Source organism: Rhizobium laguerreae, assembly GCF_019778565.1.
Classification (GTDB): domain Bacteria; phylum Pseudomonadota; class Alphaproteobacteria; order Rhizobiales; family Rhizobiaceae; genus Rhizobium; species Rhizobium laguerreae.
The window spans coordinates 592,972-701,596 of sequence record NZ_JAAXQT010000002.1; the positions used below are offsets into that span (position 1 = coordinate 592,972).

General features: G+C 60.9%; 114 protein-coding genes, 1 tRNA gene and 1 pseudogene (2 of these 116 running past the window's edge). 49 read left to right on the forward strand and 67 right to left on the reverse strand.

Annotated elements, in window-relative coordinates:
- Both HFO71_RS09705 and HFO71_RS09710 read left to right on the forward strand, forming a co-directional pair.
- Positions 1 to 101, forward strand: partial view of a sugar phosphate isomerase/epimerase family protein gene (locus HFO71_RS09705; protein WP_131642456.1) — the final stretch only. Its footprint begins 1,030 nt before the window's first position; the window shows 101 of its 1,131 coding nt (coding positions 1,031-1,131); its start codon lies off the left edge, out of view; the stop codon is at positions 99 to 101.
- Between the two features lie 163 nt (positions 102 to 264).
- Positions 265 to 1,011, forward strand: coding sequence for a GntR family transcriptional regulator (locus tag HFO71_RS09710; protein ID WP_131642457.1), 747 nt, complete (start codon positions 265 to 267; stop codon positions 1,009 to 1,011).
- 80 nt (positions 1,012 to 1,091) lie between these two features.
- Here the strand turns inward: HFO71_RS09710 and HFO71_RS09715 are convergent, their stop codons facing one another.
- A complete protein-coding gene (locus tag HFO71_RS09715; protein ID WP_077976558.1) occupies positions 1,092 to 1,742 on the reverse strand; it encodes a GntR family transcriptional regulator in 651 nt (216 codons plus the stop codon).
- Positions 1,743 to 1,905: 163 nt separating this feature from the next.
- Between HFO71_RS09715 and HFO71_RS09720 the strand changes: the two genes are divergently transcribed.
- The 4 genes from HFO71_RS09720 (at position 1,906) to HFO71_RS09735 (ending at position 8,101) form a co-directional block, all read left to right on the forward strand.
- Positions 1,906 to 3,330 (forward strand): malonyl-CoA decarboxylase, encoded by a 1,425-nt coding sequence (locus HFO71_RS09720; RefSeq protein ID WP_221969672.1) that lies wholly within the window; start codon positions 1,906 to 1,908, stop codon positions 3,328 to 3,330.
- On the forward strand, positions 3,327 to 4,841 hold the full coding sequence (locus HFO71_RS09725) for a malonate--CoA ligase (RefSeq protein WP_221987922.1): 1,515 nt from the start codon (positions 3,327 to 3,329) through the stop codon (positions 4,839 to 4,841). Before HFO71_RS09720 ends, HFO71_RS09725 begins: the two co-directional genes overlap by 4 nt.
- A 95-nt stretch (positions 4,842 to 4,936) precedes the next feature.
- The gene (locus HFO71_RS09730) at positions 4,937 to 6,283 is read left to right on the forward strand and encodes an SLC13 family permease (protein WP_077976555.1); all 1,347 of its coding nucleotides are present in this window, start codon (positions 4,937 to 4,939) and stop codon (positions 6,281 to 6,283) included.
- A 273-nt stretch (positions 6,284 to 6,556) separates the two neighbouring features.
- Positions 6,557 to 8,101, forward strand: coding sequence for a methionine--tRNA ligase (locus HFO71_RS09735; RefSeq protein WP_077976554.1), 1,545 nt, complete (start codon positions 6,557 to 6,559; stop codon positions 8,099 to 8,101).
- 150 nt (positions 8,102 to 8,251) lie between these two features.
- On the opposite strand, the gene HFO71_RS09740 is transcribed toward HFO71_RS09735, so the two are convergent.
- The 8 genes and pseudogenes from HFO71_RS09740 to HFO71_RS09775 form a co-directional block, all read right to left on the reverse strand.
- Positions 8,252 to 8,626, reverse strand: a complete 375-nt coding sequence (locus tag HFO71_RS09740) for a DUF3307 domain-containing protein (protein WP_077976553.1) — start codon at positions 8,624 to 8,626, stop codon at positions 8,252 to 8,254.
- Positions 8,627 to 8,639: 13 nt separating this feature from the next.
- A pseudogene (locus HFO71_RS09745) lies at positions 8,640 to 9,115 on the reverse strand (adenylate/guanylate cyclase domain-containing protein); the annotation flags it as partial.
- A 507-nt stretch (positions 9,116 to 9,622) separates the two neighbouring features.
- Positions 9,623 to 10,762: a PAS domain-containing sensor histidine kinase gene (locus HFO71_RS09750; protein ID WP_077976551.1), complete on the reverse strand. Its 1,140-nt coding sequence runs from the start codon at positions 10,760 to 10,762 to the stop codon at positions 9,623 to 9,625.
- Positions 10,759 to 11,550, reverse strand: coding sequence for an alpha/beta fold hydrolase (locus tag HFO71_RS09755; protein ID WP_077976550.1), 792 nt, complete (start codon positions 11,548 to 11,550; stop codon positions 10,759 to 10,761). Before HFO71_RS09755 ends, HFO71_RS09750 begins: the two co-directional genes overlap by 4 nt.
- Positions 11,551 to 11,679: 129 nt before the next feature.
- A complete protein-coding gene (locus tag HFO71_RS09760; protein ID WP_077976549.1) occupies positions 11,680 to 12,216 on the reverse strand; it encodes a GXWXG domain-containing protein in 537 nt (178 codons plus the stop codon).
- Positions 12,217 to 12,359: 143 nt separating this feature from the next.
- Positions 12,360 to 12,923: a biotin transporter BioY gene (locus HFO71_RS09765; protein ID WP_062943922.1), complete on the reverse strand. Its 564-nt coding sequence runs from the start codon at positions 12,921 to 12,923 to the stop codon at positions 12,360 to 12,362.
- A 27-nt stretch (positions 12,924 to 12,950) separates the two neighbouring features.
- The gene (locus tag HFO71_RS09770; RefSeq protein ID WP_077976548.1) at positions 12,951 to 13,559 is read right to left on the reverse strand and encodes an energy-coupling factor transporter transmembrane component T family protein; all 609 of its coding nucleotides are present in this window, start codon (positions 13,557 to 13,559) and stop codon (positions 12,951 to 12,953) included.
- Positions 13,559 to 14,233: an energy-coupling factor ABC transporter ATP-binding protein gene (locus HFO71_RS09775; protein ID WP_077976547.1), complete on the reverse strand. Its 675-nt coding sequence runs from the start codon at positions 14,231 to 14,233 to the stop codon at positions 13,559 to 13,561. The genes HFO71_RS09770 and HFO71_RS09775 overlap by 1 nt, the downstream gene beginning before the upstream one ends.
- A gap of 391 nt (positions 14,234 to 14,624) precedes the next feature.
- On the opposite strand from HFO71_RS09775, the gene HFO71_RS09780 reads away from it, so the two are divergent.
- Positions 14,625 to 15,815 carry a winged helix-turn-helix domain-containing protein gene (locus tag HFO71_RS09780; protein WP_077976546.1) on the forward strand — a complete coding sequence of 397 codons (1,191 nt, stop codon included), beginning with the start codon at positions 14,625 to 14,627 and terminating at the stop codon, positions 15,813 to 15,815.
- A gap of 229 nt (positions 15,816 to 16,044) precedes the next feature.
- On the opposite strand, the gene ribB is transcribed toward HFO71_RS09780, so the two are convergent.
- The 3 genes from ribB to HFO71_RS09795 form a co-directional block, all read right to left on the reverse strand.
- Entirely contained in the window at positions 16,045 to 17,148 is a 1,104-nt protein-coding gene (gene ribB / locus HFO71_RS09785) for a 3,4-dihydroxy-2-butanone-4-phosphate synthase (RefSeq protein ID WP_020048761.1), read from the reverse strand.
- Positions 17,149 to 17,161: 13 nt separating this feature from the next.
- Positions 17,162 to 18,259: a chorismate synthase gene (aroC, locus tag HFO71_RS09790; RefSeq protein ID WP_029872693.1), complete on the reverse strand. Its 1,098-nt coding sequence runs from the start codon at positions 18,257 to 18,259 to the stop codon at positions 17,162 to 17,164.
- Between the two features lie 210 nt (positions 18,260 to 18,469).
- Positions 18,470 to 21,649: a bifunctional diguanylate cyclase/phosphodiesterase gene (locus tag HFO71_RS09795; RefSeq protein ID WP_221987923.1), complete on the reverse strand. Its 3,180-nt coding sequence runs from the start codon at positions 21,647 to 21,649 to the stop codon at positions 18,470 to 18,472.
- Positions 21,650 to 21,892: 243 nt separating this feature from the next.
- Between HFO71_RS09795 and HFO71_RS09800 the strand changes: the two genes are divergently transcribed.
- Positions 21,893 to 22,153, forward strand: a complete 261-nt coding sequence (locus HFO71_RS09800; protein WP_026238684.1) for a DUF1344 domain-containing protein — start codon at positions 21,893 to 21,895, stop codon at positions 22,151 to 22,153.
- Positions 22,154 to 22,183: 30 nt separating this feature from the next.
- Here the strand turns inward: HFO71_RS09800 and HFO71_RS09805 are convergent, their stop codons facing one another.
- The 4 genes from HFO71_RS09805 to HFO71_RS09820 all read right to left on the reverse strand — a co-directional run bounded on the left by HFO71_RS09805 (position 22,184) and on the right by HFO71_RS09820 (position 25,677).
- Positions 22,184 to 22,774 (reverse strand): histidine phosphatase family protein, encoded by a 591-nt coding sequence (locus HFO71_RS09805; protein WP_168259737.1) that lies wholly within the window; start codon positions 22,772 to 22,774, stop codon positions 22,184 to 22,186.
- Between the two features lie 23 nt (positions 22,775 to 22,797).
- Positions 22,798 to 23,616, reverse strand: a complete 819-nt coding sequence (gene fabI, locus HFO71_RS09810) for an enoyl-ACP reductase FabI (protein WP_077976541.1) — start codon at positions 23,614 to 23,616, stop codon at positions 22,798 to 22,800.
- 121 nt (positions 23,617 to 23,737) lie between these two features.
- Positions 23,738 to 24,940 carry a DnaJ C-terminal domain-containing protein gene (locus tag HFO71_RS09815; RefSeq protein WP_170268284.1) on the reverse strand — a complete coding sequence of 401 codons (1,203 nt, stop codon included), beginning with the start codon at positions 24,938 to 24,940 and terminating at the stop codon, positions 23,738 to 23,740.
- A 278-nt stretch (positions 24,941 to 25,218) separates the two neighbouring features.
- A complete protein-coding gene (locus HFO71_RS09820; protein ID WP_017959254.1) occupies positions 25,219 to 25,677 on the reverse strand; it encodes an RT0821/Lpp0805 family surface protein in 459 nt (152 codons plus the stop codon).
- A 65-nt stretch (positions 25,678 to 25,742) separates the two neighbouring features.
- On the opposite strand from HFO71_RS09820, the gene pdxH reads away from it, so the two are divergent.
- A complete protein-coding gene (gene pdxH, locus HFO71_RS09825) occupies positions 25,743 to 26,363 on the forward strand; it encodes a pyridoxamine 5'-phosphate oxidase (RefSeq protein ID WP_017959255.1) in 621 nt (206 codons plus the stop codon).
- Positions 26,364 to 26,369: 6 nt separating this feature from the next.
- On the opposite strand, the gene HFO71_RS09830 is transcribed toward pdxH, so the two are convergent.
- Positions 26,370 to 27,407, reverse strand: a complete 1,038-nt coding sequence (locus HFO71_RS09830) for a polysaccharide deacetylase family protein (RefSeq protein WP_168257639.1) — start codon at positions 27,405 to 27,407, stop codon at positions 26,370 to 26,372.
- 261 nt (positions 27,408 to 27,668) lie between these two features.
- On the opposite strand from HFO71_RS09830, the gene HFO71_RS09835 reads away from it, so the two are divergent.
- Positions 27,669 to 28,952, forward strand: a complete 1,284-nt coding sequence (locus HFO71_RS09835) for a D-alanyl-D-alanine carboxypeptidase family protein (protein WP_168257638.1) — start codon at positions 27,669 to 27,671, stop codon at positions 28,950 to 28,952.
- A gap of 83 nt (positions 28,953 to 29,035) precedes the next feature.
- Positions 29,036 to 29,353, forward strand: coding sequence for a nucleoside triphosphate pyrophosphohydrolase family protein (locus HFO71_RS09840; RefSeq protein ID WP_017959258.1), 318 nt, complete (start codon positions 29,036 to 29,038; stop codon positions 29,351 to 29,353).
- Between the two features lie 112 nt (positions 29,354 to 29,465).
- Here the strand turns inward: HFO71_RS09840 and HFO71_RS09845 are convergent, their stop codons facing one another.
- The 3 genes from HFO71_RS09845 to HFO71_RS09855 all read right to left on the reverse strand — a co-directional run bounded on the left by HFO71_RS09845 (position 29,466) and on the right by HFO71_RS09855 (position 32,492).
- Positions 29,466 to 29,957 (reverse strand): GNAT family N-acetyltransferase, encoded by a 492-nt coding sequence (locus HFO71_RS09845; protein WP_077976538.1) that lies wholly within the window; start codon positions 29,955 to 29,957, stop codon positions 29,466 to 29,468.
- A gap of 16 nt (positions 29,958 to 29,973) precedes the next feature.
- Entirely contained in the window at positions 29,974 to 31,389 is a 1,416-nt protein-coding gene (gene tldD, locus HFO71_RS09850) for a metalloprotease TldD (protein WP_077976537.1), read from the reverse strand.
- A gap of 437 nt (positions 31,390 to 31,826) precedes the next feature.
- A complete protein-coding gene (locus HFO71_RS09855; RefSeq protein WP_170268287.1) occupies positions 31,827 to 32,492 on the reverse strand; it encodes an invasion associated locus B family protein in 666 nt (221 codons plus the stop codon).
- Between the two features lie 316 nt (positions 32,493 to 32,808).
- On the opposite strand from HFO71_RS09855, the gene coxB reads away from it, so the two are divergent.
- The 6 genes from coxB to HFO71_RS09885 all read left to right on the forward strand — a co-directional run bounded on the left by coxB (position 32,809) and on the right by HFO71_RS09885 (position 38,129).
- On the forward strand, positions 32,809 to 33,693 hold the full coding sequence (gene coxB, locus HFO71_RS09860) for a cytochrome c oxidase subunit II (protein ID WP_221987924.1): 885 nt from the start codon (positions 32,809 to 32,811) through the stop codon (positions 33,691 to 33,693).
- Between the two features lie 17 nt (positions 33,694 to 33,710).
- Positions 33,711 to 35,426, forward strand: a complete 1,716-nt coding sequence (gene ctaD, locus HFO71_RS09865; RefSeq protein ID WP_168339969.1) for a cytochrome c oxidase subunit I — start codon at positions 33,711 to 33,713, stop codon at positions 35,424 to 35,426.
- A 67-nt stretch (positions 35,427 to 35,493) separates the two neighbouring features.
- On the forward strand, positions 35,494 to 36,444 hold the full coding sequence (locus tag HFO71_RS09870) for a heme o synthase (RefSeq protein WP_221964222.1): 951 nt from the start codon (positions 35,494 to 35,496) through the stop codon (positions 36,442 to 36,444).
- Positions 36,444 to 36,584, forward strand: a complete 141-nt coding sequence (locus tag HFO71_RS09875) for a hypothetical protein (protein WP_011650759.1) — start codon at positions 36,444 to 36,446, stop codon at positions 36,582 to 36,584. The genes HFO71_RS09870 and HFO71_RS09875 overlap by 1 nt, the downstream gene beginning before the upstream one ends.
- Positions 36,581 to 37,189, forward strand: coding sequence for a cytochrome c oxidase assembly protein (locus HFO71_RS09880; RefSeq protein WP_168284320.1), 609 nt, complete (start codon positions 36,581 to 36,583; stop codon positions 37,187 to 37,189). Before HFO71_RS09875 ends, HFO71_RS09880 begins: the two co-directional genes overlap by 4 nt.
- A gap of 61 nt (positions 37,190 to 37,250) precedes the next feature.
- Complete coding sequence (locus HFO71_RS09885; RefSeq protein ID WP_025393467.1) at positions 37,251 to 38,129, forward strand: cytochrome c oxidase subunit 3; 879 nt, start codon at positions 37,251 to 37,253, stop codon at positions 38,127 to 38,129.
- Positions 38,130 to 38,340: 211 nt separating this feature from the next.
- Here the strand turns inward: HFO71_RS09885 and HFO71_RS09890 are convergent, their stop codons facing one another.
- Positions 38,341 to 38,982 (reverse strand): chloramphenicol phosphotransferase CPT family protein, encoded by a 642-nt coding sequence (locus HFO71_RS09890; protein WP_168259745.1) that lies wholly within the window; start codon positions 38,980 to 38,982, stop codon positions 38,341 to 38,343.
- A gap of 236 nt (positions 38,983 to 39,218) precedes the next feature.
- Between HFO71_RS09890 and HFO71_RS09895 the strand changes: the two genes are divergently transcribed.
- The 5 genes from HFO71_RS09895 (at position 39,219) to rnhA (ending at position 42,899) form a co-directional block, all read left to right on the forward strand.
- Complete coding sequence (locus tag HFO71_RS09895; RefSeq protein ID WP_168259746.1) at positions 39,219 to 39,599, forward strand: DUF983 domain-containing protein; 381 nt, start codon at positions 39,219 to 39,221, stop codon at positions 39,597 to 39,599.
- Positions 39,592 to 40,347, forward strand: a complete 756-nt coding sequence (locus HFO71_RS09900; protein WP_168259747.1) for an SURF1 family cytochrome oxidase biogenesis protein — start codon at positions 39,592 to 39,594, stop codon at positions 40,345 to 40,347. Before HFO71_RS09895 ends, HFO71_RS09900 begins: the two co-directional genes overlap by 8 nt.
- Before the next feature lie 63 nt (positions 40,348 to 40,410).
- Positions 40,411 to 41,412 (forward strand): 4-hydroxy-3-methylbut-2-enyl diphosphate reductase, encoded by a 1,002-nt coding sequence (gene ispH / locus HFO71_RS09905; RefSeq protein WP_077976530.1) that lies wholly within the window; start codon positions 40,411 to 40,413, stop codon positions 41,410 to 41,412.
- Between the two features lie 69 nt (positions 41,413 to 41,481).
- Positions 41,482 to 42,447 (forward strand): homoserine kinase, encoded by a 966-nt coding sequence (locus tag HFO71_RS09910; RefSeq protein WP_221987925.1) that lies wholly within the window; start codon positions 41,482 to 41,484, stop codon positions 42,445 to 42,447.
- The gene (gene rnhA / locus HFO71_RS09915) at positions 42,444 to 42,899 is read left to right on the forward strand and encodes a ribonuclease HI (protein WP_017959271.1); all 456 of its coding nucleotides are present in this window, start codon (positions 42,444 to 42,446) and stop codon (positions 42,897 to 42,899) included. Before HFO71_RS09910 ends, rnhA begins: the two co-directional genes overlap by 4 nt.
- Before the next feature lie 110 nt (positions 42,900 to 43,009).
- Here rnhA and HFO71_RS09920 read toward each other — a convergent pair whose 3' ends face one another.
- From HFO71_RS09920 to HFO71_RS09930, 3 genes are all read right to left on the reverse strand, one after another.
- Complete coding sequence (locus tag HFO71_RS09920) at positions 43,010 to 44,095, reverse strand: zinc-binding metallopeptidase family protein (RefSeq protein ID WP_221987926.1); 1,086 nt, start codon at positions 44,093 to 44,095, stop codon at positions 43,010 to 43,012.
- Between the two features lie 152 nt (positions 44,096 to 44,247).
- Positions 44,248 to 44,439, reverse strand: a complete 192-nt coding sequence (locus HFO71_RS09925; protein WP_025393474.1) for a CsbD family protein — start codon at positions 44,437 to 44,439, stop codon at positions 44,248 to 44,250.
- Positions 44,440 to 44,553: 114 nt separating this feature from the next.
- Entirely contained in the window at positions 44,554 to 45,159 is a 606-nt protein-coding gene (locus HFO71_RS09930) for a YqgE/AlgH family protein (protein WP_077976526.1), read from the reverse strand.
- A gap of 141 nt (positions 45,160 to 45,300) precedes the next feature.
- On the opposite strand from HFO71_RS09930, the gene HFO71_RS09935 reads away from it, so the two are divergent.
- From HFO71_RS09935 to HFO71_RS09955, 6 genes are all read left to right on the forward strand, one after another.
- Positions 45,301 to 46,140 (forward strand): protein-disulfide reductase DsbD domain-containing protein, encoded by an 840-nt coding sequence (locus tag HFO71_RS09935; protein WP_221987927.1) that lies wholly within the window; start codon positions 45,301 to 45,303, stop codon positions 46,138 to 46,140.
- Between the two features lie 130 nt (positions 46,141 to 46,270).
- Entirely contained in the window at positions 46,271 to 46,756 is a 486-nt protein-coding gene (locus HFO71_RS09940; RefSeq protein ID WP_003546004.1) for a peroxiredoxin, read from the forward strand.
- A gap of 361 nt (positions 46,757 to 47,117) precedes the next feature.
- Positions 47,118 to 47,246 carry a hypothetical protein gene (locus tag HFO71_RS36180; protein ID WP_017959275.1) on the forward strand — a complete coding sequence of 43 codons (129 nt, stop codon included), beginning with the start codon at positions 47,118 to 47,120 and terminating at the stop codon, positions 47,244 to 47,246.
- The gene (locus tag HFO71_RS09945) at positions 47,243 to 47,992 is read left to right on the forward strand and encodes a metal ABC transporter ATP-binding protein (protein ID WP_221987928.1); all 750 of its coding nucleotides are present in this window, start codon (positions 47,243 to 47,245) and stop codon (positions 47,990 to 47,992) included. Before HFO71_RS36180 ends, HFO71_RS09945 begins: the two co-directional genes overlap by 4 nt.
- Positions 47,989 to 48,861, forward strand: a complete 873-nt coding sequence (locus HFO71_RS09950) for a metal ABC transporter permease (RefSeq protein WP_221987929.1) — start codon at positions 47,989 to 47,991, stop codon at positions 48,859 to 48,861. The genes HFO71_RS09945 and HFO71_RS09950 overlap by 4 nt, the downstream gene beginning before the upstream one ends.
- A gap of 16 nt (positions 48,862 to 48,877) precedes the next feature.
- Positions 48,878 to 49,777, forward strand: coding sequence for a metal ABC transporter solute-binding protein, Zn/Mn family (locus HFO71_RS09955; protein WP_221987931.1), 900 nt, complete (start codon positions 48,878 to 48,880; stop codon positions 49,775 to 49,777).
- A 33-nt stretch (positions 49,778 to 49,810) separates the two neighbouring features.
- On the opposite strand, the gene HFO71_RS09960 is transcribed toward HFO71_RS09955, so the two are convergent.
- From HFO71_RS09960 to HFO71_RS09970, 3 genes are all read right to left on the reverse strand, one after another.
- Complete coding sequence (locus tag HFO71_RS09960) at positions 49,811 to 50,119, reverse strand: Dabb family protein (RefSeq protein WP_168268883.1); 309 nt, start codon at positions 50,117 to 50,119, stop codon at positions 49,811 to 49,813.
- Between the two features lie 108 nt (positions 50,120 to 50,227).
- A complete protein-coding gene (locus HFO71_RS09965; protein ID WP_168345806.1) occupies positions 50,228 to 50,653 on the reverse strand; it encodes a hypothetical protein in 426 nt (141 codons plus the stop codon).
- A 143-nt stretch (positions 50,654 to 50,796) separates the two neighbouring features.
- Positions 50,797 to 51,285 carry a RidA family protein gene (locus HFO71_RS09970; protein ID WP_221987932.1) on the reverse strand — a complete coding sequence of 163 codons (489 nt, stop codon included), beginning with the start codon at positions 51,283 to 51,285 and terminating at the stop codon, positions 50,797 to 50,799.
- Between the two features lie 190 nt (positions 51,286 to 51,475).
- On the opposite strand from HFO71_RS09970, the gene HFO71_RS09975 reads away from it, so the two are divergent.
- Positions 51,476 to 52,174, forward strand: coding sequence for a TetR/AcrR family transcriptional regulator (locus HFO71_RS09975; protein WP_221987934.1), 699 nt, complete (start codon positions 51,476 to 51,478; stop codon positions 52,172 to 52,174).
- Between the two features lie 86 nt (positions 52,175 to 52,260).
- Here the strand turns inward: HFO71_RS09975 and HFO71_RS09980 are convergent, their stop codons facing one another.
- From HFO71_RS09980 to HFO71_RS09990, 3 genes are all read right to left on the reverse strand, one after another.
- Positions 52,261 to 52,611, reverse strand: a complete 351-nt coding sequence (locus HFO71_RS09980; RefSeq protein WP_221987936.1) for a DUF2200 domain-containing protein — start codon at positions 52,609 to 52,611, stop codon at positions 52,261 to 52,263.
- A gap of 383 nt (positions 52,612 to 52,994) precedes the next feature.
- Positions 52,995 to 54,173, reverse strand: a complete 1,179-nt coding sequence (locus HFO71_RS09985; RefSeq protein ID WP_051449386.1) for a Shedu immune nuclease family protein — start codon at positions 54,171 to 54,173, stop codon at positions 52,995 to 52,997.
- 393 nt (positions 54,174 to 54,566) lie between these two features.
- Positions 54,567 to 55,079, reverse strand: a complete 513-nt coding sequence (locus HFO71_RS09990; RefSeq protein WP_221987938.1) for a hypothetical protein — start codon at positions 55,077 to 55,079, stop codon at positions 54,567 to 54,569.
- Between the two features lie 400 nt (positions 55,080 to 55,479).
- Here HFO71_RS09990 and HFO71_RS09995 point away from each other — a divergent pair, with 400 nt between their 5' ends.
- Positions 55,480 to 56,106, forward strand: a complete 627-nt coding sequence (locus HFO71_RS09995) for a class I SAM-dependent methyltransferase (RefSeq protein WP_221987940.1) — start codon at positions 55,480 to 55,482, stop codon at positions 56,104 to 56,106.
- 376 nt (positions 56,107 to 56,482) lie between these two features.
- Here HFO71_RS09995 and HFO71_RS10000 read toward each other — a convergent pair whose 3' ends face one another.
- From HFO71_RS10000 to HFO71_RS10010, 3 genes are all read right to left on the reverse strand, one after another.
- The gene (locus tag HFO71_RS10000) at positions 56,483 to 57,691 is read right to left on the reverse strand and encodes an MFS transporter (protein ID WP_221987942.1); all 1,209 of its coding nucleotides are present in this window, start codon (positions 57,689 to 57,691) and stop codon (positions 56,483 to 56,485) included.
- A 60-nt stretch (positions 57,692 to 57,751) separates the two neighbouring features.
- Positions 57,752 to 58,732 carry an AraC family transcriptional regulator gene (locus HFO71_RS10005; protein ID WP_132613233.1) on the reverse strand — a complete coding sequence of 327 codons (981 nt, stop codon included), beginning with the start codon at positions 58,730 to 58,732 and terminating at the stop codon, positions 57,752 to 57,754.
- A 418-nt stretch (positions 58,733 to 59,150) separates the two neighbouring features.
- Positions 59,151 to 59,543 (reverse strand): winged helix-turn-helix transcriptional regulator, encoded by a 393-nt coding sequence (locus HFO71_RS10010; RefSeq protein ID WP_221987943.1) that lies wholly within the window; start codon positions 59,541 to 59,543, stop codon positions 59,151 to 59,153.
- Positions 59,544 to 59,624: 81 nt separating this feature from the next.
- Here HFO71_RS10010 and HFO71_RS10015 point away from each other — a divergent pair, with 81 nt between their 5' ends.
- Positions 59,625 to 60,356, forward strand: a complete 732-nt coding sequence (locus HFO71_RS10015; protein ID WP_132613231.1) for an SDR family NAD(P)-dependent oxidoreductase — start codon at positions 59,625 to 59,627, stop codon at positions 60,354 to 60,356.
- Positions 60,357 to 60,527: 171 nt separating this feature from the next.
- Here the strand turns inward: HFO71_RS10015 and HFO71_RS10020 are convergent, their stop codons facing one another.
- From HFO71_RS10020 to HFO71_RS10040, 5 genes are read right to left on the reverse strand one after another with little or no spacing between them, the layout of a single operon-like run.
- The gene (locus HFO71_RS10020) at positions 60,528 to 63,440 is read right to left on the reverse strand and encodes a sensor domain-containing phosphodiesterase (protein ID WP_132613229.1); all 2,913 of its coding nucleotides are present in this window, start codon (positions 63,438 to 63,440) and stop codon (positions 60,528 to 60,530) included.
- Entirely contained in the window at positions 63,440 to 64,051 is a 612-nt protein-coding gene (locus tag HFO71_RS10025) for a GNAT family N-acetyltransferase (protein ID WP_168257627.1), read from the reverse strand. The genes HFO71_RS10020 and HFO71_RS10025 overlap by 1 nt, the downstream gene beginning before the upstream one ends.
- Before the next feature lie 29 nt (positions 64,052 to 64,080).
- A complete protein-coding gene (locus HFO71_RS10030; protein WP_131661484.1) occupies positions 64,081 to 65,379 on the reverse strand; it encodes a M16 family metallopeptidase in 1,299 nt (432 codons plus the stop codon).
- A gap of 3 nt (positions 65,380 to 65,382) precedes the next feature.
- The gene (thrC, locus tag HFO71_RS10035; protein WP_221987945.1) at positions 65,383 to 66,807 is read right to left on the reverse strand and encodes a threonine synthase; all 1,425 of its coding nucleotides are present in this window, start codon (positions 66,805 to 66,807) and stop codon (positions 65,383 to 65,385) included.
- Positions 66,804 to 67,034: a hypothetical protein gene (locus HFO71_RS10040; RefSeq protein ID WP_168257625.1), complete on the reverse strand. Its 231-nt coding sequence runs from the start codon at positions 67,032 to 67,034 to the stop codon at positions 66,804 to 66,806. Before HFO71_RS10040 ends, thrC begins: the two co-directional genes overlap by 4 nt.
- Before the next feature lie 36 nt (positions 67,035 to 67,070).
- Between HFO71_RS10040 and HFO71_RS10045 the strand changes: the two genes are divergently transcribed.
- Entirely contained in the window at positions 67,071 to 67,718 is a 648-nt protein-coding gene (locus tag HFO71_RS10045; RefSeq protein ID WP_020048818.1) for a hypothetical protein, read from the forward strand.
- 31 nt (positions 67,719 to 67,749) lie between these two features.
- Here the strand turns inward: HFO71_RS10045 and HFO71_RS10050 are convergent, their stop codons facing one another.
- From HFO71_RS10050 to HFO71_RS35775, 7 genes are all read right to left on the reverse strand, one after another.
- Positions 67,750 to 68,991: a type II toxin-antitoxin system HipA family toxin gene (locus HFO71_RS10050; RefSeq protein ID WP_221987948.1), complete on the reverse strand. Its 1,242-nt coding sequence runs from the start codon at positions 68,989 to 68,991 to the stop codon at positions 67,750 to 67,752.
- A complete protein-coding gene (locus HFO71_RS10055) occupies positions 68,988 to 69,287 on the reverse strand; it encodes a helix-turn-helix domain-containing protein (protein ID WP_231285139.1) in 300 nt (99 codons plus the stop codon). Before HFO71_RS10055 ends, HFO71_RS10050 begins: the two co-directional genes overlap by 4 nt.
- Before the next feature lie 216 nt (positions 69,288 to 69,503).
- A complete protein-coding gene (locus tag HFO71_RS10060) occupies positions 69,504 to 70,193 on the reverse strand; it encodes an HAD family hydrolase (protein ID WP_025393498.1) in 690 nt (229 codons plus the stop codon).
- A 187-nt stretch (positions 70,194 to 70,380) separates the two neighbouring features.
- The gene (locus tag HFO71_RS10065; protein WP_168257623.1) at positions 70,381 to 72,210 is read right to left on the reverse strand and encodes a methyl-accepting chemotaxis protein; all 1,830 of its coding nucleotides are present in this window, start codon (positions 72,208 to 72,210) and stop codon (positions 70,381 to 70,383) included.
- 236 nt (positions 72,211 to 72,446) lie between these two features.
- Positions 72,447 to 72,890, reverse strand: a complete 444-nt coding sequence (locus HFO71_RS10070; RefSeq protein WP_168257622.1) for a hypothetical protein — start codon at positions 72,888 to 72,890, stop codon at positions 72,447 to 72,449.
- Between the two features lie 9 nt (positions 72,891 to 72,899).
- Positions 72,900 to 73,250: a hypothetical protein gene (locus tag HFO71_RS35770; RefSeq protein WP_131642487.1), complete on the reverse strand. Its 351-nt coding sequence runs from the start codon at positions 73,248 to 73,250 to the stop codon at positions 72,900 to 72,902.
- Positions 73,251 to 73,301: 51 nt separating this feature from the next.
- Positions 73,302 to 73,871, reverse strand: coding sequence for a hypothetical protein (locus HFO71_RS35775; protein ID WP_077976504.1), 570 nt, complete (start codon positions 73,869 to 73,871; stop codon positions 73,302 to 73,304).
- Positions 73,872 to 74,167: 296 nt separating this feature from the next.
- Between HFO71_RS35775 and HFO71_RS10080 the strand changes: the two genes are divergently transcribed.
- The 3 genes from HFO71_RS10080 to HFO71_RS10090 all read left to right on the forward strand — a co-directional run bounded on the left by HFO71_RS10080 (position 74,168) and on the right by HFO71_RS10090 (position 75,525).
- Positions 74,168 to 74,383, forward strand: a complete 216-nt coding sequence (locus tag HFO71_RS10080; protein ID WP_025393503.1) for a hypothetical protein — start codon at positions 74,168 to 74,170, stop codon at positions 74,381 to 74,383.
- Between the two features lie 249 nt (positions 74,384 to 74,632).
- A complete protein-coding gene (locus HFO71_RS10085) occupies positions 74,633 to 75,064 on the forward strand; it encodes a hypothetical protein (RefSeq protein ID WP_231285142.1) in 432 nt (143 codons plus the stop codon).
- Positions 75,065 to 75,183: 119 nt separating this feature from the next.
- Positions 75,184 to 75,525, forward strand: coding sequence for an oxidoreductase (locus HFO71_RS10090; protein ID WP_077976502.1), 342 nt, complete (start codon positions 75,184 to 75,186; stop codon positions 75,523 to 75,525).
- A gap of 395 nt (positions 75,526 to 75,920) precedes the next feature.
- Here HFO71_RS10090 and HFO71_RS10095 read toward each other — a convergent pair whose 3' ends face one another.
- Positions 75,921 to 76,607 carry an ArsR/SmtB family transcription factor gene (locus HFO71_RS10095; RefSeq protein ID WP_221947904.1) on the reverse strand — a complete coding sequence of 229 codons (687 nt, stop codon included), beginning with the start codon at positions 76,605 to 76,607 and terminating at the stop codon, positions 75,921 to 75,923.
- A gap of 71 nt (positions 76,608 to 76,678) precedes the next feature.
- On the opposite strand from HFO71_RS10095, the gene HFO71_RS10100 reads away from it, so the two are divergent.
- The 3 genes from HFO71_RS10100 (at position 76,679) to HFO71_RS10110 (ending at position 78,652) form a co-directional block, all read left to right on the forward strand.
- Entirely contained in the window at positions 76,679 to 77,008 is a 330-nt protein-coding gene (locus tag HFO71_RS10100; RefSeq protein WP_221987950.1) for an NIPSNAP family protein, read from the forward strand.
- On the forward strand, positions 77,005 to 77,355 hold the full coding sequence (locus HFO71_RS10105) for an antibiotic biosynthesis monooxygenase family protein (protein WP_131666618.1): 351 nt from the start codon (positions 77,005 to 77,007) through the stop codon (positions 77,353 to 77,355). The genes HFO71_RS10100 and HFO71_RS10105 overlap by 4 nt, the downstream gene beginning before the upstream one ends.
- 142 nt (positions 77,356 to 77,497) lie before the next feature.
- Entirely contained in the window at positions 77,498 to 78,652 is a 1,155-nt protein-coding gene (locus tag HFO71_RS10110; RefSeq protein WP_221987952.1) for a site-specific DNA-methyltransferase, read from the forward strand.
- A gap of 110 nt (positions 78,653 to 78,762) precedes the next feature.
- On the opposite strand, the gene HFO71_RS10115 is transcribed toward HFO71_RS10110, so the two are convergent.
- From HFO71_RS10115 to mutY, 3 genes are read right to left on the reverse strand one after another with little or no spacing between them, the layout of a single operon-like run.
- A complete protein-coding gene (locus tag HFO71_RS10115) occupies positions 78,763 to 79,128 on the reverse strand; it encodes a nuclear transport factor 2 family protein (RefSeq protein ID WP_131666616.1) in 366 nt (121 codons plus the stop codon).
- A gap of 5 nt (positions 79,129 to 79,133) precedes the next feature.
- Positions 79,134 to 79,748 carry an HAD family hydrolase gene (locus HFO71_RS10120; protein ID WP_131666615.1) on the reverse strand — a complete coding sequence of 205 codons (615 nt, stop codon included), beginning with the start codon at positions 79,746 to 79,748 and terminating at the stop codon, positions 79,134 to 79,136.
- 2 nt (positions 79,749 to 79,750) lie between these two features.
- Positions 79,751 to 80,854, reverse strand: coding sequence for an A/G-specific adenine glycosylase (mutY, locus tag HFO71_RS10125; protein WP_077976496.1), 1,104 nt, complete (start codon positions 80,852 to 80,854; stop codon positions 79,751 to 79,753).
- A 108-nt stretch (positions 80,855 to 80,962) separates the two neighbouring features.
- Here mutY and HFO71_RS10130 point away from each other — a divergent pair, with 108 nt between their 5' ends.
- Positions 80,963 to 81,460, forward strand: coding sequence for a DUF721 domain-containing protein (locus HFO71_RS10130; protein ID WP_011650811.1), 498 nt, complete (start codon positions 80,963 to 80,965; stop codon positions 81,458 to 81,460).
- 27 nt (positions 81,461 to 81,487) lie between these two features.
- Here HFO71_RS10130 and HFO71_RS10135 read toward each other — a convergent pair whose 3' ends face one another.
- Entirely contained in the window at positions 81,488 to 81,853 is a 366-nt protein-coding gene (locus HFO71_RS10135; RefSeq protein ID WP_168257617.1) for a hypothetical protein, read from the reverse strand.
- A gap of 58 nt (positions 81,854 to 81,911) precedes the next feature.
- Between HFO71_RS10135 and relB the strand changes: the two genes are divergently transcribed.
- The 4 genes from relB to ppdK all read left to right on the forward strand — a co-directional run bounded on the left by relB (position 81,912) and on the right by ppdK (position 90,439).
- Positions 81,912 to 82,136 (forward strand): type II toxin-antitoxin system RelB family antitoxin, encoded by a 225-nt coding sequence (gene relB / locus HFO71_RS10140; protein WP_065279069.1) that lies wholly within the window; start codon positions 81,912 to 81,914, stop codon positions 82,134 to 82,136.
- Positions 82,137 to 82,323: 187 nt separating this feature from the next.
- Positions 82,324 to 83,094 carry a DsbA family protein gene (locus HFO71_RS10145; protein WP_373423267.1) on the forward strand — a complete coding sequence of 257 codons (771 nt, stop codon included), beginning with the start codon at positions 82,324 to 82,326 and terminating at the stop codon, positions 83,092 to 83,094.
- Between the two features lie 303 nt (positions 83,095 to 83,397).
- Positions 83,398 to 86,859 carry a chromosome segregation SMC family protein gene (locus tag HFO71_RS10150; protein WP_221987954.1) on the forward strand — a complete coding sequence of 1,154 codons (3,462 nt, stop codon included), beginning with the start codon at positions 83,398 to 83,400 and terminating at the stop codon, positions 86,857 to 86,859.
- An 871-nt stretch (positions 86,860 to 87,730) separates the two neighbouring features.
- Positions 87,731 to 90,439, forward strand: a complete 2,709-nt coding sequence (ppdK, locus tag HFO71_RS10155; RefSeq protein ID WP_221987956.1) for a pyruvate, phosphate dikinase — start codon at positions 87,731 to 87,733, stop codon at positions 90,437 to 90,439.
- Between the two features lie 37 nt (positions 90,440 to 90,476).
- Here the strand turns inward: ppdK and HFO71_RS10160 are convergent, their stop codons facing one another.
- Positions 90,477 to 90,755 carry a hypothetical protein gene (locus HFO71_RS10160; RefSeq protein WP_077976489.1) on the reverse strand — a complete coding sequence of 93 codons (279 nt, stop codon included), beginning with the start codon at positions 90,753 to 90,755 and terminating at the stop codon, positions 90,477 to 90,479.
- Between the two features lie 253 nt (positions 90,756 to 91,008).
- Positions 91,009 to 91,206 carry a hypothetical protein gene (locus tag HFO71_RS10165; RefSeq protein ID WP_065282354.1) on the reverse strand — a complete coding sequence of 66 codons (198 nt, stop codon included), beginning with the start codon at positions 91,204 to 91,206 and terminating at the stop codon, positions 91,009 to 91,011.
- A 144-nt stretch (positions 91,207 to 91,350) separates the two neighbouring features.
- On the opposite strand from HFO71_RS10165, the gene HFO71_RS10170 reads away from it, so the two are divergent.
- Together HFO71_RS10170 and HFO71_RS10175 are read left to right on the forward strand one after the other, a co-directional pair.
- Complete coding sequence (locus tag HFO71_RS10170) at positions 91,351 to 91,596, forward strand: hypothetical protein (protein WP_003546063.1); 246 nt, start codon at positions 91,351 to 91,353, stop codon at positions 91,594 to 91,596.
- A 15-nt stretch (positions 91,597 to 91,611) separates the two neighbouring features.
- Positions 91,612 to 92,166 (forward strand): ankyrin repeat domain-containing protein, encoded by a 555-nt coding sequence (locus HFO71_RS10175; protein ID WP_077976488.1) that lies wholly within the window; start codon positions 91,612 to 91,614, stop codon positions 92,164 to 92,166.
- 36 nt (positions 92,167 to 92,202) lie between these two features.
- Here HFO71_RS10175 and HFO71_RS10180 read toward each other — a convergent pair whose 3' ends face one another.
- On the reverse strand, positions 92,203 to 92,595 hold the full coding sequence (locus HFO71_RS10180) for a hypothetical protein (RefSeq protein ID WP_077976487.1): 393 nt from the start codon (positions 92,593 to 92,595) through the stop codon (positions 92,203 to 92,205).
- 339 nt (positions 92,596 to 92,934) lie between these two features.
- On the opposite strand from HFO71_RS10180, the gene HFO71_RS10185 reads away from it, so the two are divergent.
- Entirely contained in the window at positions 92,935 to 93,846 is a 912-nt protein-coding gene (locus HFO71_RS10185) for a DUF1499 domain-containing protein (RefSeq protein ID WP_168336163.1), read from the forward strand.
- 478 nt (positions 93,847 to 94,324) lie between these two features.
- Here the strand turns inward: HFO71_RS10185 and HFO71_RS10190 are convergent, their stop codons facing one another.
- From HFO71_RS10190 to HFO71_RS10210, 5 genes are all read right to left on the reverse strand, one after another.
- Entirely contained in the window at positions 94,325 to 94,672 is a 348-nt protein-coding gene (locus HFO71_RS10190; RefSeq protein WP_221987958.1) for a YciI family protein, read from the reverse strand.
- Between the two features lie 84 nt (positions 94,673 to 94,756).
- Positions 94,757 to 94,984 (reverse strand): DUF1127 domain-containing protein, encoded by a 228-nt coding sequence (locus HFO71_RS36415; protein WP_221987960.1) that lies wholly within the window; start codon positions 94,982 to 94,984, stop codon positions 94,757 to 94,759.
- 930 nt (positions 94,985 to 95,914) lie between these two features.
- A complete protein-coding gene (locus HFO71_RS10200) occupies positions 95,915 to 97,636 on the reverse strand; it encodes a saccharopine dehydrogenase family protein (RefSeq protein ID WP_221987961.1) in 1,722 nt (573 codons plus the stop codon).
- Positions 97,633 to 98,091: a thiol-disulfide oxidoreductase DCC family protein gene (locus HFO71_RS10205; RefSeq protein ID WP_221987962.1), complete on the reverse strand. Its 459-nt coding sequence runs from the start codon at positions 98,089 to 98,091 to the stop codon at positions 97,633 to 97,635. Before HFO71_RS10205 ends, HFO71_RS10200 begins: the two co-directional genes overlap by 4 nt.
- A 16-nt stretch (positions 98,092 to 98,107) precedes the next feature.
- Positions 98,108 to 99,016 carry an MBL fold metallo-hydrolase gene (locus HFO71_RS10210; RefSeq protein WP_221987963.1) on the reverse strand — a complete coding sequence of 303 codons (909 nt, stop codon included), beginning with the start codon at positions 99,014 to 99,016 and terminating at the stop codon, positions 98,108 to 98,110.
- 162 nt (positions 99,017 to 99,178) lie between these two features.
- On the opposite strand from HFO71_RS10210, the gene HFO71_RS10215 reads away from it, so the two are divergent.
- Positions 99,179 to 99,252, forward strand: a tRNA-Gln gene (locus tag HFO71_RS10215).
- A 414-nt stretch (positions 99,253 to 99,666) separates the two neighbouring features.
- On the opposite strand, the gene HFO71_RS10220 is transcribed toward HFO71_RS10215, so the two are convergent.
- The 3 genes from HFO71_RS10220 to HFO71_RS10230 all read right to left on the reverse strand — a co-directional run bounded on the left by HFO71_RS10220 (position 99,667) and on the right by HFO71_RS10230 (position 101,264).
- A complete protein-coding gene (locus HFO71_RS10220) occupies positions 99,667 to 100,263 on the reverse strand; it encodes a hypothetical protein (protein ID WP_221987964.1) in 597 nt (198 codons plus the stop codon).
- Positions 100,264 to 100,476: 213 nt separating this feature from the next.
- Entirely contained in the window at positions 100,477 to 100,968 is a 492-nt protein-coding gene (locus HFO71_RS10225; RefSeq protein ID WP_221987965.1) for a hypothetical protein, read from the reverse strand.
- On the reverse strand, positions 100,965 to 101,264 hold the full coding sequence (locus HFO71_RS10230; RefSeq protein ID WP_221987966.1) for a PadR family transcriptional regulator: 300 nt from the start codon (positions 101,262 to 101,264) through the stop codon (positions 100,965 to 100,967). The genes HFO71_RS10225 and HFO71_RS10230 overlap by 4 nt, the downstream gene beginning before the upstream one ends.
- A gap of 171 nt (positions 101,265 to 101,435) precedes the next feature.
- Between HFO71_RS10230 and HFO71_RS10235 the strand changes: the two genes are divergently transcribed.
- Positions 101,436 to 103,007, forward strand: coding sequence for a DUF262 domain-containing protein (locus HFO71_RS10235; protein WP_221987967.1), 1,572 nt, complete (start codon positions 101,436 to 101,438; stop codon positions 103,005 to 103,007).
- Between the two features lie 5 nt (positions 103,008 to 103,012).
- Here HFO71_RS10235 and HFO71_RS36300 read toward each other — a convergent pair whose 3' ends face one another.
- Genes HFO71_RS36300 through HFO71_RS10255 form a run of 4 tightly spaced genes read right to left on the reverse strand, consistent with a single transcriptional unit; the run spans position 103,013 to position 104,020 of the window.
- Positions 103,013 to 103,297: a DUF2293 domain-containing protein gene (locus HFO71_RS36300; RefSeq protein ID WP_221987968.1), complete on the reverse strand. Its 285-nt coding sequence runs from the start codon at positions 103,295 to 103,297 to the stop codon at positions 103,013 to 103,015.
- The gene (locus HFO71_RS10245; protein WP_221987969.1) at positions 103,294 to 103,500 is read right to left on the reverse strand and encodes a hypothetical protein; all 207 of its coding nucleotides are present in this window, start codon (positions 103,498 to 103,500) and stop codon (positions 103,294 to 103,296) included. The genes HFO71_RS36300 and HFO71_RS10245 overlap by 4 nt, the downstream gene beginning before the upstream one ends.
- 50 nt (positions 103,501 to 103,550) lie before the next feature.
- Complete coding sequence (locus tag HFO71_RS10250) at positions 103,551 to 103,739, reverse strand: hypothetical protein (protein WP_221987971.1); 189 nt, start codon at positions 103,737 to 103,739, stop codon at positions 103,551 to 103,553.
- Positions 103,739 to 104,020 (reverse strand): hypothetical protein, encoded by a 282-nt coding sequence (locus HFO71_RS10255; RefSeq protein ID WP_221987973.1) that lies wholly within the window; start codon positions 104,018 to 104,020, stop codon positions 103,739 to 103,741. The genes HFO71_RS10250 and HFO71_RS10255 overlap by 1 nt, the downstream gene beginning before the upstream one ends.
- Positions 104,021 to 104,187: 167 nt before the next feature.
- On the opposite strand from HFO71_RS10255, the gene HFO71_RS10260 reads away from it, so the two are divergent.
- Positions 104,188 to 104,406: a hypothetical protein gene (locus HFO71_RS10260; protein ID WP_221987975.1), complete on the forward strand. Its 219-nt coding sequence runs from the start codon at positions 104,188 to 104,190 to the stop codon at positions 104,404 to 104,406.
- 1,374 nt (positions 104,407 to 105,780) lie between these two features.
- Here the strand turns inward: HFO71_RS10260 and HFO71_RS10265 are convergent.
- Together HFO71_RS10265 and HFO71_RS10270 are read right to left on the reverse strand one after the other, a co-directional pair.
- Positions 105,781 to 108,033: a tape measure protein gene (locus HFO71_RS10265; RefSeq protein WP_221987977.1), complete on the reverse strand. Its 2,253-nt coding sequence runs from the start codon at positions 108,031 to 108,033 to the stop codon at positions 105,781 to 105,783.
- A 10-nt stretch (positions 108,034 to 108,043) separates the two neighbouring features.
- Positions 108,044 to 108,625, reverse strand: the 3' end of a protein-coding gene (locus HFO71_RS10270) for a terminase large subunit (RefSeq protein ID WP_221987978.1). Its footprint extends 891 nt past the window's final position; the window shows 582 of its 1,473 coding nt (coding positions 892-1,473); the start codon falls outside the window, past its right edge; it ends in the stop codon at positions 108,044 to 108,046.

Consider the following 108,625-nt stretch of genomic DNA (forward strand, 5'->3'; position numbering starts at 1 on the left):
CAATCGCTTTCATCCAGCAATCGGCTCGTCACGTCGAGACGGTTTGCGCCGAAAAGGGCATTGCCCTGTCGGTGCCGGAAAAGAAGCAGAAAGCGGCTTGAGTCCCGAGACGGTGCCGGAATTTTTCCGTCGCCACCGCCTATCGAAACGCTGGCGCCGGAACTATTTACGCAAAAACATTCTTATGGAAAAAATTATGGCGCTTGGATATTTGATGTTCGATCGAATCCACGCCGGGCCGCCAGAGGCAATTTGGAGACTGCAATGAGAAAGATGCGCCGCCAGAGTCCCAAAGCGATGGCAGCAGCCAATGGGCCGGTGGAAAGCACCGACACCAATGACGATGTCTCGGAACGCATTCGCGCCACGCTTGCCGCCGCCATCGGCGAAGGGGCGCTCAAGCCCGGCACCAAGATCCTGGAGGAAGCGATCGCCGAGCATTTCGGTGTCAGCCGAACGGTCGTGCGCGGCGCGCTCGGCGTGCTTGAAAGCGACCACCTGCTGGAGCGGAAGAGAAACCGCGGCACTTTCGTTGCCGAGCCGAGCGTCGAGCAGGCCAGGAGCCTTTTCGAGGCGCGCCGGAAGATCGAGGGCCTGCTGCTAGAACTGGTGATCGCCCGGGTCACGCCCGAGCAGCTGGATGCGCTGCAAAAGCTGACCGACGAAGAAGAGCACATCCACCACCATGGCGACGAAAAGTCGAAGACGGTTCTGTCCGGCAAGTTCCACATCGTGCTTGCCGAAATCGCCGGCAACCCGGTGCTGACCGAAGTGCTCGCCAAGATCGTTGCCCGGCTTTCGCTGGTCATGTCTTTGTACGAAGAGGACCGCAAGGACGACTGCGGCGCGGACCACCATCGCATGATCGTTGCCGCCCTGAAGGAGAAAAACCTCGCCAAGGCGCAACAGCTGATGGACCACCACCTCGCCGACATCGAGGGTCGCGTGCGCCTGACCGAAGGGCAGGGCGACCGGCACACATTCCTGGCGGTGCTGGAGAATTTTTCCTGATGGAGACCCGCGCATATCGGATGACGGCTTCCATCGCGCGGGTGTGGGGCTTTCCTGCCGCCTGAGGTTACGCTGTCATGTCATCTGGCCGCCATGCTTGCGACCAGATCGCTGAACCTCTCTCCCTGAATGCCGACATGTGTCCGCAGCAGGCGGCGGGCCTCATCTCCATTTCCGGCAAAGATCGCATCGACGATGGCGCAATGTTCTGAGAAGGACGTCGACAGGCGGTTGCGCACGCGCAGCTGGAGGCGGCGATAAGGCCGCAGGCGGCGGTGCAATTGCACGCATTGCTCCTCGAGGAATTCGCTTCGGCCGGCTGCGTAGATGGCCTTATGGAATTCCTCATTGTCATAATAATAGGCATCGCTGTCACCGGCCGCGGCTGATTGCTCGCAGCGGCTGTGGGTGGCCGTGATCGCTTCCCGGGAGGCCTTGTCCAGCCGTCGTGCGGCGAGCGACCCGGCCAGGCCCTCCAATTCGGCCATCACCTCGAACATCTCGTAGACGCGGTGCGGCCCCGGATCGATGACGATTGCGCCTCTGCGCGGTCGAATTTCGATGAGGCCGATCGCATCGAGCTGCATCAGCGCCTCGCGCACCGGCGTGCGGGAAACCCCGAAACGCGTCGCAAGAACCATTTCGTCGAGGCGCTCACCGGGGGAGAACTCGTTGGAAAGAATGGAATTTTCAATCTCATCGCGAAGCCATCGGCCGACATTCTCGGACATTCGTTTCAATTCCCTCATACATAAAAGCACTTATTGTATACACGATCATTGACCTCGTGTACGAAGAGTGGCATTCTACATACTACCGGTGAAACCCGACGATGGGAAGCAGCCGTCAAAAACGGTCCGCACCCAGCCGGCCGGTAGAAGAGAGGAGAATGGCATGTCTGAGGCTTCCTTCTTCACCGACATGCTGCAGAGCATCACGGATCGCGGACGCCAGCTTCTGTTTTCCGGCTCGCGCGCCACGCAGGTCGCAGCCAAGACCGATCTCCAGACACTCTGTGAAATGCTGCTGTCGAGCCGGGGCGAAGCCTCGGGCATGGCGCTTGCGGCCGAGATACTCGATCGCTGGGGCGCGCTTGAGAGCGAGGGCGCGCAGGCATTCCTTGATATGCTGCACGAGAAGTTCGGCCCCGACACGGCCAAGCTCGACCAGGCGATTGAAAATTACCGCACCGACAAAAGCTCTGCCGCGATTATCGCTCTCCACCAGGCAGCCGAGCCGCGGCGACAGGAGCTTCTGCGCCGATTGAATCACGCGCCGAACGGCACCGCCAAGCTTGTCCGGATGCGTGAGCAGCTGCTTGCTTCCAAAGACCAATCCGCAGGATATCACGCGCTTGACGCCGACTTCACCCATCTGTTCGGCTCCTGGTTCAATCGCGGCTTTCTCACGCTACGCCCTATCGACTGGTCGACGCCGGCCTACATCCTTGAAAAGATCATCAAATACGAGGCCGTGCACGAGATCGCCGGCTGGGAGGAGTTGCGCAGTCGTTTGGCACCGGCCGACCGTCGATGCTTTGCCTTCTTCCACCCCCGATTGGCCGACGAGCCGCTCGTGTTCGTCGAGGTGGCGCTCACACGATCCGTGCCCAGCGCGATCGGAGATGTGCTGGTCGAGGGCAGGGAGCAGATCAATGCCGACGAGGCGACGACGGCTGTCTTCTATTCGATCTCCAACTGCCAGGATGGCTTGCGTGGAATCTCGTTCGGCAACTTCCTGATCAAGCAGGTCGTGGAAGACCTGCGCAGAGACCTGCCCGGCCTGAAGAATTTCGTCACGCTGTCGCCCGTTCCAGGCTTTGCCCGTTGGCTTGCCAAAGCACGTGCCTCGGACGCCGACCGGTTGCTGCCGGAAGCGGTCCTCGAAAAACTGACGCTGCTGGATGATCCGAGCTGGCCTGACAACGAGAATACGGCGAGCGAAGTGGAGCGCGTGTTGCTGCCTCTTGCCGCGCGCTATTTCCTGACTGAACGGACGCCGGAGGGCCGCCCCATCGATCCTGTCGCCCGCTTCCATCTCGGCAACGGCGCTCGACTGGAAAGACTGAATGTTCTCGGCGACCGCTCGCCCAAGGCGATGCAGCAGGCCCATGGCCTGATGGTCAACTACCTCTACAAGCTCGACGATATCGTGGCCAACCACGAGGCCCTGGCGCAGCGCGGCGAAGTGATTGCCTCGCCGGCCGTCAAGAGCTTGCTCAACCAGAACGACGAAGGCCGCCGCGGCGGCAATGGCCAGCAAGGCTCCCGGCCATTCGCACAGATAATGAACTCAACGCTTGGAGGAGGGCGAAAGTGAGCAACCATCTTTTCGACGCCATGCGGGCCGCTGCGCCCGGTGACGCACCGTTCATCCGGATCGATAGCAAGCGCACATGGACCTATGATGACGCTTTCGCTCTTTCCGGCCGCATTGCCGGCGCGATGGACACGCTCGGCATTCGCCCCGGCGACCGGGTGGCGGTGCAAGTCGAGAAAAGTGCCGAGGCACTGATCCTCTATCTCGCCTGTCTTCGAACCGGCGCCGTCTATCTGCCGCTCAACACCGCCTATACGCTGGCTGAGCTCGATTACTTTATCGGCGATGCGGAGCCGCGTTTGGTGGTTGTTGCGTCGGCTGCGAGAGAGGGCGTGGAGAAAATTGCCAAGCCTCACGGCGCGATCGTTGAAACGCTCGATGCCGACGGCAGCGGCTCGTTGCTGGATCTCGCACGCGATGAGCCGGCCGACTTTGTCGATGCTTCGCGTTCCGCGGATGAGCTGGCCGCGATCCTCTACACGTCGGGAACGACCGGACGCTCCAAGGGGGCGATGCTCACGCATGGGAACCTGCTCTCGAACGCCCTGACCTTACGAGATTATTGGCGCGTCACCGCCGACGATCGGCTGATCCATGCCTTGCCGATCTTCCACACCCATGGGCTGTTCGTCGCCACCAACGTCACATTGCTCGCCGGCGCCTCGATGTTCCTGCTGTCGAAGTTCGATCCGGAGGAGATCCTGTCGCTGATGCCGCAGGCAACGATGATGATGGGCGTGCCGACCTTCTATGTGCGCCTCCTGCAAAGCCCGCGCCTCGACAGAGAGGCGGTCGCCAACATCCGCCTCTTCATTTCCGGTTCGGCTCCCCTGCTTGCCGAAACCCATACCGAATTCCAGGCCCGCACCGGTCACGCCATTCTCGAGCGCTACGGCATGACGGAAACCAATATGAATACGTCGAACCCCTATGAGGGCAAACGGATTGCCGGAACGGTCGGTTTCCCGCTGCCTGATGTGACAGTGCGCGTCACCGATCCCGCCACCGGGCTCGTGCTGGCGCCTGAAGAGACCGGCATGATCGAGATCAAGGGTCCGAACGTCTTCAAGGGCTATTGGCGCATGCCGGAAAAGACCGCCGCCGAATTCACCGCCGACGGCTTCTTCATCAGCGGCGATCTCGGCAAAATCGACCGGGAAGGTTATGTCCACATCGTCGGTCGCGGCAAGGATCTGGTGATTTCGGGTGGATACAACATCTATCCGAAAGAGGTCGAAGGCGAGATCGACCAGATCGAGGGTGTGGTCGAGAGCGCAGTTATTGGTGTGCCGCATCCCGATTTCGGAGAAGGCGTAACGGCCGTCGTCGTGTGCAAGCCCGGCGCCGTCCTCGATGAAAAGACCATCGTCAGCGCCCTCCAGGACCGTCTCGCCCGCTACAAACAACCCAAGCGCATCATCTTCGCCGACGACCTGCCGCGCAACACCATGGGTAAGGTTCAGAAAAACATCCTGCGGCAGCAATACTCCGATCTTTACACCAGGAGGTAAGGCGACGCGCCCTCTGGGAGGAGTGTGCGTCGACATCCAGCATCAATCTTGAACACAACAACTACGGCGCTGGAGGCGTCGGAGGGAGGGGAATCATGGGTATTGAACTATTGGCCATAGGCCTGCTGGTCGCCATGTTCATCATTGCGACGATCCAGCCGATCAACATGGGTGCGCTCGCCTTTGCCGGCGCCTTCGTGCTCGGCTCGATGATCATTGGGATGAAAACCAGCGATATTTTTGCCGGCTTTCCGAGTGATCTATTCCTGACACTCGTCGCCGTCACCTACCTCTTCGCCATAGCGCAGATCAACGGCACGATCGACTGGCTCGTCGAATGTGCCGTCCGCATGGTGCGCGGGCGGATCGGCTTGATTCCCTGGGTGATGTTCCTCGTCGCCGCCATCATTACCGGTTTCGGTGCACTTGGGCCTGCCGCGGTCGCCATTCTCGCACCCGTCGCGTTGAGTTTTGCCGTGCAGTACCGCATCCACCCGGTCATGATGGGCCTGATGGTGATCCACGGCGCGCAGGCCGGCGGCTTTTCGCCGATCAGCGTCTATGGCGGAATCACCAACCAGATCGTTGCGAAAGCCGGCCTGCCTTTCGCGCCGACCTCGCTGTTTCTCTCCAGCTTCTTCTTCAACCTGGCGATCGCAGTGCTGGTCTTCTTCGTTTTCGGCGGCGCAAAAGTGATGAAGCAAGATCCCGCGTCACTTGGTCCCTTGCCCGAACTCCATCCAGAGGGCGTATCGGAGTCGATCAGAGGTCACGGCGGCACGCCGGCAAAACCGATCAGGGAGCATGCCTATGGTACGGCGGCCGATACCGCGACGACCTTGCGCCTGAACAATGAGAGAATTACCACCTTGATCGGCCTGACGGCGCTCGGCATCGGCGCCCTGGTTTTCAAGTTCAACGTCGGCCTCGTCGCCATGACCGTCGCCGTCGCGCTGGCGCTCTTGTCACCGAAGACCCAGAAGGCGGCAATCGACAAGGTCAGCTGGTCGACCGTGCTGCTGATATCAGGCATCATCACCTATGTCGGCGTCATGGAGAAGGCCGGGACTGTCGACTACGTGGCGAACGGCATATCCAGTCTCGGCATGCCGCTGCTGGTGGCGCTCCTGCTTTGCTTTACCGGCGCCATCGTCTCGGCCTTTGCATCCTCGACCGCGCTGCTTGGCGCGATCATCCCGCTCGCCGTTCCATTCCTCCTGCAAGGACATGTCAGCGCCATTGGCGTGGTCGCGGCGATCGCGATCTCGACGACGATCGTCGATACCAGCCCGTTTTCCACCAATGGCGCGCTTGTCGTCGCCAACGCGCCGGACGACTGGCGAGAGCAGGTGCTGCGACAGTTGCTGATCTACAGCGCGCTGATCGCGATCATCGGCCCGGTCGTCGCCTGGTTGGTGTTCGTCGTGCCCGGGCTGGTGTGACGGCGGGCTGCCCTGGAATCATCGCTTTCCGCCGCAGGCCATGCCCGCGGCGGCCAGTGCATCCAGATCGAAGAGCACGCTTGTTCGAAACGGCCCGCGATGCTAGAAAATCGCATGGACAACACCCTGATCAGCACTTTCGTGATGATGATGCCGCGCTCATAGCGTGGCGGGTTTCGTGCGTCCAGAATGCACCAGCGACCGCCCTCGAGGCGGTCTTTTCATGGGTCGATCCGTCTCGCGGGCAATAACAGCCTTCGAAAGGAAACACCGATGAACAAGATCTACATCACCACCTCGATCCCCTATGTGAATGCCGCGCCGCATGTGGGCTTTGCCCTCGAACTGGTCCAGGCCGATGCCTATGCCCGCCATTTTCGCCTTCTCGGCCACGACGTCAGGTTCCAGTGCGGAACCGACGACAACAGCCTGAAGAATGTCCGGTCGGCGGAGGCCGCGGGAGTGCAGGTCACGGACTTCGTCAATGCGAATGCAGATAGGTTCGAGCGCCTTGGCGGCCTGCTCGATATCTCCAACGAGGAATTCGTCCGTACCTCCCGCGATCCAAGGCATATCGCCTGCGTCTATGCCTTGTGGAAGGCATGCGCTGAAAAGGGCGACCTTTATCGCAAGGCATATGAGGGTCTCTATTGCGTCGGCTGCGAGCAATTCTACGAGCCGTCGGAACTCGATGACGGGCGCTGCCCGGAACACGGCATTGCCCTTGATACCATCCGTGAGGAGAACTGGTTCTTCCGTCTCTCCAGATATGGCAACCGGCTGCTTGAGCTCGTCGAGACCGGCGAGCTTCGCATCGTTCCAGCCCATCGGCGCAACGAAATCCTTGCCCTGCTGCGGCGTGGCCTGACCGACATCAGCGTGTCGCGCAGTGCGGAGCGGGCGCGCGGCTGGGGCGTTCCCGTCCCGGATGGAGATGAGGTCGTCTATGTCTGGTTCGATGCCTTGGCGAACTATCTCACAGGTCTCGGCCACGGTTCCGATGAAACCCTGCTGCAGCACTATTGGAACGGCGGCGAACGCATCCACGTTGTCGGCAAGGGCATTTCCAAGTTCCACGCCATCTACTGGCCGGCCATCCTTTTGTCCGCAGGCCTGCCGCCGCCATCCTCGATCCTCGTGCACGGCTACGTCACTGTGGACGGCAGGAAGATCGGCAAGTCGGCCGGCAACGGCATCGATCCGGAAGGCATCATCCAATCCTATGGAACGCCGGATGCACTGCGCTATTACCTGCTCCGGCATATACGCTCGGCAGACGATGGCGACTTCTCGGCCGAGCGTCTCGAAGCCGCTTGGTCGGGAGAGCTCGCCGGGCAGCTCGGAAATCTCGCCAACCGGGTGCTTGCGCTTCTGTCCACGTCATTCGACGGAATCGTTCCGCCCGTGCCGGACAGCGCGTTCGTGGACGAGGCTGCCCGCCTTCCGGGGAAGGTGGCCCAGGCTTTCGATGCCTACGAGCTCCATGTCGGCCTCACTGAGATTTTTGCCTTTATCGGCGAGGCGAACAGGCGGTTTACAAAAGACGCGCCGTGGGCGGATGCGAAAGCCCTGCTTGCCGACCTCACACCGGAAGATCGGAAGGCGACCGCCGCTCGTCTCGGCGCTTGCCTGGCCGAGCAGGTCTACGGCCTTGCGGTCGTTGCCCGCTGCCTCCTCCCGTTCCTGCCAAGCGCGGCCGCAACGCTGCATTCCAGACTGGGAATACCATCTCCTCGCCTCTATCGGGTCCCCTTGATGGTGGACGGGGCGAAAGCCGCTCCGCAAGCCGTGCTCTTTCCGCAAAGAGCGGCAGCTTGAAGCAGCCCGAGATCCTCTGCGCTGCAACTGAAGCAGCGCAGAGTTCAAGCCTGTCTGGAGGCGGTAGGGAAGGGTATTCATCCTCGTCCGGATCGCACTGACAGCAAACATTCGCATGATCTGTAGGACCGCCTAAAACTCTGCTTTCGATCACATCGCAGCAGCCAAAATCCCAGTGTAGGTCAAGTGATGCAACAACTGATCGGCTCCGTGCGCGGCCCAGTAAGGACGGGTCGTCACGGCAGCCGGATGGCGGCGCGAGTGAACGGCCTTTAAGTGATCAATGGTGAAGTGAATTAGAAATTCGCCCAGCGCCAAGACCGCGATCGTCACGCCATCCAGCCCGAACAAAAACAATCCTGGAAGGGTGCCTGCGACGTGGATCGCTGCATGGATATAGCCGCCCGGATGGCGGATGTCGCCCTTGCCCTGCAGAATCCAGGTCGACTGCAAGAGATAGTCGGCGGCGAAATGCTTGACCTGCAGCCAGGCGAGTAGGCCAATAAGGGAAGATGCACTTTCCATGGTCCTTCCTCCCTCAAATTGGGGACGATTTCCGGTCCAGGGTAAAGATCGGCACCGGTTGCGATTTGCCGCGCACCACCGTCTCCCCCAGCGAGCGCGCATCGAGCCGCCTGTCGGCCCGTTCCCACGTCTCGCCACTCAACACGATTTCAACGCCTTTGTCTTTGGCGACGCCGACCAGGCGGCTTGCGAGGTTTACGGCATCGCCAATCGCCGTGTAGCTCAGGCGTTCGGCCGAGCCGATATTGCCGACGAGTGCCGTCCCGCTGTTGATGCCGATCCTGACTCGCACTGCGTCATGCTGGGGCGCGAGCGGCGGGATGGCATGCATCGCGTCACGGATCGCGGCCGCGGCACGGCAGGCACGCGACGCGTGATCGGGCTCGTCGTTCGGGGCATTCCAGATCGCCATCACAGCGTCGCGATAAATTTGTCGACCGTGCCGCCCTCGGCGTGGATCGCGGCGATGGAAAGCGCGAGGAAGCGCGAAACGCACATCGAGCGGCCTTCTCCATGTTCTCATCGATCAGTCGAAGGACGATTCGGTGAATGCGGTCCTTGCCCGCTGATGCAACAGCCCACGCTTGACGTGCCCCAGGATGTCATGAAATTTTCATATTCAGGCTATTTTCGAGAGCGAGAAAATAATCTACTATTTTAGTCAGGAAACAAGATTTCCTGAAACAAACGAAGGAGACTGATTGAGTATATTTCTTATGACTACCATGCTCATCGCAGGCTTTGTCCTGTTTGCCCTGATCACCGGGGCAGCACGAGGGCGCGCTGCCCAGACCACCGCAAACACCAAGCGCAGGTCGGGCAGTTCAGGAGGCTCGGGCGATGGAGGTGGAGGCTGGTTTGATGCCTCAAGCGACTGTGACGGCGGCGGCGGAGATGGTGGAGGAGGAGACTAAATCAAACTGAAATCGATAGAATGCCCGACCGCCTCAAGGCGGTTTTTTGTTGCCCGGATTCCGGCGCGGCGGTGCGCCCCGCTCAATCCAAGGGCATCACAAAGGTGAAGCGCGTCTCCTTGTCATCGGAACTGACCGTGATTGTCCCGCCATGGGCGCGGGCGATTTCCGACGCGATGTGCAGACCCAGCCCCAATCCTCTTTGACTTGTGCCGGCTTCACCTTTGAAGAAAGGTTGAAAAAGCCCTGTCATCGCCTCGGTGGAAATCGGAGCGCCGCCATTGGCGATCCAAAGCTCGAGCTTTCCGTCGACAGTTGCCGCCGATAGCCGCACCGGTTCGTCCGGCGCCCCATGTGTCAGGGCATTTCCCAGAAGATTGGACACCAGCTGGCCGATCCGGCCGCTGTCGCAGTTTATCGGCCCGTCGAATTCGATCGTCACCTCAATCGCCCGGTCGAGATGACTGAAGCGGAGTTCTTCGATGACCTGCCGCAGGAGCGGCTCGAGATGCTCGGCCCGCCTCTCGAGTGTGATGCCGCCACCCAATCGTCCGCGCGCGAAGTCGAGGACGTTGTCGATCAGGGCGGACATGCGAACGACGCTGCCCTGCATCAAGTCGAGAACTTTAATCGCGCGATCGGTCTGCTTCTCTTTTCGCAGAATGCGCGCAGCGGCTGAAATCGAGGCAAGCGGGTTGCGCAGGTCGTGGCCGAGAACAGCAATGAACTCTTCCCGCAACTCGGCGGTTTGCTGTTCGAAGGCAAGTTTGGCTTTGATCGTGGCGCCGGCAGCATCGGCCGCGGCGCGCGCCTCGACCAACTCCCGTTCATAACGGCGACGCTCGGCAGCCTGGAACATCGTCACCCGGGTGAAAAGCAGGGCGCCGTCTTCTGCACGTCTTTCCATGGCATTGGCGAGCACAGGCAGCTTTTTGCTGTCTACTGTGACGAGATCGAGGGCAACCTCGTTGAAAAACCCTTGCATGCGCAGCAAAGGCGCAAAATGGGTTTCGTAGAATATACGGCCCGAGGTATTGAGTAGGTCGTGAAGTCGTTTGCCGAGGAGCTGCTCGGCAGGGATGCCGATCCAGGTCGAAAGCGTTCTGTTGACCTTGACGATGCGCCCATCCGGCTGCAGCGAAAGATAGCCGCACGGCGCGTTTTCGTACAAGTCCTCAAGGTCTTCCGCCGGCATGGCGATCTGCGTGTCGGCACCGGTCATCGGACGAACCACCGGATTGCAGATATGACCTCGTCGGGAGCGCTGAGGTTAGGGCAGTGGCCACTCGCATTCAGCACCACCAATTGGCTGTTTGGGACCTGCTGATGGACGAATTCGCCGACCTCTTCGGAAGCGATGATGTCATCCCGGCACTGAAGGATCAGCGTTCTGGCGGTGACGCGCGGAAGATCGCTGCGATTGTCCGACGTGAATGTCACCCGTGCGAACGCCTTGGCGATCTCAGGATCGGTGCGGCAGAAGCTATTCGTCAGCTCTTCACCGAGTTCCGGTCGATCGGGATTGCCCATGATGGCGGGGGCCATGGCGGCAGACCATCCCATGTGGTTGTCGTCCAGCGACGTCAGCAGTTCGTCTATATCTGCCGCGCTGAAACCGCCGATATAGTCATCGTCGTTGATATAGCGCGGCGACGGCCCGACAAGGACCAGGCTTTCAAACAGTTCCGGTGCCTCCAGCGACGCGATGACGCCGATCATCGCGCTGACCGAGTGCCCGACGAAGACCGTTTGCGTCAACCCAAGTTCGCGGCAAATTTCCAAGAGGTCATCCGCATAACCGGACAATGAAGAATATTTTCGGGCATCGTAAGCCGCGAGATCGGATCGTCCTGCGCCGACATGATCGAACAGCACTGTCTTGAAGTCGCTTTCGAAGGTCGGCGCCACGAAGCGCCACATATTTTGGTCGCACCCGAATCCATGCGAAAAGATCATCGCACGCTGGCCATTGCCCCGGATTTGAACATGATTTCGATCGATGACGGTCATCTCGCCCTCTTTCCTCTCATAGCATATTCCGCCTGCCTTGGATTGAGGAAAGATCGGGGAGGCGACGGGTTCGATGGTCGTGTGACATGATATTCCAGAAGGCGACCGCCCTGCCGTTTGCGACATGCCTCAGTTCATCACTTTCTGCAGCTTGAAGAAGAATCGCCGCGGGTCGTGGTGCACGCACATCATCCCGGCAATCCCGTCATCGTCAATCCTGTGGAAGTAGTCCACGATCGGCTGTTTGTCGTAGACCATCGCAGCCGTTTCGACGCCGTCGAGAGCCTGAAGCTTCAATGAAGCTGTCGTGCCTCTGGCTCGAAGCATCTTCTGCAGATACGAGAACCAATGGCGGGCGACGAACGTCCGGCCAAAGGGCGCCATCTTGATCGCCAGCCGAACAGGGAAGAAACTTGGGTCGATCGGAACAAGCCGGCCCGGTCTCCACTTGAAGAGCAGGGCGTCCGCCCGCATGTCGGAGTGGAAGCGCTTGCCAAACCAGCTGAGATTTTCGAGCACGCCGTCCAGTGGATGACCCGACGGAATACCAACGCCGCTCCATAGGCCGACCATGTCCTTTGGCTGGATGGGCTCCAGCGACCGGAACCAGGTAGCCATCTCCTCCTGCTGGTCGCCTCGCATGGTTTCTCCTTCACGGATGTTCATTGCGACAAATGAAAAGAAGGGTTCGGAAGTTCCCGCATACAAGCCGGCCGGAAGCGACTTCTGGTGAAGGGCTTAAGTCTTCGAGCGCAACAGCCCCCGCCGGGGCTGTTGAGGCATTTCGCCAGAGAAGACCGGCCTATGCGTCAGGCGCGTGACGGCAACAGGGGATAGCCGACCATGACGGCGCGGCCAAGCAGCGCTGCGACGAAAGCCTTGATCACATCGCCGGGAATGAAGGCCATCGAGCCGACGAAGGCTTTCGTGAAGCCGAGGCCGGCGACGGTCGCCAGATAGGTGATGCCGAAGGCGTAGAGCACGACGATGCCGCCGACCATGGCGGTGAGGAAGAAGCTCACCGTCTGCACCAGGCCGGATTGCTGATGGTTGACCAACCGTTCGCTGAGATAGCCGGTGACGAAGGCGGCAAAGATCCAGCCGATCAGGAAGCCGGCCGTTGGCGACGCGAAGATCGCAAGCCCGCCGCGGCCGCCGGAAAGCACCGGCAGCCCGATGGCGACCAGCACCAGTACAATCAGCACGGCAATCGCGCCGCGCCGGGCGCCGAGCACGACGCCGGCCATCATGACGCCGAGGGATTGCGCAGTGATCGGCACCGGAATGAAGCCGAGCGAGATCGGCGGCAGCAGGCCGAGCGCCACGATGATTGCGGCAAAGAGGGCGGTAAGAACGAGGTCGCGAGTGCTCATCATCATGAATTCCGTGTTTATCAATCGTTAACTCACATGCCGCCGAATGCCGCGCGCGTCAATCGCCGCGGCGATATTATCCGCATCCCTGAGCGTCAGGATGATCAGCGGCGCAAGCAGCGTCGTCGGCCGGACCTTCAGCCCGCGTGCCCTATGCGCCTCGCGGATCGCCTGATAACGGCCGACGATCTCCGGCACGAAACGCAGCACCAGCCCAAGCGCCAGGCCGATATCGTCGGCCTGCACCCAGCCGGTGCGATCGAGCGGGCGGGCAAGCGCCGTTACCTCGTCGATGAACTCAGCGATCGACGTCGTCGCCGTCACGGTGGCGGCCAGAAGCATCAGCGCCGTCAGCCGCAGCAGGGGCACGAGTGCTTCCTGCCAGGGATTGAAGATGAGGTTGAAGAGTGCGACGACCGCGATCGTCAGGAAGATCGGCCGCAACCGCCTGAGACCATCCACAAACGGCAGGCCGATCATGCGGTAGAGAACCGCTGTCAGCAGCACGGCGATCGACAGCAGGACGAGGTTCCCGGTGATGAACAGCACGATGCCGAAGATCGTCAGCGACAACAGTTTTAGCCGCGGCGAGAGCCGGTGCATCACGCTGTTGCCTTCGACATAGAGCGACTGCATCAGGCGGCGATCTCCTTGTAGCGGGCGATCGCTTCGGCAGCCGGCGCATCGGCGGCAAGCCACCCCTCATGAAACAGCAGCACCCGCTCGAAATCGGCGATCAGGTCCAGATCATGGGTGATGATGATGGCACTTTCCGGCAGCCCGGCGATGATCTTCTCGACCAGCGCCCGGTTCTTGAGGTCGAGCTGGTTAGTCGGTTCGTCGAGGATCAGAATGCCTGGCCCCGTTGCCAGCACCGAGCAAAGGGCCGCCACCTGCAACTCGCCGCCGGAAAGCTCATGCGCGCGCCGATCGGCCAGCGCCTCGGCGCCGAAGCGGGCCAGCACGCCCTCGACCTTCGCCTCGATCTCCGCCTTGGTGAAGCCGCGCCGCTTCAGCCCGAAGGCGATGTCGTCCTTGACGATCGGCAGGATGATCTGGTTCTGCGGCGACTGGAAGATGAAACCGACACCGGGCACAGCAGTCTTCTCATCGCTCGTATCGCGACCGTTGACGGTGACGCGGCCGACCGACGGTTTGGCCAATCCATTGATCAGCCGGGCGAAGGTCGTCTTGCCCGAGCCGTTCAGCCCGATGACGCCGATGCGTTTTCCACTGATGTCAAGCGTCAGCGGCTGCAGCGCCACCCGTGCCCCGAAACTGACCCCGGCACCTTCGAAACGAATATCCAAACCAATCCCTCGCATCCATGCGATCCCGCTGCCGACGTTTTGCGGCCTGGTACGTCTTCGCCGCCTTGCCCCATGAGATCGCCGCCTGCCCCTCATCCGCCTGCCGGCACCTCTGCCTGGGTCGAGCCACGTGTCTCGACCCGTCCTTCGGACCCCCGCTCGCGGTGAGAAGGGGATATGCCGCACCGGCTTCCTTTACCCTCGACGCCGCGTTTGGCACGTCCCCTCTCCCCGCAGGCGGGGAGAGGGTTAGGGTGAGGGGCTGCCATCGGCGCAACCCAAACAGCAATGCTTCTATACGGGGAACCTGTGATGATGAAAGAGCAATCTCGCCCGCGATATTGGGTCGATATCGGGTGGCTAGGAAGATTTTCCGGATTATGATGTGGTCATGACGAATCTGCTTTCCAATTCCGACGCCCGCCGTGTCTTCCTTTCTAAACAGGGCCTCAGCGCCCCGCCGAACCGCGCCTTGACCAAGGCCGGCCTGTTGCAGCTCATCCATGAACTGGGTTTCGTCCAGGTGGACAGCATCCAAACGGTGGAGCGGGCCCATCATCAGATCCTGTTTTCCCGCAATCAGACCTACCGGCGCGAACATCTGAAGGCGCTGCTCGAAAAGGACGGCGCGCTGTTCGAGCACTGGACACATGATGCTTCCATCCTGCCGAGCGCCTTCTTCGTCTATTGGAAGCACAAGTTCCTTCATCAGGAAAGGGTGATCATCGAGCGCTGGCGCAAATGGCGCGGCGAAGGCTTCGAAGCGGCTTTCGAGGAGACCTATGAGCGCGTGCGGCGCGACGGCGCGATCCTCTCGCGCGACATCAAGGCCGACGGCCACGTTTCCGGCGGCTGGTGGAACTGGCATCCGAACAAGACGGCGCTCGAATATTTCTGGCACACCGGCAAGCTCGCCATCGCCGGCCGCTCGAACTTCCAGAAGATCTATGATCTCACCGAGCGGGTCATTCCGGCCGAATTCCGCGAGCCGGAGGTGAGTCGCGAAGAATTCGTCGACTGGGCCTGCCGCAGCGCGCTTGCCCGCCTCGGCTTTGCTACCCATGGCGAGATCGCTGCCTTTTGGAACCTCGTCTCGCCCGATGAGGCCAAGGCGTGGGTATCAGCCCATCGCGAGGAGCTGACCGAAGTGTTGATCGAACCAGCGCTCGACGGCAAGGCGCGACCCTCCTGGGCCTTTGCCGATTTCCCGTCGACGCTCGACAGCTATCCCGATGCTCCGCCCCGCATCCGCGTGCTCAGCCCCTTCGACCCGATGATCCGCGACCGCAATCGCACCGAACGCCTGTTCGGCTTCTTCTACCGCATCGAAGTCTTCGTGCCCGAGCCGAAGCGCGAATATGGCTATTACGTCTTCCCGCTGCTCGAAGGCGACCGTCTTATCGGCCGCATCGACATGAAGGCGGATCGGAAGAAATCGACGCTCGATGTCAAGCGGCTCTGGCTGGAGCCCGGCGTGAAACCGTCGGCTGGGCGGCTGGAGCGGCTGGAGGCGGAGCTTGACCGGCTGGCGCGGTTTGCGGGTGTGGAGAAGGTCGTGTTTCTGGAGGGGTGGAGGGGGTAGTCGAACTTCGTCCGATATATCCTGCTCCTACCCAAGAGAAGGGACCGAGACGTTGCCACGTATCCCTTCTCCCCAGTGGGGAGAAGATGCCGGCAGGCAGATGAGGGGGTGAGCGGCAAAGCCGCGAATGCGCTGAGCGCAAGCGAAGGGCAGCATGAAGGATGTGCCGTGTGGCCCCTCATCTGTCCTTCGGACATCTTCTCCCCGCTGGGGAGAAGAGGAGGAGCCCTCAGCAAATTTCCGTTGTGCTGATCTTGATGCCGAAACCTTCGAGGCCGACATAGTGGCGCTCGCGGCTGGTGAGCAGCTTGATCGAGCTCACCCCAAGGTCCTTGAGGATCTGGGCGCCGAGGCCGATTTCCAGCCATTCGCTGTCGCGGGTCTGGGCTTCGGCATGGGCTTCGCGGCCCTGGTTGCGGGCCTTGCGGCCATTGTCGGTATGGCCGACGCCGACGGAGCCTTCGCGCAGATAGACGATGACGCCGCGGCCCTGCTCGGCAATCTTCTGCATGTAAAAATCGACCGGGCTGTTCTTGCCGAACAGATCCTCGGCGACATTCTCCGGATGCAGGCGCACCGGAATGTCGACGCCGTCGCGGATGTCGCCGAAGACGACGGCGAGATGCTGCATCGGATCCCAGGGCAGGGAATAGGTATGGGCCTTGGCCTTGCCGAACGGCGTCTCGATGTCGAAGCTGGTGCCGAGTTCGATCAGCGTTTCCTTGCGCTGGCGATAGGCGATGAGATCGGCGACGGAGACGAGCTTTAGCCCGTGCTGTTCGGCAAAGTCAACCACCTGCGGCCCGCGCGTCACGGTGCCGTCATCATTGACCAGCTCGGAGATGACGCCGATCAGCGGCAGGCCGGCAAGCTTGCAGAGGTCGACGGCGGCTTCCGTATGGCCGGAGCGCATCAGCACGCCGCCTTCGCGGGAAACCAGCGGGAAGATATGGCCGGGACGGACGAAATCGGAGGCGCCGACATTCGGATTGGCGAGATTGCGCACCGTCAGCGTCCGGTCGTCGGCGGAGATGCCGGTTGTCGTGCCGTGCTTGAAATCGACCGATACGGTGAAGGCCGTCGTATGAGCCGAATCGTTTTCCGCCACCATGGCGTTGAGGTTGAGGCGCTTGGCCTCTTCCTTCGGCATCGGCGCACAAACGATGCCGGAGGTGTGGCGGACGATGAAGGCCATCTTCTCCGGCGTGCAATGCACGGCGGCGACGATCAGGTCGCCTTCGTTCTCGCGGTCGTTGTCGTCCATGACGACGACGATCTCGCCGGCCTCGAAGGCCCGGATGGCGTCGACGACGCGCTTCTGGTCATAAGACATGGGGCGAGGGCTCCTATTTCAGACGGCCGGTCTGGCCGCGGTCGCGAAGATAATGGTCGGCGATCGCGCAGGCGACCATCGCCTCGCCGATCGGCACGGCGCGGATGCCGACGCAGGGGTCGTGCCGGCCCTTGGTACGGATATCGACGTTCTTGCCCTCCGCATCGATCGACTGGCGCTCGGTCAGGATCGAGGAGGTAGGCTTGACGGCAAAACGCGCCACCACCGGCTGCCCGGTGGAGATGCCGCCGAGAATACCGCCGGCATTGTTGGAAAGGAAGATCGGCGTACCGTCATTGCCCATGCGCATCTCGTCGGCATTGTCTTCGCCTGAGGTTTCGGCGGCGGCAAAACCATTGCCGATCTCGACGCCCTTGACGGCGTTGATCGACATCAGCAGCGAGGCGATATCCTGGTCGAGCTTGGCATAGATCGGCGCGCCGAGGCCGGCCGGCACACCTTCGGCGATCACTTCGATGACCGCGCCGATCGAGGAGCCGTTCTTGCGGATGCCGTCGAGATATTCCTCCCAGACCGGGACGATCGCGGCATCGGGCGAGAAGAACGGGTTCTGCCCGACCTGGTCCCAGTCCCAGTTGCGGCGGTCGATCTTGTGTTTGCCGATCTGCACCAGCGCGCCGCGCACGGTGACGCCGGGCACGACAAGGCGGGCGATGCCGCCGGCGGCAACCCGGGCGGCAGTCTCGCGCGCCGAGGAGCGGCCGCCGCCGCGATAGTCGCGAATGCCGTATTTGAGGTCATAGGTATAATCGGCATGGCCGGGGCGGTATTGCCGGGCAATCTCGCCGTAATCCTTGGAGCGCTGGTCGGTGTTTTCGATCAGCATCGAGATCGGCGTGCCGGTGGTCGTCATCGTCTCGCCGTCGGCGTCCAGCATGACGCCTGATAGTACCTTCACCAGATCGTCCTCGCGCCGCTGCGTCACGAAGCGGGATTGCCCGGGCTTGCGCTTGTCGAGCCAGACCTGCAGGTCCTCGAGCTTGAAGCTGAGCCCCGGAGGGCAGCCGTCGACGACGCAGCCGAGCGCCGGACCATGGCTTTCGCCCCAGGTGGTTACGCGGAAAAGGTGACCGAATGTATTGTGCGACATGTGTTCCCACGGTGGCGCGCCAAAGCCGGCCGCGCCATTGCTTGAAAAGGCGCGACACTCATAGGCCAAAAAGCCGCCGAGGCAAAAGCCTTTCTTTGCGCCAAACGGCCAGCTCAGGAAATGCTGTTTCCGGCCTTTGCCAGCGATGGACGACGCATTGTGCCGCCATTCTGTCTGCGGGGAGGGGCGGGCTCGATCGGCACGCGCCGATCAGGACGCAAGCCGCCACCCCGCTCCTGTGGCTTCGTTGGTGAAATCGTCGAAGGAGAGCGGCCGCGAGAAGGCATAACCCTGCAGGATGTCGCAGCCGAGATCGCGCAGCAGTGCGGCATGGGCTGCCGTCTCCACCCCTTCGGCTACCGTCTCGACGCCGAGCGAGCGGGCGATCTCGATGATCGAGCTGACGAGTGCGCGCTCCTGCGAGGCATTGACGATCGGCTGCACCAGCTGGCGGTCGATTTTCAGCCGCTTCGGCTTCAGCTTCAACAGGCTGACGATCGAGGTATGGCCGGTGCCGAAATCGTCGATCTCGATATCGATGCCGAGCGCCTTGATGCGTTCGAGATTTTGCGAGACGACGTCCTCGCTCTCGTCGAGGAAAATCGATTCCACCAGTTCGAAGGAGATCTCGCCGGGACGGATATGCAGGTCGGCGAGCGATTCCAGCAGGCTGCCGTCATGCAGCCGCCGTGCCGAAACATTGACCGAGACCTTGGGGACCACAATGCCGCGTGCCGTCCAGCGCATCTTGTCGCGCAGCGCCGTTTCCAGCACGATCCGGTCGAGTATCTGCACGACGTTGATCTCGTCGGCGATGCGCAGGAACTTGTCGGGTGCGAGCCACCCCTTGGACGGGTGCTGCCAGCGCACCAGCGCCTCGACACCGGTCAGCTCCATCGTCCGGGCGCAGAATTGCGGCTGATACCAGGCGGTGAATTCACCATTGTCGATGCCGGCGAGGATCTCGTCGGCGGTGCGCTTGGTATTGATGATATCGGCCTGGAGATTGTGATTGAAGAATTCGAAGCGATTGCGGCCCGTGCTTTTTGCGCGGTAGAGCGCGATATCGGCATTGATCAGCACCTTGCGCGCATCGACATGGATGCCATTGGCGAGCGCAATACCGATCGACACGCCGCAGCGGCAGGAAAAACCCTGGAAATCGATCGGCTGGCGCATCTCCTCGATGATCCGCGTCGAAAGCTGCACCATCTCCTTGTCGTCGACATCGAGGGCAAGGATGACGAATTCGTCGCCGCCGATGCGCGCGACGATATCGCTGCCGCGGACATTCTTGGCGAGCACCTTCGAGGCGTGCACCAGCATCGCATCGCCGGCGGCATGGCCGAGCGTGTCGTTGATGTCCTTGAAGCGGTCGAGATCGATATGCAGGATCGAGAATTTCTGCCGCTGCTGATGGCCGTCCTGGGTGAGATTTTCGAGCGCGATGTCGAGCTTGCGGCGGTTGGCGAGGGCGGTCAGCGGGTCATGCAGCGAATTGTGCTCGATCCTGTTCTTGACAAGCTCGAGCTCGATATTCTTGGCGACTGCCTCGTCCTTGGCGGCCTTCAGCCGGATCGTCATCAGCACGTCTTCGGTGGCGTCGAAGGCGATGCCCATGATCTTCATCTCGCCGGTCCCCGTCTGGTGGACCTTGCCGACCGAGCGCACATAACGCACCGAACCGTCGTCGACGAGCACACGGCAGACAAGGGTATGCGTATCGCCGTTCTTCTTGAAGTGGCGCGCGCTTTCGAGCGCGAGAGCCCGTTCCTCAGGGTGGATGCAGCCAAGCCAGGTCTCTTCGGTCATGAAGCCGTTGCGAGGCGCAAGGCCATAGAGCTCGTGCATCCGCTCGTTCCAGATCGAGCCGCCGAGGCCCGGCCGCGCTTCCCATATGCCGCACTGATAGGAATCGAGCGCCAGGTCGAGCCGACTGGAAAGCTCGGCGAGCTGCCCCTCGCGGCTCGAGAGCTCTTCAAGCGCCAGTTCCAGCTCGGCATTCTTGACCTCGCTCATATCCTTGGCCTTGCGCAGCGTGTCGGTGGTCTCCGCATCTGCGGTCACGTCCCAGACGATGCCGATGGTCTTGCTGACGCCGCCGGCATCCGTATAGAAGGAGCCGACCGAGCGCAGGTGGCGGATGCCGCCGTCGCCGAGCAGGATGCGGTACTGCGCCGTGCAGGCGGCACCCGCAATGCTGCAGCTGAAGAAATGTACTTCGGCAGTGTCGCGGTCCTCGGGCAGGATCGCCGCCAGCCATTCGTCGAGCACCCGGCTTCCCTCTTCCGCCGGTTTGCCGTGCAGGGCCGCGGCACGCGCGTCCCAGAGCAGGCTGTTCGAATCATCCTGCAACTCCCAGATGCCAATATTGGAGGATTCCAGCGCCAGGTTGAGCCGCTGCGACAGTTCCAGCAGTTTTGCCTCGCGCGTCTCCAGCGCGTTGATGTTGCGATTGCGCTCGCCGAGCAGCATGGTCGCAAAGAAGATCGGCACGATGATGATGAATCCGGCGGCAACGATGATCAGGCGTAGCTCGGTGCGGTTTTCAGGTATCGCATTCCAGCCGCTGTTCGGCACAGCGGCAAGCTCCCACCTGCCGCCGGCAAAGCCGATCTTCTGGCGCATCGGATCCTTGCCGTCGATATCGGAGGACCCGAAGAACGGCGCCGGGGGAGGAGCTTTGGCGGCGGTCGGCAAGCCTATATCGCGAATGGCGATCGAAAGATGGCCGAGATGCGGATAGCGCTCCTGGTTTTCGCGGTCGCGTGCCGGCATCAGCCCGGTCGCCTGGTAGAACATCGTCTGGTCGATCGCGACTTCGACCGCCCCCCAGATCCGCCGCTGGCCGTTCTCCTTGACGTAAACCGGGAAGAAGATGGCGAAGGCGTCCCGGCCGTCGGTGCTGATCGGGCCGTAGAAGCGCGCCGACTGGTTGCCGGTCGCGCCGGTCATCGCCTGGCGGAAGTAGAGAGCCTCGCGCACGTCGCGGCCGACCCGCTCGTTGCCGGATTGCGGCGGGTGGATGTCGCGGATGATGAAATCAGGCGCGACGGCGATATGAATGAAAGACGGGTTCTGGATCAGCAGCCAGTTGATCTGGCGTTCCATCTCCTCTCCGTTTGCCGCGCTGACGGAGATCAGGTTCGTCAGGTCGCGGACGACGCTGAGGTCCATATTGATCTCAGCCATGACCCGGGCACGGATGAGGTTCGTCTCGTTTTCGGTGCGGATATGAAGTTCGCGCACATGAGACGCAGTATTGGCCTGGTCGAGTCCGAAGCCGACCATGATGACGACCAGGGCGACAAGCGACGAAACCAGAAACGAGACGCGGCTATTCTTCAACACGCGCCGCAACTGCTTGCTGTCGCTGAGCCTGGATAACAAAATGAAACCCCCATGTTGACGAGCAACTGTAGGGCGCGCGGGTTAATTTACGATTGCCCGCCGGCGATGCCGAGAGATCGCGGGAAGGGAAAAAGCGCGGGTTAACGCGGCATTTTGATTATAATTAAAATCCTATTCATCAATTGGGCGGGAAAAGCCATTCTTACGGGCAATTTTCGCCATATTCAGGAGCTTATCTGTGGCCGGTCGTGTTCTCGTGCAGCGTCTTAAAGGATTGTCGCCATGCGTTTCGTCGTCGCCACGCTTTTGGCAACAGCAAGCTTCCTGTCACCGATGAGCGGTTTTGCCGAGAGCGCCGATGTCGAGGCGACGATCAGGAAGGTCGACACGGCCAACCTCGTGCTGACGCTCGATGACGGCAAAACCTATCAGGCGCCCGAGGAGTTCAATTTCGACGGTCTCGAAGCCGGCGTGAAGGTGATCGTCTTCTATACCGAGGTCGACGGCAAGCGGGTCATCAACGATCTCGACATCGTTAAATAGGCAGCGGATGAGGGGCGGGCTTGGCGATGCCTACAGCCAGACGATCTTCCGCTCTGCGGTATCGATCTTAGCGATTCGATCCTGAGGGATTGCGCCTTCCGCAGCGCTGCTCTTCGGCAGGTCTGAGATCGTCTGGAACAGTGTGCGGATGACGCCGCCATGGGTCACGCAGACCGTCGGACGATCGACGGAGTTCAGCCATGAGCCGGTGCGCCAGGAGAGGATTTCATAGCTTTCCGCGTCATCGCCGGGCGGGATGAAATCCCATTTCGAGGCGTTGCGTTCCGCCACCCGCGCGCGCTGCGTCGCCTTCAGCTCCTTGATCGTCGAGCCCTCCCAGTCGCCGAAGGAAATCTCCACCAATCTCGGATCGGTACGATAGGCAAGCGGCGCCAAGCCCATGGCGGTGCGCATGATTTCCATCGTCGCGCGTGTGCGCTGGAGCGGGCTTGCGACGAAATCGAATTCGTCGACCGTGTCGCCGAGAATCTCCGCAAGCGCGATGCCGTTCTGCCGGGCCTGCTCCAGGCCCGTGGCATTCATCGGGATGTCCTTCTGCCCCTGCAGGCGCCGCTCTGCATTCCAGGCGGTCTGGCCGTGTCTGATCACATAGATAAGCACGGTCTCGCATCCATGTGCAAAAATCAGTCCTTGACGACGGAAATGTCGGGCGCGTCGACCGCCTTCATGCCGATGACATGATAGCCGCTGTCGGCATGGTGCACTTCGCCGGTGACGGAGCGCGAGAGGTCCGACAGGAGATACAGGCCGACATCGCCGACTTCCTCGATGGTGACGGTGCGGCGCAGCGGTGCGTTATATTCGTTCCACTTCAGGATGTAGCGGAAATCGCCGATGCCGGAGGCGGCAAGCGTCTTGATCGGTCCGGCCGAGATGGCATTGACACGGATGTTCTGCGGTCCGAGGTCGACGGCGAGATATTTGACGCTGGCTTCGAGCGCGGCCTTTGCGACACCCATGACGTTATAATTCGGCATCACCTTTTCGGCGCCGTAATAGGTCAGCGTCAGCATGGCGCCGCCATCCGTCATCAGCTTCTCGGCGCGGCGTGCGACCGAGGTGAAGGAATAGACGGAGATCTGCATCGTCTTGTTGAAATTGTCGGCCGAGGTATCGACGTAGCGGCCGGTCAGCTCGTCCTTGTCGGAAAAGCCGATCGCATGCACGAGGAAATCGATCTTGCCCCAGAGCTTTTCGACGTTTTCGAAAACGGCGTCGATGGTGGCTTCGTCGGCGACGTCACAGTGGCCGACGAGCGTCGCGCCGATTTCGGCGGCGAGCGGCTCGACGCGCTTCTTCAGCGCGTCGCCCTGGTAGGTGAGCGCGACTTCTCCGCCATGTGCATGAATGGCCTTGGCAATACCCCACGCAATCGAACGATTGTTGGCGACACCCATAATGACGCCGCGTTTGCCTGCCATGAGGCCGGATGCTTGAGCCATATTTCGCTCCCTAGGATTCTGATCGATCCTGCCTATGGCATAGGCCGTTAATCGGTTCAAGCTTGGCCGGGATCATCAACTGTTAGGGATCGTAATAAAGGGTGCGAATGTCATAAAAATTTCATAGGAACAGGCCTTCGCGCATGCTCCGCATGAGATCAGTGATTTTGTCGTCGGGTTTTTCCCACAAGATAATGCGCAATTCGACGACCAGATCGCCTCTGCCGCCCTCTTCGCGGGGCAATCCCTGGCCGGGAATTCTAATCGTCTTGTCCGAGCCGGACCATGCGGGGATCGTCACGTTCAGCGGCCCGCTTGGACCTTCGATACGCGCCTCGGTGCCGAGCACGGCATTTTCGATGCTGAGCGGCAGCACGGCGTGCAGATCGAAACCGTCGACGGTGAAGCGCGGATCGGGTGCGATGCGAACGTTGATGACGGCGTCGCCGCGCTGCATGCCAGGCAGCTTGAAGCCCTGTCCCTTGAGCCTGATCTCGTGACCGTCGGTCGTGCCTGCCGGCAAGGCGAATCCGATTTCGCGGCCCTCCGGCAGCGACGCGGTGATCCAGCCGCTCTTCAACACGTCGTCGATCGTCACTGTCGCCGTCGTCACCTCATCCGGTGCTTTATCGAGGCCGGTATCCTTGGCGCCGGTGAAACGGCGCACCAGGTTTGTCAGGATGCTGAGCGGCAGCGACAGGTTGGCGGCGGCATTGGCCCCAGCGTCGCTCGCTTCCTCGTCGCCCTTGGTGTCGGTCTCGGCGGCATCGCCATCGATGCGCCTGCCGGCATCGCCCTGGGGGTTTTGGGTCTGCTGGTATTGCGTGTGCTGGGCGCGACCCTGCGCCTGGCCGCCGCCGGCCGCGCGGGCTTGGGCGCCAAAAATGCGATCCACCATCTCGTCGGCGGCCTCGGTAGCACCTGCCTGTTGCCTGGAGCCGTCGGCGGTCGCCTTCTGGGCGGCGCGCGCCAGCTCTTCCATCACGCGCTCGGCATTGGCCTGCGCCGCCTTGGCGCGCACGGCAGCCTCGCGGGCGGCCTGGCGCTGCTGCATGATCGTCTGCTCGTGCTTCTTGGCTTCGGCCATCCGCAGGGCGTTGTCGAACAGGCTGCGTTTGCGCGGGTCCTTCAGGGTCTCATAGGCGCGGCCGATCTCGGCGAACCGGGCCGTCGCCGTCGGGTCGTCCTGATTGTGGTCGGGATGGGCTGATTTGGCCATGTTGCGCCAGGCCGCCTTGATCTCGTCTGCTGCCGCGTCGCGCTTGACGCCCAGAATTTTGTAAGGATCGCGCATGTCAAAACCGCCGGTGTTGCGATGCGGCAAGCCTCGTCCTTGCTCGGCATCCCCGTCCAATAAAACGTGTGTGGCGCCACCCGCCGCAAAGGCAGGAACAGCCACTCTCAACGCCGATCCTGCGGGCCGAGTTGCTAATCACTTGTTATTTCTGTGAAGAGATGTGGGGTGTTTCGCGGTAAATGGTTAGCTCTTTGCTAAGCATTCGGCAGAAAGCGGTCACGCGTTAACCTGTTGGGAAGGGCGCGCGCCCCGCGTCTTTTCGAACGCGCAAAGGACGCTGTAATATCTGAACGACCTTAGGAAGATCAGCTCTCGGGCTGGAAGCTCAGAAGCTGCCAGTTGCCGCCGCCGACGAGGCAGGTCTTGCCGTAGAATTTGGCGATGCCGACATAGGAATGCCGGGTCGTGCGGAACTGGCGGCAGACCTGGCCGGACTCATTGTTCTCGACGATCGTATCGATGACGCCGGCACTGCCGGTCGATGCGTTCGCCCAGGGAAGCGGTTGGCCCTCGAGCCTTTGCACGTCGGCCGAGGTCACTGCGTTGCGCACGGTCATTTCGTCGGAAAGCGTGTCGGTGCTCGGCGGCGTCTGCGGCACGGTGCCGGTTGCCACCGACCGGTCGACCTTGGCTTCACTCAGGAAATCCATGCCGCCGCCGACGCAGCCGGACAGCGACAACATCGCGACGCCGGTGACGAAGAACACACTGCTGCGTCGCCGCAGGCCCTTTGTATGGCGAGATGACTTTGCTATGACTTCCACCCTGCATCCTGTCCAGTTATCAAAAGCTGGGCGAGTTTTGAATAATCCGGGGCATTTGAACCAATATGTCGGCAAACGAGTTAACAAGCGGTGACTTTACCGAAAGTGGCGAGCCCTTCAAGCTCTTTGCCGAATGGCTGAAAGAAGCCGAGGCTTCCGAGCCCAATGACCCCAATGCTGTGGCGCTGGCAACGGTCGATGAGGATGGTCTTCCCAATGTCCGCATGGTTCTCCTGAAGGGATTCGACGACGACGGTTTCGTCTTTTACACCAATTTCGAGAGCCAGAAAGGCCGCGAAATTCTCGGCCAGAAAAAGGCCGCCATGTGCTTTCACTGGAAAAGCCTGCGTCGCCAGGTCAGGCTGCGCGGCCCGGTCGAAATCGTCACCGACGCCGAAGCGGACGCCTATTTCAAGACGCGGGCGCGGGGCAGCCGCATCGGCGCCTGGGCCTCCAGACAATCCCGCCCGCTCGAAAGCCGGTTCGCGCTGGAAAAGGCCGTGGCCGAATATACCGCGCGTTATGCCATCGGCGAGATTCCGCGCCCCGCCCACTGGTCGGGCTTCCGCATCCGGCCGACATCGATCGAATTCTGGAAGGACCAGAAATTCCGCCTGCATGACCGGGTCGAATTCCGCCGCCCATTACCGGAAGGCGAATGGGACAAGGTGCGGATGTATCCGTAACGGGCTTTACCTGCCCATCAGCTTCAACGGTATGCCGGAGGCAAGGGCCGAGACGTAGCGTCGCTTCTGGTAGAAGCCGTTGAGCGAAATGCGCGGGAGATAGCCGGTCAGCTGCGCTGAAGGCAGCCCAGGCTGCGTGGTGACCGCAAGGGTAAAGCCGAGATTGCGAGCGATGCGCGCCTCGCGAGCAGTCGCAGCATCAGGCGTGCCATAGGGATAGGCGATCGTCTCGGGGCGGGTGCCGGTCACCGCCTCGAGGTAATCCGCCGAAACCTGCATTTCGATTCGCGCTTCGGCTTCCGGCAGGCGGGCCAGTGCGCGATGGCTGATCGTATGGGCGCCGAGCGTTGCAAGCGGATGCGCCGCCAGCCATTGCAATTCGCCAGGCCCCATCACCAGCTCGCGGACGATATCCGTCGGCTCGATGCCGTTTTCGCGCGCCAGCAGGTCGATGGCGGCAACCGCGCGCGCCTCGTCGGAGCCGTGGATATACCAGGCAAAGCGGTCGAAGGCATGCCATTGCTGCTGGGGGCTCTCCAACGCCAGGCGCTCTCTGCCGCGGCCGAAATCGAAGTAGATTTCGCTTGGCCGGCGCAGGAGGACGGCGAGCGTCTCCCACCAGATGCTGTGTGAGGCTTCGGCAAAACCCTTGGCGACGAACACCGTGAACGGCGCCTGATGCCGCTCGAACACCGGCAGCGCATGTTCCAGATTGTTGCTGTATCCGTCGTCGAGTGTGAAGGCTGCGAAGGGCTTTGCGCCCTCGGGTTCCGCCAGCAGCGCCGGCACCTGATCGAGCGGCACGAAGCGGTAGCCCTCTCGCCGCAGCCGCCGCAGCGCCGCGTCGAGAAAACGGGGGGTGATTTCGAGATGCGCATTCGGCTCGAAGGCCTGGGCCACGTGCGGGCGGACATGATGCAGCGTAAAGACGACGCCGCGCCCGCGCGCTTCGCGCATCAGTCCGACTGACGCGAGCAGCCAGGAAACCTCGAGCCCAGCGCCGATCGCGACGCGTTTTGCCAGTCGCTTGAATTGTCCCGTCATGCGGGTCCGTCCCTTGCCTTTGCCGGAAACTAGCAAGTGCGATTTAAGCCTTGCTGAATCCCGATACCGCACAGGTCTTTGATTTCCTGTTAACCAAGACGATGAAAAGACTAGAAAAATAATAGGAGTTGCCTCAAAGTCGCGCCAAACTTACTGCTTCTGTCACATTACGGCACAAATGCCGGTCTGACCGAGCGCCCGCGTCAAGGGCTGCGTATCAGGGGTCAGCGCATGAACGGCCAGCGTATGAGGGGAAAGTGCATGAGAAAGCTTTTGGCGGCTGTTTTGACCGTAACGCTTGCCGTTTCGGCGCCGCTTGCGGCCCTTGCCGGCAACGCTTCGCTGATCCTCGATGCCCGGACTGGCAAGGTTCTCGCCTCCGAAAACGCCGATACGCTGAACCATCCGGCCTCGCTGACGAAGATGATGACGCTCTATCTCACCTTCGAGGCGTTGAAGCGCGGCAAGATCGCCTGGGACACCCCGATCCGGATGTCGAAATACGCCGCTGCACGCCCGCCGACCAAGCTTGGCATCAAGGCTGGCGGCACGATCACCGTGCGCGAGGCGGTCTATGGCATGATCGTCAAATCCGCCAATGATGCCGCCTCCGCCATGGGCGAGAAGCTCGCCGGCTCGGAAAGCGGCTTTGCCCGGGTGATGACGGCCAAAGCCCGCCAGCTTGGCATGAGCCGCACCGTCTTCGTCAATGCCTCCGGCCTGCCGGATGGCCGTCAGGTCACCACGGCGCGTGACATGTCGACGCTCGCCATCGCGCTGATGAAGAATTATCCGAACGAATACCGGCTGTTTTCGACGGCCAGTTTCAATTTCCGTGGCCGGACGGTGCGCGGCCACAACAATCTCATGTACCGCTACCAGGGCATGGACGGCATCAAAACCGGTTATACCAACGCCTCCGGCTTCAATCTCGTCAGCGCGGTCAGAGACGGCAACCGCCGCGTCGTTGGCGTCGTGCTCGGTGGCCGCACGGCCCGCAGCCGCGACGCCAAGATGGCTGGTTTGCTCGACCGTTATCTCGGCCGTGCCTCGTCTTCCGGCGGCGCAAAGCTGGTGGCGAGCGTCGGCGCCAAGGAGCCCGTCGAAGTCGCGTCCGCCGCCGAGGCCTCCGATGTTCCGGTGCCGCTCAACGCACCGCGCACGGCCGACGATCTCGCAGCCAAAAGCCTGGCTTATGCCGACGATGCCGTCGTGCCGCTGGAGCGTCCCGTCGCGATGGACGAGATCCTCAACGCCGGCAAGACGCCGAAGACATCGGCAGAGAAGACCAATGGCGACTGGCAGATCCAGATCTCGGCCGCACCGAGTGCCGATGCGGCGCGTGCGCTTCTCGCCCAGGCGAAGTCGGAAGGCGGCGCACCGCTCGTCTCCGCCTCGCCCTATACGGAGGCGGTCGGGCAGGGGGTCAACAGGATCTATCGCGCCCGCTTCGTCGGCTTCGCCAGCAAGGATGCCGCCGTCTCGGCCTGCGATGCGTTGAAGCAGCGCTCCTATGACTGCATGCTGCTGCCGGACCACGGCTGATTGCCGCGCGGCGGTCTGGACAATCCCGTTCTGGACAATTGTTGGGAATCAGGTTCTCCTCCATAAACAAAAGGAGAACGCTCATGCTGCGCCGTCTCGCCGATCAGTTCGAAATTTCTTCCTCCACCCATGTCGCGGCCCACGGCATCGAGCGTGATGCCGATTGGTTCCTTCTGAAACTGCAGGAGGAAATGGGCGAGCTGACACAGGCCTGGAACCGGCTGACCGGGCGCGGTCGTGCGAAGGGGCGTTCACCGGAAGATATGCAGCAAGACCTTGCCGACGAGACCGCCGACGTCCTCGGCCATCTTATGCTGTTTGCCCGTCACAACGATCTCGATCTTGCCGCCGCGATCGAACGAAAGTGGCTGTTTCGGCCGGCGCAAACGTCGAAGAGCTGATGCAACGCGCCGAAAATGCGCAGTGTGTTTGGGGGCGACGGCATTTCGATGTGACGCGCTTTAGGCGAGACTGTCCCTCGTCAACCGCACCAGGATTCTCCCGCAGCTTAAGTCAGCCGACCTTATAGCGGTAGAATTTGCTGTCCACCGCCATCAGCGGGAAGGCGCGGGGCAGGGCGCTCTTGGCGATCTCGCTAAAGCCGTTCTTCTCGTAGAAGCGATGCGCGGCGACGAACTTGTCCGTCGTGCCGAGGAAGATATCGGTGAGGCCGACATCCCTGGCATGGGCAAACAGCCGATCGAGAAGCCGTGCGGCCACGCCATGCTCGGAGCCGCGAACTTCAGCTGAGACGAACATCTTGCGCAGCGCCGCTTGGTTGTTGCCGATATCCTTGAGCCCGACCGTGCCGACGATGGCGCCATCCTTGAGGGCGACCCAGAACTGCCCCTTGCCGGACTGGTAGAAATCCGGGATGACCCTAAGATCCGGCTGCTCATCCGCAGTGATATCGATGCCAAATTCCTCGCGCTGGATCGGCAGGATCACCGAGAGCACGGCATCGGCGTCATCGGCGGTGAAGGTTCTGATTTCGACGTCCGCCATGACGGATCCTTTCGCCTCAGGTCTGCGTGCCGCCGACCGTCACCTGATCCATGCGCAGATGCGGCTGGCCGACGCCGACGGGAACCCATTGGCCGGCCTTGCCGCAATTGCCGATGCCGGTATCGAGCTTCATGTCGTTGCCGATCATCGACACCCGCTTCATCGCATCCGGGCCGTTGCCGATCAGCATCGCCCCCTTGATCGGCGCGCCGACCTTGCCGTTCTCGATCAGATAGGCCTCGGTGCAGCCGAAGACGAACTTGCCGGAGGTGATGTCCACCTGGCCGCCGCCGAAGGAGACGGCATAGATGCCCTTCTTCACCGAGGCGATGATCTCCTCGGGCGTCTTGTCGCCACCGAGCATATAGGTGTTGGTCATGCGCGGCATCGGTACATGGGAATAGCCCTGGCGGCGGCCGTTGCCGGTGGGGGCCATGCCCATCAGCCGGGCATTCTGCCGGTCCTGCATATAGCCGACGAGCTTGCCGTTTTCGATCAGCACGTTGTAGGCGGACGGCGTGCCCTCATCATCGATGGTGATCGAGCCGCGGCGATTGTCGATCGTGCCGTCATCGACGACAGTGACGCCGGGAGCGGCGACCATCTGGCCGAGAAGACCGGCAAAGGCCGAAGTCTTCTTGCGGTTGAAATCGCCTTCCAGCCCGTGACCAACGGCCTCATGCAGCATCACGCCCGGCCAGCCGGAGCCGAGCACCACGTCCATCGTGCCCGCCGGCGCATCGATCGCCTCGAGATTGACGAGCGCCTGGCGCAGCGCCTCGTCGGCGCCGTATTGCCAGCTGCCTTCGGCGATGAAATCGCCGAAGCCGATGCGCCCGCCGTGGCCATAGGAGCCGCTCTCCTGCCGATCGCCTTCGCCGACCATCACCGAAATGTTGATGCGTGTCATCGGCCTGATGTCGCGCACACGGTGTCCGTCGGCGCGCAGGATATCGACGACCTGCCAGCTTGCGGCAACCGAGGCCGTCACCTGGCGCACCTTGTCATCCTTACTCCTGAGATAGGCGTCGATGTCCTGCAGGACCTTGACCTTCTCCTCGAAGCTCGGCTGACCGATCGGGTTCTCGTCGCTGTAGAATTTCTTGTTGGTGCCCTGGGGCGCTGCCGCGTAGGAGCCGGAATAGCCGCGTGTCACCGCGCCGACGGCATCGGTCGCCCGCTTCAGCGCCGCCACCGAAAGATCGCCGGCATGGGCATAGCCGACCGCTTCGCCGGCAACGGCGCGCAGGCCGAAACCCTGTTCGGTGTTGAAGCTGCCGCCCTTGAGCCGGCCATTGTCGAAGGTCAGCGCTTCCGCCTGCGCATGCTCGATGAACAGTTCGCCGTCATCGGCGCCAGACAGGGCCTCGGCGACGTGCTTGCGCATCGTGGCTTCGTCGGCATCGAAAAGCGTCAGGAGATCGGTGTTCATGGTATGGCTCCATTGGGCATGCGTTCAGGAGTGCACTGACTCCTTAGATAGGGCTCCACATAATAAGGAGTGAAGCCCTGCCGTCGAATTATTCTTTGTTGGGCAGGATGATGTGGCGAGACGGAACGTACCATGCGATGAGTAGGCGGGGAACGGAGAGGTCGCGGCATGTTCTCTTCTCCCCTCGGGGAGAAGGTGCCGGCAGGCGGATGAGGGGGCCGCACGGCACATCCTTCACGTAAATCCTATTCCGGTTCGCCCACGATAACACCGCGTGCCCTCAAGACCCTGAGCACAGTCGAGACGGTGCCAGCGCGGTCGAAGCTCGCATAGGCGTTGTTGAAAAGACCGGCTTCGCCGGCCCCCTCATCCGCCCTACGGGCACCTTCTCCCCGCTGGGGAGAAGAGGGAATCGAGACGTCGCAACTAACCTACCCTCACGGCAGAGCGTCGAAACCTTCGGCGAAGCCCTTGAGGTCGACCGGGATGCCGATGCCTTCTTCCGGGGTCTGGAAGACGATGAAGGTTGCCTGGGCGCCGCTGCGGAAGGTCTTGAGCAACTCGTCCTCGAGCACGACCTCGGCATAGCAGCCGTCGGCGAAGCAGCGGACGAAATAGGCGCGGCCGATATCCTTGCCGTCGACATTGAGCCCGAGGCCGTTCGGCAGCAGCACGCCAAGTGGTGCCAGCACGCGGAGAATCTTCGACTTGCGGTCGGCCGTCTTCAGGACGACGACGGAAAGCCCGACTTCCGGCCGGTCCTCGGCGATGACATTCTGCATCAGCGCGCATTGTTCGGTCGCCGCACCCGCCGGCTTGTCGCAGACGACGGACCATGCGCCATGATTGGACTTCACCGTGCCCGGCGCCGGCGGCTGTGTCTGGCCAGGCACCGGTTCGACGTTCGGTTTGGCGGCGCTCGGCTGTTGCGGCGCCGGAGCAGGGGCCGGCGCCGGCGCGGAAGCCGGGGGCGCGGCCTGTGACGGAGTGGGTTGCTGCTGGGCGAAAACGGGCGTCGTCGCTGCGGCCGCGATGCTGGCAGTCAGGAGAAGCGACTGCGCGAGGGAACGGAAACCCATGGAAACCTCTGGATATCGAATCATTGCGGCTATTGTTGAAGCTGCCCACCAAAAATGAAAAGCCCCACCCCGTGAAAACCGGGGGACTGCGGCGGAAATTGGACCTTTGCGAAATAATGTTTCGCGCGCGGATTGGCCGGAAAGCCGATTTTTCATATGCTGATGAAAAACTTGGGATGTTTTGCCGTTCGAGCCTGCCTATGCTTTGAGCAAAAATGCCGCATAGACAATTGCTCTGACCTGTTGCGGCAAATGCCAAACTGTGGTTTGAAGCGCTGAAGATGGCAAGGATTCTGCGTTCTATTTTGCAGGTCAAGCGCTCGAGGGAGATACTAAGGTGATGAAGAAGGCTTATGCAGCCCTGACCACGCTGGTCTGTCTGCTTTTTGCTTCCGGCACATATGCCGACCAGCCCACGCCGTGGCAGGCGACGCTGCAGCCGGCGGCAACGCCGATCATGCGGGAAATCCAATGGTTTGAACAATATACCCTGTGGTTTATCGTTCCGATCACGCTCTTCGTGCTGGTCCTGCTCATCGTCGTCTGTTTCAAGTTCCGCGCCAGCGCGAACCCGGTTCCCTCGAAGACGAGCCACAACACGCTGATCGAGATTGCCTGGACCGTGGGGCCGGTCCTGGTGCTGCTTTTTCTTGCCATTCCCTCGTTCAACCTGCTGACGGCGCAGCTGACGCTGCCCGAAAACCCCGACGTGACGATCAAGGCGACCGCCACCCAGTGGCAGTGGAATTACGAATATGAAGGTTCGGGCGAAAGCCCGCTGGCTTTCGATTCCTACCTGCTGAAGGATCAGGACCGCGCAGCCGCCGGCAAGGAAGACAAGTCGATCTATCCCAGACTTCTCGCCGTCGACAACGAACTGGTCCTGCCGGTCAACAAGACGGTCCGCGTTCTCGTGACCGCAGCACCTACCGACGTCATTCATGCTTTCGCCATGCCTTCCTTCGGCGTCAAGATCGATGCCGTGCCGGGCCGCCTGAACGAGACCTGGTTCAAGGCCGAACGCGAAGGCCTGTTCTACGGCCAGTGTTCCGAGCTCTGCGGCAAGGACCATGCGTTCATGCCGATCGCCATCCGCGTCGTCTCCGAGGACAAGTACAAGCAGTGGCTGACCGCAGCCGTCAGCGACCTGCCCGGCGCCTACAAGACACTCATGGCCGCAACCGATGGTCCCGCAAAGACCGTCAACGTCGCCGAAGCACAGTAATAAAGGGGATCGGGACAATGGCTGGACCTTCCGCTCACGACGATCATTCTCATGATCACGATCGCACGCATGGCAATCACGCCGCCCATCATGACCACGCGCATGACGATCACGGGCACAAGCCGAGCTTTGCCAATCGCTGGCTGTTCTCGACCAACCACAAGGACATCGGCACGCTCTACCTGATCTTCGCGATCATTGCCGGCATCATCGGCGGCGCGCTGTCGGTTGCCATGCGCATGGAGCTGCAGGAGCCGGGCATCCAGATCTTCCACGGCCTGGCCTCGATGGTCTACGGCTATGAGGGCGATGCCGCGATCGACGGCGCCAAGCAGATGTTCAACATGTTCACGACAGCGCACGCGCTGATCATGATCTTCTTCATGGTCATGCCGGCGATGATCGGTGGTTTCGCCAACTGGATGGTGCCGATCATGATCGGCGCGCCTGATATGGCCTTCCCGCGCCTCAACAACATCTCCTTCTGGCTGATCGTTCCCGCCTTCGCGCTGCTGCTGCTGTCGATGTTCGTCGAAGGTCCGGCAGGCGCCTATGGCACCGGTGGCGGCTGGACGATGTATCCGCCTCTGGCGACAAGCGGCACGCCGGGACCGGCGGTAGACCTTGCGATCTTCGCACTTCACATCGCCGGCGCCTCGTCGATCCTCGGTGCGATCAACTTCATCACCACGATCCTCAATATGCGCGCTCCGGGCATGACGCTGCACAAGATGCCGCTGTTTGCCTGGTCCGTGCTGATCACCGCCTTCCTGCTGCTGCTGTCGCTGCCGGTTCTGGCTGGCGGCATCACCATGCTGCTCACCGACCGCAATTTCGGCACTGCGTTCTTCTCTCCGGAAGGCGGCGGCGATCCGATCCTCTACCAGCACCTGTTCTGGTTCTTCGGTCACCCCGAGGTCTACATTCTCATCCTGCCGGGCTTCGGCATGGTCAGCCACATCATCTCGACCTTCTCGAAAAAGCCGATCTTCGGCTATCTCGGCATGGCCTACGCCATGGTCGCGATCGGCGCCGTCGGCTTCGTCGTCTGGGCCCACCACATGTACACGGTCGGCCTGTCGCTCGACGCGCAGCGCTACTTCGTTTTCGCGACGATGGTCATCGCCGTTCCGACGGGCGTGAAGATCTTCTCCTGGATCGCGACGATGTGGGGCGGCTCGATCTCGTTCCGCACGCCGATGCTCTGGGCGATCGGCTTCATCTTCCTGTTCACGGTCGGCGGCGTCACCGGCGTCCAGCTCGCCAATGCCGGTCTCGACCGCTCGCTGCATGACACCTATTACGTCGTGGCCCACTTCCACTACGTTCTGTCGCTCGGCGCCGTCTTTGCGATCTTCGCCGGCTGGTACTACTGGTTCCCGAAAATGACCGGCTACCTGTACAACGAGCTGGTCGGCAAGCTGCATTTCTGGGTCATGTTCATCGGCGTCAACCTGGTGTTCTTCCCGCAGCACTTCCTCGGCCTCGCCGGCATGCCGCGCCGCTACATCGATTATCCGGATGCCTTTGCCGGCTGGAACTATGTTTCCTCCATCGGCTCCTACATCTCGGCATTCGGTGTGCTGATCTTCCTCTACGGCGTCTTCGAAGCCTTCGCCAGGAAGCGCGTCGCCGGCGACAATCCGTGGGGTGAGGGTGCAACGACGCTCGAATGGCAGCTGCCTTCGCCGCCGCCCTATCACCAGTGGGAACAGCTTCCGCGCATCAAGTAAATTGCGCTGATATCAGGACGCCGCATTCGATACGGCGTCCTGATCGTAAGACATTCAGGACGGAATGATGACGGTTATCGACAATCACGAGGTGCTTGCAAAGGACGGCGAATTGTCGGAAGCGAGTGCGCGCGATTATTTTGAATTGTTGAAGCCACGGGTCATGTCGCTCGTGGTCTTCACTGCCTTTGCCGGTCTCGTACTGGCGCCGGGCCATATCCATCCCGTCCTCGGCGTGATCGCCATCCTCTGCATCGCCGTCGGCGCCGGCGCCTCCGGCGCGCTGAACATGTGGTATGACGCCGATATCGACGCCATCATGAGCCGCACCGCCAACCGTCCGATCCCGGCCGGCCGCATCGCGCCGTCGGAAGCACTCGCCTTCGGCCTGGTACTGTCGGGCTTTTCGGTGGTGATCCTCGGCCTGGCCGTCAACTGGCTCTCGGCCGGCATCCTCGCCTTCACCATTTTCTTCTACGCCGTCGTCTACACCATGTGGCTGAAGCGCTCGACGCCGCAGAACATTGTCATCGGCGGTGCTGCCGGCGCCTTCCCGCCGATGATCGGCTGGGCCTGCGTGACCAACAGCGTGACGATCGAGAGCACCGTTCTCTTCCTCATCATCTTCCTGTGGACGCCGGCGCATTTCTGGGCGCTTGCCCTCTTCAAGATGCGCGATTACGAGGCCGTCGGCGTGCCGATGCTGCCGAACGTTGCCGGCGAACGGGTGACCAAGCATCAGATCGTCGCCTATGCGGTGCTGACTGCCGTCTGCGCGGTCTTGCCGTCTTTCCTCGGTTTCGCGAGCCTCGGCTATGGCCTCGTCGCCGCCGTCCTCGGCGCGATCTTCATATACTGTTCCATCACCGTCTGGCGCATGCCCGACGGCGATCTGAAGATGATCCCGGCGAAGAAGCTCTTCGGCTTCTCGATCTGTTATCTCTTCGCCGTGTTCTCCGCCTTGATGATCGACCGGCTGGCGTCGGTGCTGGTCTCGCATGCGGGAGGTTGGTTCTGATGGAATTGCTCAAGCTCACGGAAGCGCAGCGCAAGTCGCGCCGCAACCGCAACGTCGCCCTCGGGCTGGTGCTTGCCGGCCTCGTCATTCTCTTCTACGCGATCACCATCGTGAAGATCGGCGGAGGAATGGCTGGATGAGCGACAACGCCGCCGCACCGAAGAAGCAGGGCCGCAACAACGGCGCCGTCGTGATGATGTGCCTGAGCTTCGTCTTCGGCATGGGCGCGATGAGCTATGCCGCCGTGCCGCTCTACCGCATCTTCTGCCAGGTGACCGGCTATAACGGCACGACGCAGCGCGTCGACCAGGTGTCGAGTGTCGTGCTCGACCGCAAGATGCGCGTCACCTTCGACGCCAATGTCGCCCCCGGCCTGCAATGGGACTTCAAGCCGGTCGAGCGCGAGGTCAATCCGAAGATCGGCGAGACCATCCAGGTCAATTTCACCGCCGAGAATCGTTCCAACGAGACCCAGCGCGGCCAGGCGGTTTTCAACGTTACGCCGGGCGAAGCCGGCGTCTATTTCAACAAGGTTCAATGTTTCTGCTTCACGGAAACGGACCTGAAGCCGGGCGAGAAGCTCGACATGCCTGTCGTGTTCTACATCGATCCTGAAATCGTCAAGGCGGTGGAATCGAAGAATATCCATACGATTACGCTGTCATATACGTTCTACCCGAAAGAGGGTCCGAAGCCGGTGGCTTCGAATGAGGGTGGAGCGGAGAAGATTGAAAAGAAACTTTGATCAAGGCTCGTTTCCGGCTATGCCGGGAGCGGAGTGAAGGAAGACATCCGGGGATAACGACATGGCCGATGCTCACCAGAAGAATCACGACTATCACATCATCGATCCGAGCCCGTGGCCGATTCTAGCCTCGCTCGGCGCCTTCATCATGGCGCTCGGCGGCGTCTCCTACATGCGTTATCTCAATGGCGGCTCCTTCAAGGTCGCCGGCTTCGAGCTTGCCAATCCCTGGGTTTTCTATATCGGCTTCGCGCTGGTGCTCTACGTCATGTATGGCTGGTGGGCCGATACGGTGAAGGAAGCCCATGAGGGCGCCCACACCCGTGTCGTCTCGCTGCACTTGCGCTACGGCATGATCATGTTCATCGCTTCGGAAGTGATGTTTTTCGTCGCTTGGTTCTGGGCCTATTTCGACGCCAGCCTCTATCCGAACGAAGCGATCCAGGCCTCGCGCGTGCTCTATACCGGCGGCACCTGGCCGCCGAAGGGTATCGAGGTTCTCGACCCCTGGCACCTGCCGATCTACAACACCGTCATCCTGCTCCTGTCGGGAACCACGGTCACGTGGGCGCATCATGCGCTGCTGCACAACGACCGCAAGGGCCTGATCCAGGGCCTGACGCTGACCGTGCTGCTCGGCATGTTCTTCTCTGCCGTTCAGGCCTACGAATATGCTCACGCGCCGTTCGCCTTCAAGAGCTCGATCTACGGCGCGACCTTCTTCATGGCGACCGGTTTCCACGGTTTCCACGTCCTCGTCGGCACGATCTTCCTGGCTGTCTGCCTGATCCGCGCGCTGCGCGGCGACTTCACCCCGAAGCAGCACTTCGGCTTCGAGGCGGCCGCCTGGTACTGGCACTTCGTCGACGTCGTCTGGCTGTTCCTGTTCTTCTGCATCTACGTCTGGGGCGGCTGGGGCGCACCTGTCGCAGCCGGCTGACCGGAACGATCGTCAAGCAAAAGGCGGGCCTGGTGCCCGCCTTTTTTATTGGTAAATCTCGTTCTTTACTCGGCGTCATCCTCGGCCTTGTGCCGAGGATCTGCTACATATCAACCGGTCCCAGATGCCCGGGACAAGCCCGAGCATGACGAAAGAGGGAGTTTGCCGACTTCGTCCGCAGTCTAAGGCTGACCCTAATACTTTTTTCAGCTCAGCGCGCGCCGGCGATCCGTTCGAAAGCCAAAGGTTCGGGAATCCCGAGATCCAACTGGTGGCGGATCGCTTCGGCGCATTCGAGCGGTGTCAGCACCGACGTATCGACCTCCATGTCGTAGATGCCGGGACGATGAACCTCATCCTGCCAGCGCTGCACCGGTTCCGGGACTGGTACGTCCTCCGTGGCGCTGAGATAAAGCGTCTCGCGCCCCTCTTGGACAATGTCGCGCCGCTGCATGATCGTCTCGATCGGACAGCGCACGCCGACGAACAGCACGCGAAACCCCTCCAGCCGGCGGGCGCAATCGCCGAGAATGCCGAGCGGCTGCGAATAGCTGTCGTGGTGGCCGAGATCGGCGATGACATTAAGCCCCAGGCTGGCATGGATGGCGATCGATTCGTAGAGCGCCGCATAAAAGAACGGCACCAGTTCCTCCAGGTCCGGCCGTTCGCCGCCCGGCCGCAGTCCGATGCCCGGAAGGTAGCGTTTCGGTGTCATGGCGTTGTAGCTGTCGACGCCGAGGTTGATCCACGGGCCTTCGAACTCCTCCTGGATAGCGCGCGCAATGCTCGATTTGCCGCTCCGCGGCGCGCCGTTCAGGATAATGATCTGCACGGAATGGCTATCATTGGTCATCAGTCTTCTTCTTCTGTTTGGCGCGAATCATTACAGCGCCGCGCGACTTTTCAGACGCGGCCAGGACCCTGTAACATTTTGAATTGCTGATAGTTCCTCACATCGATTCCGATGTGAGGAACTATCAGCGGGACGAAATCACGCAGGCATTTCCCTTCGTCCTGCGAATAATTTATGGGAGAGTTAAGGCAGCATCGAAAAGAGCCGCGGCCGCAGAGGCTGCCAGAAGGAATGGAATGAACGAGGACAGCGCCCATTTTCCCCCTGTCGACCCGGTGAAGACCGGGATCAAGGGCTGCTGCCCGCGCTGCGGTGAGGGCAAGCTGTTCGATGGCCTGCTCGGCCTGAAGCCGCGCTGCGCCGCCTGCGGCCTTGATTATTCCTTTGCCGATTCCGGTGACGGCCCGGCCGTCTTCGTCATCCTCATCGTCGGCTTCATCGTCATCGGCATGGTGCTGTGGCTGCAGGTGAATTACGGGCCGCCGATCTGGGTGCATATCCTGCTCTTCGCTCCGCTGACGATTATCCTGTCGCTGCTGACGCTGCGCTGGTTCAAAGGCATCCTGATCGCCATGCAATACCGTCATAATGCCCGCGAAGGACGCCTGAGTGACTGAAATAGTGCATGCAACGCCGCGCCGCCGGCTGCCGGTTTTGACCGGCATCCTGGTGCTGATCGCTCTCGCCATCCTGATTTCGCTCGGCACCTGGCAGGTGGAGCGCCTGCACTGGAAGGAAGGCCTGATCGCCGATATCGCCGCGCGGCAGGCAGCAAGCCCCGTGCCGCTTGCCGACATCGAGGCGATGGCGGCTGCAGGTGGCGATATCGAATATCGCAAGGTGACCGCCACCGGCCGCTACATCAACAACAAGGAGCGGCACTTCTTCGCCACTTGGCGCGGCCAGACCGGCTATTACATCTATACCCCGCTGGAGCTTGCCGACGGGCGCATTCTCTTCGTCAATCGCGGCTTCGTTCCCTATGACAACAAGGAGCCGGAAATGCGCATGCAGGGCCAGCTGACGGGAGAGCAGACCGTCACTGGCCTGGCGCGCGAAAAGCTTCCCGGCAAGCCTTCCTGGGTGGTGCCCGACAACGACGTCGCCAAGAACATCTTCTACTGGAAGGATCTCGACGTCATGGCCGAGAGCGTCGGGCTGGAGAAAGCGAGCGTCATTCCCTTTTTCGTCGATGCCGATTCCACCCCCAATCCGGCCGGCCTGCCGATCGGCGGCGTCACCCAGGTGGATCTGCCGAACGACCATCTGCAATATGCTTTCACCTGGTACGGGCTGGCCGCCGTGCTTGTCGTCGTGGTGGCGATCTCCTGGTTCCGCAAGGGTGCCAAGACACCTCAGCAATAGTATCACTTCAATTCTCGACCATATTGGGCTAGAGGTCCCTAAATCTCTCAACCCGGAACAGACATGAATATTGCGGCGAAACCTCCTTTGACGATCAGGCTCTGCGGCCCGCGCGGCTTCTGCGCCGGCGTCGACCGTGCCATCCAGATCGTCGTGCTGGCGCTGAAATCCTATGGCGCCCCGGTCTATGTGCGCCACGAGATCGTCCACAATCGCTATGTCGTCGAGGGGCTGGAGGCCAAGGGCGCCGTCTTCGTCGAGGAACTGGACGAGATCCCGGCAGAACATCGCGCCCAGCCGGTGGTCTTCTCAGCCCACGGCGTGCCGAAATCCGTGCCCGAGGATGCGGCAAGCCGCAACCTCTTCTATCTCGACGCCACCTGCCCGTTGGTTTCCAAGGTCCACAAGCAGGCGATGCGCCACAATCGCCTCGGCCGCCATGTCATCCTCATCGGCCATGCCGGCCACCCCGAGGTGATCGGCACGATGGGTCAGCTGCCGGAGGGATCGGTCTCGCTGATCGAGACGATCGAGGATGCGGACGCCTATGTCCCTGTTGATCCCGATAATCTCGGCTATGTCACCCAGACGACGCTGTCGGTCGACGATACGGCCGGTGTCATCACCCGCCTGCACGAACGCTTCCCGAACCTGACGGCGCCGGCGGCGGACTCGATCTGTTATGCGACGACCAACCGCCAGGAAGTGGTGAAGCAGGCAGCCCCCGGCTGCGATCTCTTCATCATCGTCGGCGCGCCGAATTCATCCAATTCCAAGCGGCTCGTTGAAGTGGCGCTCAGGGCAGGGGCGAAGAAATCGATCCTCGTGCAGCGCGCCGCCGAGCTCGACTGGGACGAGATCGGCGCGATTTCGACGCTCGGCCTTTCCGCCGGCGCTTCCGCGCCCGAGGTCATCGTCAACGAGATCATCGAGGCTTTCCGCGCTCGCTTCGATGCCCGCGTCGAACTGGCCGAAACGGTGCAGGAAACCGAAAATTTCCTGGTCAACCGCGAATTGCGCAGCATCGAGCTGACGACCGCCGACATGGCCTTTGTCAACGGCTAGGCGTCATTGCGGCCTGGGCGTCCACTCCGGCAAATCCAATATCAACAAGGCATGAAGGCGAGACCTCACTTGGCAGTCTATACCGATATCGCCGAAGACGATCTGAAATGGTTCCTGACGGAATATGACGCGGGCACGCTGCTCTCCTACAAGGGCATTGCCGAAGGCGTCGAGAACTCCAACTTCCTGCTTCACACCTCCAAGGACCCGCTGATCCTGACGCTCTATGAGAAGCGCGTGGAAAAGAGCGATCTGCCGTTCTTCCTCGGCCTGATGCAGCATCTTGCCGCCCGCGGCCTGTCCTGCCCGCTGCCGCTGCCCCGTCGGGACGGCGCGCTGCTCGGCTCGCTCTCCGGCCGTCCGGCGGCTCTGATCTCCTTCCTCGAAGGCATGTGGCTGAGAAAGCCGGAGGCGAAGCACTGCCGCGAGGTCGGCAGGGCGTTGGCCGAGATGCATGTGGCCGGCGATGGTTTCGAGTTGAAGCGGGCGAATGCGCTGTCGATCGACGGCTGGCGGGGGCTCTGGGAGAAATCCGAGGCGCGCGCCGGCGAGGTCGAGCCCGGCCTGCAGACCGAGATCCGCAGCGAACTCGATTTCCTCTCCGCCGCCTGGCCGAGTGGCCTGCCGGCCGGCGTCATCCATGCCGACCTCTTCCCCGACAACGTCTTCTTCCTCGGCGACCGGCTCTCCGGCCTGATCGATTTCTATTTCGCTTGCAACGACCTGCTCGCCTATGACGTCTCGATCTGCCTGAATGCCTGGTGCTTCGAAAAGGACGGCGCCTACAACATCACCAAGGGCACGGCGATGCTCGAGGGCTACCAGAGCGTTCGGCCGCTGAGCGATGCCGAAATCTCGGCCCTGCCGGTGCTAGCGCGTGGGTCGGCGCTGCGCTTCTTCCTGACCCGGCTCTATGACTGGCTGACGACGCCGGAGGGCGCCATGGTCACCAAGAAGGACCCGCTCGAATATCTCCGCAAGCTGCGGTTCCACCGCCAGATCAAATCGCCCGCCGAATATGGATTGAGCCTATGAAACACGTCGATATCTTCACCGACGGCGCATGCTCCGGCAATCCCGGCCCCGGCGGCTGGGGCGCCGTGCTGCGTTATGGCGATGTCGAAAAGGAGCTTTGCGGCGGCGAGGCGGATACCACCAACAATCGCATGGAGCTGCTGGCGGCAATCTCGGCGCTGTCGGCGCTGAAAACGCCCTGCGAGGTCGATCTCTATACCGACAGCGCCTATGTCAAGGACGGCATTTCCAAGTGGATTTTCGGCTGGAAGAAAAACGGCTGGAAAACCGCCGATAAGAAGCCGGTGAAGAATGCCGAACTCTGGCAGGCGCTGGAGGCGGCCCGTGACCGCCACAAGGTGACGCTGCACTGGGTCAAGGGCCATGCCGGCCATCCGGAAAACGAACGCGCCGACGAACTCGCCCGCCGGGGCATGGAGCCCTTCAAGAAGGGCAAGGCGGTTTCGTTTTAAGTCAGTTCGGCTCCTCGGCTCCTGACGGATGAGAGAGGAATACGGCGCTGCCACACGTCTCTCCTCCCCAGCGGGGAGAAGAGGGAGCAAGCAGCTCGCCCGAACCTCTCTCAAGCCGCCCGCTGCTGCGGCGCCGTCGCCGCGCCCTGGATCAGCCGGTGCAGATATTCGAGCTTTGCCACAACAGGTGAGGACAGCACGAAGGGGTAGGAGTCGGGTTGGCCCATGCTGCGCTGGATGGCGTTGATCGCGATGCTGAGCGGCACCCAGGCACTGACCAGCTGTTCGGCGCTCCTTGCCCTGTAGGGGATGAAATCCACCTCGCCGGCGATTTCCTCATGGCCGCGTGGATCGATAGCAATGCCGAAGGCGCGTGCGGTTTCGAGCGTATCGACGATATGGAGGTAATGCGCGAAGCATTCGGCGAAATCCTCCCAGGGGTGCGACGCCGCATAGGCGCTGATGAAATTCTCCTGCCATCCCAAAGGCGCGCCGCCGGCATAATGGGTCTGGAGGGCTGCCATATAATCCTGCCGTTCGTCGCCGAAAACGGCGCGGAAATCGGCAAGGCCGCCCCGATCGCGCACTAGTTTGTTCCAGATGAAATGGCCGGCCTCGTGGCGGAAATGGCCAAGCAGCGTGCGGTAGGGTTCGTTCATCGAGCTGCGCGCCTGTTCGCGCGTCGCATCGTCGGCCTCTGCGGCGCGGATGGTGATCAGGCCTTCCTCGTGACCGGTCATAGCAGGCACGATAAAGCCGTTGCTCTCGATTGAATCCTCGAGGAAATCGAAGACCAGGCCGCCTTGCGGGTCTTGCGCCCGATCCGGATGCGGCAGCTTCCAGCGCAGCAGCGAATAAAACAGATGACGCTGCGCCTGGCTGATGCGCCGCCAGCGGTCGATGCCGTCCTGAGTGTCGGTGTTCGGAACCAGCCGGTTATGGCGGCAGGCAACACAGAATTCACTCTCGCCCTCATCGTCCACCAGCCAGTTGCAGATGTCGAGGCTGGCATTGGCGCAGAAGCGGACGTCGCGATCAGGATTGGAAACGAGCTGCCAGAGCGTCTCGTCGCGCGGTTCCAGTGCATGCATGGCGAGATCGCCGGGCAGGAAGCCGAGGCGGTGGTTGCAGCGCACGCATCGACGGTTGTCGAAGTGGACGACCTGATCGCAATTGTCGCAGGCAAAAAGCTTCATCGTGTCTATCTCTGCAAAGCATGAGGGTGGGGGATTGAAAATGCCTGCCGCACGAGGGGCGCAGCAGGCATGGTGATAAAGGATGAGCGTCTATTGCGCATTCCTTAAATCGGAATCACAGCGTCTTTGCGTGTGTGAAGAGACGCTGTCGCTCAGAGCCGGTCGACGGCGCCCTTGAGCTTGTCCTTGACCTTGCCGGTTGCGACCTGTCCCTTGCCCTTGGCTTCCTGGACGGCGCCCTTGGCCTGCATGTCGCGATCGTCGGTCGCCTTGCCGGCGGCCTGCTTGGTCTTGCCGGCAATTTCGTTTGCCTTGCCGGAAATCTTGTCGCTGGTGCTACCCATTATGTGATGTCTCCTTGGTCGGCATGGGCCTTTGTCCATGCTTGCCGAAATGAAACGTCACTCGCGACTATTCGTTCCCGCTGCCGTCAGGTCAGCAGCGGTCAGGCCAGCCCCTCAAGCATGGCCGGCTTCGGCCGAAAGCATGGCAGCGGTCACGCCCATGCCGGCGAGCGCCCGCTCGTATTTGTCGTCGAGGCTGCGGTCGAAGATCAAATCCTCATTGGCCGGGCAGGTGAGCCAGCCATTGTTGACGACCTCGCTTTCGAGCTGGCCGGCCGCCCAGGAGGAATAGCCGAGCAGCATAGTCGCGCGCGTCGGCCCATCGCCCTTGGAGATGGCGCGCACGATATCGAGCGTCGCCGTCAGGCAGATGTCGTCGCTGACCGGGATCGAGGAGTCGCTGGCATAATCGTCCGAATGCAGCACGAAGCCGCGGCCGCTTTCCACCGGGCCGCCGGTCTGGATCGGGAATTCGCGCGCCCGCTTCGGCAGCACGATCGAGTCTTCCGGCTTGATCATGTCGAGATGCTGCAGCACATCGGCGAAAGTAAGGCTCTGCGGACGGTTGATGACGAAGCCCATGGCGCCGGCATCCGAATGCGCGCAGATGTAGATGACAGCGCGCGCAAAATTGCGGTCTTCCATGCCCGGCATGGCGATGAGGAACTGGCCATCGAAGAAGCCACGTTCCCGTCTGTTCTTCAGGGTCAATAAGGACATCGTTCCTCCTGCTGCTAGACCGCACCAAGGCCTCGACAAAAGAAACATGGGCCAATGTCACACATCAATCAACTGAAAATGAAGATTTAAATCGCAGCGACTTCTGGCGGCCAAACACCAGTTTCGGTAAACCTTTGTTCCATGATGATTATTTCCTCAGGCCCGCGCAGGCTTTTAATCGCGGTTGTATCGCTGGTCACAGCCCTTGTGCCGTTTTATTCCGCCCATGCGGAAATGAGCGCCTGGGCGGAAAACGAGGGCGGCCGCATGCGCCTCGTGGCGCTCGCACCCGATGCCGCCGGCAAAATCCGCGCCGCCCTTCAGATCGAGCCGAAGCCCGGCTGGATCACCTATTGGAAAGAGCCCGGCAACAGCGGCATTCCGCCCCAAATCACCATCGCGGCGGAAAGCGGCGTCACGCTCGATGCCGTCGCCTATCCCGTCCCGAAGCATTTTTTCAAGGGCGCGATCGAGGATATCGCCTATGACGCGCCGGTGACGCTGCCGCTGTCGTTGACGGCGGCCGGCAAAGGCCCGGTGACGATCGACGCCGCCGCCTTCATCGGCATCTGCAAGGATATTTGCATTCCCTTCCAGGCGAATTTGCAGCTGAAGCTTGGCCCCGCCATCCAGTCGCACCCGCAGGAGGAGGCGATCCTTCAGGCCGCCAATGCGAGATTGCCGAAGCCGCCATCGCCGGATTTCGACGTGACGGCGCATGCGATGTCGCCCGACAGGAAGACGCTGTCGCTTGATCTCGTCTTGCCGGGTGAGGGGAAGACCGCGCCCGATATCATCGTCACCGGTCCGAGCGGTTATGCCTTCACCAAGCAGATCGGCGGCAAACGCGACGGCAGGACCTTCAAGGTCGATATATCAATCGGCAAGCTGCCGAAGGATTATGACATATCCGCCAAGCAATGGAGCGTGCTCGTCATTGACGGCGAAAGGGCGATGGAGACCACACTTGCCTTTCAATGATGGGCTCCTATAGTCGCCTCCGATCCCTGCGGCGCCCGCCGCCGCCAAGCCGGAATTTCCAAAGCCAGAACCCAAAGCCCGGAACCCCCCGGAGCCGGAAACCGCTAAGGACAGAACCAAGGAGAAGACCATGACCATCGCGATCGGCGACAAGCTTCCTGCCGCCACCTTCAAGGAAAAGACGACTGACGGCCCCGTCGAAATCACCACCGATCAGCTCTTCGCCGGCAAGCGCGTCGTGCTCTTCGCCGTGCCGGGCGCGTTTACGCCCACCTGCTCGCTGAACCACCTGCCGGGTTATCTCGAAAACCGCGATACCATCCTTGGCAAGGGCGTCGACGACATCGCCGTCGTTGCCGTCAACGACTGGCACGTGATGGGCGCCTGGGCGCAATCATCAGGCGGCATGGGCAAGATCCACTTCCTCGCCGATTGGGATGCCGGCTTCACCAAGGCCGTCGGCCTCGACGCCGACCTCTCCGCCGGCGGCCTCGGCCTCCGCTCCAAGCGCTATTCGATGCTGGTGGAAGACGGCGTGGTCAAAGCCCTCAACGTCGAGGAAAGCCCCGGCCAGGCCACCGTTTCGGGTGCCGCCGCGATGCTGGAACAGCTTTGAGCGTTAGAGAAAGTCTGCCCCTCACCCTAACCCTCTCCCCGTAAAAGCGGGGCGAGGGGACGTGCCCTGCGAGAGGTTGGTGGGACCGGAGAGGTTGCGGCTATCTCCCTTCGCCCCGCGAGCGGGGGTCCGAAGGACGGGGCGAGACCCGTGGCTCGACCCCGGTCGGTGCCGGCAGGCGGATGAGGGGCCGCCGAGGGCTCGAACGATCACATCCCAAACATTATAAGAGACATCCTGCCAGATGAGGGGCGGCCATTCGGTCGCCCTTTCAATTGTGTGAGGTACCTGCCAGCCCCGCCTCAATCTCGCCGCAATCGTTATAACATAACCGTAATGTTATTACATTGTAGGATGCACCATGCCCCCGAGCCCCGACCGCCCCTCCGTCAGCCTGCTCGGGCAGTCGGCTTTATCCAGAGTGATCGGCATGGCGCTGGTCATTGCGCTGCTGTGGCTGGCGATCCACTGGGCGGTTGTCTTGCCATGACGCCGCTGATCCGTCTGGAGAATCTGACCGTCGCCTATAACAGGCACCCCGCCGTCCATCATGTCTCCGGCGCCTTCGCCGCAGGAAGCCTGACGGCGATTGCCGGGCCGAACGGGGCAGGCAAGTCGACGCTGCTGAAGGCGATCATGGGCGAGCTTCGTCCCGCCGAAGGCAGGGTCGAGCACCGGCTGGGGCGGGCGGAATTCGGTTACCTCCCGCAGGCGGCCGAGATCGACCGCCGCTTTCCGATCTCGGTGATCGACACCGTCATGCTCGGCGCCTGGAAGAAAACGGGCGCCTTCGGCTACATCGCCCCCAGTGAGGTGAAAAGGGCAGGCGAGGCGCTCTCTGCCGTCGGTCTCGAAGGCTTCGGCCGCCGCCATGTCGGGTCGCTCTCGGCCGGACAGTTCCAGCGTGTGCTCTTTGCCCGCCTGCTGCTACAGGATGCCGGCATCATCCTGCTCGACGAGCCGTTTACGGCGATCGATGCCCGCACGACCAGGGACCTCGTCGATATCGTTACCCGCTGGCATGGCGAGGGCCGCACGGTGATCGCCGTGCTGCACGATTTCGAGCTGGTTCGCGCCCATTTCCCGCAAACCCTGCTGCTCGCCCGCGAGCTGGTCGGCTGGGGTGCGACCGCAGACGTCATGTCCTCCGTCAATCTCCTGAAGGCCCGCGCCATGGCCGAGCGCTGGGATGAGGATGCGAATGCCTGCGCACCCGAAGAGGCGCCGGCGGCATGACGGCTTACGATCTCTTCCTCGCGCCCTTTGCCGATTACGGTTTCATGCGCCGCGCGCTCGTCGCCTGCCTGTGCCTCGGGCTCGGCTCCGGCCCGATCGGCGTCTTCCTGATGCTGCGGCGCATGAGCCTGATGGGCGACGCTATGAGCCATGCCGTGCTGCCGGGGGCGGCGATCGGTTACCTCGTCGCCGGCTCGCTGTCGCTGACGGCGATGGGCCTCGGCGGCCTCATTGCCGGCCTGTCGGTGGCGCTGCTTTCCGGCGCCGTCAGCCGGATGACCGTGCTGCAGGAGGATGCGAGCTTTGCCAGCTTCTATCTCGCCTCGCTGGCGCTCGGCGTGCTGATCGTCTCACTGCGCGGTTCGAATATCGATCTGTTGCATGTGCTCTTCGGCACCATCCTGGCGATCGATGCGCCGGCCCTTTATCTGATCGGCGCGATCACCTCGCTGACGCTCGTCATCCTCGCCTTCATCTACCGGCCGCTGGTGGCCGAATGTTTCGATCCGGGGTTCCTGCGCGCCGTCGGCGGGCGCGGGCCGGTCTATCACGTGCTCTTCCTGCTGCTCGTGGTGCTGAACCTCGTCGCCAGCTTTCAGGCGCTCGGCACGCTGATGGCAGTCGGCCTGATGATGCTGCCGGCAGCCGTCGCCCAACTCTGGTCGCGCAGTCTGCCTGTCATGATGGCGATAGCAGCGGTCAGTGCCGCCACATCCGGCTATCTCGGCCTGATCGCCTCCTACCATCTCGAACTCGCCTCCGGTCCGACGATCATCATGACGGCGGCACTGCTCTACGGCCTGTCTATTCTTTTCGCGCCCTCCGGCTTAGCCCGGCGCTTCTTCCCCCGCCCGCATTTGAAGGGCTGATCCCAAGGAGACTTCGATGACACCGCACAGACTGCTTCTCTCCGCAGCAATCCCCGCTTTGATGGCGCTGTCGGCCGCGCCCGCCTCCGCCGAAACGCTGAAGGTTGTGGCGTCCTTCACCGTGCTTGCCGATGTCGTCAAACAGGTCGGCGGCGAGCACGTCAAGGTGACGAGCCTGGTCGGGCCGAACGGCGACCCCCATGAATTCGAGCCGTCGCCGGCCGACGCGAAGAATTTGAAGGCAGCGCAGGTTACCTTCGTCAGCGGCGAGGGGCTGGAAGGCTGGATGGACCGGCTGATTACCGCCTCGGGCTATAAGGGCAAGCCGGTCACGGTTTCCGAAGGCATCAACACCCGCACCATGGAAGAGGACGGCGAAAAAATCACCGATCCGCATGTCTGGAACAGCCCCGTCAACGTCAAGATCTGGGTCGCCAATATCGAAAAGGCGCTGTCATCGGCCGATCCCACGGACGCCGCCGCCTTCAAGGCCAATGCCGCGAAGTACACGCAGACGCTGGACGAGTTGAACGCCTATGCCCATGCGAAATTCGACAAGGTGGCCGACGATCGCCGCAAGGTGCTGACCAGCCATGATGCCTTCGGTTATTTCGGCCGCGAATATAATGTCAGCTTCCTCGCCCCGCTCGGCCTGTCCACCGAAAGCGAGGCATCGGCCGCCGACGTCGCCAAGCTGATCGAGCAGATCAAGAGCGAGCATGTGAAGGCTTATTTCTTCGAGAATTCCAACGATCCGCGCCTGGTCAAACAGGTCGCCAAGGCAACCGGTGCCGAGCCCGGCGGCGAGCTCTATGTCGAATCCCTGTCCGACGCCAAGGGACCGGCGCCGACCTACGAGAAGATGTTCAAGTATAATGTCGACCAGCTCGCCGCCGCCATGGCGAAATCGAGCTGATCAATCGAGGGCTGCAGGCCTGTCCTGCGGCCCTCACAAATTAAGGTCGAAGACCAGGATGCCGGCAAGGCCTCCATCCGTCGACGAGACGATGCGCTCGCCGACCGTCACATGCTCGGGATGGATGAGATAGGCATCCCGGGCCTCGGCGCTTTCGAAGGTCACGGCAAAACCGTCGACGAAGCCGCCATGCAGCCCTTCGGGCGAAACATTTGGCCCGTATTTGATATCCAATATGCCGGGAATGACTTGTTTCAGGGCGACGATCGCCGCAAACAGCGACTGCTTGTCTTCGGCCGTCACCGCGGTCTTCAGCCGCAGGAATACGCAGTGCAGGATCATCAGAGGTCCTCCCGATTTTCTTTGCGTGGAGAATAGCGGCGAAAGCCGGGAGAGCAACGAGATTTATTTTTCACGCGGACGTTGTGCCGCAGCCGTGAGCCGGGCAGATTACATCTGGTCGGTCTTGACCAGGGGCCGCTTGTAGATCTTCTGGACGAGATCGCTCGCCAGCGCGCGAGCTTGATCTTTCTCAGCCGCCGTCATCGGCCGACAGGTGTTCCTGGTGTTTGAACTGTCGAGCACTGTCGTGGAACCGGAATTGGCGATGACGAGATGCCAGCTGCAGGAGGCGACCTTGTCGATGGCGACGGCACCATGGCAACCGGTGGACAGGCAGAAGGCAATGGTCCTCTGCGCCCCGTTGTCGCCTTTATAGGCCAGCGCTACGGCTTTCTTGATATCCGTGACCCATCGCTCGCATTGCGCCTGTTTTGCCCCCGGCTGGCAGCTCTTGGTAACGGGAGTGACGTCGCCGGCCTGAAGCGGCGAGACGCAAAAAACACCCATCGAGAGGGCGAACAGAAACTTGAGCATGGGATTTTCCTTGTGCAAGCAATGAGAGACGCACATCGCAGGCCGTTGGTCAATGGCTACTCACAAAAGGGAAGGGTGGCGCGCCAAGCAGATGTTGGCGAACCACCGGGAAAATCCGAAATTGTCTCGATCCGCCGCCGCCGCTATTCCAGGACGACCACGGCTTCGACCTCGAAGAGCATGGGGTCGATGGCAAGCTTGGGAACGGGAATCAGCGTCTGGGCCGGCAATGCTTCGCCGAACATGTCCTTGACATTCCCAGTCAGCACCTCGAGCTTGGACACGTCGTGATCGACCACGAAGACCGTCAGCTTGGCGACCTGATCCGGTTTTGCGCCGAGCGCATCGAGGGCGGTGCGCAAATTCGCATAGGCCTGCTTCACCTGGACGGCGAAGTCGGGTGACAAGGCGCCCGTGCTGTCCTGGCCGCCCTGTCCGGAGATGTAGGCCAGCCGGCCTTGGCGCGGCACGATCACCGCCGTGCTGTAGCCATTCGGTGAGGGATCGTAGAGGTTTTCCGGATTGACGATGGTCAGCTTGAGATCGTCCTCATTGGCTGTTGCCGCAGTTGGAACGCTGATGGTCATGATGATGAGTCCTCCGATAATGAGATGCTTGATTGCGCGTGACATGACTTCTCCTGGTTTTCCAGGGCTGCGAGCGACGGATCCTCGCGGCCTGCAGGATGGAATCTTATCGCCACATGATTGACTCGTACGGCGTACGATTAAATTGCATCGTACAGCGTACGAGTCAATCGGTCAGCATCGACATTCCCAGCATTGTCGGCTTAGATCGACGTCTGATCGGTAAGGAAGACGAATGGCAGCCAAACGCAGCGGTGCTGAGAGCAAAGGGTCTAGGCGGAGAGGTGCGTCACCTCAGTCCGGGCAGGAGCCGCGCAGTGAGCCGCCTCTCTCGCTGGAACGGATCGTGGCGACCGCGGTGGAACTTCTGGACGCTGAGGGTGTGGACGGATTGAAGATGCGCCGGCTGGCCGATCGCCTAGGCTCTGGCGCGATGAGCCTCTATTGGCACGTCGACAACAAGGAAAAGGTCTTCGATCTGGCGCTGGATTCGGTGCTCGAATATCGCGGACCGTCTGACATCGTCGAGTCTCGAGACTGGCGCGGGGACATCGTTCATATGCTCGAAGACTGGCGCGCCAGCATGCTGCGCCATCCCTGGTCGGCCTCGCTGCTGCCGCGCCGTGCGCTCGGCCCGAACATCCTCATTCGCCTGGAACGGCTGAGCAAGACCTTGTCCGGAGCCGGTGTCATTGATGCGGATTTGAACGTCGCGATATGGTCGCTCTGGAACTATGTGATCGGCGCGACCATCACCCGGGCGAACTTCGACCTCTCCGATGACGACAGGGCGGCTGCGCAGCAGCGCCTGACAGGTCTGAGCGAGCACTACCCGACGATCGAACGCTCTCGTCTGCTGCTGGACAATGATTGGGACGGCGCCTTCAGGAAGGGTCTCGACTTCCTGCTCGATGGCCTCGCTCCGCGCCAGTGAACATTGGTCATTTCCTCGACGAGACTGTGCCGGATTTTGCGCGCGTGCCGCGGGTGAGCGGGTACTGTCGCGACACGGTTTCCCGGCTATGTCCGCAGGATTTTCTCCATCGCTTTCCCCTTGGCGAGTTCGTCGATCAATTTGTCCAGATAGCGGATTTCCCGCATCGTCGTTTCCTGGATGTCTTCCACGCGGACACCGCAAATCACCCCTGTAATCAACGATCGGGAGGGATTCATCTGCGGCGCTTGCGCAAAGAAATCCTCGAAGCTGGTCTTCTCAGCCAACTGATCGTCCAGGCTCTGCTGGCTATACCCCGTCAGCCAACAGATGATTTCATCGACCTCTGTCTTCGTCCGCCCCTTCTTCTCTGCCTTGGCGACATAGTGGGGATAGACGCTCGCGACGCTGATGGAATAGATGCGATGCTTCGTCATGCCTGCTGCTCCTCAACGTTCCAGATATTTTCCGGCTTGAGATAGCTGACTTCAAGTCCTCAACAAGTGCCCGATAATGGGTAAGGATACGCGGTCGCGAAGTAGATCAGTGCAAAGGCGGCATCTCTACAGCGCCGCGCATCTTCGACCGGATTGCACCAACAACGGACATCGGCTCGGTTTGGGTAGATGACCGCTACGGGGCCGGCTGCGGACCGGAAGCTTTGAGGTCTTGGCCAAGCAAAGCGGCCATTTCTACTTTAGGGCGTAATGGCAGATGCTGAGCTCGTATCTGATATCTGTGGTCTACTCAGCTCGCTGATGCTGGCGCCCTTTGGGTTGAAGGATAGCTTCGGTGAATGGCCGACGGAGCACCGATAGAGTTATTCCATCACGGTCTCAGCATCATCTACTATAAACTTGGCTCGGGCATATAGCTCATCGAACGTCATGACCTCAGGCCATCGGAGCGAGCGACGGAACAACTCGAACGACCTAAACTTGTCCTTATTGGCGCCGTTCGGACTATCGAGTTCCCCAAGGTTGCCAATGACCAGAAATGAGCGGGGCTGAAACTGAAACAGAGTCTCTCCCGTTAAGTCACCCGTCTCGGAATGGGTAGGCCGAAAAACCTCGGTTAGGTCTTCCAGCGCTCGTTGGACCGTAACCTGTATTTGGGACACTGCACCGGCAAGCTCCAAGCTCGGCGCAAAAACGCCTGGCCGATAGCTCCTGACTAGATCGGTGTCGGAGGTCTTGATTTCCACGAAGCAGAGCGAATTGATGGCGGCGACGGTCTTCATGAGCCCATCCACCTCCTTGCCGCGGCCGGTGATGTTATATCCCGCGACCTTGGATTTCAGCATCTGGCCGTCTAGCTTGCTCATCGGCATGTATGAGAGGCCATAGCCAAATATCCATGTGTTCCGCTCAAAGAAGGCCTGCCACGCGTCCTCCAGACGTCCCTTGGCCGCCACCTTCTCGCGCTCGCGGAATGCATCGTCCTCAAGCATCCGCTTGAAGTAGGCCAACTCTTTCTTGCGACGGGCGAGGTTATAGATTTCCTGGGCCTCCACGTCGGTCTCAAGCACCGCATTTAGGAGGTTCGGGTCTTCCACCAGGGCTTTGGCAATCTGGCGTCGGTCGAACGAGGACTGGACCTGGGCGCGGTCGGGCAGTTTGCCACCGTTCTCGTCCACGAAAATCATGGTCTCGCAGGCCTTTATAAACGTCAGTAGCTCATCTATCTCCTTCCCGTACAGCGGGAAGGTGTCGACAGCGTAGGGCATATTCTTGCTGTTCCATTTCTGGAAGGTGAGGGTGCTAATCTTGCCGCTGTCCTCGTGCAGTGTCGCCTTGAACTGGTAGCGCCCGGCATTGCTCTTCCGCAGGACGACCTCTTTACCTCCCTTCACTGCTATAATTCCCCCTTTGCCCTCGACCACCCGATACATGAACCTCTTTGGAGGTATGTTCTTCTCACCTATTTGGGTGAGGCGCTTGGAGTAATAGGTGATCTGGGGTAATCGGCCCCAGAAGTAAATCTCATCGCTGTCCGACATTGGCTTCCCAACACGCAAATGCAGGCGCCTAATGTACCCCGACTATTTTCCAGAGTCTTGATGTACGGCATAATCCACAGGTGCGCCCTCACCTCACAAACCGCCAGCGTTTATGGAGCACTTCGGTAAAGTATTTGAAGGATGAAGAAGAGGCAGGTCATCCGCTCTCCACGCCAAAATTTTCCGCCAAGACGCTTTTGATCTGATGTCCGCTTTCGGGCGGACGCAAACCTATCGGAAAGACCGAATTGAGGGCGCGTTGCCGCCCGGCCGCTGCCGACCTTATCGGGTCATTTGCCTTCCGCTCCGACAAGGAAAGCTTCTGTACCGAAGCTGCGGCTCGAAATGAAATATTCAACGCCGCTTCGGGGGCTCCCCCGATCCGGGCTGCGTTCAGGATGGCCCAATCGGCGTCACCCGTTCAATGCGATATCTCTTCTCGAACTCACGGAGCACCATTTCGAGTGTTGCCTCAAAAGCACCCTGGTCGAACATCATCGATTTATTTGCCTCGTGAAGGTAGCGCCAGTCGGTGAAGGCATCTTGATGCTGATACAGAATGTGACGAATGCTGTAGTCGATGTGGAAACCGTTGGGATGATGCGGGACCACTGACCTTTTGAACTCCGCATCGAGTTTCTCTTGGCTTTCGGGCTTTAGGCTATCAAACAGTTTCGTTAGGTTGTGCGATTTGACGACTTTTGGATCGTCGTAGTCGAAAACGAACCACGCTTTCAGTGCCAACTCCATGGAAAGCGCCAAAAGCATCGGTTCAACACCGACGTGTTCGCTTTCGCGGAGGGCTGCATCCTTTCCGAATTCTGGGCCTGGAAAGCTCTGGGTTTTTCGAAAAATCGCCTTTGCGGCTTCCCCGATTCTAATTGCCGTCGATAGGCGCGCACTCATTAGAGGTCCATTTGATCGATGTAGACTGGTTTGGAACTTGGGCTGAGACATTACAAGAACGCCATCGCTTAAGCCAGGTGGCGCGGAGCTACAACCTAACTACAACAAGGTGGAGTTGAGTTCACCGCCGGGGCTTGTTTTCTCCCTCACCCAATTCAGGCGTCCGGCTACTGAGCGGACTGTCCTTTTTGATGAACTCCTCGAAGGTGGATGAACGACCGAAATGAGGCCGCATTGCCGCCCGGCAGCATTGGCTCGGTCGGTGGTTTCTCTGGCCGCATTTCTGCCAAAGTTCGAAAGCAAATCGCCCGCGATCACCAATTGCCGAAGTGTGAGGGGCGCAACGGGCTGATGGGCGTCTCGCTCATCAGGCCTCTTGTCTTGAAGGAGGAGCGCTAGGATGAGCACCGACCCGGATACCGTGCGGTCTTATGATAGGGTCGCGGCGGAGTACGCTGCCGAGGCCGCGGCGATGCCCGAATGGGTCGCCACAGAGATCGATGCGTTCGTCACCGAGCTGGGGGGCTCGGGCAGGGTGCTGGAGATCGGAAGCGGTGGCGGGCGAGATGCACTTGAGCTTGAGAAGCGCGGAATCAGCGTCCGGCGCACCGACATTGCAAAAGGTTTCGTCGAACTGCTTCGCGAAAGTGGCTTCGAGGCCGACCTGTTGGACCCGCTGACCGATGACTTGGCCGACCCGCAGCGTCCCGGCACGCCGTATGACGGGATCTGGGCCTGTGCCTGCCTGATTCATGTCGCGCGCGAGGATTTCGGCACGGTGCTTGGACGGCTTGCCGAGGCGACCCGGACCGGCGGCCGATTGCACGCCTCGGTAAGAGAGGGCGAAGGCGAGGATGTTTCCACACACGGCAGCGCTGCAGCGCCCCGGCGCTACGTCGAGACATACTGGCGCGAGTCTGCCCTGCGGTCCGCACTCAGAGACGCGGGCTGGATCGTCAGCGAGGTACGTCGGTGCGTTGGAAAGCCCCATGATCATTGGCTGAGTGTTCGGGCGAGTCGGGCGTGACGCACATGGAACTTGCGGGAGTGGCCAGTTGTGGCGCGACCATGAACTCTAGGTGGTCACCGCAATGTCGGCTTCCGGGTGAAGATTCCTCGGTGGCCGACATGAAGGCGCGAAGCCGACGTTCAGCGAGCTAACCTTCTATTTCCGATTGGGCCCCATGGCAGACATGAGGCGCACACCGGCCATGTTAGTCGTGAGCGCCGATCTTCCATAAACGCCTATTAGAGGGATTGTTGTCGTCGCGGTCATCGGCGATCGGACGGTGCTTCCTCGCCGGAACGAGAAAGCACCGTCGCGTCTCGGCTTAGCGTTGCTCCGGCACTCCGGGCACTTTGGACCTCGCCTCTTCTGCGCACCGTGGCCGGAACTCGAAGATTCAGCCCCGGGGCTGCAGCAACGCCAGAACGATAGTCGATAACGCCAACATGGCTGTAAGTGTCAATGGCGCTGCGGGACCATAGTGATCGACCACGTAGCCGCCGAACACCGCACCGATGCTGATGGCGACCTGGAAGGAAACGACCATCAGGCTGCCAGCTGCCTCCAAGGCATCCGTTGCGCCGCGGGACAAGTTGGTTGGCAGTACTACCGGAGCCATCCCGAAGGCGAGACCCCAAAGTGTAACCAGGGCAAACGCGATGCCGCTATATGAACCCCACAGTACGAGAGCAAGCGCCGCAAACGCCATCAGTGCGCCGGTCACAGCGAGTGCCGTACGGATATTGGCGTCTGCCATTCGTCCGCCGGCGATATTACCGATCACAGCGGCGATGCCAAATCCGAGCAGCGCCAAGGCAATCGGCCCGGTGCCAAGGAGGGTTACCTGCTCGAGGAAGGGTCGCACGTAGACTGAGCCGGCAAAATGTCCCGTCATCAGCAAGACGATGGCAAGCATTCCCAGTTGAACAGTGCGCCGTTTTGTCAGCCCGAAGACGTCAGAAAGACTGTTGCTCGTGGTTGCGGGTAACGTCGGCAAACTGAGAATCTGAAGCAGCATCGCAACTACCGCGAGGCCTGCGGTCATCGCCATGGCGGCACGCCACCCAAGCCAATCGCTAACCAAAGCACCCATGGATGGTGCAGCTATGGTGGCAAGAGAGACGCCCAGGGTGACTATAGCCATACCCCGCCCTGTCGCATTGGCGCCAACCAATCTCGCCACAACGGCAACTGAAAGTGCCCAGAAGCCACTTAGCGCGATTCCCAGCCCGGCTCGCCCCAACAACAATAGCCAAAAATCCGTCGCGAGGGCGGCCAGGAGATTGGAGCCGACAGCCAAGGCACTTAAGCCAACCAGGACAGTCTTCCGGTTCAGCTTGCCGATGAAAACATTGCTCAACAAGGCCGTTACCGCGCCGACAGACGCGGTTGCAGTGACAACCTGACCAGCTGTTCCCTCGCTGACGCCAAGGTCGCGCGCCATCGGCGTCAACAGGCCCGCCGGCAGGAATTCAGCTGACACAAGCGCGAAGCTTGTGGCCGCCATCGAAATAACGGCAAACCAGGTGGTGCGGCTCCATGAACTCGGAACGGTAGTATCGAGGGCGATCGCGCTGCTGTCGAGCTGTGATGTTGTGTCCGTCATTTAAAATACCTCCAAGATTTGGAGGTCTTCATAGCGGAGTCTTTCAGGATGATATGTATCCTAAAGTCCGAATTCCATGTCCGTTCGTCCGGAAATGGTGCGGCGCATAACCCCAGGCGATACGCTCGTGATGCGCTTGAAGGCGCGAGCGAAAGAGGCTTCAGACTCGTAGCCCAGTTGAGAAGCGACCTCGGCAACCGACATGTTTTGACCAAGCAACTCTCGTGCAAGCTGCATGCGCAGACGGGCGAGATACCGCGCCGCGCCTTCTCCTAAGATGGCACTGAAGCGTTCCGCGAAGATCGAGCGCGATTGACCTGCCACGCCAGCAAGGGTCTCCAGCGTCCAGTCATGGCCGGGATCTCGGTGCATGGCCGCCAGCGCACGGCCGATATGAGGATCGCGGATCGCAGCGAGCCAGCCGCTGGTCGAGGCCCCGCTGCAATTGACCCAGCAGCGAATGAGCCGTGCGACGAGTACGTCCGCCATGCGTGACAAAACCGTGGCGCTGCCTATCTGGGGCTGAGACGCCTCCACCGTCATCGCGGCGAGAAGCGGGCCGACGACTGGATCATTGCCAGCAACATCACAACCCTTGATGATCGGCGGCATCAGAGCGATCAACGGGTTGAGCGCATTCGCACCCAAGGCCATGGAACCGCAGAACAGGGTGCTTGTCGCGCCTGTTCCTTCCTGCACCACTTCGCAGACGTTCCCCCCCAACTTGATGACCTGGCAGCTCTTTAGCGAGTCCTCCACAACATCCGGCCTACTGGCCAGTCGGTGTTCGACCCCTTGTGGCAACAAGACAAGATCGCCAGCTTGCAGTTCCTGCCATCCCTGGGTTTCTGTATAGATCCAGCATGGCCCCTCACTGACGAAATGAAATCGCAGCAGCTGTTGCTGCGGAAAGGCGATGCTCCACGGATCGCGCAGCTCACAACGGCCGTAGTTGACGCCGCTCAGGCGAAAGTCCTGTAGAACTTCGCTTAGTGCGTCCGTGGGAATATGCGTCGAAGACTGGGATGAACGATCAAGCATTGAGCCAATTTATATGCCAGGCGTCCGGACTGCAAGTATTGCCGATCCGGGGCTTCCTCTAAGGCGAAGTCTGGTGGGTGCAGCCTCGGGCTGGCTGGTGCGAATTGAGGTCGACGAGCCGCATTGCAGCACGGGTTTCGTCACGAGCTAATCTCTGTCCGTCGCTGACATGGTTTCAACGGGCAGTGACATAAACCGGCTTGGGGCAGTAAAAATCATCCAGTAAGACGATCTCTCCCCAAATCTCGGTAGCGGCCGACCATGGGATTTTCGCCGATCCCAATCAGACGCAACTTCAAGTCCTTCATCGAGAAACGTGATCGGCACTGCGGCTCGAAATCCTGCGGAAGCAACTCACGACTAAAGCGACACTTGTTTTCCCGGATTTTGCAAACGTCGCAGAATAGACGGTTTTGCGTCAGCGACGATTTTCGGTGTTGTCATAGCGTAGCGTGGCCGCCTCTACCTTGTCGCCGTTGGCCGCTGCCCATGAACACAGTGCTTCAAACGGCTCCCGCAGTGAATGGCCTAGTGGAGTAATTGCATATTCCACGCCAATCGGCTGCGTTGGGAGCACGGTTCTCGTCACAAGGCCGTTCCGCTCAAGCCTCTTCAAAGCGTCGGCCAGAGCCTTGTGCGTGATCCCATCGAGACGCCGCTTGATTTCGTTGAAGCGCGAGGGTTTGTGACAGATCACTGTCAGTATCAGGATCGTCCATTTGTCAGCGATCTTGTCGAGCACCGGGCGAACCTGCGCCATGTCGCCAAACGCGCGATGAGAAAGTGCCTCCAGATCAGTATACTCGTCCATATCTAGGCTACTTCAGGTGCGTAATTGATACCAGATATACAATGTATATCATAGCGAGACCATCAATTGAAAGGATTTACGATGGCTCGAATGAGTAACAAGATTGCCCTGGTCGTCGGCGGCGCCAAGGGCATCGGCTTGGCAATTGCAGAGCGGCTTTCTGCCGAAGGGGCGAAGGTCTTCATCACCAGTCGTAGAAGTGAAGATGCCGCGAAGGCGGCCAAGGGTATCGGCAATGACGCGGTCGGCATTGCCGCCGATGCCAGTGTCCCCGAAGATATGGTGGAGGCTGTCGAAAAAGTGCGAAAAGCATGCGGGCGTATTGACGCGCTCGTATTGAATGCAGGCCTCTCCGAGCCAGCGCAGATCGCCGAAATAACGCCAGACCACTTCGACCGCCACTTCGGCGTCAACGTCCGCGGGATGGTTTTCGGCCTGCAGGCGGCTCTCCCGGCGATGACAGGAGGTGGGGCGGTCGTCCTCGTCGGATCCATCGCCGATAGCGCGGGCTACTCTTCTTACGGAACCTATGCCGCCACCAAAGCGGCCGTCCGTTCCTATGCCCGAACCTGGACGGCAGAACTCGCGCCCAAAGGTGTACGCGTCAACGTTGTTGCGCCCGGTCCAACCGATACGGAAATGATGGCTGCGGTTCCGGAAGACACTCGCGCGGCACTTGTCGCTCCGATCCCGATGGGACGAATGGCGAGGCCTTCAGAGGTGGCTGCGGCCGCCTTGTTCTTGTTGAGCGATGACGCGAGCTACATCGCCGGTGCCGAACTGTGCGTCGACGGCGGCTTGCGGCAGGTCTAAGGTTCCGTCGAAACGGTGTACCCGATCTGAGCAGGTCGGGTACAGCAAACGCGCTTGACGACAGACCAAGGCCGCAAATCAGCCGCATCATTCAACAACGAGCAGGTGTCCGCGTCGGGCCGAAGGCGGCCTTTGGTTGCTACCGGAAACCGACGAGACTGCCCGCTCCGCTCACGCCCGTTTCGTCAACGGAAAGCGGTCGCGAAGCAGCCGCAGCACCGATTCCGAAGGGATCGGCGGGCCGAAAAGGTAGCTCTGGCCGTAGTTGCAGCCCATCTTGGCGAGTTCGATGGCATCCTCGTTGGACTCGATCCCCTCTGCCACCACCTTCATGTCGAGTTCGCGCGCCATTGCGATCACCGATCTGAGCACGGTTGCCTTCTTGTCGCTGCTGTCGCGCACCAGGGCCTTGTCGAGCTTGATCATGTCGAAGGGGAAGCGGGTGAGATAGGCGAGCGACGAATATCCGGTGCCGAAATCGTCGAGCGCCAGCCCGATCCCGGCTTCCTTCAGCTTCTGCAGCACGAGGCGAGCCTGTTCCGGATTTTCCATCACCATGGATTCCGTCAGTTCGAGCTTGAGGCGCGAGGGATGGCAATGCGTCTTGGCGAGAACCGAACGCACGTCGTCATAGAGCTCGTTGTTGAGCAGCTGCACGCTCGACAGATTGATCGAGACGAAGATCGGCAATTCGCCGGTCTGGTGCTGCCAGCTCATCAGATCGTTGGTCGCCTGTTCCAGTGCGAACATGCCGAGCGGGCCGATAAGATCGGAGGCCTCGGCGATCGGGATGAATTCGGACGGCGGGATATTGCCGCGTTTGGGATGTTCCCAGCGCATCAGCGCCTCGAAACCGGCGACCTCGACATCCTCCAGCCTTGCGATCGGCTGGTAGACCATCGCCAATTCCTTGCGCTCGATGGCGCGGCGCAGATCCGTTTCCAGCTGCAGCCGGTCGGTGCCGAAGTCGCGGAAGGCCGGCTGGAACGGCTCGACACGGTTGCCGCCGGCCCGTTTTGCCCGGTACATCGCAAGTTCCGCATCGCTGAGCAGGCCGGTGGCGCTCTCCTGCCGGTCGACCCAGGAGGCAAGCCCGACCGAGGCGGTCAGGATGATCTCGCGATTGGCGAAGTTGATCGGCACCATGATCGCCTTGCTGATCGCATCGGCGAAATCGGCGACCTTGGCCGGATTGTGCTCGGAAACCAGGATGAGGCCGAACTGGTCGCCGGCAAGCCGCGCCAGTGTGTCCTGCGGTTTCAACAGCCGGCGCAGCCGCCGCGTCAGTGCGATCAGGATGTTGTCGCCGGCAGCGACGCCGAGCGAATCATTGACCAGCTTGTAGCGGTCGATATCGATCACCATCACCGTCGGGCGCAGCGTATCGCCGCCCGGCGCCAGCGCCAGCACCGACTGCAGCCGGTCGAGGAAGACCTGCCGGTTCGGCAGGCCGGTCAGATTGTCGTGCAGCGCATCGTGCAGCAGCCGCTCGACGGAATTCTTCTGTTCGGTCACGTCGACGATCGTGCCGACGCAGCGGATGATCTCGCCGTTCGAGCCGAGCACCGGCCGGGCCCGGATCAGCAGCCAGTGGAAATGGCCATCCTCGGCGCGGATGCGGAACTCGTGGTTCAGCCGCCCGCGCCGGTGTTCGAGCAGCACGTCGAGCGTGGCGCGGAAGCGGTCGCGGTCGTCTGGATGCAGCCGCGGCAGCCAGTTGCGCGCCGCGCCATGCATGGTGCCGGGCGACAGGCCGAGCTTGATCGAGACGTCGGGAATGGTGACGACGCGATCGCGCGCCACATCCCAATCCCAGACCATGTCGCCGGAGCCGGTCAGCGCCAGCGATTGCCGCTCGAGATCGGAAAACAGCCCTTGCTGATAGGCGCCGCCGGCAAAAGCATGCTGCATGACGGTGAAGCCGATCAACAGCACGATGAGCACCAGGCCGCCGCCGAGAGCCGGCTGAATGATGTCGTTGTCGAGCCGGCCAGTAACGGTCAGCCACGCCCCGAACAGCCAGACGAGCGTCAGCGCCCAGGCAGGCACCAGCAGAATGGCGCGGTCGTAGCGGTTGAAGCCGAGATAGATGATCAAGAGCAGCCCCGTCGCGGCCGTCAACGCGAAGGAAAGCCTGGCGATGCCGGCGGCGATCGACGGGTCGTAGATCGCCACGCCGAAGAGCAGGGCAAGGCCGAGCACCCAGGCAAGCGTGGCGTAGCCGAGATGCGCATGCCAGCGGTTGAGGTTGAGATAGGTGAAGAGGAAGATGACGAAACTCGAGGCCAGCGCCACCTCGGCGCAGGCGCGCCATATTCGCTGGTCGGCCGAGGCGACGCTGATCAGCTTGCCGAGAAAACCGAAATCGACGCAGATATAGCCGAGCACCGCCCAGGCGAGTGCTGCCGTCGCCGGCAGCATCGAAGTGCCCTTGACGACGAAGAGGATGGTCAGGAACACGGCGAGCAGGCCGGCAATGCCGAGCACGATGCCGCGATAGAGTGTGAAGGCGTTGATCGTGTCCTTGTAGGCGTTCGGTTCCCAGAGATAGATCTGCGGCAGTTCCGGCGTCGACAATTCGGCAACGAAGGTGATGACGGCGCCGGGGTTCAGCGTGATGCGGAAGACGTCGGCTTCGTCGCTCGGCTGCCGATCGAGCGCGAAGCCTTCGCTCGGCGTAATGGCGCTGATGCGTTGCGAGCCGAGATCTGGCCAGAACAGCTTGGAATTGACCAGACGGAAATGCGGCGCGACGATGACGCGCTCGAGCTGTTCCTCCGAAACGTTGGCGAGCGCAAACACCGCCCAGTCGCCCTGATGGTTCTCCGAGCTTGCCCTGACCTCGATGCGGCGGCGGATGCCGTCGGCGCCGGCCGCCGTCGAAACCTGGAAGGCCTCGCCCTGGTTGGCGTAGATCTCGGTCGTTGCCGTCAGGTCGAGCGCGGTATCGTCACGGGAAATCTTTACCGGTTCGGCCGCCTGGGCAACACCCGCCACGAAGGCGAAGGCCGCCAGGAAAAGGGCTGCGATCACCGCGATCACTCGTCCGGACGGTGACTTGGGCAGCATGCGGTCTCTTGTCATCAGCTGTCGGTTTTCCTGCCTTTATCCGTATCGGTGGCGAGACGTGAAAACATCACATGGTCATGCCACTGACCGTTGATCTTCAAATACCCGCGCAGATAGCCTTCCTGTTGAAACCCGGCTTTTTCAAGCAGACGGATGCTGCGCGCGTTATCTGGAATACAGGCTGCTTCGATACGGTGCAACTCAAGCCCGGTGAAGATGTAAGGAATAACCAATTGGAGGGCGGCGAACATATGCCCCTGGCCGGCATGGCGTTCGCCCATCCAGTAGCCGATCATGCAGCTTTGCGCCGCACCCCGTCTGATGTAGCCGATGGTGACGCCGCCGATGAGCGTCATGTCGTCTTTCAGGAAAATGAACAGCGGCACCGCCTGGCCCGAGGCATATTCCTGCTTGCCGCGGACGACGCGGGCGCGGTAGGCGCCCTCCGTCAGCTCGTCGCGCCGCCAGGTCGGCTCCCAGGGTTCCAGGAACTTGCGGCTGTCGGCGCGCAGCCGGTGCCACTGGTTGAAATCCTGGTAGCGCGGCAGGCGCAGGAGATATCTGTCGTTCTCCAGCTGCACCGCTTCCGGCTGCCGCTGCAGGAACCGAAAAACCGATTTTGGCATCGATCACTCCCGGCAGGACGGACGTCGGCTCAGCGGCTTGCCTGCAGCGTCTTCGACGCCGGCACCGAAAGCGAGGCAGTGATGTCTTCCATCGGCGCGAGCTGTTCCAGTGGACCGATCGCCGACAGCGTCGGCACCGTGTCATAGAACAGGCGGCCGGCGAGGTCGGTCAGCCGCTCGATGGTGATGCCTTCCAGCCGTTCCATCATCTCCGGATTGGAGATCGGTCGGCCGTAAAGCATCATCTGCCTGGCGATCTGGCCGGCGCGGGCAGCCGGGCTTTCCGCACCCATCAACAGCTGGGCGCGGATCTGGGCGCGGGCGCGCTCGATCTCGTTCTGGTGGATCGCATCGGCCGATTTGTGCAGCTCGTCGATGATGACGGGCACCAGCTCCGGCAGGTTTTCGCCACCGGTTGCGGCATGAATGCCGAAGATGCCGGTGTCGGAAAAGCCCCAGTGGAAGGCATAGACCGAATAACAGAGGCCGCGAAATTCGCGCACCTCCTGGAACAGCCTGGACGACATGCCGCCGCCGAGGATATTGGCGAGGATCTGCGAGCAGTAGAAATCACGGGCGTGGTAGGGCTTGCCCTCGAAGCCGAGCAGGATCTGCGCATCCATCAGGTCGCGCGGTTCACGCACGCTGCCGCCGATATAACGCGCCGCGTCCATGACGGGCGGGGCGGAAGGTGCGGTCGGCAGACTGGCGAAACGATCTTCCACCATGCGCAGGAATTCGTCATGCTGGACGGCGCCGGTGGCGACCACGAACATGCGGTCGGTCGTGTAGTTGCGGCTGAGATAGCCGCGGATCTGCTGCGGCGTGAAGGAGACGACGGTCTCCGGCGTGCCGAGGATCGCCCGGCCGAGCGTCTGGTCGCGATAGGCGACCTCGGAGAACCGGTCGAACACCACGTCGTCGGGCGTGTCGTTGGCGGCGTTGATCTCCTGCAGGATCACCTGCTTTTCGCGCTCCAGCTCCTCTTCCTCGAAGGCCGATTCCGTCAGGATGTCGGCGAGGATATCGACGGCGAGCGGCACGTAGTCCTTGAGCACGCGGGCGTAATAGGAGGTCGTCTCGGTCGATGTGGCGGCATTGACTTCACCGCCGACATCCTCGATTTCTTCGGCAATCTGGCGGGCCGTGCGGCGCGCCGTGCCCTTGAAGGCCATGTGTTCGAGCAGGTGAGCGATGCCGTGCTCGTTGTCCGTCTCGTTACGCGATCCCGATTTGATCCAGACTCCGAGCGCAACACTTTCAAGATGCGGCATGGTCTCTGTGACTACTGTCAGCCCGGATTTCAGCCGGGTGCACTCAACTGTCATTGGCTATCTTTCTGCGCCTGCTGTCGTCTCGCCGCGGGCGTGCTTGCCGATAAAGTTTTCAACGGCTTTCAGCTCCGGTTTGATGATCTGGAAACGCTCCTCCCTTTGCATCAGATCAGCAAGCCACGTCGGAAGCGCCGGGTCAATACCGCAGGCGGATTTTACGGCGGCGGGGAATTTCGCCGGATGCGCGGTCGAAAGCGTCACCATCGGCGTATTCGGCTTTTCTTTCTTGGCAGCGACGAAGACGCCGATCGCCGAATGCGGATCCAGCAGATAACCGGTTTCGGCATGGGTCTTACGGATCGTCTCGGCGACTTGTTTCTCGCTGGCGCGCCCGGAGCGGAAGTCGCGGCGGATCGCCTTCAGCGCTGGCGTGCCGATCTCGAAGCCGTTGGATTGCTTGAGGCTTTCCATCGCCGCGCGCACCTTCGATGCGTCGCGGTCATAGGCTTCGAACAGCAGCCGTTCGAAGTTAGACGAGATCTGGATGTCCATCGACGGCGAGTTCGTCGCCTTGACCGCCTTCATGTCATAGCGGCCGGTTTTCAGCGCCCGCGCCAGGATGTCGTTTTCGTTGGTGGCGATCACCAGCCGGTCGATCGGCAGGCCCATGCGCTTGGCGCAGTAGCCGGCGAATATATCGCCGAAATTGCCTGTGGGCACCGTGAACGAGATCTTCCGGTCCGGTCCGCCAAGCGCCACCGCCGCCGTGAAATAATAGACGATCTGGGCCATGATGCGCGCCCAGTTGATCGAGTTGACGCCGGATAGGCCGACCTTGTCGCGGAAGGCCGCGTCGTTGAACATCGCCTTTACCAGGTTCTGGCAATCGTCGAAATTGCCCTCGACGGCAAGCGCATGCACGTTCGGCGACGACGAGGTCGTCATCTGCCGCTGCTGCACCGGCGAAACCTTGCCATGCGGGAAGAGGATGAAGATGTCGGTGCGCTCACGGCCGGCGAAGGCGTCGATCGCAGCCCCGCCGGTGTCGCCCGAGGTGGCGCCGACGATCGTCGCCCGCTCGCCGCGTTTTTCCAGCGCATAGTCCATCAGCCGGGCGAGCAGTTGCATCGCCACGTCCTTGAAGGCGAGCGTCGTGCCGTGGAAGAGTTCCATGACGAAGCTGTTCGGTCCTGTCTGGACGAGCGGCGCAATTGCCGGGTGGCGGAAGGTGCCATAGGCCTCGTCGATCATCGCCCGGAACGCGTCGTCGGGGATCTCGCCATTGGTGAAGGGCGACAGGATGGTGAAGGCGATTTCCTGATAGGTTTTGCCGCGCAGCGCACGGATTTCCTTTTTGGAGAAGCTCGGCCATTTGCGCGGAACATAGAGCCCGCCGTCGCGCGCCAGCCCGGTCAAAAGGGCGTCGCAAAAGCCGAGGGAAGGTGCCTCGCCGCGGGTCGAGATATAGTCCACGTTCATCATCCTTGATCTATTGCTGGAGAGAATCCGGCCGGGCGCGGCCCTGGTGCGGTCTGCCGCAAATCGGCAAGGTGGTGCCTTCGGGCCTTACCATTGCCGTTATCTTGTTGAACTTGCCCGCATCCGGCGTCGAAAAGTGCATCAAAACGGCGCTTACCCAATCGATTTTTGTTTGCGCCGCTGATATAGACCATCGCAAACCGTCGTGAAAGGCCCCACGGAAAAGACATGGGGCCTCCAAGAAGCGCTTATACAAGGGATGGAATATGGTGCTCGGCAAGGTCTCGCGTCTCATCGTCTCCGCATCTTTTCTTGCCCTGCTCGCTGGTTGCAACTCGCTCGGCATAGGTGGCGACAGCAAGCCGGCTGCGCCGGCGACCCAGCCGAACGGCACCGCCCAGATCATGCCGCTGGCGCCGGCCAACCCGTCCTCGAACAATCCTTCGATCGGCACCGCCACGACGGCGCAGGGCACGGTCGCTCCCGTCGTCCAGGGCGCCTGCCCGCAGATCTTCATGCGTGACCAGGATGCGATCTTCCGCACCTATGCCAAGGGCAAGAAGGACGATCCGCAGCAGATCGTCTTCCAGGCCTCCGTCGGCGATTACACCCGCCAGTGCACGCTGAACGACACGAACCTGACTATGACCATCGTTGCCCAGCTGCGCCTGATCACCGGCCCGGCCGGCACGCCCGGTCCGGTGACGCTGCCGATCCGCATCTCCGTCGTCGACGGCGAGACCGTGCTCTATTCCGAAGTCACCAAATTCCCGACCGAGATCCCGCCGGGTGCGCCGGGCACCCAGGTCATCTTCCGCAAGGACGGCATCACGATGCCGGTTGGCTCCGGCTCCCTGGTGCGCGTCAATATCGGCTTTGATACCCAGCCCGCGAAGACCAAGAAGAGCAGCTGAGTTATTCCAGGAAACGTACGAAGCAGGCCTTCTAGTTCAGAATTCGGTCAAGCTCGGTTGTACGGTATTTGGATAGGCCAGCTTTTTCTGCGAATTGTTGCCAGCCTTCGATAGCGGTGCGAACCTGATCGATGACATCTCTCGCGTCTTGATCAGAGATAGATGCTTGCCTGGAGACTGTCAGCAGGTGCTTTATATCAGGGTTTCTTCCTTCGCCTGCGATATCCACGCTGTGTTCTCCTCCTGGTCCCGAAGAGAAGGTCAGGTCATAAGCAGGAGAGAGGGTCCATCGCCCGTCAGCGTTCATGAGGAAGGCGTGGTTCTTGGCGTGGTCGTCTCGATTCCTGGCGTACACGTTGAACACCATGCGCCGAAACATCCGTAGAACTTCGGAACTGTCACGTGTCATCATGAGTGTCAGCTTATGGAGCTGTCCGTAATTCAGCGACGCCTGTCGATGGCTGGCGTTCAAGATGCCGCTGGCAGTGTGCATGTGCAGCCGGCCGGCCGGTGTCCGATCAAATCGCTTGGTGGCGAAAAGACGGCTCCCTTTCCTGGTGTCGAATATCCGCGTCTCTGCCATCTCCAGCCCTGCGGCGCGTGCCATCAAAGCATAGGCCTGCTCCTCGACCCCGATATCGACGGGGTCGCCAACACCGCGCGCCTTTACCATCCATCGATCAAAACCGGGCTCCATGTCCTGGCCGTAGTCCAGAGCGAATTTATTTTGGGCCTTGTTAAATCCTATCATGATTTTTGGACGTGCCCCCGCAGAGCCGCCCTGCGCGCCTTGCAGAGTGTCGATGTCGGCAATGTCCATCTCGGCGTGGACGAGGTCGACCTGCTCGACGAACCAATCCCAATCGATATCGTCGGCCGGTTTCCTTTCGTCGTCGGCTAGCTCGGGGATATATGAAAGCGCACCCATTCCCGTCTTTCCAACCGCGGAAAGGCGATCCAGCGGGGTGAGCAGGTGATAGTCGATACCAGCCTTTTGAAGACGGCGATCGAGCAGGACGCGGCCCCATCCGTCGGGTAGACTGTCGTTAAACAAACCGTGGAGTCCGTCGAACGGATCGCGCGGCGCCGCGATCAGGCCCGGATTTTCTTTTAAATTGAAGGGGGACACCGGCAAAGGCGCAGCGAGGAATTCCGCCGAATATTCAAAATAGGCCCGGCGTTCGTCGCTGCTCCAGGCAAGCGTTCCCAAATTTCCCTCGCTCCCCACGAGATCGAGAACGACACTCATTTTTCGGATCGGCTTGAATGTCATCTCTTGCGCACCCTCTGCCTGACAGGACGGCCAATGACATCGTCAATTGTCTTGGGCGGGCGAGGCGGAAACAAGTGCTCGAACTCAGCTTCGGCTTCCAGAACAAAGGCAATCTTCACAAGAGCTTCGAGCGAAATCTTTCCCGTCTCCTCGAACAGTCTTAGCGATCCGTAGGAAACGCCGGCCCTTATGGCTAGCTCCCTCTGCGTGAGGCCGACATCAATACGCCGACGCTTCATCCGTTCCGACAGGCCGCCGATCACCTCAGCGGGAGAGGTCATATTAAATGTGAACATAATAGCGCTTATATCAGATATCGAACATAATTGCCAATATAATAGCAATTATCTCAATCGCCCGAAATCGATCGCACGGAATCCGATCGATACGTGCCGTTGGCGTAGCAGCTCGAAGTCTGGCGGCAGTTGCCACCAGCGCAAACGCTTACGTCAGTGACTCGGAGAAACCGGAATGCTCTCTGCATAGCCCGCGGATCGCGGGCTCGAAGCGCCTCAGAGAACGTTGTCCCATGCCGCCAGTGCGGCGACGACGCCCGGCAGGTCGTTCATGCGGGAGATTGCCGTTTCGGCGCCGGCATCCGTCAATTTGTCGGCATGGGCGGGATAGCTGTGCGAGGCGCCGGTAAAGCCGATGACGCGCATGCCGGCGGCGCGGGCCGCATGCACGCCGTGAACGGAATCCTCGACCACAACAACCTTGTCAGGCGAAACGCCCATCTGGCTTGCGCCGTGCAGGAAGATGTCGGGCTTCGGCTTGACGCGGTCGGGGCCAAGATCCTTGGCAGAAAAGATGTTCGGCGCAAATAGCGGCTTGAGGCCCACCTTGGTCAGCATCATGTCGAGCCGCTTGGTGCTCGAATTCGAGCAGATGCACCGCTTGATCGGCAGCCTGGAGACGGCGAATTCGACGCCGGGAATGGCTTGGACGTCCTGCGCCAATCTAAGGTCGAGCAGATGCTCCGACTTGTCGAGCAGGGAGGCCGAAAACGGGATGCTCGCCTCGCGCTCGATCTGCAGCAGGATGTTGCGCCATGTCATGCCGGCGAAGCGCTCGCCCATTTCCTCGGCGCTGATCGGATATCCGGCTTCGGTCAGAAGTCCGGATTCGACCTCAGCCGCGATGATTTCCGAATCGACGAGAACGCCGTCGCAGTCGAAGATGATGAGGTCGAAGCCGTCCATATGTTCACGCCTTGCTGAAAGTCTGGGTCTTGTCCGGGAATGCTGCGGCTTTACACGATGCCCGGCCAAAGCTCAACCTGATCTCAAGCATGGCTGCGATGCGGCAAGCGACCGGCTCCGGCGTCGCCGCCGGATCGGTCGTGTCGGCTTGACTTGGGAATGAAGACTGGCGAGCAGATAGCAGCCGTCAGGCCGCCAGCTGCCCACCCCTGCGTCCAGCTGCAGATGGCGAAGCTGTCGCCTGAAGCCTGAACCGGGAAACAAGTTCACGCAGCCTGGCAGCTTCCTCGGCGAGATGACCGGATGCCGCTGTCGATTGCTCCACCATTGCCGCGTTCTGCTGGGTCACCTGATCCATGGAATTGACCGCAGTATTGACTTCGGCAAGGCCGGTCGACTGCTCTCTTGCCGACACGGCGATTGCATCCATGTGCTGGTTGATGCGGGCAATCTGTTCGCTGATCGCCTTCAGAACCTGACTGGTGTCGAGAACCAGCTTGACGCCGCTTTCCACTTCCACCGAGGATTTCTGAATGTGGCCCTTGATTTCCTTGGCCGCCTGAGCCGACCGCTGGGCGAGCTCGCGGACTTCCTGGGCGACTACGGCGAAACCCTTGCCCGCATCTCCGGCCCGTGCGGCTTCGACGCCGGCGTTCAGCGCCAGCAGATTGGTCTGGAAGGCGATCTCGTCGATCACGCCGATAATGCTGGAAATCTGCTGCGACGAGGCCTCGATGCGGCGCATGGCCTCTTCGGCATGGGAGACGACCTCGGAAGACTTGGCGGCATTGCGGTTTGCATCGGTCGCTTCAGTGCGCGCCTCGTCGGTCCGCTTGCTCGAATTCGAGACATTGGCGGTGATCTGATCGAGCGCTGCGGCGGTTTCTTCGAGAGAGGCCGCCTGCTGTTCGGTCCTTTTCGACAGGTCGCCGGCCCCGGATGCGATTTCCCGCGTGCCTTCGTCGATCGCGGCAATGGCGGCCGCAATTGCGCCGAGCGTCTGATCGAGCTGCCGGATCGACATGTTGAAATCATGCCGGAGGTTCTCAAAGTCCGGGGCGAAGGGCTCGTCGATCTGGAAGGCGAGATCGCCGGATGCAAGCCTCTTCAGCCCTGCGGCGAGACCTGATGTCGCTGCCCGCAGCCGTTCGGCTGCATCTTCGTCGGCCTGCTTTCGCGCCATGACCCGCTCGGTTTCACCCTGCAATCGGGCGGCCTCGGCATCTTTTTCGAGTTGCTTGTTGGCAATCGCCGCTTGGCGGAAAACTTCGACGGCCGACGCCATCGTCCCGATTTCATCGGTGCGGCCGATCCCGGTGCAGGCAATCGCCGTGTCGCCGCCGGCAAGCCTTTGCATATCGTCGGAAAGCGAAAGGATCGGCTTGGTGACGGTCTTGCGGATGAGGAAATAGAGACCAAAGGCGAAGAGCGCGGCCGAAGCCAAAAGGGCTTCCAGGACAATATCGACCGACGCATTTATATCAGAGCTGCGATTGGAAATTTCCTCGGATGCAGCCGTGATCTGATCGCCGGCCTGTTCCATCGCCGCTTCCAGCGTCGAGAACTGCGCCATGAAGTCAGGCAATGCCTTCATAGCTGCCGTAGGGTCCTTACCGGCAAGTTCGACGATCTGAGTGGCGCTTGCGATATAGGCAAGCAGGGGAGGTTCGACGCTGGCAAGGATCGTTTTCGTCTTGTCGTCGGCGGCAAGAGCCTTGTTGGCATCAAGCATCTCGCGGAACGACGCCTCATGCTCCGCCAGATCCGCCTTCACCGTGTCGACATCGATGCCTGCTGCCGGATTGGACGCCAGCAATGATGCGAGCGCATCCGAGCGCAGCGCGTCATGCATCATGTCGGCCTGCATGTGGTTGCGCAGAATATGCGCCGTCCGGGCAACCTCGGCGTTGTTTTCGGAGAGGATTGACGCGGACCAGATGCCGACACCCGTGGCGCCACCCGCCAGGGCGAAAATCGCGATGCTCGCAATGATGATCTTATGCTGGATCGATGCCATGACAGGGCTCTCTCGTTAATTCAGAAGGTGAGAGTAGCCGAACATGCTTAATTATTTTCTTAGCGCCATGCCGCTTAACGGCGCGAAAACAACGGGTTGCAGCAGATATTTCAATTTCGATGAAAGGTTGAGCTGCTATGTGCGCCGAGCGGATGACCGGCGCGCGGGCACCTCGAGCGCCGGAAAATGCGACAAGGGTGGGGCTCTCCCTTGTGCCAAGGGCGAGCCCCATCAAACTATTGCTCCGGCACGATGATCTTCTGATTTGTGGTGTTCTTCACCGGCTTCTCGCCAGGGACATGCGACATCGTGCGGGTCGTACTATCAAGCGTGCTGCCGTCTGTGCTGGTTTTTGTGCGAGACTTGCTGAACGTCCCCTTGTCGACTGCCTGGGCTTTCGTCTGCGCCTTCAGCTTGTCACCGTTGTCGTTGACGTGGGTCTTGCTTTGCGCCTTTCCATCGGTGGTGGCTGCACTTCCCCCCGATCCGATCGAAGAGGTCGTGCCGTCGTCGGTCCGGCAGGTGCCCGCCGTTCCGACCGAGCTTGCCGATGTGCCTCCGGCCGAAGCGCTTCCGCCTGTTCCGACCGTTCCGGCGGCATTGCACTCCTCTGCAAGGACGGCCGAACTCGATGCGAGCAGCGCGATCGAGGCGGCCGCGATAAGGTTGATAGGTTTCATTGCCATCTCCTACTTCTTGGGTTTCATGACCGAGCAGGTTCCGTCGGACCGTTTGGTGATGATGGTGCCGTCGGGCCGGGTGATGCTTGCCGTCGAAAAGCTGTCGACGCTTCCTGATCCGGCCGAGGAGCCGGCGGAGGAGGATGACGAAGAGGAGCCGGCCGATCCGCTTCCGGTCGTGGTCGATGACGAAACCTGTCCGTTGCCGGCCGTCACGGTGGTGGACATGTCTCCCTGCGACGACCGCGACTCGACGACGGTGCATGTCGTTCCGTCGTCCAGTTTGATCTCCTCGGACATTGCCTGTCCGGCGACTAAGGCGAGTGAAGCGCCCAGTGCGATTGTGGAAAAGTTGGTCATTGGTCTATCTCCAAGGATTGGCCGACGCCATAAAGGCGCCGGCCGACATCGTCAGCAGCCTTTGGTGCCGGCGGCGTCCTTCTTGACCTGTCCGGGTGCACAGCCCTTCTTGCCCTTGTTGTCAGAGCTTCCTGCGGCGCTGCCGCCGGTGCCGACTGTGCTGCCGGTCTTGTCTCCGTCCGCCGACGAAGCACCAGTCCCGACGCTCGAGGCCGAGTTCGCGTCGCCCGAGCCTGCGGCGGAGCCGCCGGTGCCGACCGAGCTGCTGGAGGTGCCGCCGCCGGCCGACGAACCGCCGGTGCCGAGCGTCGAAGCAGACCCCGAGCCGGAGCCAGAACCCGCAGCAGAGCCGCCGGTCCCGACCGTGCTGCTCGAAGTGCCGCCGCCGGCCGATGAGCCGCCGGTGCCGAGCGTCGAGGATGAGCCGGAATTACAGTTGGTTGCGCCGGCAGGGCAGGTGCCCCCGGCAGAGCTGCCACCAGTACCGACCGTGCTGCTCGCAGTTCCGCCGCCGGCCGACGAACCGCCGGTACCGACGGTACTAGACGATTGAGCGAAGCCGGAAACAGCCGTGCCAGCCAAAAGGGCGGCCGCCAAGGCCAGATGTGTTGCCTTCATCATGGTGTATTCCTCCGTTTGTTTCTAACTTGCCGTCGCATCCTGAATGGATGGATAGCTGCCTGACAAACTTCGCTCTCACACCACTGTTCCTGCCTTAGGCACTCAGTCGGATGGGCCTCGGACCTTGGTCCGACCTCGCCGTCATGGTTGACGTTCGAGCGTTCTGGGAGGGTTTCATGAGCCGGCCGGCGGGTTGGAAAACCTCCATCCCGGCGTCCGTTACCATCGGGATGGACCGCGCTCATTGCGGCTTCAAGGGCCTCGGCGTACCATCCATTTGCAATGGGAGAGGGACCATGAGGCTTCCAGCTTTCGTCCGACCGGCGGCAGCCGTAGTGCTGCTGTTTGCCTTCACATCCACCGACGTCATCGCCAAGGGCAAGCACCGAAGCTGTGCGCAGCTGCAGGCGATGAAGGATAATGCCCTGACCGGCGGAAAGCATGCTGGGGATGGCACCGACAAGAGAGCCAAAATCGAAAGGAAGATGAGGAAGAAAGGTTGCCAGAGGTAAGCCGTCGATAGCTTGCGGGCACCGAGAGAACATGGTTCGGCAGCAGGTGAGCCTGTTACCGAGACGGCAGAGATGCGCCCCCGTTGAGGATGGCGCGACATCCATCAAATCCGCCTCATGCAGACTAACCTCGGCCCCAGGCCTACCTTTGGCAATCTCATGCACTAGATGGCGATCGGGAGGAGAACGCCACCGCCGCTATTGGGAAGAGAAGCGGCATGCCAAAGAATGGATGAAGAGGAAGACTGCATGACGATCGAGGACATCATCGAAACCCTGGAAAAGACTGACATGCCCGACAGCCGGATCGACGCCTTCATCACCTGTGCCTTTCTGTTGAAGCAACTCCGGCCGGCCGAGCCCAACGATTTCGACGGTCCTCACGACTACATGCCGAGCAGTATCAAGTCAGAGCACGGTTTCCTGATGGCGCGGCCGTTTACCCACGACGTCAATCACGCCATCGACCTGTGCAAGGAAGTCCGGCCGGATGCGGTTTGGCACCTCGCCCGCGGTCGTCAGACAGCAGATGACTCGCTTTACGGCGCGCAGCTGCGCGAGGTCAGAGAGGACGAAAGCATCCTCGGTGAAGCCGAGAGCAATCACGCGGCGCTGGCGCTGACGCTGGCTGCACTGCGGGCGCATGTGCGGCAGGAAGATGAAAAGAGGGCAGGTGCCTGAGGCTCGGGAAGCTGGAACGCCACGCGTGCAAGCGGCGTGAGCGGGCAACATTTTATCGGAACAAATCCAGGTAATTCCGGTTCGCTCACCATCCCCGGTGAAGCAAGAAGGAGTTTCCAATGCTTCTGAGACTACTCGCAGTAACAGCGCTTTCAGCTGGCCTGGCAACTGCCGCCATCGCACAATCCGGCGGCGGCAGCGGCGGTTCCGGGTCCGGCAGCGGCTCCTCGAGCTCCGGCAGCGGTTCCGATTCTGGAGCCGGCGGCACCGGTTCCGGCAATTCGGGCTCGGGCGGTTCGGGCGCAAATTCGACAGACGGCGGCGGCGCAGGAGGGATAAACGGCGCCAATAACTCCGGCGGCGACCCGGATGATTGCCAACGCCAGCAGGCAGGCCAGCCCGGCAATTCGGCGCCCTCCGGCACGACGACAAACAAGCCGGATTCTGCCACCGCCTGCTAATAGAAGATGTGCCCGGTTAGGACCGAACCCCCGCGGAGCGCCTCCTTTGATGCGGCGCCCGGGGTTACGCTATGCTTCGGTTATGCCTTATTTGTGAAAAGGTATGGCTGGCGAGCTGTTATGCGGCAGGTCGCGGCGGGCGGCATATTCCAACGCCCCTCATCCTGAGGTGCGTAGGCCAAGGCCGGAGCCTCGAAGGACACGCCGCAGCGCTGCTTCTTGCATCCTCTGACGCCAGCGTGCCCGCCTAGCCCTTCGAGGCCCCCTGCGGGGCACCTCAGGGTGAGGCTCTCTGGGGTGCTGGCGTTCTGAGGCAGTGGCGCAATGGGAGGCGGCGAGGGGACAGGGAGGTGGCGCTGCGACTGCGTTCAAAGGCTTTTGCAGATTCGTATAACCTACGCATCGACCGGAAAAAGCTTCAAAAACTGCCGGTCGCCCTCCGGCGAAAACAGGATCGAGCGGCTTTCCGCCGTGCGCCGCGCCCAGCCCTTATCGAGGAAGCTTGAAAGCAGGGCCTTGCCGAGACTGCCGGCGAGGTGGGCGCGTCTTTCGCTCCAGTCGAGGCAGGAGCGGCAGAGCGGCCGGCGCGAGGATCTGAGGTCGCTGACATCGATGCCGATGCATTCGAGGTCGCTTTCACCCTTTTCAGTCAGCGCCAGGCCGTCTCCGACAGCGTCGATCGATCCTGATGCAATCAGGCTGTCGAGCATGCGCACGCCGTAATCGCCGGCAAGATGATCGTAGCAGATGCGCGCCTTGCGCAGCGCCGGCTCCTTCGGTCCCGGCTGGTGGCGCAGATGCCCGCGCCCGGCGGCAAAGCCCATCATGCTTTCGATCAGCCGGGCGACGGCCTCGTCGGCTAGCGTGAAATAACGGTGGCGCCCTTGCTTGCGCTGGGCTAGCAACCCGCCGGCCTCGAGCTTGGCGAGATGGGTGCTGGCCGTCTGCACGGTGATGCCGCCGACGCCGGCAAGCTCGGTCGCCGTCAGCGCCCGGCCGCCGGTCAGCGCCGCCAGCATGTTGGCGCGCGCCGGATCACCGATGAGCGCGCCGATCTGCGCAATGTCTGGACCTTCCTTCATAGTTCGATCGTAACCGAAGCATCGCCGTCAGGCAATGTGCGAAAACGGATGAAGAGCCAAAGGAGAAAACCATGATCACCTGCTTCATCCGTTACGAAATCGACCCATTCAAGAAGGAGGCGTTTGCCGACTATGCCCGCAACTGGAGCCAGGCAATTCCGCGAAACGGCGCCGACTTGATCGGCTATTTCGGCCCGCACGAGGGATCGGCAACGACCGCTTACGGCGTATACAATATCGAAAGCCTCGCCGCCTACGAAGCCTATCGCGCCAGGCTGGCTGCCGACCCGCTCGGCCGTGAGAATTATGAATTTGCCAGACGCGAAGGCTTCATCCTCAAGGAGGATCGCATCTTCCTCAAAAATGTCTCCGCCCCTCACGCCAAGCTGGTGCTGCCATGATCGCCGTCATCTTCGAAGTCGTGCCCTATATGGGCGAACGCCACAAATATTTGGATCTCGCCGGCGAGCTGCGCGGCGAACTCGAGAAGATCGACGGCTTCATCTCGATCGAGCGTTTCGAGAGCCTGACGACGCGCGGCAAGCTCTTGTCGCTCTCCTTCTTCCGCGACGAGGCGGCGGTGAAGGAATGGCGCAATCTCGAGGTTCACCGGGCAGCCCAGCAGGCCGGACGCTGCGGCATCTTCGCCGATTATCGCCTGCGGATCGCCAGTGTCATCCGCGATTACGGCATGTTCGAACGCGACGAAGCGCCGGCCGACAGCCGAAGCGTTCACGACGCCGCCTGATCGCCGGCGGCGGCAAAGTCTGCCGCTCACTCATCGGCCACCCGAATAAATTCCCGAAATCGGCCACCGCTTCAGGCTTTGGTAACTAAGTTGCGTAACCATAACGGACAGTTAAGCGTAGAGCGTATGAGTGAGTATTTAAATGGCATCAGTTTTTCCGCTTGCCGACCTCAAGGCTTCCGTCAAGTCGGATTCCCGGCAGGATTCCAGGCCCGGGTCTTGGGTCGACACGATCATCAAGGGCGATTGCGTCAGCGCCCTTGAGGCTTTGCCCAGCCACTCCGTCGATATCATCTTTGCCGATCCGCCGTATAATCTCCAACTCGGCGGAACGCTGCATCGTCCCGATCAGTCCCTGGTCGATGCGGTCGACGACGAATGGGATCAGTTCGCCTCCTTCGAGGCCTATGATGCCTTCACCCGCGCCTGGCTGCTGGCTTGCCGCCGCGTGCTGAAGCCGACTGGCTCTATCTGGGTGATCGGCTCCTACCACAATATCTTCCGTGTCGGCGCTACGCTGCAGGATCTGAATTTCTGGATCCTCAACGACATCATCTGGCGCAAGACCAACCCCATGCCGAATTTCAAGGGCCGCCGTTTCCAGAACGCCCATGAGACGATGATCTGGGCAAGCCCCAGCGCCAAGGCCAAGGGCTATACTTTCAATTACGATGCGCTGAAGGCCGCCAATGACGACGTGCAGATGCGCTCCGACTGGCTCTTCCCGATCTGCAACGGCAGCGAGCGGCTGAAGGGCGAGGACGGCAAGAAGGCCCATCCGACGCAGAAGCCGGAAGCGCTGCTTGCCCGTGTCATCATGGCCTCGACCAAGCCCGGCGATATCGTGCTCGATCCCTTCTTCGGCTCGGGAACGACGGGTGCCGTCGCCAAGCGCCTCGGCCGCCACTTCGTCGGCATCGAGCGCGAGCAGGATTATATCGATGCGGCCTCGGCCCGCATCGCCGCCGTCGAGCCGCTCGGCAAGGCGGAACTAACCGTCATGACCGGCAAGAAGGCCGAAGTCCGTGTCGCCTTCAACGTGCTGGTTGAAAGCGGCCTGATCAAGCCCGGCCAGGTGCTGACCGACGCCAAGCGCCGTTATAGCGCAATTGTCCGCGCCGACGGCACCGTGGCTTCCGGCGGCGAGGCCGGCTCCATTCATCGTCTCGGCGCCAAGGTGCAGGGTCTCGATGCATGCAACGGATGGACCTTCTGGCATTTCGAAGACGGGCAGTCCCTGCGCCCGATCGACGATCTCAGGTCCGTCATCCGCAGTGATCTTGCAAAGGCGGAGTGAGCAGCGCCTTCGCGAGATCGAAATACCTTCTTCCGGTTTCCTCCAGTTGCGGAAGAAGACCAAGGCGCCCGGGGTCAAACCCGGGCGTCCTCTATTCAAGAATACCATTTTCAGAAGTCGCGATAATCGGTGACCTCGACCCTTGTGACGCGGCCTTCCGCGTTGAAGATGATCGTCTCCTCACCCTCGCGGATCAGCGGCTTGCCCGTCTTGCTGTGGGTGGCGCGCACCGACCAGACCGACCGGCCGGAGAGCGGCGTCAATGTTTCCACCAGCGAATTTTCCGCCGTTTGATCGGGATAGTCGTCGAAATAATGCCGGAAGGCAGCCATGATCTCAGCCCGTCCGGTGAGATCGCCGACGCCGTTCGAGACATAGGTCGCATCCTCGGCGAAATAATTCTCGATCGCCGGAAAATCGAGGGCGTTGATCGCGGCGTGGAAGAGTTCAACTTGCTTTGCCGGGTCGAAAGCCATGGGTCTCAGACCTTCACCCCATAGCCAGCGAGATCGCTGCGCAATTTGTCGGCGCCCGAAAACAGCACCGCATTCCAGCCGAAGGCCTTGGCGCCCTCGACATTAACAGGCGCGTCGTCGATGAAGATCGTCGCTGCCGGATCGAGGCCGAAACTTTTCGTATGCGTCTCGTAGATCGCGATATCGGGCTTGATCAGGCCGACATCGCCGGAAACCGTGACGCCGCGCGGCAGGTTGAGGAAGGGGAAGCGTTGCTGCGCCTCGCGGAACGTGTCGGAGGCGAAGTTGGTCAGCATCGTCACGTCGCGCCCTTCGGCAATCAGCCCTTCCATGATCGCGACGCTGTCGTCATAGGCGTGCGGCACCATCTCGTGCCAATATTTGCGGAAGGCGCGGATATGCTCTTCGCGGGCAGGGTGCTGTTTTATCAGCAGCGCTTCGGCCTCCGCCCAGGTGCGGCCGCGGTCCTGCTCGATGTTCCAGTCATGGGTGCAGATATTGGCGAAGAACCAGTGGCGCTCGGTCTCGTCAGGGATGAGGCGACTGAAAGGAAGATGCGGATCGTAATGAATAAGGACTTTGCCGATGTCGAAAACGATATGTCTTATGTCGGTGGTCATGGTCATCCCTTGGATGTTTTAAACGCGAGAGGAATAGCCGCTGCGATCGCTTTTTTCATGATGGTTGGTAAGGCCTGGGCTTCAAGATTTGTAACCGGCTCCCACCATCCGTCATTCGTGCCGTCATCCATGGCGACCTTGGCAGCGATGGCCGCACGCCAGATCGAAAGCCTGAGCTCGAAATGGGTGAAGACATGGATGACGGTGCCAGCGGCCTGCCATGCCGCTTCGAAGGGCGCGGCGGCAGCTGAGGTTTCGCCGTCGATGCGCGCCGTCCACGCCGTCGTCGGCACCTCCGTCATGCCGCCGAGCAGGCCGCTGTCGATGCGCCGTCTGAGCAGGATCTCGCCGTCACCTGTTACCGCGATGAAGGCCGCGCCATATCTGACCGGCTTCTCTTTCTTCGCCGCCTTGACCGGAAAGAGCTCCGGATCGGAAAGCTTCAGCGCCGCGCAGGCACCGCGGAACGGACAGAGCGAACAGGCCGGCCGCTTCGGCGTGCAGATCGTCGCGCCGAGATCCATCATCGCCTGGGCGAAATCGCCGGGCCGATCGGCGGGCGTCAACAGCGCCACCTTCTCCTTCATCGCCGGCTTTGCGGCCGGAAGCGGCGTGTCGATCGCATAGAGCCTGGAGATCACCCGCTCGACATTGCCGTCCATGACTGCCGCCTGGCGGTTGAAGGCGATGGCCGCGACGGCGGCGGCCGTATAGTCGCCGATGCCGGGGAGCGACTTGAGACCCTCTTCGGTATCGGGAAAGATGCCGCCATGCTCTTTCGCCACCGCTTCGGCGCATTTCTTCAGGTTGCGGGCCCGCGCGTAATAGCCAAGCCCCGCCCAGGCGGCCATCACCGCGTCGTTTTCGGCCGCGGCAAGATCGGTCACCTCGGGCCAGCGCTGGAGAAACCGCTCGAAATAGGGTTTGACCGCCTGCACCGTCGTCTGCTGCAGCATCACCTCGGACAGCCAGACGCGATAGGGATCGGCCTTGACGCCGCGGGCCGCCATGCCGGGTGAAACGCGCCAGGGCAGGTCGCGGTGGTGGCGATCGTACCAGTCGAGCAGGGGCTTTGCTAAGGGCGTGTCGAGTGTGGTGATCGTCATGATTTGCCGCGATGGGGGGAAGTGCCTATACTTGGCGAAGCAATGCCGTGCGATCAAGTCGCCTGTGCGAATTGGCATGCGAATTGGCGGCGTCGCTGAAGGGTTTCGATGAGTTATCCACGTAAAGGTGCAAAGCAGATTTCGGAGCTAGCGAACGGGCTGATCGACCCCGTGCTTGCCAGGCGCGCCGGCATCAACACAGCTCTGCTCGGCTCGTGGAGCGAAATTGCCGGCGAGGATTTCGCCGATTGCACCCGGCCGGAAAAGATCGCCTGGGCCCGCGGCGGCGATGAGACCGGCGGCTTCCGCCCCGGCGTGCTGACCATTGCCTGCGAAGGCGCGCGTGCACTTTTCCTCACCCATGCCCAGGGCGAACTCATCCAGCGCATCAACAGCTTCTTCGGCTTTGCCGCCGTCCACCAGATCCGCATCGTCCAAAAGCCGGTCTCACAAGCCATCCGCCGCTCCCGCACCCCGCCGCCGCTGAAGGGCGAAGCCGCCCGCAAGCTCGAAGGCATGATGGAAGGCATCGAGAACGACAAGCTGCGCCAGGCGATTCAGCGCTTGGGGACTGCGGTGATGGGGAAACGGGGGAATCAACGCTGATGAGCAAAACGCCCTATCTCCGCATGCTTAGTTTTTTGATCCCGCTTCAACAAGCTCGCGGGTAACAGCGAATTCCATCTTGCCCGAGACAGAGCTATAAGGCTCGCACTGTGTGATCGCATCAGCGATCAACGGGGCTGCGGTTTTTTCCCATTCGGATGGTGGAGTGCGGAAGTTGATGGATAAAAAGTCGGCAGATCCATCCTTGATGACCGCTACAATCAGGAAGCTATAAGCACTCGGCGCGTCCGCAGGCAGCTTTAGACATTTAAGCATCTGATTGAAAACAATACTGCCGCTGTCTTCAGCGGCGAGCACGCTCTTGACGTTTATGGCCAATGCGACAGATGCAATAAGAACGTAATAGAGAAAAGACTTAGTCAACGAATGCATTCAAATACCCCTCTGAATAATCGTCTGCTATACTTGTATAGCAGACGGGAGAAAAATCATGCTGGTCTTGCAGTTGCCCCCTGATATCGAAGCGCGGCTGATTGAGCTTTCGAGGCGTACCGGCCGCAGCAAGAGCTTCTATGCGCGGCAAGCCATCTTCGCGCATCTCGACGACCTCGAGGATGTCTATCTTTCCGAAAGACGCCTGGAAGAGCTTCGTCAGGGCGAGAGCGATACCGTGCCGCTGGCCGAGCTGCTGGCGCGTCATGGCTTGGACAACTGAGTTCATCGAGCAGCCGATACGAGGTGGGCCGCCGCCTCGATGTAATCCTGCAATTTTTGGTCTAGTCGTCCCACCACGGTCACAATTCTTTGAAGGAAGTTGGCGAACCGTGCCTTGTGAGTGGCCGCCAGCCGTTATATCGCACAGTCATGCCGTCAATCTCACTATCTATGGGGAATCCATGCAGATGTCCGAAATGCAACTGACGAAACGCCGCCTGCTCAGCGGTATCGCCATCGCCGCAGCTGCCGTAGTGCTTGTCGCCTGCAACGACAGCAACGACGCTGCCGATGCTTCGTCCTCCGGCAAGACCATGGCTGATGGCACCAATGTCGACACCATGCAGACGGCGGCCACCTCGGCGACCGAAATGCCGGAGTCCGACGGCGATGTCGACATGGCCGAAGTGCTGAAGCCCGGCGTGCTGCCGGAAATGGCGCTCGGCAAGGCCGATGCCCCGGTCAAGATCGTCGAATACATGTCGATGACCTGCCCGCATTGCGCCCATTTCCACAACACCGTTTTCGACACGATCAAGCAGAAATATGTCGACAGCGGCAAGGTGCAGTTCATCATCCGCGAATTCCCCTTCGACCCGCGCGCCGCCGCTGCCTTCATGCTCGCCCGCTGCAATTCTTCCAATCCGGAGCAGTTGAGCACGCCGGAACAGTATTTCCCGATGGTTTCGATGCTCTTCAAGCAGCAGCAGGTCTGGGCCGCCGCCGACGATGGCCGCGCCGCACTGCTGCAGATGTCGAAGCTTGCCGGATTTACTGAGGATAGCTTCACGAAATGCTTGACGAACCAGAAGCTTCTGGATGAAGTGAACGCCACGCGGGAAAGAGGTTCCAAGGATTTCGGCGTCAACGCCACCCCGACTTTCCTGATCAATGGCAAGCGCTACTCTGGAGACATGCCGGTTGACACTTTGTCGAAGCTCATCGACAGCCTGCTCTGAACCGGATCGTTTCGATAGAACGGGCGACGGCGAAAGCCGTGCGCCCGTTTTTTTGTGGCTGCGGGGGGAATACCCCCCTCTGTCCTGCCGGACATCTCACCCAGAAGGGGGGAGATCAGCTGGAAGGAATGTCTCGACCTTCATGACTGCCCTGCGGAAGCGCTCCCTTGTTTGGGGAAGCCCTAACCTCTTGCCGATCTCCCCACCTGTGGGGGAGATGCCCGGCAGGGCAGAGGGGGGTACCACGCCCTCCCTATGCTGCGGAGATGCTGCCTGTTCTGAACTGCGCTGCGGAGCGGCTGCATGAAGTTCAACAAGCTGCGCCTGGTCGGCTTCAAATCCTTCGTCGAACCGACGGAATTCATCATCGAGCGCGGGCTGACCGGCGTTGTCGGGCCGAATGGCTGCGGCAAGTCGAACCTGGTCGAGGCGCTGCGCTGGGTGATGGGCGAGAATTCCTACAAGAACATGCGCGCCTCCGGCATGGACGACGTGATCTTTTCGGGCTCGGGAAACCGCCCGGCGCGCAATACCGCCGAAGTGGCACTCTATCTCGACAATGCCGAGCGCACCGCGCCTGCCGCCTTCAACGACAGCGACGAGATCCAGGTCACCCGCCGCATCGAGCGTGAACAGGGCTCGCTCTATCGCATCAATGGCAAGGAAAGCCGCGCCAAGGACGTGCAGCTGCTGTTTGCCGATGCCTCCACCGGCGCGCGCTCGCCCTCGATGGTCGGGCAGGGGCGTATCGGCGAGCTGATCCAGGCCAAGCCGCAGGCCCGCCGCCAGCTGCTGGAAGAGGCGGCCGGCATTTCAGGCCTGCATTCCCGCCGCCACGAGGCAGAACTGCGGTTGCGTGCCGCCGAAGGCAATCTCGAGCGTCTCGACGATGTCACCTCGCAGCTCGAAAGCCAGATCGAGAGCCTGAAGCGCCAGGCCCGCCAGGCAAACCGCTTCAAGACGCTGTCTGCCGATATCCGCGCCCGCGAGGCGATGCTGCTGCATATCCGCTGGGTGCAGGCGAAGGAGGCCGAGGCCGAGGCCGACAGCGCGCTGAACCAGGCGACCTCCGTCGTCGCCGAAAAGGCGCAGATGCAGATGGAGGCGGCGAAGAACCAAGCTATCGCCAGCTTCAAGCTGCCGGAACTGCGCGAGGGCGAGGCGCGTGCCGCCGCCGCCCTGCAGCGCCTGCAGATCGCCAGAAGCCAGCTGGAGGAAGATGCCGGCCGCATCCTGCGCCGCCGCGACGAGCTGACCCGCCGTCTCGCCCAGCTTGCCGAGGATATAAGCCGCGAGCAGCGGCTGGTGGCCGACAATGCCGTCATCCTGGCGAGGCTTGATGCCGAAGAGGCGGAGATTTCGGAAATCCTCGCCGATTCCGGCCGTTACGCCGAGGAGACCCGCGAGGCCTTTGAGGGCGCAGCGGCAAAACTTGCCGACAGCGAGCGCATCTTCACCCAGCTGACGGCCGAGCGCGCCGAGGCGGCTGCCGGCCGCAACCAGCTGGAACGCGCCATCCGCGATCTCGCCGACCGCCGGATGCGCCTCGAACGCCAGATGGATGAGGCGAACCAGGAACTGTCAGCCATCGGCGAGAAGATCGCCGGCCTGCCCGATCCCGACGAAAAACGCGCCATCGTCGAGGCCGGCGAGATTGCCGTCGCCGACGCCGAAGCCGCCGTCCAGGCGGTCGACCAGGCGCTGGCTAGCGCCCGCCAGACCGAGGCGCTGTCGCGCGCGCCGGTCGATCAGGCCCGTTCGAGCCTGAATGCGCTGGAAACCGAGGCCCGCACCATTTCCCGCATGCTCGCCGCCGGTGCCGCGGCCGGCAAATTTCCGCCGGTTGCCGACGAGCTGAAGGTCGATCGCGGTTTTGAGACCGCACTGGGTGCTGCCCTCGGCGATGATCTGGAATCGCCGCTCGATGCCGAGGCGCCGGCCCATTGGTCGGACAATGGCGATGGTGCTGGCGATCCCGCCCTTCCATCCGCTGTTGCGCCGCTGCTTGCCCATGTCCGCGCGCCGGCGGCACTCACCCGCCGTCTGCGCCAGATCGGCCTGGTGGCGGAAGGCGATGCCGAGCGGCTGATGGCGGCGCTGAAGCCCGGCCAGCGGCTGGTGACGAAAGAGGGTGCGGTCTATCGCTGGGACGGCCATGTCACCGGTGCCGACGCCCCGAGTGCTGCAGCACTGCGCCTGGCCCAGAAGAACCGCCTGGCCGAACTCGAAGGTGAGGCGGCCCTTGCCCGCGACGTGCTTGCCGAAGCCGAAGAGCGGCAGGCAGCCGCCGCCGAAGCGATCCGCGCCGAGGAGCGCCGACTTGCCGAGGCGCGCGACATGAGCCGCCTGTCGGCGCGTCATTTGGCCGAAGCGCGCGACGCTCTCGTTGCCGCCGAGCGTGCCTCCGGCGATCTGATCCGCCGCCGCGATGTTGTCAGCGAGGCCGCCAGCCAGCTGCGGTCGCAGCTGGAGGAGATCGCTATCCAGGAAGAGACTGCCCGCATCGAGCTGGAGGACGCGCCCGATCTGACTGATATCGACGAGCGGCTGCGCTTCCAGCAGGCGGAAGTTGCGACCGATCGCGGCGCGCTGGCCGAAAGCCGCGCCCGCCATGAAAGCCTGGCGAGGGAAAACGAGGCCCGCCGGCGCCGCATCATGGCGATCGGCCAGGAGCGCGAGACCTGGCGCCAGCGGGCGGCAAGTGCCGAAGACCATGTCGCGACACTGCGCGAGCGCGAGGAAGAGGCGCGCGAAGAGGCAGCCGAGCTCGAACTGGCGCCGGATGAATTCGATGACAAGCGCCGCGCCCTGCTCAGCGAATTGCAGAAGGCCGAGGAGGCGCGCCGCCAGGCGAGCGACCTTCTGGCCGAGGCCGAACGCATCCAGCGCGAGGCCGACCAGAAGGCGACGACGGCCCTGTCGGAACTTGCCGAATGCCGTGAACGCCGCGGCCGCGCCGAGGAGCGCCTGGTTTCGGCCCGCGAGAAGCGGCAGGAAAGCGAAGGCCGCATCCGCGAGGTCCTGAACGTCGCCCCGCACGAGGCGCTGCAGTTGACCGGGCGGCCGACCATGCAGGCGCTTCCCGATCCGCGCGAAGTCGAGCGCGAGCTGGAACGTTTAAGGATCGAGCGCGAGCGGCTGGGCGCCGTCAACCTGCGCGCCGACGAGGAACAGAAGGAGCTGAGCGAAAAGCTCGAAGCGCTGATCAAGGAACGCGACGACGTCATCGATGCGATCCGCAAGCTGCGCGGCGCCATCCAGAGCCTCAACCGCGAGGGCCGCGAACGGCTGATCGCCGCCTTCGACATCGTCAACGCCCAGTTCCAGCGGCTGTTCACCCATCTTTTCGGCGGCGGTACCGCCGAGCTGCAGCTGATCGAATCCGACGATCCGCTGGAAGCCGGCCTCGAAATCCTCGCCCGCCCGCCCGGCAAGAAGCCGCAGACCATGACGCTGCTCTCCGGCGGCGAACAGGCGCTGACGGCAATGGCACTGATCTTTGCCGTCTTCCTCACCAATCCGGCGCCGATCTGCGTGCTCGACGAAGTGGACGCGCCGCTCGACGACCACAATGTCGAGCGCTACTGCAATCTGATGGACGAAATGGCGGCTTCGACCGAAACCCGCTTCGTCATCATCACCCACAATCCGATCACCATGGCCCGCATGAACCGCCTGTTCGGCGTCACCATGGCCGAGCAGGGCGTCTCCCAGCTGGTCTCCGTCGACCTGCAAATGGCCGAGCGCCTGCGCGAGATTGCTTGAGGTTTTCGACGAACGCGTTTTCTGCACCGGGGAAGGGCTGATTGTCACTGGACATCCCGGCCCAGAAGATTTGCGAGAGCAGCCCCTCATCCGGCTGCCGCCACCTTCTCCCCGTAAACGGGGCGAAGGGGATATGCCACAGCCTCTCCGTCCCCCGCCGATGTCTCGCACAGGGCACGTCCCCTCTCCCCGCGAGCGGGGAGAGGGTTAGGGTGAGGGGCGGCGACTAACGCCAACCGGACAGCAGCGGGCTTCACCCGAGCATCCATTCAGACGCCGAGCGCAGACGCAATTTCCGTAAAGCTATGGCGCGGTTTTACGCCCAGAAATTGCGTAAAATCAAGGGCTGAGCAATAAACACCAAAAAAGGTCGGCTCTGTTGTCGCTTGTACCCCATTTGGGTGATGCTCTTTTCGCTGACTTGCATTAGAAGTTGTTTCAACGCAACCTAATTACTCTGCTCGAAAACGGGCGATCAACGGTTGCGCATTGTCGAATTTGCGTGCGGTTTTCCGGGCGAGGGCAAGAACCGGAAACCGAGAGCAAATCTTGGGAAGTAGCGATCTATTTTCCCAGGAATTGCGTAAGGCGCGGTCAGAGCGGTTCTGTTTTGAGGAAAAGCTGAGCCGTTTTTGGGTTGAGGGACCCCCCGTCCGGTTTTCCTGGCCGGACGGAAACAAGGCTTTGCGGGACATTGTTGCAGTCCCGCAAAGCTTTTTTTGTGCCTTGTTGGCTGTTTTGGCACCTTTCAATCGTTTCGACGCCGGCCGCGGCCAAGATTTATTGTGCAGCGCAACATTCTGCCGCATTTGTCGATTTTCATTTCAACTCCAACGGATTAAGCTAATCTCGATTTGGTGTTGGGGGGAAGATGACCAAGTGGGTCTATAGGTTCGGCGACGGGCAGGCTGAGGGCCGGGCGCGCGATCATGGGATTCTGGGCGGCAAGGGCGCCAATCTGGCGGAAATGTGCGCGCTCGGACTTCCGGTGCCGCCGGGGCTGACGATCGTCAGCGACGCCTGCAACACCTACTACAAGAACGGCCGCCACATCGAGAATGCGGTGAAGGCTGAGGTGCGCGCCGGCATATCGGCGATCGAGGCAATCACCGGCCGCCGCTTCGGCTCCGTCAGCCAGCCGCTGCTCTTATCGGTGCGCTCCGGCGCCCGTGTCTCCATGCCGGGCATGATGGACACGGTGCTCAATCTCGGCCTCAACGACGAGACGGTGCAGGCGCTCGGCCATGATGCCGGTGATGCGCGTTTTGCCTGGGATAGCTACCGCCGCTTCATCCAGATGTATGCAGATGTCGTCATGGGTCTCGGCAACGACGCCTTCGAGGAGATCCTGGAAGACGAGAAGGCCAAGCTCGGCCATGAATTCGATACCGAACTCAGCGCCTCGGAATGGCAGCATATCGTCTCCCTCTACAAGAAGCTGATCGAGGAGGAGTTGGAGCAGGAATTCCCGCAGGATCCCGAAGTCCAGCTTTGGGGCGCTGTCGGCGCCGTCTTTTCCAGCTGGATGAGTGCCCGCGCCGTTACCTACCGCCAGCTCCACAATATTCCGGAAGCTTGGGGCACGGCGATCAACATCCAGGCGATGGTCTTCGGCAATCTCGGTAATAGCTCCGCCACCGGCGTCGCCTTCACCCGCAACCCCTCGACGGGCGAGAGGGCGCTTTACGGCGAATTCCTGGTCAATGCCCAGGGCGAGGATGTCGTGGCCGGCATCCGGACGCCGCAAAGCATCACCGAGGAGGGGCGAATTTCCTCCGGCTCCGAAAAACCCTCGATGGAAAAGCTGATGCCGGAGGCGTTTCGCGAGCTCTGCCGCATCTGCACCGATCTCGAAATCCATTACCGTGACATGCAGGATATCGAATTCACCATCGAGCGCGGCAAGCTGTGGATGCTGCAGACCCGCTCGGCCAAGCGCTCGACCCGGGCGGCAATGAAGATCGCCGTCGACATGGTCGACGAGGGGGTGATCACCGAGGACGAGGCGGTGCTGCGCATCGAGCCTTCCAGCCTCGACCAGTTGCTGCATCCCACAATCGATCCGCGCGTCACCCGCCAGGTGATCGGTAGCGGGCTGCCGGCTTCGCCCGGCGCTGCCACCGGCGCCATCGTCTTTACCGCCGAAGAGGCGGTCGAGGCGGAAGCCGAAGGCCGCAAGGTCATTCTGCTGAGGGTCGAGACCAGCCCCGAGGACATTCACGGCATGCATGCCGCCGAAGGCATTCTGACGACCCGCGGCGGCATGACCAGCCATGCGGCGGTCGTTGCTCGCGGCATGGGCATCCCCTGTGTCGTCGGCGCCGGCACCATGCGCATCGACCAACGCAACGAGCGGCTGCTCGGCGTCGGCGTGACGCTCAAGAAGGGCGATATCATCACCATCGACGGCTCGGCCGGCCAGGTGCTGAAGGGCGAGGTGCCGATGATCCAGCCGGAGCTGTCTGGCGATTTCGGCCGCATCATGGGCTGGGCCGACCGCGCCCGGCGCATGACGGTGCGCACCAATGCCGATACGCCGGCCGATGCGCTGGCTGCCCGCTCCTTCGGCGCCGAAGGCATCGGCCTTTGCCGCACCGAGCACATGTTCTTCGAGGGCGAGCGCATCCACGTGATGCGCGAGATGATCCTGGCTGTCGACGAGAAGGGCAGGCGGGTGGCGCTCGACAAGCTGCTGCCGATGCAGCGGCTGGATTTCACCGGCCTCTTCACCGTAATGCACGGCCTGCCGGTGACGATCCGCCTGCTCGATCCGCCGCTGCACGAATTCCTGCCGAAGACCGATGACGAGGTGGCCGAAGTCGCCTTCGCCATGGGCATGGAGGCATCCGTGCTTCGCCAGCGCGTCGATGCGCTGCACGAGTTCAACCCGATGCTTGGCCATCGCGGCTGCCGGCTGGCGATCTCCTATCCCGAAATCGTCGAGATGCAGGCCCGCGCCATCTTCGAGGCGGCGGTCGCCGCAGCCAAGGAGACCGGGGCAGCCGTCGTACCGGAGATCATGGTGCCGCTCGTCGGCCTGCGCACCGAACTCGATTACGTCAAGGCGCACATCGATGCCGTCGCCGGCGACGTCATGAACGAAGCCGGCATGAAGATCGATTATCTCGTCGGTACGATGATCGAGCTGCCGCGCGCGGCCCTGCGCGCCCATGTGATTGCCGAAGCCGCCGAATTCTTCTCCTTCGGCACCAACGACCTGACGCAGACCACCTTCGGCATCTCGCGCGACGACGCCTCGGCCTTCATCCCCACCTATCAGCGCAAGGGCATCATCGAGCACGATCCCTTCATCTCGCTCGATTTCGACGGCGTCGGCGAATTGATCAGCATCGCCGCCGAACGCGGCCGGCGCACCCGCAACGACATGAAGCTCGGCATCTGCGGCGAACATGGCGGCGACCCGGCCTCGATCCGCTTCTGCGAGACGATCGGCCTCGACTACGTCTCCTGCTCGCCCTTCCGCGTGCCGATCGCCAGACTGGCGGCAGCGCAGGCGGTGATTGCGGGCGGGCTGGAAGAAATCCGCCGCGGTCCGAAAGACCTGCGGGCAACCGTGTAAAATAGCGGTGGAGTGTGGGGCAGGGCGCCCAAGCTACTCAGTAACGATAGCGCCAACGATCGCGGTAAACGTAGGGTCCGTTCAGATCCCAGGCCATGCGGTTCATCATCTCAGCGCTCTGCGCCCGTGATTCGGCGCGCCGGTCGAGATCGATGCGCTGCAGGCAGGTGGCAAAACCATCTGTGCCGCGCCGGAAGCCATAGCTCAGGCACCGCTGCTCATCCGCCGCCCGCCGCTCCTCCGGCGTCATCGTCTGGCAGGCCGAAAGCCCGGCGACGATGGTGGCCATGACGGTGATGAGAATGGGGATGCGCATCGGTATATTCCTTGGAATGCATTTCCCTGAGGAAAGGCCATTCGGGCGAGGGCGTCAAGCTGCTCTTGGCCCGGGAGATCGCTGAGGCCAGCCCCTCATCCGCCTGCCGGCACCTTCTCCCCGCTTGCGGGGCGAAGGGGTATGCCGCGACCTCTCCGTCCCCCACTAATCTCGCGTAGGGCACGTCCCCTCTCCCCGTCAGAACGGGGAGAGGGTTAGGGTGAGGGGCAACCACCGAAACCGAGAAACAGAATCACGCCGCCCCAGCCGGATCGCCGATCGGCAGCAGCGCCGGATTAAGCGGCGGGTCCTGAGGATTCTTCGTGTCGCCTGGGTCCTGTGCCGGTGTCAGCGGTGGTTTTTCCTGGATGCGGTCGGGAATGCCTGGCGTCGGCGTCGGGCCACGTGGCGTATCGGCATTGGGTGTCGGGATCGGGTCTCTGTTCGGCATGAGTGCCTCCTTTTCGAAAAAGGAACGGCATCGTCCGCACTTGGTTCCACTTTCGCCGGCCGACCTTTCTATGCATGAGGGCCATTCCTATGTATGAGGAAAACATGGGCTCTCCCTGAGAGGCCGGCAAACCTTGGAACGAGCATGGCCCTTCGCGATCGATTTTCGAAAAAACTGAACTGTCCGCAATGCGGGAATGAGGGCTTTGCCGAGGCCTCGGAAGTCGATGATCCCAAGCGCAAGCACCCGGATTTCAAGGTCGACCAGCTGCCGCGCGGCTTTGGCGTGCAGCGGCCGTCCAATCATCAGGAAAATTTCGTCATCAAGTGCGAATGCGGACGAAAATTCCCCTTCCGCAGCGTTGCGGAAGCCGCGGCCGAGCGCCGGTAGTTTTTCGGAGTAACAATGCTTGGCTTTTTCCTGCGCGTGATCGCCATCCTGGGACTTTCATTCAGTTCAGCCACTGCGACCAACGCCGAAGTCGCCGAGAAATTTCATCATGCCGTCCAGGTGGGAGATGTCACGACGGTAAGAGCCATGCTTGCGGCGGATCCATCTCTCGCGATCTCCGTCGATGAATATCGATTCCAGCCCATTCACCTTCTCGACATGTATTTCGAACGGGAAATCCTGGAGCTTCTGCTTGCGAACGAAGCCGATATCAACGCCAGGAACGACGAGGGGATAAGCATTCTCCACATCATCACCGACCCTGAGGCGGTGAATCTCCTGATAGAGAAGGGGGCCGACATCGAGGCCCGCGACAATCACGGCCGAACGCCTCTTATCGTCCAAATGCTCAACCGGCAGAACGGGCCTGATGTTATCGCCGCTCTTCTGGAGAATGGCGCAAATCCCAATGCCAAGGATGATAGCGGCGTGACAGCCTTCGATATCGCGCGGCAAAGTGGCGACGAGGACCTTATCGGCCTGATGACGAAAAGCGGGACGAGGAATTGACGCCTGAGGTTTCAGTGATCGCCCGTGCTCTGAACCTCAGATCCGCTCCAGCACCTCGATGAAGGCATCGGCGAAACGCACCAGCGGCGCGGTCTCTTCATTGGGCGCCTGCATGCGGATTTCGGTGCCGTTATCGTCGAGCAGCGCCAGCACGACGCGCATCTCCTGGCCATCTTCAGGAATGCGCAGCACGGCGATGCGACTGCAATCGTGAACGAGGCCACCGGCCGGCAAATCGAACAGCAATTCGCCGCCGGAGCGTGCCGCCGCCTGGCGCACGGCCTCGCAGAAGCCGGGATCGCCGCCGGCATAACCTTCGAGCGAAAGTTCGAGCTCGAGCAGCTCCATCGGCAGCATCGGCTCGGACTGGTGGTCGATCCCGCCAAGCGCAGATGCCTGCGGGCTCGCTGCAATCTCGGGTGAAATCATGCCGTCTCTCCTCTATATCTGGAGATGAAACCGCGGCAGAATGGCCTTTTTTTGACATATCAGCAAGGGCTTATGAAGAAGCCGCCGTTTCGCCATGGCCTTCGCCGTGGATTCCAACGCAATGCCTCAGACAATCGTTTCAATTTAGCCGAATCTTGCCCCAGATCCGGATGATTTTAGGCCGGGCCGGCCTAAAATCTGAATCCGGATCTAAATCAAAGAATAGAGCATGATGTCGTCCGAAAACCGCTTCACACTTTTCGGCATCATGCTCTAAACAGGGTTGAGGCGATTTGCGTGGTCGAACGCGCGGGCGCTGACGAGCAACCGGTAAGTTTGATGGCCATCCGCTATGACCGCCCCGTTTCCAGCGCCGCCCGCTCTTCGCGGCTCATCGGGGCGTTTTCCCTGGTGCTGGCGCTGGCCGTGATGATCGCCCACCGCTTCGGCGGCCTCGCCACACCCTATCTGGTGCTGCTGCTGATTGTCGCTGCCGGCTGCGCGCTGCTCGCGGCGATGCTGGCAGCCCTCGGGCTGCGCAGCCTCTGGATGACGGGGGCTGAGGGCGGATTGGCGGCGCTGGCGGCGCTGATCTATGCCGCCTTTCCGCTGGCGCTTGGCGCCTATGCCACCGAGCGCTATCTGACGCTGCCCGATATCTACGACGTTTCCACCGATCCGGTCTCCGCGCCCGACTGGCTTTCCTATCCGTATTTCGACCAGATCTGGCTGAAGCGCAAGGTGCAGGTGACGCCGGAGGATCGCGAAAAGCAGCTCACCGCTTATCCCGAACTCACCGGCCGGCGCTATGAGGGCGCGCTCGACCGCGTGCTGGAGGCTGTGCGCAAGGTCGCCAAGATGAGCGGCATGACCATCACCGAGAGCAGCGGCGACACCGAGCCCGGCCGCGACCCCGAGGACAGACCGGTCAAGCCGCCGCAGCCTGGCGACGATGCCGTGGCCGATGCGCCTGATACCATCCCCGTGCCGACGCCGCGCCCCTATGACGATGACGTCGCCAAGCTGATCCGCGGCGTCAACGGCGTGACGCTGCAGGGCACCACCCGCACGCTGATCCTCGGCCTGCGCTTCGATTTCATCATCCGGCTCCGCGAAGAGGCCGAAACCACCTTCGTCGACATCCGCGTCGCCTCCCGCTACGGCCAACACGACCTCGGCTTCAGCGCCGAAATCGCCGGCGATTATCTGAAGGCGCTGGATGCTGAATTGCTTGGAATTGCGGGTGGGTGAGCAACGGTGCCGCCAAAGGCGGCAGCAATCGATCCGGTGAATCGATTGCAGTTGCGAACGCCCTGAGCCCAAGCGAAGGGCCGGGATAGGGTGCGGCGGACTCAACCCCCGTACCGGTGGCGCAAAGCGCCAGCAATCGATCCAGTGAATCGATTGCAGCGGCGAACGCCCTGAGCCCAAGCGAAGGGCCGGGATAGGGTGCGGCAGATTCAACCCCCGTACCGGTGCCGCCGAAGGCGGCAGTAATCGATCCAGTGAATCGATTGCAGTGGGTGAGCCGCGGTGCCGCCGAAGGCGGCAGTAATCGATCCAGTGAATCGATTGCAGCGGCGAACGCCCTGAGCCCAAAGCGGAGGGCCGGGAGCGGGTGCGGCAAACTCGACAACCTGCGGGCCGCAACCTCTCGATTCACCCTTCTCCCCTCGGGGAGAAGGTGCCCGTAGGGCGGATGAGGGGAAGTAGCCGGGGCACTTCGAATCTAAAAGCCGGCGGTCTCGCGCACCTCGATCGCTCCTATCCGAGCGAGCGAGTCCCGCTCCGCGATCTCCATTGCCTCCGCAAGGTTCTTCGCTTCGATAAGCAGGAAGCCACCCAGATGCTCCTTGGTCTCTGCGAAGGGCCCGTCGGTCCAACTCACCTTGCCGGCGCGAACGCGCAATGTCTTTGCGGTCTTTGGGTCGGCAAGAGCGTTGGAGGCGAGATAGTGGCCTGAACGTTGGAGTTCTTCATTGGAAGCTAAGGACTCCCGGTCGATCTCGGCCCATTCCTCCTTGCTGGCGGCATCAGCAAGTGTTTGATCGATGTAGAAGAGACAAAGGTAGCGCATCCGGTTCCTCCATGGTGCTGTCGATGTTAGTCGAACTTGAACACCGCGATTGGACAAAGAGCAAAAAAATGCTGCCAGTTCTGCTTATCCGGCGAGAGTTCCTTGCTGCTCTGCGATCTTTCCAGCGGAGATCTCTGGGGGCTCCAAGCCGATGTCACGGAGCAGGCGAGAGTCAAACCGCGAGAGCTCGCTCAAGCTTCGGCGGTACCTTCGCTGATGCTTCAGCAGCATCCAAACGGCTTGCAAGGTGTCCACGACACTGAGGTGTGGCGACTGTAGTTCGACGTGTTCAGAATGCTTAGTGGCAGCCATACTTGTCTCTCCTTTGACTGGCTCACGGCGCTCCGTCTTAATCGAACAGGATCGGCCGAAATCGACACGCTGGTTTCAGGAGCTTGATCTGAGCGGGTAACAAGACGGTGCGCGGACCATGGACATCGTTTGATGAGTGACACGATCTTGAGGGAATAGAGCCGGCCGACCTGCAGGACTTTGTGAAGGTGCTTTCCATCATGAAGGCAGCGGGGCTTACCCACGGTGGGTTTTATCGAAACTTTACATAAAACGATGTTCCGGCAGCCTGGCCATCGAGGGCGCTACGTTAGAGGCAATGACATTGCTGGATTGACCCAATTACCTGATGAGCCCTTGCACGTGCTTGTCGAACGGTATGTGTGACAAGCCCATCGCGACGAGCCGGCCGCGGGATCATCAAGGCGGCACAATGGCGGATCACAGGACGCTTCTGAAAACAGCATTTTTCCGCTTTGGCTCAAAATCGAGACGGGCATCGCATTCATCGCGGCCGACCGGTTAGGGCCGAGACGGGACGATCGCAGCTTCCGAGGTAAGGTCTGGAAATGGCGAATTCTTGCCATCTCTGTCACAGCGGTAGTGTTCGAAACGGCCCAACGCGCTTGGTCAATGTGCGAGGAAAACAGCGCTTGCGATGAGGGGGCCGCCGAAGCCGGTCTTTCCTTACAACGTCTATGCGGGATTCGACCGCATCGTCTTAAGGCGTCGCCGACAGGTTGTTACGAGAGGGGTGTGCCGTGTGGCCCCCTCAACCGCCTGCCGGCACCTTCTCCCCGAGGGGAGAAGGGAAATTGCCGCAACCTCTCCGTTCCTAGCCCATTTCTCGCAGGGCACGTTCCCTCTCCCCGTTTTTACGGGGGTCCGGAGGGCGGCTCGACCCCGCCAAGGTTAGGGTGAGGGGCAGCCATTCGCGCAAAGGCGCGCCCCTCACTCCACCACCAACCACCCCGTATACCGCACCACCAACCCCGTCAGCCGCCCGCCGATCTCCACGTGGAAGTGGAACCGCCCATCGCGCTCCTCCTCATAGGTATCGCCACCCGGTGCCAGAAACATCGGCAGCGGAATCCCTAAAAACCGCCAGCCGCGCACCACGAGCCGCAGCTTTTCCCCATCCGGCACCAGTGCCATCAGCACGCGGAACGGCCCGAACACCTCGGCGAGCAGATGCCGGTCGCGGCCCTTTGCCTCGACCTGCCAGCTGCGGAACACCGTGCCGCCGAAATCCCGTGTCCAGACCTCCCTGTCGCCATCGGGCACGAAACGCACCGTGACCGGCACATCCTCGCCGGCTCTCGGAAAGCCGATTACCCCGGCGACGATCCTGGCCAGCAGCCCGCCGCCGCGCTCGATGCGCGCCCGGCCGGAGGCGACGCGTGCGCCACCCGCATGCAGGGCGGAGGTGGCCGGCGGTAGCTGATCCCAGGCGCTGCCGAGGATTCTCTGGTAGAGCGGCTGGCGTGCCTCCGCGTTTTCCATCGTGATGCCGGATGTGATCGAAAACCGCTGGAAGGCGGCTTCGAAATCCGCAAGCTGCAATTCCCCCGCCGCCGGCCGCGCCCCATTTTCCGGCCGAATGCCGGTCAGCAGCCGGCGCACCAGCGCATCCACTGCGATGACCGGAATGAACGGCCCGTCATCACCTTCGGCAATCAGATGCCAGCCGCAGGACAGCCGCTGTCCGGCGTGATCGACGCCGCCCACACGGACGTACATGCCGCCGCGATGGTCGCCGATCGCGAAAGCGTGGCTGGCGCGCTGCAGCAGCCGCGCAAAAGGCTGCAGCGATGGCAATAGCCGGAGGCGCACGAGCCTGGCCGCAAGGCTGAGCATGCGCTGCAGCAGTTGCGGCTCCGTGCCGACCCCGGTGAAGGTCGATTGCAGGCCGGCAAAGCGTGCCGGCAGCAGCGTGAGATCCGGCGCATCCACCAGCAGGAATTTCCGGCTGCGCAGCGGCTTAACCCCCGGCGGCGCCACCGTCACCCGCATCGCATCGATCAGCCCGCGCCCAGGGGCCGCCCGCCCATTCCGCAGCACCGGAACCTTCTTGCCGGCATAGGTCGCGATCGCCCTGACGACATTCAGCCCGATCTTTACATGCGGCGAGGGGGCAATGCCCGCCGAAACGCTTTCGATCCGGGAGAAATGTGGCGCCATCGCATCGAGTGCGGCGAAGGAAAGCGCAGGCAGGCTGCTGAGCCCCGAGAGCGCGAAGGTGCCCTTGGCCTTGGCGGCCGCATCCAGCCCACCGATGCCGGCGACGAAACCGGTGCTGTCGGCAATATCGGCGTAGTCGATGCCGAGATCGATGCAGGCCTCGGCGACCTTATAGCCATCCTTGCCGAAGCTCTGGAACGGCCCCGAGGCATCGATGACGAGATGGGGCCTCATCCGCGTCAGCTGTTCGGGGAGATCACCGTCACGATCGAAGGCCACGGCCTGCACCAACGCGCCGAGATTGTTGCTTCCCAGGCCCTCGGCGCCATCTTTCGGCGTCCGCAGATCCGCAACGAAATCGTCGGCCTTTTCAAGCGAGCGCCCGGCAACCAGCAGCCTCAGCCGCGGTTCATCGCCCAGCAGCTGGGCGAGCCGCCCGCCGAAGGTGCCGTAGCCGCCGATGATGAGCAGGCAAAATCTCTCGTCGCTCATGCGATGAACCGGCTGCGCTGCTCCGGCGTCGGCACCATGCAGCTTTGCCGGCCGGCAATCTTCAGCCTGTTGCGGGCGATGAATTCATAGAGCGCATCGGCCGCCCGCCGCGGCAGCAGCCGAAAGATCTTCACCAGCGAATAGGGAAAGCCGAGCCCCGCCACCATGCGGATCGAGCCGTCTGACTTGAAGAAGGCTCGTCCGTTTTCGATGAGGATATTGGTCTCATAGTCGCGCGCGTGCAGCCCGTAATGCCGGTAGAGTGCGGCGCCGAGCGGCGTCTGTGCCGCCAGGAACCGGTATCGCTGCTGCTTGTCATGTTTCAGCGCGAACTTCACCCAGCCGGAGCAGAACACGCATTCGCCATCGAAGATGATCAACGGCCGGTCATCGGCAAAGGAGGGCACATCGGCATCGTCGCGATAGCTGTAATCGGCTTGAGCCCGCATCATCATCTCCCCCTCATCTCCCTTACGCCGGCCGGTAGAGGGCGGCAAGCGAAGGCGGCCCATCCGCCGCAATCTCGCCGCGCTCCAAAAGATCCTCGATATGCGCGAGCACGGAAAGCGCGGCGGCCCCATGCAGCTTCGGATCGGTATCGCGATAGATCACCTTCACCATCTCGGCAATCCGCCCATCGCCCGCCTGGATGCGCGCCAGCACCGCCTGTTCGCGCTTCAGCCGATGCGCGTTCAGCGCCCGGAGGAAAGTTGCGGGCTCCGTCACCGGCCCGCCATGGCCGGGCAGCAGCAGTCGGTCCTGGCGCTCCATCAGCCGCTCGAGCGAGGCCATGTAATCCGCCATCGAACCATCCGGCGGTGCCACGATCGAGGTCGACCAGGCCATGACATGATCGCCTGAGAACAGGATCTCGCGGCCCGCAAGCGCGAAGGCGGCATGATTGGCCGTGTGCCCCGGCGTCAGCACCGCGCTCAGCGCCCAGCCATCGCCCGACAGGGTCTGACCATCACCGAGCGTTATATCGGGCACGAAGGATAGATCCGAGCTTTCGGAAAAGGGATTGATCTCGCCCTCGCGCAGCGGCCGCGCCGGCCGATGCGGCCCTTGCCCCACCGTCACCGCCCCCGTTGCCGCCTGCAGGCGCTTGGCCAGCGGCGAGTGGTCGCGATGCGTGTGGCTGACGAAGATATGCGTCACCGCGCGGCCGCCAAGGGCTGCCATCAGCGCCTGATAATGCGCCTCATCCTCCGGGCCGGGATCGATGACCGCGACGGAGGAAGCGCCGACGATATAGCTGTTGGTGCCGAAAAAGGTGAAAGGCCCGGGATTGTTCGCTGTAACCCGCTCGACCCCTGAAACAACCGGCACGGCCTGCCCATAGGCCGGCTCGAAAGCGAGGTCGAATGCGGGACTGTCCATGAAGGAATGATCTCGGGCCGATGACGTCGCCAATTCCTAGCACGACGGCGGGTGCTACGCAGCGCATAAATCTGCGCCGGGTTAAACTTAGTCATTGTGACAAGCGAAGAGCTTTGCTAATCAGGCGTCGATTTGAGCAGGTGGTTTCCGCTCAAGCTCTGGTGGGGCGTCGCCAAGCGGTAAGGCAACGGTTTTTGGTACCGTCATCCCTGGTTCGAATCCAGGCGCCCCAGCCACGCGTTATTTATGCAGTGAAATCAATTAGATAGTAAATATTAGCGAAAGCTAACCGTAGCAGTCTTCCGCTGCATATTTCCGTATCATGAACTCGATGGATTCACGTGTAGGCTTCAACACCCAAACGCGAAACTCGGGGCAGCCCATAATTGCAGGCGATGAGAGACTCGAAAACTCGAAACTCTCATCGTAGTTCTGCTTGGCGGATTGATATTTATGGATAATTTTAAGTATCCCAAATGGAATTTTGTGACGTCGTGACGGCTTAAATTTTGTGACAAAATTGATCGGGTTCAAGGACGCCGGCTACAAGTCCTTCCCGACGATCTCCACGACGGGGCGCTGGTCGGAGGTATGACGCCCTCCTTGAACACCTGAGTTCTAGATACTGGTAGGCGTTTCGGCGCCCACCTTTACGGTGGCGGGCCCGCGCCACAGTCTCGTATCGTGAGCCAATAACGCATTTCCAGCGTTGCTTTCGCATCCCAGGTTGGAAAAGGATCAGTGTGAAAGGTTTGCGCCGGCCCCGGAGTCGCGCGGCCTGGCCATTCAGTCGCACCCAAATCCAAGTCCCTGCCGCACTGCCGGTTTACGGATCCGCCAGGCATTCTATAGGCGGCCGTAGGGTCTTTGAAACGACCCTTCAGGTAAAAGATTGAGGTCAAGATTATCTGATTGTAGCCCCGCCTCGGGTCGATACTGGTCATCGTGTTCCATCGCTGAAACACCCTCGCTTTTGTCGCTACGCTTACGCCATAGATGTCATTCCTGAACCACTCAAAAGGCAGATAGTCCAAGCAAATACCTGCGAGGATGCAGGCAGGAGTTGGGCCGTCGGATGCAAGAACCGTCTCGTCCGCCCACGTTCCATCAGGGTTGATTGTGCAATACCGCTGGACCGGCCCGGCAGGATTATGCGGAGTTTCCGGCTTCTCCCAATCTCCCGGCTTTCGCTCTAGGTCGAAGGTGACAACCGTCTGGTTCTCTCCTGCGTTCACTTCATCGTCCATGTCTTTGCCCTCCCACAGCTCGCTTTACAGTTGTCTAATCGCGGGCAGAACACAAGGAGTAGAAAAGGATTAGAAAATTCCGCTGCATCCCGTAGAGACCGGCTATAAGTTAAGTAATCACTTGAAGGAACGGATGATCTTCCACGATGGGGTGCTGATCGGAGGGTATGACGCCCTCGCCAATACCTGGTGCTCTGAAATGAAAAAGGGCGACTACTCGTCGCCCTTTTTCGCGCCTTTCGCGAACTGCCAGACTTTTCCGACGATACTCGCCGGGAGGTTGATGAACAGCTCCAGGATCTGACGGACCAGATCGATATTCAGCTCGCGTCCGATCTTATCGGCTTCCTCGAAGTCACCACGCGCAAGCGCTTTATTCACCTCTTCGCGATTGTCAGCAATCGTTTGTCCGAAGTGCTTATAAAACAGCCGCTTGGAAATGAACAACGTGAGGATCCGGGTGAACGTATGACCGGCTGGTGTTTTAATCCTAATTTCGATACCTGCCGAGAGTCTCATCCTGATGACCCCCAGCGCGCCTGTCGAAGCAACTGCAAAAGCCGTGATGGCAACCATCGACTTCGACATTAACGAGAATGCGCCTGTCCCCGACGGCATGAGTTGCATCGTCACAAAATAGCCGACACCTATGCCGAAGCCGCACGAGACGAGTAGATAGATGCCAAGGCGAAACCAAAACTTCATGCCTTAGCTCCTTCGATGTCCCAAGCATTGAACTGTTGGCGAGTTGCTACCGCGCGATCGTAAACAGCCTTACCCTTACCTGTGATCCAATAGACACGCCGCGGAAGACCGGGCACTGTTTCTTCCTTCTCCTGGGCCGATTCCAGCCAACCCTTCTCAACCATCCTGCCGAGGAAGACGTAAATCGATCCGCGCTTCAGCGCGTCAGAGGCGTTGACCATCTCCAAGCCATACAGGCGCTTGCCGGATTTAAGCAGATCCAAGATCTCGAATTCCTTGCTCGATGCTCCGAACAAATTAGCCTCCTGTGAGTCTTACAACGATTAAGCATCGTGAGTCTTACAGGGGTTATGACTGTCGGTCAAGGCGCGCGCCTTAGCGCTGAATAACCCTGCGCGATCCAACGCAAATTCTTGACAACTCAAGGGCGAATCTGAGTAGTTCGATACGACAAGTGGGGAAATGAAATGGGCGAGCCGCTTACCATCAGAAAATTGATCAACCGGGTTAACAGCGGAGATATCCGTATTCCCGCATTCCAGCGTGACTACGTGTGGGAAGCCGACCAGGTGGCATTTCTACTAGACAGCATCTACAAAGGCTTCCCGATAGGAACAATCATACTTTGGAAGACCGATAATAGGCTAAAATCCGAAAAGAAGCTTGGCGCATTCAATTTGCCCGATCCGCAAAAAGATTACCCCGTCAACTACGTTCTGGATGGGCAGCAGCGTATCACAAGTCTATTCAGCGTCTTTCAGACGGATCTCAAGCCTGTCAACGACGAATTCACAGACGTCTATTTCGACATGCTTGCGAAAGACGACATGCAAGAGTCGCTGTTCCTTTGTTTAACTGAGAGCGAGGTCGATCCGGAGCGACATTTTTCTGTTAAGAGTCTGTTTGATCCTGCGCCTTACAGGGCTGCGACATTAAAGCTCTCTGAAGAGAATTTGAATAAAGTTGTTTCACTCCAGGACCGGTTCAAAGAGTATCTAATTCCGAACGAAACATTTGAGTCCGGCGATCGCAACAAGGTTGCAATTGTATTTGAACGCATCAATCGTGCGGGCACTCCGCTCGAAATATTCGAACTATTGACCGCTTGGAGCTGGTCGGATGATTTCGATCTCGTGGAAAAATTTAGGTCTCTCCAGGCTCAAATTGCAGAGCATGGCTACGAAGATCTCTGCAATGATCAAGACCTGCAACTCCGCATTTGCGCCGGTGTGATTCACGGCAAAACGACGCCGTCAGACATCATTGGACTGAAGGGTGAGGACATACGCCAGCGTTTTTCCGAGATAGAGCGCGGCATCATCGGAGCGATTGATTTCCTTAAGCGTGAGCTGGATGTCCAGCAATACAAGCTCCTTCCATTCCCTGGTATCATGGTTCCCCTTAGTGCATTTTTTGCGACGGAGAAGGCGGAAGGCCACCCCTACACCGACAAGCAAAAGCAGGTCATCACAAAATGGTTCTGGCGTGCGCTATTCTCCAGGAGATTTTCATCCGACGTCAACGAACGGCAGGCTGCCGATATTGTCGAGTTTCGGCGGCTCAAAGAGAATGAAAATCACGAGTTTCGCTTACCGCGCGCAGAAAACGCGGTCTTCTTTATGGGCAATTTTTCTGCTGGCAATGCAAATTCTAAGACCTTAATCCTGTTGTTGAATTCTCGCAGACCCCATTCCTTCGTCAGTGGCGCGAAAATAGACACATCAAAGATACTCAAAAAAGCCAGTCAACATGAGTATCACCATATTTTTCCGCGAAAGTATCTCGAAAGGATTGATGTTGCTCCAAACGCAATCAACGTGCTGGCGAATATTTGCTTTTTAACTAGATCAGATAATAACGCAATTCGTGACAAGTCTCCTGTAGATTACATTGAAAAATTTGGAAATGAGAATATCCCGAAGTATGTGGAGCAGGCGCTGTGCCCCCCAGATTTTCAGAATATTGATTATCCAAGCTTCCTCCAGCAGAGAATTCAAATCCTATCCGATACTGCTTTGAAGCTCATGGGAGACGATTAGGACATTCAATAGCTTCGCTTTTTCCAGGTCGCAATCAAAGCGCTAATCTTCGGTTGAACCCGTCGCCGGGCTTCTGCACGGTCCAGGCCTACAAGCAGCAACTGGTCATAGTCGGTCATCGTATGCCGAAGCACGTTCTGCATGGTGATGCCTACAGCCATGCCAAGGGATGCACCTTTCCAATCTTTCTTTCGGATTTCGGCGACAAAGAAGGCGACTGCAAAATCAGGGCATCCGGGGTGCTTCCGCCTGATATGCTTTTCGATCGCCGCTTCAGCGAACTTCGTCACGGTGCGCCTTTGCGCCGGTTCTCGACTGCGCGATAGATCGCGATCGCAATGCTATCGGACCATTGGAAAATGTCCCGGTCTTCCCACTCGGCGGGCGTCATTCTCCGAGCCGTGGCGAGTTCTGCGCAAACGATAACCCCGATAAGGCCGGTCATGAGGTTGTCCGCTTCTTTCGACGTAAGACCTTCGTATTTGATGGTCATGGCACCTCCTTGGCAAGAAGAGGCCCGCCCCGAAGGCGGGCCAAGCTGAATCACAGCCATTGAACGGAGTCGTCGTAGTCGGTCCAGGCAAGATGCTCATCCTTGAACTTCTGCAATGCCGCATCGGCCTTGGTCGCGTCGGCGATATGTTCGCGGACTGCGTCAGCGTCGATAGTGCCGTGCCGGTAGTCAGCAAGAATTTCGTCAAAGATGGCGGGGGTGTTCTTCGGCAGCGGCATTATGCTGCATCCTGCATCGTGTCAGTTGAATACCGGTAGATTTCGACCAACTGAGACGATGCATCATGCACCGCGACCATGGGGCCGTCCGGGGTATTCTTGAACACCTCGACATAGAAGTCGTCAGCTTCATAAACCTCGTCTGCAGTAACGGTGTTTTCGCGCTTGCACTTAAAGAGCTCGTGAAGGTAGCTATTGAACTGGTGCCGGCCCATCTGCTCGGTCGGAGTGCCATTCATGACCATTGCGGCGTATGCGGGCAGCATGATATTTGCGGTCATAAGAACCTCTTTCATTGTAGGTCTGGGGTTTCGATCTACCGAAGCGGTTGCAGCCGTTTCGGTAGTTTTCGCTTAAGCTTGAAAGCGAGTTACTTTTCAATAGGATTTTATAGGTGAGTGATAAGCGCTTGATTTCATTAGGCGACTAGGCGGGGTGTAAACTCATCTTGAGCCACGAGGCAATCAATTGGCCAAATGCCGAGATCGCCGAGCACTTCTATGATCCGGGTGCGGAGATCGTCGGGCGCTGCCGGTTCGAAGGTCCGGGCGATGGCTTCAAGCCGATCGAGCGCGCAATGATAGGCATCGTCGTAAATGTATTGATCCTGCATGGAGAAATTCCCTGTTGTTTGCTGACAGCAACAGGGATGATTCAACGTAAGTGATTTGGCAAGCGAGTTTCGGTTTAAGTATTTGAATTCAAATTATAATAAGTAAATGCTTACTTATCTTGAAGCAAAAGATACCCCTACGCCATGCAAACGTAGGGGTATCAATAACAGGGCGAAGTGTCAGCAAACACCCTGTCGGCCGGACGCAAAGATGGAAGCCGCTGCGTCCGGCGTTCTTGATTTTCCTAATCAGGACAACGAGAGAGCTTACCCCGGTAGTTGAGTTATAACGGGATCATCGAGCGGGAACATAAGATCGCGAGCGATAACTTTTGAGATGAAGATGGCGCTTTATGACTGCGTGATTGAAGACGAGACCGGACTACAGACGCATGGAGTTATGTCGTCGAGTGAGCTAGCGGAATGCATCGCCTCTCGAATACCCGTGTGGATTAAAGAGCACCTAAAGCGGGCGCTTCTCCTTGAAGGAAGAACAATCCAAGACAGTCACCGATTATTGGCGTGGAATGTCATTGAGCAATCACCGGTCAGCGGTGTTTGGGGAGTAGGCGAATGGTCCGTAAGCTGGCATTCGAAATAGTTAGACACTCGGTCGCTTCGCTCCCTCCCTGCGCGGCCTTCGGCCTTGCCCTGCTCGCTATCGCTCGCTGGACTGTTTCAGCATCTACTTAAATCGTCACACATCATAATCACCTGCGGGAATAGGACTTATTCCCCCTCGACTTGAACGACATATAAAAGCCGACACGAGGTCGGCGGTCGTTCAAGTCGAGGGGGATTTTCTGCGTCAAACAGGTGGTGAAGAGTTCTGGTCCGTTAGACCGGCTAGGCGGCTTCCATTTGCCTAGCAGCACTCCGATATCCTGCCCTTGCGGGCAAAGCGGTAAGCGCCACGCTCGACTTCCCTTCAATCGACACGTGACTGGACGTTGTGGTTGCTGATCCTGTCAGCGTTTCACATTGCGTCCATCTTTTATTGCATCCATTCCACGCGGTTTTCCCGGTGCGGCGATAACCCGCTGAAGCGTCCGATGTTCTCCATCGGGGAGCCGGTCAGCATGATCTTCCGTTCGTCTCTGGCTGACTGATAGCGCCGGTCATGTTCCCGGTATCGCCCTCGCATTCAAGGCCAGTATGGTCCTCGTGGAGCTAACGACACTCCGCAAGGGAGCTACCGAAACAGAGTTGACATAAGAGGAATTTAATCCTATTAATGTCCTTGCTGAAATCAGAAGCAGCATTCCTAGCCCTCGGCAAATAGCACATGCCGGGGGCTTCTTCGTGTTATAGCGAAAAACCGTGCGCAACGGCGTTAATCCGCTAAAAAACCCAGTAACACCAGTTATACAGGATTTTATTCCTGAAGTGAATCCTCACTTGTCGTTTAGCTTAAGTTGCGTCAGAGGCTTAGCGGCTCCTGGTATTCATGAAGTTGCCGGGACGTGAGGCAAGCCTGATCTGCTCTTGCACCATGCTCTTCAACTGCTGTTCCACCTGCTTGCCGATGCGGGCCGCAAGGTCGGCATTCTGGTCCTGCGTTCCGCCGCTGGCATTCACGGTGACGTTCGTATTGATGTTTACGGGCGCGGCAGGCGCGGTATTGCCGTTCGCGGCCACGAGGTCAGGCTTGCGGATTGCCGGGGCGTTACCGACATAGCCGCCTTCGGCGTAGCCGGGCACCCGGCCATAGTTCATTGCATTGAGCGCCTGGACGCCGATGCGGCGGGTTGCCTCCTTCGTCATGACGTATTCGTCACCGTGAACGATGCCCTTCGGCTCATACTTCCCGCCCGATCCCGTCCACCCGCCACCGGAGAAGCCAAGCAGGGAACCGATGGCGCCGAAGAGTCCACCCCCGGCGCTCCCCGTGCCGGTGAAGTTCTTCAGATCAAATACCTTGTCGAGAAGGTTGTTCAAGATCGCATCGCCGATCTTAGCGAGCGCATTCGACAGGGCTTCCGCGCCGCTCTTGCCGCTGGCGAGGTCGGAGATAAGCCCCTTGGTCACGTCGCGGGCGGTGCCAAGGGCTTCTTCTGCCGAGCGCCTTACGTTGTCCTGTTGCTCCTGAAGCTGTTCAGCCGCTGCCGTCGCCCGCCCATATGCCTGCGCTGCCGCATCGATCTGGGCTGCCATTTCCGGGGTTACGGTCTTATTCTGCTGCTGGGCAGCGTTCATAAGCTGCTGCTTCGCCTGCGCCGTCGCCAGTGCCGCGCCGTAGTCATCAATCAAAGGGTTCAACGCGGCCTGCGCTGCCGTCGCCGACTGAACGGCCTGGGTGCGAGACTGAAGCTCCTGCAGGTCGCGGGCGAAACTGTCACTGCTACCCCCGCCACCGCCTGCGCGACGGCCCGCGCCGCTGGCACTGCCGGGTGCAGCACTCGTGGGCGCAATGGGGTAATCGGCAAGCGAGACGGGCTTGACCGCTTCCACTGCCGGTGCAGCCGGCAGGCGGGGAACCTTCGCTGCCGCTTCTGCGCCCGCGATCGCGCCGGAATTGGTGGCGAATGCCTTGATCTGTTCGGGCGTCAGCCCGCCGTTATTCGTAGCGGGTGCGTCGAATGCGTCCGTAACGCGGCGCTGCACGGCGTCGGTCTGGATGATCTTCATACCGGCAATCGACTTAACGGTCGTGTCACCCGGCAATGAATTGACGATCAATTCGCCGAGATTACTCGCGCCGGTGAGCGTGCCGAGCTGGTCGGCCCAGCTGTTCAGGGTCGCAATGCCATTCTGAACAGCGGTCGTCACTGCTTCGATCTGGGTTATCAAGCTATCGAAGTTCACGGCGTTGATAGAAGCCGCAATGCCATCAATGACAGAGCCAAATGCCTTCGAAGCCTTTGCGGAGTGATCGAAGCGCCCTGCCGCGTCGATAAGCACGTTCTGAAGGCGCACAAAGCTGCTGGAAATGGTCGCTTCCGATCCGGCCACCTGCTGCTGAAGGGTCGGAAGACCGGCAAGAAACGCGCGGAAGAAGGCTTCGGACGAAACCTTGCCATCCTTCACAAGCCGGGTGAGGTTCGAAATCGAACCGCCCGCTTCGGTCATGCCGGATGCGACGGCCTGAAGGAGCGGGCGACCGGCATCAAGCAGCGAATTATATTCTTCGGCCTGAATCGTGCCGTTGCCGAGCGCCTGCGAAAGCTGAAGCAAAGCGCCCGCGCTTTCGCCTGCCGACTGGCCGGAAACACGCATTGCAAGCGACACGCCATCGGTGAACCTGAGCAAGTCCTGTTGATTTGCGCCCAAGTCCTTCGCTGCGCCGGACGTGCGGCTATAGAGCGTCACGAGGGCTTCAAGAGGCGCGGCGTTCTTCTGAGCGCTGGCGAAAAGCTGGTCGTAAACGCCCTTCAATTCCTTGCCAGCAAGGCCGGTCGTCTTGAGCTGGTTCTGGATCTTGATGGAGCTATCAATGAGATCCTTCGCGGCATTCGCCGAGACGACACCGGCGAAGACGTTGCCGATAGAACTGACGGTGTTGCGAATGCCGGAAGCTGCCTTCGCATAACTCCGCTCGATGTTCTGTGCAGACTGCCGCGCGCGGGCCTCAAGGCTCTTGGTGCCACGGCGCTGCACGTCGTTGGCCTTCGCCATCGCCTTTTCGAGCTTATCAACGCGGCCTTCGATATCGACCACAAGACCGGGGAGCGGAGTATTCATTAGCTATTCCTCAAAAGGTGAAAATCCCGGCGCTGTCCGGGTCGTTATAGTGGGAAGCGTTGTCTTGATAGATCGCTGCAAAGTGCACGGCCATGAGCGTGGCAACTGCGCCGTCGATCTTGTCGCGGCTCTTCGACTTGTCGAACTTGCGGTTCCCGGCTGCGTCTCTCACGACGGCGACGTTGTCGAAATTCCAGCGAAGGATAGGATTGCCCGCGTGGTAGAGCTTGCCTTCGATGATGGCGCGTTCAACTTCATCGCAAGCAGGCGACATAGACTTAAAGCCCTGCCGATATTCGACCACCGGCAAGTCATCGTCCATAAGGTTCTGCTGCGTCTTCTGCGCCCGCCATGGATCAAAAGCGATCTGGCGAACGTCATGGTCTTCGCAAATCTGCCTGATCTGGTCTTCGACAAAGTCGTAGTTGACGGACTTACCGGGCGTCGGCGTGATGAAACCTGCCTTGACCCACTCGTCATAGTTCACGCCTTCAACACGCGACTTCTTAGCAAGGGCGTCTTCAGGGCAGAAGAACCACGGCTTGACGATATACCCGCCGTCATCGGTCGGCCACGCAGCGGTAACGGCAGT

Bases quoted from the DNA above. Each gene is read 5' to 3' on its own strand.
- HFO71_RS10095 (WP_221947904.1), bottom strand. From the start codon at position 76,607: ATGAAGGAAGGTCCAGACATTGCGCAGATCGGCGCGCTCATCGGTGAT.
- HFO71_RS10020 (WP_132613229.1), bottom strand. From the start codon at position 63,440: ATGACAAGAGACCGCATGCTGCCCAAGTCACCGTCCGGACGAGTGATC.
- HFO71_RS10115 (WP_131666616.1), bottom strand. From the start codon at position 79,128: ATGGCTTTCGACCCGGCAAAGCAAGTTGAACTCTTCCACGCCGCGATC.
- HFO71_RS35775 (WP_077976504.1), bottom strand. From the start codon at position 73,871: ATGATGAAGGCAACACATCTGGCCTTGGCGGCCGCCCTTTTGGCTGGC.
- HFO71_RS10170 (WP_003546063.1), top strand. From the start codon at position 91,351: ATGGCCCTTCGCGATCGATTTTCGAAAAAACTGAACTGTCCGCAATGC.
- HFO71_RS09925 (WP_025393474.1), bottom strand. From the start codon at position 44,439: ATGGGTAGCACCAGCGACAAGATTTCCGGCAAGGCAAACGAAATTGCC.
- HFO71_RS10015 (WP_132613231.1), top strand. From the start codon at position 59,625: ATGGCTCGAATGAGTAACAAGATTGCCCTGGTCGTCGGCGGCGCCAAG.
- HFO71_RS09800 (WP_026238684.1), top strand. From the start codon at position 21,893: ATGCGTTTCGTCGTCGCCACGCTTTTGGCAACAGCAAGCTTCCTGTCA.
- HFO71_RS10045 (WP_020048818.1), top strand. From the start codon at position 67,071: ATGGTGCTCGGCAAGGTCTCGCGTCTCATCGTCTCCGCATCTTTTCTT.
- HFO71_RS10050 (WP_221987948.1), bottom strand. From the start codon at position 68,991: ATGACATTCAAGCCGATCCGAAAAATGAGTGTCGTTCTCGATCTCGTG.
- HFO71_RS09940 (WP_003546004.1), top strand. From the start codon at position 46,271: ATGACCATCGCGATCGGCGACAAGCTTCCTGCCGCCACCTTCAAGGAA.
- HFO71_RS09920 (WP_221987926.1), bottom strand. From the start codon at position 44,095: ATGAAGCTTTTTGCCTGCGACAATTGCGATCAGGTCGTCCACTTCGAC.
- HFO71_RS10055 (WP_231285139.1), bottom strand. From the start codon at position 69,287: ATGTTCACATTTAATATGACCTCTCCCGCTGAGGTGATCGGCGGCCTG.
- HFO71_RS09980 (WP_221987936.1), bottom strand. From the start codon at position 52,611: ATGACGAAGCATCGCATCTATTCCATCAGCGTCGCGAGCGTCTATCCC.
- ctaD (WP_168339969.1), top strand. From the start codon at position 33,711: ATGGCTGGACCTTCCGCTCACGACGATCATTCTCATGATCACGATCGC.
- HFO71_RS09755 (WP_077976550.1), bottom strand. From the start codon at position 11,550: ATGACCGTCATCGATCGAAATCATGTTCAAATCCGGGGCAATGGCCAG.
- HFO71_RS10100 (WP_221987950.1), top strand. From the start codon at position 76,679: ATGATCACCTGCTTCATCCGTTACGAAATCGACCCATTCAAGAAGGAG.
- HFO71_RS09965 (WP_168345806.1), bottom strand. From the start codon at position 50,653: ATGCTCAAGTTTCTGTTCGCCCTCTCGATGGGTGTTTTTTGCGTCTCG.
- HFO71_RS09720 (WP_221969672.1), top strand. From the start codon at position 1,906: ATGTCTGAGGCTTCCTTCTTCACCGACATGCTGCAGAGCATCACGGAT.
- HFO71_RS09890 (WP_168259745.1), bottom strand. From the start codon at position 38,982: ATGACCAATGATAGCCATTCCGTGCAGATCATTATCCTGAACGGCGCG.
- HFO71_RS10120 (WP_131666615.1), bottom strand. From the start codon at position 79,748: ATGACCACCGACATAAGACATATCGTTTTCGACATCGGCAAAGTCCTT.
- relB (WP_065279069.1), top strand. From the start codon at position 81,912: ATGCTGGTCTTGCAGTTGCCCCCTGATATCGAAGCGCGGCTGATTGAG.
- HFO71_RS10210 (WP_221987963.1), bottom strand. From the start codon at position 99,016: ATGGACAGTCCCGCATTCGACCTCGCTTTCGAGCCGGCCTATGGGCAG.
- ribB (WP_020048761.1), bottom strand. From the start codon at position 17,148: ATGTCTTATGACCAGAAGCGCGTCGTCGACGCCATCCGGGCCTTCGAG.
- HFO71_RS09875 (WP_011650759.1), top strand. From the start codon at position 36,444: ATGGAATTGCTCAAGCTCACGGAAGCGCAGCGCAAGTCGCGCCGCAAC.
- HFO71_RS09760 (WP_077976549.1), bottom strand. From the start codon at position 12,216: ATGAACATCCGTGAAGGAGAAACCATGCGAGGCGACCAGCAGGAGGAG.
- HFO71_RS35770 (WP_131642487.1), bottom strand. From the start codon at position 73,250: ATGACCAACTTTTCCACAATCGCACTGGGCGCTTCACTCGCCTTAGTC.
- HFO71_RS10185 (WP_168336163.1), top strand. From the start codon at position 92,935: ATGGCCATCCGCTATGACCGCCCCGTTTCCAGCGCCGCCCGCTCTTCG.
- HFO71_RS10220 (WP_221987964.1), bottom strand. From the start codon at position 100,263: ATGGACGATGAAGTGAACGCAGGAGAGAACCAGACGGTTGTCACCTTC.
- HFO71_RS10145 (WP_373423267.1), top strand. From the start codon at position 82,324: ATGTCCGAAATGCAACTGACGAAACGCCGCCTGCTCAGCGGTATCGCC.
- HFO71_RS09830 (WP_168257639.1), bottom strand. From the start codon at position 27,407: ATGACGGGACAATTCAAGCGACTGGCAAAACGCGTCGCGATCGGCGCT.
- HFO71_RS10235 (WP_221987967.1), top strand. From the start codon at position 101,436: ATGGGCGAGCCGCTTACCATCAGAAAATTGATCAACCGGGTTAACAGC.
- HFO71_RS09895 (WP_168259746.1), top strand. From the start codon at position 39,219: ATGAACGAGGACAGCGCCCATTTTCCCCCTGTCGACCCGGTGAAGACC.
- HFO71_RS10225 (WP_221987965.1), bottom strand. From the start codon at position 100,968: ATGAAGTTTTGGTTTCGCCTTGGCATCTATCTACTCGTCTCGTGCGGC.
- HFO71_RS10060 (WP_025393498.1), bottom strand. From the start codon at position 70,193: ATGGACGGCTTCGACCTCATCATCTTCGACTGCGACGGCGTTCTCGTC.
- HFO71_RS10065 (WP_168257623.1), bottom strand. From the start codon at position 72,210: ATGGCATCGATCCAGCATAAGATCATCATTGCGAGCATCGCGATTTTC.
- thrC (WP_221987945.1), bottom strand. From the start codon at position 66,807: ATGATGAACGTGGACTATATCTCGACCCGCGGCGAGGCACCTTCCCTC.
- HFO71_RS10160 (WP_077976489.1), bottom strand. From the start codon at position 90,755: ATGCGCATCCCCATTCTCATCACCGTCATGGCCACCATCGTCGCCGGG.
- HFO71_RS09985 (WP_051449386.1), bottom strand. From the start codon at position 54,173: ATGTCGGACAGCGATGAGATTTACTTCTGGGGCCGATTACCCCAGATC.
- HFO71_RS10150 (WP_221987954.1), top strand. From the start codon at position 83,398: ATGAAGTTCAACAAGCTGCGCCTGGTCGGCTTCAAATCCTTCGTCGAA.
- HFO71_RS10205 (WP_221987962.1), bottom strand. From the start codon at position 98,091: ATGATGATGCGGGCTCAAGCCGATTACAGCTATCGCGACGATGCCGAT.
- HFO71_RS09835 (WP_168257638.1), top strand. From the start codon at position 27,669: ATGAGAAAGCTTTTGGCGGCTGTTTTGACCGTAACGCTTGCCGTTTCG.
- HFO71_RS09715 (WP_077976558.1), bottom strand. From the start codon at position 1,742: ATGTCCGAGAATGTCGGCCGATGGCTTCGCGATGAGATTGAAAATTCC.
- HFO71_RS10110 (WP_221987952.1), top strand. From the start codon at position 77,498: ATGGCATCAGTTTTTCCGCTTGCCGACCTCAAGGCTTCCGTCAAGTCG.
- HFO71_RS09990 (WP_221987938.1), bottom strand. From the start codon at position 55,079: ATGAGTGCGCGCCTATCGACGGCAATTAGAATCGGGGAAGCCGCAAAG.
- HFO71_RS09975 (WP_221987934.1), top strand. From the start codon at position 51,476: ATGGCAGCCAAACGCAGCGGTGCTGAGAGCAAAGGGTCTAGGCGGAGA.
- aroC (WP_029872693.1), bottom strand. From the start codon at position 18,259: ATGTCGCACAATACATTCGGTCACCTTTTCCGCGTAACCACCTGGGGC.
- HFO71_RS10030 (WP_131661484.1), bottom strand. From the start codon at position 65,379: ATGACAGTTGAGTGCACCCGGCTGAAATCCGGGCTGACAGTAGTCACA.
- HFO71_RS10165 (WP_065282354.1), bottom strand. From the start codon at position 91,206: ATGCCGAACAGAGACCCGATCCCGACACCCAATGCCGATACGCCACGT.
- HFO71_RS10025 (WP_168257627.1), bottom strand. From the start codon at position 64,051: ATGCCAAAATCGGTTTTTCGGTTCCTGCAGCGGCAGCCGGAAGCGGTG.
- HFO71_RS09740 (WP_077976553.1), bottom strand. From the start codon at position 8,626: ATGGAAAGTGCATCTTCCCTTATTGGCCTACTCGCCTGGCTGCAGGTC.
- HFO71_RS09735 (WP_077976554.1), top strand. From the start codon at position 6,557: ATGAACAAGATCTACATCACCACCTCGATCCCCTATGTGAATGCCGCG.
- ispH (WP_077976530.1), top strand. From the start codon at position 40,411: ATGAATATTGCGGCGAAACCTCCTTTGACGATCAGGCTCTGCGGCCCG.
- HFO71_RS10080 (WP_025393503.1), top strand. From the start codon at position 74,168: ATGAGGCTTCCAGCTTTCGTCCGACCGGCGGCAGCCGTAGTGCTGCTG.
- HFO71_RS09845 (WP_077976538.1), bottom strand. From the start codon at position 29,957: ATGGCGGACGTCGAAATCAGAACCTTCACCGCCGATGACGCCGATGCC.
- pdxH (WP_017959255.1), top strand. From the start codon at position 25,743: ATGTCGGCAAACGAGTTAACAAGCGGTGACTTTACCGAAAGTGGCGAG.
- HFO71_RS09770 (WP_077976548.1), bottom strand. From the start codon at position 13,559: ATGCAGTCGCTCTATGTCGAAGGCAACAGCGTGATGCACCGGCTCTCG.
- coxB (WP_221987924.1), top strand. From the start codon at position 32,809: ATGAAGAAGGCTTATGCAGCCCTGACCACGCTGGTCTGTCTGCTTTTT.
- HFO71_RS09880 (WP_168284320.1), top strand. From the start codon at position 36,581: ATGAGCGACAACGCCGCCGCACCGAAGAAGCAGGGCCGCAACAACGGC.
- HFO71_RS09955 (WP_221987931.1), top strand. From the start codon at position 48,878: ATGACACCGCACAGACTGCTTCTCTCCGCAGCAATCCCCGCTTTGATG.
- HFO71_RS09930 (WP_077976526.1), bottom strand. From the start codon at position 45,159: ATGTCCTTATTGACCCTGAAGAACAGACGGGAACGTGGCTTCTTCGAT.
- HFO71_RS09710 (WP_131642457.1), top strand. From the start codon at position 265: ATGAGAAAGATGCGCCGCCAGAGTCCCAAAGCGATGGCAGCAGCCAAT.
- HFO71_RS10265 (WP_221987977.1), bottom strand. From the start codon at position 108,033: ATGAATACTCCGCTCCCCGGTCTTGTGGTCGATATCGAAGGCCGCGTT.
- HFO71_RS10135 (WP_168257617.1), bottom strand. From the start codon at position 81,853: ATGCATTCGTTGACTAAGTCTTTTCTCTATTACGTTCTTATTGCATCT.
- HFO71_RS09945 (WP_221987928.1), top strand. From the start codon at position 47,243: ATGACGCCGCTGATCCGTCTGGAGAATCTGACCGTCGCCTATAACAGG.
- HFO71_RS09780 (WP_077976546.1), top strand. From the start codon at position 14,625: ATGACGAATCTGCTTTCCAATTCCGACGCCCGCCGTGTCTTCCTTTCT.
- ppdK (WP_221987956.1), top strand. From the start codon at position 87,731: ATGACCAAGTGGGTCTATAGGTTCGGCGACGGGCAGGCTGAGGGCCGG.
- HFO71_RS10085 (WP_231285142.1), top strand. From the start codon at position 74,633: ATGACGATCGAGGACATCATCGAAACCCTGGAAAAGACTGACATGCCC.
- rnhA (WP_017959271.1), top strand. From the start codon at position 42,444: ATGAAACACGTCGATATCTTCACCGACGGCGCATGCTCCGGCAATCCC.
- HFO71_RS10040 (WP_168257625.1), bottom strand. From the start codon at position 67,034: ATGTCTTTTCCGTGGGGCCTTTCACGACGGTTTGCGATGGTCTATATC.
- HFO71_RS09750 (WP_077976551.1), bottom strand. From the start codon at position 10,762: ATGACCGGTGCCGACACGCAGATCGCCATGCCGGCGGAAGACCTTGAG.
- HFO71_RS10000 (WP_221987942.1), bottom strand. From the start codon at position 57,691: ATGACGGACACAACATCACAGCTCGACAGCAGCGCGATCGCCCTCGAT.
- HFO71_RS10245 (WP_221987969.1), bottom strand. From the start codon at position 103,500: ATGACCATCAAATACGAAGGTCTTACGTCGAAAGAAGCGGACAACCTC.
- HFO71_RS10105 (WP_131666618.1), top strand. From the start codon at position 77,005: ATGATCGCCGTCATCTTCGAAGTCGTGCCCTATATGGGCGAACGCCAC.
- HFO71_RS09855 (WP_170268287.1), bottom strand. From the start codon at position 32,492: ATGATTCGATATCCAGAGGTTTCCATGGGTTTCCGTTCCCTCGCGCAG.
- HFO71_RS10070 (WP_168257622.1), bottom strand. From the start codon at position 72,890: ATGAAACCTATCAACCTTATCGCGGCCGCCTCGATCGCGCTGCTCGCA.
- HFO71_RS10005 (WP_132613233.1), bottom strand. From the start codon at position 58,732: ATGCTTGATCGTTCATCCCAGTCTTCGACGCATATTCCCACGGACGCA.
- HFO71_RS10090 (WP_077976502.1), top strand. From the start codon at position 75,184: ATGCTTCTGAGACTACTCGCAGTAACAGCGCTTTCAGCTGGCCTGGCA.
- HFO71_RS09730 (WP_077976555.1), top strand. From the start codon at position 4,937: ATGGGTATTGAACTATTGGCCATAGGCCTGCTGGTCGCCATGTTCATC.
- HFO71_RS10130 (WP_011650811.1), top strand. From the start codon at position 80,963: ATGAGTTATCCACGTAAAGGTGCAAAGCAGATTTCGGAGCTAGCGAAC.
- fabI (WP_077976541.1), bottom strand. From the start codon at position 23,616: ATGGCTCAAGCATCCGGCCTCATGGCAGGCAAACGCGGCGTCATTATG.
- mutY (WP_077976496.1), bottom strand. From the start codon at position 80,854: ATGACGATCACCACACTCGACACGCCCTTAGCAAAGCCCCTGCTCGAC.
- HFO71_RS09970 (WP_221987932.1), bottom strand. From the start codon at position 51,285: ATGTCACGCGCAATCAAGCATCTCATTATCGGAGGACTCATCATCATG.
- HFO71_RS10255 (WP_221987973.1), bottom strand. From the start codon at position 104,020: ATGACCGCAAATATCATGCTGCCCGCATACGCCGCAATGGTCATGAAT.
- HFO71_RS10200 (WP_221987961.1), bottom strand. From the start codon at position 97,636: ATGAGCGACGAGAGATTTTGCCTGCTCATCATCGGCGGCTACGGCACC.
- HFO71_RS09935 (WP_221987927.1), top strand. From the start codon at position 45,301: ATGATGATTATTTCCTCAGGCCCGCGCAGGCTTTTAATCGCGGTTGTA.
- HFO71_RS09995 (WP_221987940.1), top strand. From the start codon at position 55,480: ATGAGCACCGACCCGGATACCGTGCGGTCTTATGATAGGGTCGCGGCG.
- HFO71_RS09950 (WP_221987929.1), top strand. From the start codon at position 47,989: ATGACGGCTTACGATCTCTTCCTCGCGCCCTTTGCCGATTACGGTTTC.
- HFO71_RS09870 (WP_221964222.1), top strand. From the start codon at position 35,494: ATGACGGTTATCGACAATCACGAGGTGCTTGCAAAGGACGGCGAATTG.
- HFO71_RS36415 (WP_221987960.1), bottom strand. From the start codon at position 94,984: ATGGCTGCCACTAAGCATTCTGAACACGTCGAACTACAGTCGCCACAC.
- HFO71_RS09960 (WP_168268883.1), bottom strand. From the start codon at position 50,119: ATGATCCTGCACTGCGTATTCCTGCGGCTGAAGACCGCGGTGACGGCC.
- HFO71_RS36180 (WP_017959275.1), top strand. From the start codon at position 47,118: ATGCCCCCGAGCCCCGACCGCCCCTCCGTCAGCCTGCTCGGGCAGTCG.
- HFO71_RS10175 (WP_077976488.1), top strand. From the start codon at position 91,612: ATGCTTGGCTTTTTCCTGCGCGTGATCGCCATCCTGGGACTTTCATTC.
- HFO71_RS10010 (WP_221987943.1), bottom strand. From the start codon at position 59,543: ATGGACGAGTATACTGATCTGGAGGCACTTTCTCATCGCGCGTTTGGC.
- HFO71_RS10190 (WP_221987958.1), bottom strand. From the start codon at position 94,672: ATGCGCTACCTTTGTCTCTTCTACATCGATCAAACACTTGCTGATGCC.
- HFO71_RS09765 (WP_062943922.1), bottom strand. From the start codon at position 12,923: ATGAGCACTCGCGACCTCGTTCTTACCGCCCTCTTTGCCGCAATCATC.
- HFO71_RS09840 (WP_017959258.1), top strand. From the start codon at position 29,036: ATGCTGCGCCGTCTCGCCGATCAGTTCGAAATTTCTTCCTCCACCCAT.
- HFO71_RS10180 (WP_077976487.1), bottom strand. From the start codon at position 92,595: ATGATTTCACCCGAGATTGCAGCGAGCCCGCAGGCATCTGCGCTTGGC.
- HFO71_RS09885 (WP_025393467.1), top strand. From the start codon at position 37,251: ATGGCCGATGCTCACCAGAAGAATCACGACTATCACATCATCGATCCG.
- HFO71_RS10250 (WP_221987971.1), bottom strand. From the start codon at position 103,739: ATGCCGCTGCCGAAGAACACCCCCGCCATCTTTGACGAAATTCTTGCT.
- tldD (WP_077976537.1), bottom strand. From the start codon at position 31,389: ATGAACACCGATCTCCTGACGCTTTTCGATGCCGACGAAGCCACGATG.